The 103,324-nt window shown below is 72.3% G+C and carries 86 protein-coding genes (2 of these 86 cut by a window edge); 43 read left to right on the forward strand and 43 right to left on the reverse strand.

What is annotated here, in order from left to right; all coding sequences use genetic code 11:
• Window positions 1-8 carry the 3' portion of a permease prefix domain 1-containing protein gene (locus AB0B72_RS12640; protein ID WP_367738747.1) on the forward strand. 709 nt of this gene lie to the left of the window's left edge, so 8 of the gene's 717 nt are visible here — the last part of the coding sequence; its start codon lies beyond the left edge, outside the window; its stop codon occupies window positions 6-8.
• On the opposite strand, the gene AB0B72_RS12645 is transcribed toward AB0B72_RS12640, so the two are convergent.
• Window positions 1-291, reverse strand: partial view of a PadR family transcriptional regulator gene (locus AB0B72_RS12645; protein ID WP_367738748.1) — the 5' portion only. The gene continues 33 nt to the left of window position 1, outside the view; 291 of the gene's 324 nt are visible here — the first part of the coding sequence; it begins with the start codon at window positions 289-291; the stop codon falls past the left edge of the window. The genes AB0B72_RS12640 and AB0B72_RS12645 overlap by 41 nt on opposite strands.
• 79 nt (window positions 292-370) lie before the next feature.
• Between AB0B72_RS12645 and AB0B72_RS12650 the strand changes: the two genes are divergently transcribed.
• The 4 genes from AB0B72_RS12650 to cydC are packed head-to-tail and all read left to right on the forward strand — an operon-like array spanning window position 371 to window position 6,050.
• The gene (locus tag AB0B72_RS12650) at window positions 371-1,558 is read left to right on the forward strand and encodes a cytochrome ubiquinol oxidase subunit I (protein WP_367738749.1); all 1,188 of its coding nucleotides are present in this window, start codon (window positions 371-373) and stop codon (window positions 1,556-1,558) included.
• A 10-nt stretch (window positions 1,559-1,568) separates the two neighbouring features.
• Window positions 1,569-2,327, forward strand: a complete 759-nt coding sequence (locus AB0B72_RS12655; protein WP_367738750.1) for a cytochrome d ubiquinol oxidase subunit II — start codon at window positions 1,569-1,571, stop codon at window positions 2,325-2,327.
• Window positions 2,328-2,337: 10 nt separating this feature from the next.
• On the forward strand, window positions 2,338-4,191 hold the full coding sequence (gene cydD / locus AB0B72_RS12660) for a thiol reductant ABC exporter subunit CydD (RefSeq protein ID WP_367738751.1): 1,854 nt from the start codon (window positions 2,338-2,340) through the stop codon (window positions 4,189-4,191).
• Window positions 4,188-6,050: a thiol reductant ABC exporter subunit CydC gene (gene cydC, locus AB0B72_RS12665; RefSeq protein ID WP_367738752.1), complete on the forward strand. Its 1,863-nt coding sequence runs from the start codon at window positions 4,188-4,190 to the stop codon at window positions 6,048-6,050. The genes cydD and cydC overlap by 4 nt, the downstream gene beginning before the upstream one ends.
• 240 nt (window positions 6,051-6,290) lie before the next feature.
• Here cydC and AB0B72_RS12670 read toward each other — a convergent pair whose 3' ends face one another.
• From AB0B72_RS12670 to lon, 4 genes are all read right to left on the reverse strand, one after another.
• A complete protein-coding gene (locus AB0B72_RS12670) occupies window positions 6,291-7,628 on the reverse strand; it encodes a S1C family serine protease (RefSeq protein ID WP_367738753.1) in 1,338 nt (445 codons plus the stop codon).
• 132 nt (window positions 7,629-7,760) lie between these two features.
• Window positions 7,761-9,296, reverse strand: a complete 1,536-nt coding sequence (locus AB0B72_RS12675) for an AMP-binding protein (protein WP_367738754.1) — start codon at window positions 9,294-9,296, stop codon at window positions 7,761-7,763.
• A gap of 56 nt (window positions 9,297-9,352) precedes the next feature.
• Entirely contained in the window at window positions 9,353-10,492 is a 1,140-nt protein-coding gene (locus tag AB0B72_RS12680) for a Fic family protein (protein ID WP_367738756.1), read from the reverse strand.
• Between the two features lie 112 nt (window positions 10,493-10,604).
• Entirely contained in the window at window positions 10,605-12,962 is a 2,358-nt protein-coding gene (lon, locus tag AB0B72_RS12685; protein ID WP_367738758.1) for an endopeptidase La, read from the reverse strand.
• A 291-nt stretch (window positions 12,963-13,253) separates the two neighbouring features.
• Here lon and AB0B72_RS12690 point away from each other — a divergent pair, with 291 nt between their 5' ends.
• Window positions 13,254-14,720 (forward strand): MFS transporter, encoded by a 1,467-nt coding sequence (locus AB0B72_RS12690; RefSeq protein WP_367738759.1) that lies wholly within the window; start codon window positions 13,254-13,256, stop codon window positions 14,718-14,720.
• A 127-nt stretch (window positions 14,721-14,847) separates the two neighbouring features.
• Entirely contained in the window at window positions 14,848-16,251 is a 1,404-nt protein-coding gene (locus AB0B72_RS12695) for an FG-GAP repeat protein (protein ID WP_367738760.1), read from the forward strand.
• Here AB0B72_RS12695 and AB0B72_RS12700 read toward each other — a convergent pair.
• The 3 genes from AB0B72_RS12700 to AB0B72_RS12710 all read right to left on the reverse strand — a co-directional run bounded on the left by AB0B72_RS12700 (window position 16,236) and on the right by AB0B72_RS12710 (window position 19,446).
• Entirely contained in the window at window positions 16,236-17,789 is a 1,554-nt protein-coding gene (locus AB0B72_RS12700; protein ID WP_367738761.1) for an alkaline phosphatase, read from the reverse strand. The two genes, AB0B72_RS12695 and AB0B72_RS12700, sit on opposite strands and share 16 nt — an antisense overlap.
• 216 nt (window positions 17,790-18,005) lie before the next feature.
• Window positions 18,006-18,584: an HAD family hydrolase gene (locus AB0B72_RS12705; RefSeq protein WP_367738762.1), complete on the reverse strand. Its 579-nt coding sequence runs from the start codon at window positions 18,582-18,584 to the stop codon at window positions 18,006-18,008.
• Window positions 18,585-18,612: 28 nt separating this feature from the next.
• Window positions 18,613-19,446 carry a hypothetical protein gene (locus AB0B72_RS12710; RefSeq protein ID WP_367738763.1) on the reverse strand — a complete coding sequence of 278 codons (834 nt, stop codon included), beginning with the start codon at window positions 19,444-19,446 and terminating at the stop codon, window positions 18,613-18,615.
• A 125-nt stretch (window positions 19,447-19,571) separates the two neighbouring features.
• Between AB0B72_RS12710 and arfB the strand changes: the two genes are divergently transcribed.
• Window positions 19,572-20,042 carry an alternative ribosome rescue aminoacyl-tRNA hydrolase ArfB gene (gene arfB / locus AB0B72_RS12715; protein WP_367738764.1) on the forward strand — a complete coding sequence of 157 codons (471 nt, stop codon included), beginning with the start codon at window positions 19,572-19,574 and terminating at the stop codon, window positions 20,040-20,042.
• Window positions 20,043-20,072: 30 nt separating this feature from the next.
• Here arfB and AB0B72_RS12720 read toward each other — a convergent pair whose 3' ends face one another.
• Entirely contained in the window at window positions 20,073-20,705 is a 633-nt protein-coding gene (locus AB0B72_RS12720) for a hypothetical protein (protein WP_367738765.1), read from the reverse strand.
• A gap of 45 nt (window positions 20,706-20,750) precedes the next feature.
• Entirely contained in the window at window positions 20,751-21,533 is a 783-nt protein-coding gene (locus tag AB0B72_RS12725) for an HAD-IIA family hydrolase (RefSeq protein WP_367738766.1), read from the reverse strand.
• A 96-nt stretch (window positions 21,534-21,629) separates the two neighbouring features.
• On the opposite strand from AB0B72_RS12725, the gene AB0B72_RS12730 reads away from it, so the two are divergent.
• The gene (locus tag AB0B72_RS12730; RefSeq protein WP_367738767.1) at window positions 21,630-22,676 is read left to right on the forward strand and encodes an LLM class flavin-dependent oxidoreductase; all 1,047 of its coding nucleotides are present in this window, start codon (window positions 21,630-21,632) and stop codon (window positions 22,674-22,676) included.
• A gap of 139 nt (window positions 22,677-22,815) precedes the next feature.
• Here AB0B72_RS12730 and AB0B72_RS12735 read toward each other — a convergent pair whose 3' ends face one another.
• On the reverse strand, window positions 22,816-23,298 hold the full coding sequence (locus tag AB0B72_RS12735; RefSeq protein ID WP_367738768.1) for a MarR family winged helix-turn-helix transcriptional regulator: 483 nt from the start codon (window positions 23,296-23,298) through the stop codon (window positions 22,816-22,818).
• A gap of 59 nt (window positions 23,299-23,357) precedes the next feature.
• Here AB0B72_RS12735 and AB0B72_RS12740 point away from each other — a divergent pair, with 59 nt between their 5' ends.
• Entirely contained in the window at window positions 23,358-23,735 is a 378-nt protein-coding gene (locus AB0B72_RS12740; protein WP_367738769.1) for a cupin domain-containing protein, read from the forward strand.
• Window positions 23,736-23,774: 39 nt separating this feature from the next.
• Here AB0B72_RS12740 and AB0B72_RS12745 read toward each other — a convergent pair whose 3' ends face one another.
• Window positions 23,775-24,671: a TIGR03619 family F420-dependent LLM class oxidoreductase gene (locus AB0B72_RS12745; protein ID WP_367738770.1), complete on the reverse strand. Its 897-nt coding sequence runs from the start codon at window positions 24,669-24,671 to the stop codon at window positions 23,775-23,777.
• A 48-nt stretch (window positions 24,672-24,719) separates the two neighbouring features.
• Between AB0B72_RS12745 and AB0B72_RS12750 the strand changes: the two genes are divergently transcribed.
• Window positions 24,720-25,568 carry a phosphotransferase family protein gene (locus tag AB0B72_RS12750; RefSeq protein ID WP_367738771.1) on the forward strand — a complete coding sequence of 283 codons (849 nt, stop codon included), beginning with the start codon at window positions 24,720-24,722 and terminating at the stop codon, window positions 25,566-25,568.
• 17 nt (window positions 25,569-25,585) lie between these two features.
• Window positions 25,586-25,849: a zf-TFIIB domain-containing protein gene (locus AB0B72_RS12755; RefSeq protein WP_367738772.1), complete on the forward strand. Its 264-nt coding sequence runs from the start codon at window positions 25,586-25,588 to the stop codon at window positions 25,847-25,849.
• Window positions 25,850-25,959: 110 nt separating this feature from the next.
• On the opposite strand, the gene AB0B72_RS12760 is transcribed toward AB0B72_RS12755, so the two are convergent.
• From AB0B72_RS12760 to AB0B72_RS12805, 10 genes are all read right to left on the reverse strand, one after another.
• A complete protein-coding gene (locus AB0B72_RS12760; RefSeq protein WP_367738773.1) occupies window positions 25,960-26,961 on the reverse strand; it encodes a hypothetical protein in 1,002 nt (333 codons plus the stop codon).
• 140 nt (window positions 26,962-27,101) lie between these two features.
• Complete coding sequence (locus AB0B72_RS12765) at window positions 27,102-28,043, reverse strand: bifunctional NUDIX hydrolase/histidine phosphatase family protein (RefSeq protein WP_367738775.1); 942 nt, start codon at window positions 28,041-28,043, stop codon at window positions 27,102-27,104.
• Window positions 28,040-30,373 carry an Hsp70 family protein gene (locus tag AB0B72_RS12770; RefSeq protein ID WP_367738776.1) on the reverse strand — a complete coding sequence of 778 codons (2,334 nt, stop codon included), beginning with the start codon at window positions 30,371-30,373 and terminating at the stop codon, window positions 28,040-28,042. The genes AB0B72_RS12765 and AB0B72_RS12770 overlap by 4 nt, the downstream gene beginning before the upstream one ends.
• A gap of 93 nt (window positions 30,374-30,466) precedes the next feature.
• Window positions 30,467-32,989 (reverse strand): Hsp70 family protein, encoded by a 2,523-nt coding sequence (locus AB0B72_RS12775; RefSeq protein WP_367738777.1) that lies wholly within the window; start codon window positions 32,987-32,989, stop codon window positions 30,467-30,469.
• On the reverse strand, window positions 32,986-34,527 hold the full coding sequence (locus tag AB0B72_RS12780) for a dynamin family protein (RefSeq protein WP_367738778.1): 1,542 nt from the start codon (window positions 34,525-34,527) through the stop codon (window positions 32,986-32,988). Before AB0B72_RS12780 ends, AB0B72_RS12775 begins: the two co-directional genes overlap by 4 nt.
• Before the next feature lie 15 nt (window positions 34,528-34,542).
• On the reverse strand, window positions 34,543-36,531 hold the full coding sequence (locus AB0B72_RS12785) for a dynamin family protein (protein ID WP_367738779.1): 1,989 nt from the start codon (window positions 36,529-36,531) through the stop codon (window positions 34,543-34,545).
• 27 nt (window positions 36,532-36,558) lie between these two features.
• A complete protein-coding gene (locus AB0B72_RS12790) occupies window positions 36,559-36,834 on the reverse strand; it encodes a hypothetical protein (RefSeq protein ID WP_367738780.1) in 276 nt (91 codons plus the stop codon).
• Between the two features lie 20 nt (window positions 36,835-36,854).
• Window positions 36,855-38,909, reverse strand: coding sequence for an Hsp70 family protein (locus AB0B72_RS12795; protein WP_367738781.1), 2,055 nt, complete (start codon window positions 38,907-38,909; stop codon window positions 36,855-36,857).
• Window positions 38,910-39,015: 106 nt separating this feature from the next.
• The gene (locus AB0B72_RS12800) at window positions 39,016-39,714 is read right to left on the reverse strand and encodes a Crp/Fnr family transcriptional regulator (protein ID WP_367738783.1); all 699 of its coding nucleotides are present in this window, start codon (window positions 39,712-39,714) and stop codon (window positions 39,016-39,018) included.
• Window positions 39,711-40,652, reverse strand: a complete 942-nt coding sequence (locus tag AB0B72_RS12805; RefSeq protein WP_367738784.1) for a hypothetical protein — start codon at window positions 40,650-40,652, stop codon at window positions 39,711-39,713. Before AB0B72_RS12805 ends, AB0B72_RS12800 begins: the two co-directional genes overlap by 4 nt.
• A 241-nt stretch (window positions 40,653-40,893) precedes the next feature.
• Between AB0B72_RS12805 and efeU the strand changes: the two genes are divergently transcribed.
• The 3 genes from efeU to efeB all read left to right on the forward strand — a co-directional run bounded on the left by efeU (window position 40,894) and on the right by efeB (window position 44,226).
• Entirely contained in the window at window positions 40,894-41,739 is an 846-nt protein-coding gene (gene efeU, locus AB0B72_RS12810) for an iron uptake transporter permease EfeU (RefSeq protein WP_367738785.1), read from the forward strand.
• 14 nt (window positions 41,740-41,753) lie between these two features.
• A complete protein-coding gene (efeO, locus tag AB0B72_RS12815; protein WP_367738786.1) occupies window positions 41,754-42,902 on the forward strand; it encodes an iron uptake system protein EfeO in 1,149 nt (382 codons plus the stop codon).
• A 76-nt stretch (window positions 42,903-42,978) separates the two neighbouring features.
• The gene (efeB, locus tag AB0B72_RS12820) at window positions 42,979-44,226 is read left to right on the forward strand and encodes an iron uptake transporter deferrochelatase/peroxidase subunit (protein ID WP_367738787.1); all 1,248 of its coding nucleotides are present in this window, start codon (window positions 42,979-42,981) and stop codon (window positions 44,224-44,226) included.
• Here efeB and AB0B72_RS12825 read toward each other — a convergent pair.
• Window positions 44,219-44,899: a TetR/AcrR family transcriptional regulator C-terminal domain-containing protein gene (locus tag AB0B72_RS12825; RefSeq protein ID WP_367738788.1), complete on the reverse strand. Its 681-nt coding sequence runs from the start codon at window positions 44,897-44,899 to the stop codon at window positions 44,219-44,221. The two genes, efeB and AB0B72_RS12825, sit on opposite strands and share 8 nt — an antisense overlap.
• A gap of 69 nt (window positions 44,900-44,968) precedes the next feature.
• On the opposite strand from AB0B72_RS12825, the gene AB0B72_RS12830 reads away from it, so the two are divergent.
• The 9 genes from AB0B72_RS12830 (at window position 44,969) to AB0B72_RS12870 (ending at window position 54,856) form a co-directional block, all read left to right on the forward strand.
• Window positions 44,969-46,078, forward strand: a complete 1,110-nt coding sequence (locus AB0B72_RS12830) for a serine hydrolase domain-containing protein (protein WP_367738789.1) — start codon at window positions 44,969-44,971, stop codon at window positions 46,076-46,078.
• A gap of 207 nt (window positions 46,079-46,285) precedes the next feature.
• Complete coding sequence (locus tag AB0B72_RS12835) at window positions 46,286-47,413, forward strand: hypothetical protein (RefSeq protein ID WP_367738790.1); 1,128 nt, start codon at window positions 46,286-46,288, stop codon at window positions 47,411-47,413.
• Window positions 47,414-47,474: 61 nt separating this feature from the next.
• Window positions 47,475-48,641, forward strand: coding sequence for a toxic anion resistance protein (locus AB0B72_RS12840; protein ID WP_367738791.1), 1,167 nt, complete (start codon window positions 47,475-47,477; stop codon window positions 48,639-48,641).
• Window positions 48,638-50,230, forward strand: coding sequence for an extracellular solute-binding protein (locus AB0B72_RS12845; protein ID WP_367738792.1), 1,593 nt, complete (start codon window positions 48,638-48,640; stop codon window positions 50,228-50,230). The genes AB0B72_RS12840 and AB0B72_RS12845 overlap by 4 nt, the downstream gene beginning before the upstream one ends.
• Window positions 50,217-50,837 (forward strand): hypothetical protein, encoded by a 621-nt coding sequence (locus AB0B72_RS12850; protein ID WP_367738793.1) that lies wholly within the window; start codon window positions 50,217-50,219, stop codon window positions 50,835-50,837. The genes AB0B72_RS12845 and AB0B72_RS12850 overlap by 14 nt, the downstream gene beginning before the upstream one ends.
• A gap of 128 nt (window positions 50,838-50,965) precedes the next feature.
• The gene (locus AB0B72_RS12855) at window positions 50,966-51,655 is read left to right on the forward strand and encodes a DUF6461 domain-containing protein (protein WP_367738794.1); all 690 of its coding nucleotides are present in this window, start codon (window positions 50,966-50,968) and stop codon (window positions 51,653-51,655) included.
• A 267-nt stretch (window positions 51,656-51,922) separates the two neighbouring features.
• Window positions 51,923-53,260 (forward strand): TULIP family P47-like protein, encoded by a 1,338-nt coding sequence (locus AB0B72_RS12860; RefSeq protein WP_367738796.1) that lies wholly within the window; start codon window positions 51,923-51,925, stop codon window positions 53,258-53,260.
• Between the two features lie 40 nt (window positions 53,261-53,300).
• Window positions 53,301-53,438: a hypothetical protein gene (locus AB0B72_RS12865; RefSeq protein ID WP_367738797.1), complete on the forward strand. Its 138-nt coding sequence runs from the start codon at window positions 53,301-53,303 to the stop codon at window positions 53,436-53,438.
• Window positions 53,435-54,856: a TULIP family P47-like protein gene (locus tag AB0B72_RS12870; protein WP_367738798.1), complete on the forward strand. Its 1,422-nt coding sequence runs from the start codon at window positions 53,435-53,437 to the stop codon at window positions 54,854-54,856. The genes AB0B72_RS12865 and AB0B72_RS12870 overlap by 4 nt, the downstream gene beginning before the upstream one ends.
• 47 nt (window positions 54,857-54,903) lie before the next feature.
• Here AB0B72_RS12870 and AB0B72_RS12875 read toward each other — a convergent pair whose 3' ends face one another.
• The 5 genes from AB0B72_RS12875 to AB0B72_RS12895 all read right to left on the reverse strand — a co-directional run bounded on the left by AB0B72_RS12875 (window position 54,904) and on the right by AB0B72_RS12895 (window position 63,140).
• The gene (locus AB0B72_RS12875; protein ID WP_367738799.1) at window positions 54,904-56,904 is read right to left on the reverse strand and encodes a CehA/McbA family metallohydrolase; all 2,001 of its coding nucleotides are present in this window, start codon (window positions 56,902-56,904) and stop codon (window positions 54,904-54,906) included.
• 211 nt (window positions 56,905-57,115) lie between these two features.
• Window positions 57,116-58,066, reverse strand: coding sequence for a methylmalonyl Co-A mutase-associated GTPase MeaB (meaB, locus tag AB0B72_RS12880; RefSeq protein WP_367738800.1), 951 nt, complete (start codon window positions 58,064-58,066; stop codon window positions 57,116-57,118).
• A 94-nt stretch (window positions 58,067-58,160) separates the two neighbouring features.
• Window positions 58,161-60,359, reverse strand: a complete 2,199-nt coding sequence (scpA, locus tag AB0B72_RS12885; protein ID WP_367738801.1) for a methylmalonyl-CoA mutase — start codon at window positions 60,357-60,359, stop codon at window positions 58,161-58,163.
• Complete coding sequence (locus tag AB0B72_RS12890; RefSeq protein ID WP_367738802.1) at window positions 60,356-62,233, reverse strand: methylmalonyl-CoA mutase family protein; 1,878 nt, start codon at window positions 62,231-62,233, stop codon at window positions 60,356-60,358. The genes scpA and AB0B72_RS12890 overlap by 4 nt, the downstream gene beginning before the upstream one ends.
• Window positions 62,234-62,363: 130 nt before the next feature.
• On the reverse strand, window positions 62,364-63,140 hold the full coding sequence (locus AB0B72_RS12895; protein WP_367738804.1) for an N-acetylmuramoyl-L-alanine amidase: 777 nt from the start codon (window positions 63,138-63,140) through the stop codon (window positions 62,364-62,366).
• Window positions 63,141-63,297: 157 nt separating this feature from the next.
• Between AB0B72_RS12895 and AB0B72_RS12900 the strand changes: the two genes are divergently transcribed.
• Window positions 63,298-64,437 (forward strand): DUF5925 domain-containing protein, encoded by a 1,140-nt coding sequence (locus AB0B72_RS12900; RefSeq protein ID WP_367738805.1) that lies wholly within the window; start codon window positions 63,298-63,300, stop codon window positions 64,435-64,437.
• A 21-nt stretch (window positions 64,438-64,458) separates the two neighbouring features.
• On the opposite strand, the gene AB0B72_RS12905 is transcribed toward AB0B72_RS12900, so the two are convergent.
• Entirely contained in the window at window positions 64,459-65,163 is a 705-nt protein-coding gene (locus tag AB0B72_RS12905; protein ID WP_367738806.1) for an alpha/beta fold hydrolase, read from the reverse strand.
• Window positions 65,164-65,232: 69 nt separating this feature from the next.
• Between AB0B72_RS12905 and AB0B72_RS12910 the strand changes: the two genes are divergently transcribed.
• From AB0B72_RS12910 to fxsT, 11 genes are all read left to right on the forward strand, one after another.
• Window positions 65,233-65,838 (forward strand): TetR/AcrR family transcriptional regulator, encoded by a 606-nt coding sequence (locus AB0B72_RS12910; protein WP_367738808.1) that lies wholly within the window; start codon window positions 65,233-65,235, stop codon window positions 65,836-65,838.
• 68 nt (window positions 65,839-65,906) lie between these two features.
• Window positions 65,907-67,037 carry a C39 family peptidase gene (locus tag AB0B72_RS12915; RefSeq protein ID WP_367738809.1) on the forward strand — a complete coding sequence of 377 codons (1,131 nt, stop codon included), beginning with the start codon at window positions 65,907-65,909 and terminating at the stop codon, window positions 67,035-67,037.
• Window positions 67,034-68,983, forward strand: coding sequence for a prolyl oligopeptidase family serine peptidase (locus tag AB0B72_RS12920; protein ID WP_367738810.1), 1,950 nt, complete (start codon window positions 67,034-67,036; stop codon window positions 68,981-68,983). Before AB0B72_RS12915 ends, AB0B72_RS12920 begins: the two co-directional genes overlap by 4 nt.
• Window positions 68,980-70,242, forward strand: a complete 1,263-nt coding sequence (locus tag AB0B72_RS12925; protein ID WP_367738811.1) for a M20/M25/M40 family metallo-hydrolase — start codon at window positions 68,980-68,982, stop codon at window positions 70,240-70,242. The genes AB0B72_RS12920 and AB0B72_RS12925 overlap by 4 nt, the downstream gene beginning before the upstream one ends.
• Window positions 70,243-70,319: 77 nt before the next feature.
• A complete protein-coding gene (locus AB0B72_RS12930; protein WP_367738812.1) occupies window positions 70,320-70,814 on the forward strand; it encodes a hypothetical protein in 495 nt (164 codons plus the stop codon).
• Window positions 70,815-70,845: 31 nt separating this feature from the next.
• Entirely contained in the window at window positions 70,846-71,727 is an 882-nt protein-coding gene (locus AB0B72_RS12935) for a DUF4231 domain-containing protein (RefSeq protein WP_367738813.1), read from the forward strand.
• 241 nt (window positions 71,728-71,968) lie between these two features.
• Window positions 71,969-72,151, forward strand: a complete 183-nt coding sequence (gene fxsA / locus AB0B72_RS12940) for an FxSxx-COOH cyclophane-containing RiPP peptide (protein ID WP_367738814.1) — start codon at window positions 71,969-71,971, stop codon at window positions 72,149-72,151.
• The gene (locus tag AB0B72_RS12945) at window positions 72,151-74,448 is read left to right on the forward strand and encodes an FxsB family cyclophane-forming radical SAM/SPASM peptide maturase (protein ID WP_367738815.1); all 2,298 of its coding nucleotides are present in this window, start codon (window positions 72,151-72,153) and stop codon (window positions 74,446-74,448) included. Before fxsA ends, AB0B72_RS12945 begins: the two co-directional genes overlap by 1 nt.
• A 3-nt stretch (window positions 74,449-74,451) precedes the next feature.
• Window positions 74,452-75,291, forward strand: a complete 840-nt coding sequence (locus AB0B72_RS12950; protein ID WP_367738816.1) for an aminoglycoside N(3)-acetyltransferase — start codon at window positions 74,452-74,454, stop codon at window positions 75,289-75,291.
• A 27-nt stretch (window positions 75,292-75,318) separates the two neighbouring features.
• A complete protein-coding gene (locus tag AB0B72_RS12955; RefSeq protein WP_367738817.1) occupies window positions 75,319-76,557 on the forward strand; it encodes a TIR-like protein FxsC in 1,239 nt (412 codons plus the stop codon).
• The gene (gene fxsT, locus AB0B72_RS12960; RefSeq protein ID WP_367738818.1) at window positions 76,554-80,459 is read left to right on the forward strand and encodes an FxSxx-COOH system tetratricopeptide repeat protein; all 3,906 of its coding nucleotides are present in this window, start codon (window positions 76,554-76,556) and stop codon (window positions 80,457-80,459) included. The genes AB0B72_RS12955 and fxsT overlap by 4 nt, the downstream gene beginning before the upstream one ends.
• On the opposite strand, the gene AB0B72_RS12965 is transcribed toward fxsT, so the two are convergent.
• Window positions 80,460-81,251, reverse strand: coding sequence for an alpha/beta fold hydrolase (locus AB0B72_RS12965; RefSeq protein WP_367738819.1), 792 nt, complete (start codon window positions 81,249-81,251; stop codon window positions 80,460-80,462).
• Between the two features lie 222 nt (window positions 81,252-81,473).
• On the opposite strand from AB0B72_RS12965, the gene AB0B72_RS12970 reads away from it, so the two are divergent.
• On the forward strand, window positions 81,474-82,211 hold the full coding sequence (locus tag AB0B72_RS12970) for a DUF998 domain-containing protein (protein WP_367738820.1): 738 nt from the start codon (window positions 81,474-81,476) through the stop codon (window positions 82,209-82,211).
• On the opposite strand, the gene AB0B72_RS12975 is transcribed toward AB0B72_RS12970, so the two are convergent.
• From AB0B72_RS12975 to AB0B72_RS12985, 3 genes are read right to left on the reverse strand one after another with little or no spacing between them, the layout of a single operon-like run.
• Window positions 82,208-83,047: an ABC transporter permease gene (locus tag AB0B72_RS12975; RefSeq protein ID WP_367738821.1), complete on the reverse strand. Its 840-nt coding sequence runs from the start codon at window positions 83,045-83,047 to the stop codon at window positions 82,208-82,210. The genes AB0B72_RS12970 and AB0B72_RS12975 overlap by 4 nt on opposite strands.
• Window positions 83,034-83,963, reverse strand: a complete 930-nt coding sequence (locus tag AB0B72_RS12980) for an ABC transporter permease (protein ID WP_367738822.1) — start codon at window positions 83,961-83,963, stop codon at window positions 83,034-83,036. The genes AB0B72_RS12975 and AB0B72_RS12980 overlap by 14 nt, the downstream gene beginning before the upstream one ends.
• Entirely contained in the window at window positions 83,960-85,546 is a 1,587-nt protein-coding gene (locus AB0B72_RS12985; RefSeq protein WP_367738823.1) for an ABC transporter substrate-binding protein, read from the reverse strand. Before AB0B72_RS12985 ends, AB0B72_RS12980 begins: the two co-directional genes overlap by 4 nt.
• A gap of 120 nt (window positions 85,547-85,666) precedes the next feature.
• On the opposite strand from AB0B72_RS12985, the gene AB0B72_RS12990 reads away from it, so the two are divergent.
• A complete protein-coding gene (locus tag AB0B72_RS12990; RefSeq protein WP_367738824.1) occupies window positions 85,667-86,638 on the forward strand; it encodes a response regulator transcription factor in 972 nt (323 codons plus the stop codon).
• 3 nt (window positions 86,639-86,641) lie between these two features.
• Here AB0B72_RS12990 and AB0B72_RS12995 read toward each other — a convergent pair whose 3' ends face one another.
• A complete protein-coding gene (locus AB0B72_RS12995) occupies window positions 86,642-87,043 on the reverse strand; it encodes a VOC family protein (RefSeq protein ID WP_367738825.1) in 402 nt (133 codons plus the stop codon).
• 67 nt (window positions 87,044-87,110) lie between these two features.
• On the opposite strand from AB0B72_RS12995, the gene AB0B72_RS13000 reads away from it, so the two are divergent.
• From AB0B72_RS13000 to AB0B72_RS13010, 3 genes are all read left to right on the forward strand, one after another.
• Window positions 87,111-87,740 carry a TetR/AcrR family transcriptional regulator gene (locus AB0B72_RS13000; protein WP_367738826.1) on the forward strand — a complete coding sequence of 210 codons (630 nt, stop codon included), beginning with the start codon at window positions 87,111-87,113 and terminating at the stop codon, window positions 87,738-87,740.
• A 114-nt stretch (window positions 87,741-87,854) separates the two neighbouring features.
• Window positions 87,855-88,670 (forward strand): DUF4253 domain-containing protein, encoded by an 816-nt coding sequence (locus AB0B72_RS13005; protein ID WP_367738827.1) that lies wholly within the window; start codon window positions 87,855-87,857, stop codon window positions 88,668-88,670.
• 84 nt (window positions 88,671-88,754) lie between these two features.
• Window positions 88,755-89,564 carry an SAM-dependent methyltransferase gene (locus AB0B72_RS13010; protein WP_367738828.1) on the forward strand — a complete coding sequence of 270 codons (810 nt, stop codon included), beginning with the start codon at window positions 88,755-88,757 and terminating at the stop codon, window positions 89,562-89,564.
• Between the two features lie 15 nt (window positions 89,565-89,579).
• Here AB0B72_RS13010 and AB0B72_RS13015 read toward each other — a convergent pair whose 3' ends face one another.
• The 5 genes from AB0B72_RS13015 to AB0B72_RS13035 all read right to left on the reverse strand — a co-directional run bounded on the left by AB0B72_RS13015 (window position 89,580) and on the right by AB0B72_RS13035 (window position 95,461).
• The gene (locus AB0B72_RS13015; RefSeq protein WP_367738829.1) at window positions 89,580-90,596 is read right to left on the reverse strand and encodes a lactonase family protein; all 1,017 of its coding nucleotides are present in this window, start codon (window positions 90,594-90,596) and stop codon (window positions 89,580-89,582) included.
• Between the two features lie 159 nt (window positions 90,597-90,755).
• On the reverse strand, window positions 90,756-92,126 hold the full coding sequence (locus tag AB0B72_RS13020) for a cellulose binding domain-containing protein (RefSeq protein ID WP_367738830.1): 1,371 nt from the start codon (window positions 92,124-92,126) through the stop codon (window positions 90,756-90,758).
• Window positions 92,127-92,468: 342 nt separating this feature from the next.
• Window positions 92,469-94,142: a hypothetical protein gene (locus tag AB0B72_RS13025; RefSeq protein ID WP_367738831.1), complete on the reverse strand. Its 1,674-nt coding sequence runs from the start codon at window positions 94,140-94,142 to the stop codon at window positions 92,469-92,471.
• 262 nt (window positions 94,143-94,404) lie between these two features.
• Window positions 94,405-94,629, reverse strand: coding sequence for a hypothetical protein (locus AB0B72_RS13030; RefSeq protein ID WP_367738832.1), 225 nt, complete (start codon window positions 94,627-94,629; stop codon window positions 94,405-94,407).
• 187 nt (window positions 94,630-94,816) lie between these two features.
• Complete coding sequence (locus AB0B72_RS13035) at window positions 94,817-95,461, reverse strand: hypothetical protein (RefSeq protein WP_367738833.1); 645 nt, start codon at window positions 95,459-95,461, stop codon at window positions 94,817-94,819.
• Window positions 95,462-95,478: 17 nt separating this feature from the next.
• Here AB0B72_RS13035 and AB0B72_RS13040 point away from each other — a divergent pair, with 17 nt between their 5' ends.
• On the forward strand, window positions 95,479-95,664 hold the full coding sequence (locus tag AB0B72_RS13040; RefSeq protein WP_367738834.1) for a hypothetical protein: 186 nt from the start codon (window positions 95,479-95,481) through the stop codon (window positions 95,662-95,664).
• Here AB0B72_RS13040 and AB0B72_RS13045 read toward each other — a convergent pair.
• The 4 genes from AB0B72_RS13045 to AB0B72_RS13060 form a co-directional block, all read right to left on the reverse strand.
• Window positions 95,661-99,425, reverse strand: coding sequence for a CHAT domain-containing protein (locus tag AB0B72_RS13045; protein ID WP_367738835.1), 3,765 nt, complete (start codon window positions 99,423-99,425; stop codon window positions 95,661-95,663). The two genes, AB0B72_RS13040 and AB0B72_RS13045, sit on opposite strands and share 4 nt — an antisense overlap.
• On the reverse strand, window positions 99,412-100,359 hold the full coding sequence (locus tag AB0B72_RS13050; RefSeq protein ID WP_367738836.1) for a hypothetical protein: 948 nt from the start codon (window positions 100,357-100,359) through the stop codon (window positions 99,412-99,414). Before AB0B72_RS13050 ends, AB0B72_RS13045 begins: the two co-directional genes overlap by 14 nt.
• The gene (locus AB0B72_RS13055) at window positions 100,356-100,751 is read right to left on the reverse strand and encodes a hypothetical protein (RefSeq protein ID WP_367738837.1); all 396 of its coding nucleotides are present in this window, start codon (window positions 100,749-100,751) and stop codon (window positions 100,356-100,358) included. The genes AB0B72_RS13050 and AB0B72_RS13055 overlap by 4 nt, the downstream gene beginning before the upstream one ends.
• A 190-nt stretch (window positions 100,752-100,941) precedes the next feature.
• Window positions 100,942-101,691 carry a sulfite exporter TauE/SafE family protein gene (locus tag AB0B72_RS13060; RefSeq protein WP_367738838.1) on the reverse strand — a complete coding sequence of 250 codons (750 nt, stop codon included), beginning with the start codon at window positions 101,689-101,691 and terminating at the stop codon, window positions 100,942-100,944.
• Between the two features lie 318 nt (window positions 101,692-102,009).
• Here AB0B72_RS13060 and AB0B72_RS13065 point away from each other — a divergent pair, with 318 nt between their 5' ends.
• Window positions 102,010-103,194: an RCC1 domain-containing protein gene (locus AB0B72_RS13065; RefSeq protein WP_367738839.1), complete on the forward strand. Its 1,185-nt coding sequence runs from the start codon at window positions 102,010-102,012 to the stop codon at window positions 103,192-103,194.
• The last annotated feature ends 130 nt before the right edge of the window (window positions 103,195-103,324 follow it).

Below are 103,324 nucleotides of genomic sequence, written 5' to 3' on the forward strand. Positions count from 1 at the left end.
GCTCGTGAAGGACCGCCAGGCCGAGCGTTCACCGGCGAGCGCCTCGCGGCCGTCGCCGGTGAGCCGGTAGGTCCGGCGTTTGCGGCCCGTGACGGTGGCCCACTCACTCGTCAGCAGGCCGGCCCGCTCCAGCCGCCGCAGGGCGGGATAGACCGTCCCGGTCCCCACGTCGAGGGCCCCGTCGCTGCGCTCACGGAGCGCCTCGATGATCGCGTAACCGTGGAGGGGCTCCCGCTCCAGTACGGACAGGAGCAGGGCGTCCATGTGGCCCCGCAGCGCGTCGGCGTTCACGGTCGCAGCCTATCCCGTTTCCACATGTCGACAGTCTACATGTAGGCTGCCGATATGTAGATAGACATAAGGAGGCTGGATGGACGTCGTCAACCTGGCCCGGACCCAGTTCGCCGTGACGGGAAGCCTGCACTTCCTCTTCGTCGTGCTGACCCTCGGGCTCGCCCCCCTGGTGGCGATCATGAACACTCGCCACGTCCTCAGCGGCGACCCCCTCAAAGAGCGGATGACCCGCTTCTGGGGGCAGATCTACGTGATCAACTACGCGCTGGGGATCTTCACCGGTCTGGTCATGGAGTTCCAGTTCGGGCTCAGCTGGAGCGGCCTCTCGCACTATGCGGGAGACGTGTTCGGAGCGCCGCTCGCGATGGAGACGCTGCTGGCCTTCTTCCTCGAGTCGACCTTCCTCGGCCTGTGGATCTTCGGCTGGCATCGGCTGCCCCCCAAGCTCCACCTGGCCTGCATCTGGCTGGTCACGCTGACGGCGTACGCCTCGGCGCTGTTCATCCTGGTGGCCAACTCGTGGCTGCAGAACCCGGCCGGCGCCGAGGAGGTGGGCGGCAGGCTGGTGCTGCGGGACTTCGGCGCGCTGCTCACCAACCCGACCCTGGTCTTCGCGCTCCCCCACGTGCTGAGCGCCGGGCTGTGGACCGGCGGCTTCGTCGTGATCGGCGCCAGCGCGTACCACCTGTTCCGGCGGACCGCCGAGCGGGAGTTCTTCACCCGGTCGCTCCGCATGGGCGTCGTCACCGCGTTCGTCGGCTCGCTGTTCACCGTCGGTTTCGGATACGCCCAGTTCGGGCCGGTCGGGGAGCTCCAGCCGGGCAAGTTCGGCGGCGCGGTCCCCGGCACGGCGCTGGCGACGATGATGGGGATCGGGCAGCTCACCCAGTTCGTCGTGATGTTCGTGCTGCTGCCGCTGCTGGCCCGCGACTGGCTGGCCCGGTGGCGGTGGCTGCACCCCATCTTGATGATCATGACGCCGCTGCCGTTCGTCGCCGCGATCGCCGGATGGCTCGTGCGCGAGGTCGGCCGCCAGCCGTGGCTGGTGTACGGCAAGCTCACGGTCGCCGACGCCCTCACCCCTGGATTGTCGAAGACGGCGATCACCGCGTCGTTCGCCGGCTTCGTGGGCGTGCTCGGCCTGCTGGCCGTCGTCGACTACGCCCTGATCGCCCGTGCCGTACGGCGGGGCCCGGGGCAGGTCGCCCTCGGCGCGCCGGAACGGCCGGCCGACCCCGCCCCCGCCCCCGTTCACGCGTTCTGAGGACCCGCACATGGAGATCTTGTGGTTGGGCGCGTTCGCCGTCCTGCTGGCCGGCTACTTCGCCCTGGAGGGCTTCGACATCGGGCTCGGTGTGCTGCTGCCCGTGCTGGGCCGCTCGCAGGCGGGGCGGGACCGGCTGGTCGCCGCCATGGCGCCGTTCGTGCTGGCCAACGAGGTATGGCTGGTGGCACTGGCGGGCGTGCTCTTCGGGGTGTTCCCGACCCTGGAGGGCGAGGTGCTGAGCGGGCTCTACCCGCTGGTCGTGGCCCTGCTGCTGTCGTGGGTCCTGCGTGACGCCGGGCTGTGGTTCCGCCGCAGGGCCGGCGGGCGCGCCTGGCGCGTCCTGTGGGACGGGGCGCTCTGGCTCGGATCCGCCGGCCTGGCGCTGACGTGGGGCATGGCCCTGGCCGGCGTCGCGCTCGGCCTGCCCGCGGCGCTCGGCCCGGCCGGCGTGGCGGCGGGCGTCGCGGTCCTGCTGCTGCTGGCGCTGCACGGGTGGACCTTCGCGGCCTGGCGGCTGCCCGGGGACGAGGTGGTCCGCGGCGCCGTCCGGGACGGCCGCGCCCTGCTGCTGACGGCCTGCGCCGCGGCCGTCCCCGCCCTGGCGGTGACGGCGTTCGCGGCGTCGTCGATGCTGGACAGGACGGCCCCGGATCAGACACTGACGGTGCTGAGTGTCATGGTGGTGCCGTTCGCCCCGATCCTCGTGGGCGCGCAACTATGGGTGTGGCGCATCTTCCGGAAGGGTGCGCTGCCGTCCTTCTTCTGATTGGGTCACGGTGCACAAGGATCTCGTGCGGCTGGCGAGGGCCGAGCGCGGCGTCCGCCTCCACCTCGCCGCCTGCCTGGCCGCGGCGGTGGCCGCCGGTCTGCTCGTGCTCGTGCAGGCCGAGCTGCTCGCCGGGGTGCTTTCCGGCAGGTTCGCCGTCGCCGCCCTGCTCCCCCTCGCGCTCGTGGTCACCTTGCGCGGGCTGCTCGGCTGGGTGCAGGGCATCTCGGCCGGCCGTACGGCCACGGCGCTGAAGACGGTGCTCCGGCGCAGGCTGCTGCGGCGGTTCGAGGAGATCGGCCCGGACGGCTACCGGTCCGGGGAGCTGGTCACCCTCGCCGGGCGCGGACTTGACGCGCTCGACCCCTACCTGACGGGCTACCTGCCCGCCGTGGCCGTCGCGGGCGTCGTGCCGGTCGCGGTGGTCGTCCGGCTGTTCGCCGCCGACCTGCCGACAGCCGTGATCGTCCTGCTCACGCTGCCGCTGATCCCGGTCTTCGGCGCGCTCGTCGGCTGGACGACCAGGGCCGTGACCGAGCGTCAGTGGCGGGCCCTGGCCCGGCTCGGCGGGCACTTCCTCGACGTCGTGCGCGGCCTGCCGACGCTGCGGGCGTTCGGCCGGGCCCGCTACCAGGCGTCGGTGATCCGGGACGTCGCCGAGGCGCACCGGGCGGCCACCATGCGCACGCTCCGGGTGGCGTTCCTGTCATCGCTCGTGCTGGAGCTCGTCGCGTCGCTGTCTCTCGCCCTGGTGGCCGTGCCCGTCGGCCTGCGGCTGCTGTCGGGGTCGCTCGACCTCCACACCGCCCTGCTCGTGCTGCTGCTGGCCCCCGAGGCGTACCTCCCGCTGCGCGCGATGGGCACGAAGTTCCACGCCGCTATGGAGGGTGTCGCCGCCGCCGACGAGGCGTTCGCCGTGATCACCCCTTCCGGGACGGCCGATGAGGAGCCGGGGCATGAGACGGCGGTGAGAGAGGCCCGGCGCACGGCCGTGGAGACGACGGCGAGGGAAGGCCTGCCCACGGCCGCCGATGAGCCGGCGCGGGCCGCCGCTCGGACGGCCCCGCGTGGCGTCCCCTCGCACGGGGCGCCGGAGATCCGGCTGGAGGACGTCACGGTCCGCTACCCGGGCCGGGAGGACGCGGCGCTCCAAGGCGTGTCGCTCGTCGTGTCGCCCGGAGAGCGGGTGGCGATCGTGGGCCCGAGCGGCGCGGGGAAGAGCACGCTGCTGCATCTGCTGCTCGGATTCGTCACCCCGGCGCGGGGCCGGGTGCTCGCCGGCGGCGCCGACCTGGCTGAGCTGGACCTCGACGAGTGGCGCCGCCGCCTGGCCTTCGTGCCCCAGCGGCCGCACCTGTTCGCCGCCTCCGTGGCCGACAACATCGCGCTGGGCTCGGCGGCGGGGCCGGACGAGATCCGGGCCGCGGCGGCGGAGGCCCAGGCGGCCGAGTTCATCGAGGCCCTGCCGGACGGGTACGAGACACGGCTCGGAGAGCGCGGCGCGAACCTGTCGGCGGGGCAGCGTCAACGGGTGGCGCTGGCCCGCGCGTTCTGCCGCCCGGCGGCGCAGGTGCTGCTGCTCGACGAGCCGACCGCCCGGCTCGACGGAAGGAGCGAGGCGGCGGTGGTCGAGGCCACCCGGAGGCTGGCCGAGGGCAGGACCGCCATCATCGTCGCCCACCGCCCCGCCATGATCGACCTCGCCGACCGTGTCATCCGCCTCGACTCCGGCGCGCTCGCGAGTGGTGTGACCATCGGTGCGGGAATTCACGACACCGGCAGTCACAGCACGGGCAGTCACAGCACGGGCAGTCACACCACGGGGAGCCGCCCGGAGCCGCGTGCGGAAGGAGGAGCGGCGTGAGCGACCACGAGAAGCCCACGGCCGGGGCGGAAGCGCCGAGAGCCTCCGCGTCCGCAGAACGTTCCGAAGTGCCGCACGAGCAGGAGCAGCGGGTGCCGGCGGATTCACAACAGTCACTCCAGTCACCTGAGTCACCGCGGTCGCAGCCGTCGCAGGGGTGGGTGTCGCCGGTGCCGTCGCTTTCCGGCATGGGCCGCCGTCTTCTGCTCGCCGCGCTCGCCGGATCGGCGGCCGACCTCGCGGGGGTGGCGCTGATCGCGTCAGCCGCCTGGCTGATCACCAGGGCCGCCGAGCAGCCGCCCCTCGCGGCGCTGTCCGTCGCCATCGTGGCGGTGCGGGCGTTCGCCACCACCCGCGGCGTCTTCCGGTACGGCGAGCGCCTGGCGGGGCACGACGTCGCGCTGCGCGCCCAGGCCGGCACCCGGGAGCGGCTCTACCAGGCCCTCATCCCCGCCGGCCCGCTCCGCCAGGAAGGCGCCGACCTGCTCAGCCGCATGGTCGACGACACCGACGCCGTACAGGACCTGCTGGTGCGCTGCCTGCTGCCCGCGGCCGCGGCGCTGGTCACCGGCATCGCCGCCGTGGTCGTCGCCGCGTTCCTCCTGCCCGCCGCCGCGCTCGTACTGGGCGCCGGCCTGCTGATCGCCGGTGTGCTGCTCCCGGCCGCCACGGCGGCCGCCGCCCGGCGCTGGTCGGCGCGGATCGCCCCCGCGCGGGCCGAGCTGGCCGCCCGGGTGGCCGACCTGGTTCACGGCGCCGCCGACCTCGCGGCGTACGGCGCGCGCGACCGCGCCCTGTCCACGGCCATGGACGCCGACGGGCGGCTCGCCAGGCTGGAGCGGGGACAGTCGCGGATCGACGCCACGGCCCTGGGGGCCGGCATGCTCGCGCAGGGGCTGACCGTGGTCGCCGTGGTCCTCACGGCTCAGACCGCCGGCCTCGGCAGGGTCGCGACGGCCGTGCTGGCACTGACCGCCCTCGTCTCCTTCGAGCCGGTGCTCCCGCTCGCCGCGGCCGGGGAACGGCTCGCCTCAGTGCTGGGGTCGCTGCGCAGGCTGCGCGAGATCGGGGCGACGCCCCCGGCGGTGGCCGAGCCGGAGCGGCCCGCTCCCCCGCCGGAGCCGCCGTTGACCGTCGAGGTCGAGGACCTGGTGGTCCGCCACGGCGGCCGGGAGCCCGCCCTCGACGGGGTGAGCCTGACGCTGACGCCGGGAAAGCGGGTGGCGGTGGTCGGCCCGAGCGGCGCCGGGAAGAGCACGCTGCTGGCGGCCCTCATGCGGACGGCCGACATCGAGTCGGGAACCATCCGGATCAACGGCGTCGACGTCCGCCGCCACCGCGCCGACGACGTCCGCGCCGGCATCACCGGGCTGACCCAGGACCCGTACGTCTTCCAGGCGACGGTCCGCGACAACCTCCGGCTCGCCGGCCCGGACGCGACGGCCGGGGACCTGGCCGAGGCCGTACGGCGGGCCCGGCTGGACACCTGGGCGGAGCGGACGGGATGGGACACCGTGCTCGGCGAGGACGGCCGGACGGTGTCGGGCGGCCAGCTCCAGCGGCTCGCGCTGGCCCGGGCGCTGCTGTTCGACCCGCCGGTGCTGCTGCTGGACGAGCCCGCGGAGGCCCTGGACGAGGAGACGGCCGACGCCCTCATGGCCGACCTCCTGGGCGCCACCCGGGGCCGTACGACACTGCTGGTCACCCACCGGCTGCGTGGCCTGGAACAGGTGGACGAGATCGTCGTGCTGGAGAACGGCCGGGTCGCTCAGCGCGGCTCCCACGCGGAGCTGGTCGCCGTGCCCGGCTACTACCGGGACCTGTGGGAGTCGGAGGCGCTGACCCGCCCCCACCTCTGATCGTCCCCGCGCAGAGGGCGACGGCGGGTGGCGGAAACGAGGAGTCGCCGGCGGGCCACCCCCCCGGGCCCGGCCGCGGCGCCGGTGCGCGGGGCGCGCGTGGGCGGGAGGGGCGCCACGGGGGCGCCCCCCCCCCCCCCCCCGGGGCGGCGCCCGGGGCGGGGGGGGGGGGGGGGGGGGCCCCCGCCCGCCCCCCCCGCGCCCCCCCCCCCGGGGCCCGCCGGCGACGACTGTGCGCGGTCAGCTCGTGGCCGACTGCTCCGCCAGAGTGGCGGTGATGGTGGACTCCTTGCCGTTCCGGGTGAAGGTGACGTTCACCTTGTCGCCGGGCCGGGAGCTGCGGATGCTGCCGACGAGCGACTCGGCGCTGTCGACCACGGTGTCGTTGATCTTGGTGATCAGGTCGCCGTCCTTGAGACCGGCCTTGTCGGCCGGGCTGCCCGCGGTGACCGAGCTGACCACGGCGCCGGACTGGTCGCCCACGGCGTCGGCGACGCTGACGCCGAAGAACGCGTGGGTGGCCTTGCCGCTCCTGATGAGCTGGTCGGCGACGAGCTTGGCGGTGTTGATGGGGATCGCGAAGCCCACGCCGATGTTGCCGGAGCTGGAGCCGGAGGTGGCGATCGCCGTGTTGACGCCGACGACCTGCCCGGCCGCGTTGACCAGGGCGCCGCCCGAGTTGCCGGGGTTGATCGCAGCGTCGGTCTGGACCATCCCGCCGATGGTGGTGCCGGCCTGCTGCTGCTGGGGCTGCTCCTCCTGCCCCCAGGGGAACTGCGGCGGCTGCTGCTGCTCCTCCGGGCCCTCGGTGAGCGTGCGGTCGAGCGCGCTGACGATGCCCGAGGTGACCGAGCCCTCCAGGCCCAGGGGGCTGCCGATGGCGAGCACCGAGTCGCCCACCTGGAGCTTGTCGCTGTCGCCCAGCGAGGCCGGGGTCAGCCCCGAGACGCCCTGCGCCTGGATGACCGCGAGGTCGGTGGTGGGGTCGGTGCCCTTCACGATCGCCTTGGCCGTCTTGCCGTCACTGAACTTCACCGTGACGCCGACCTCGCCGCCCTGGCCGCCCGCCGTCACGACGTGGTTGTTGGTCAGGATCAGGCCGTCGGCGGACAGGATCACGCCCGACCCCTCGCCACCGCCCGACGCCGTGGTCACCTTGATCGACACGACGGACGGCATGATGGCCTTCGCCACCGCGGCGATGGTGTTGGTGGAGGTACTCGAGGCGGGCCTCACGACAGGGCTGGAGATGACGGTCTGCCCGCCGTTCACCGAGTTGGTGATGACGGCCCCCGCCGCGCCTCCACCGAGGGCGACGGCCACGAGGGCGAGACCCGCTCCGGCCTTCTGCCTGCCCGTCAGCGTTCCCCTCTGCCGCGGCGGGATGGGCGGGCCCGGCAGCACCCCCGTGTCGAACGGCCCGGTGCCGCCGTAACCGGCGCCGCCGTAACCGCCGGCCCCCTGGTAGCCCCCGCCGTACTGTCCGTGCTGCGGCGGCGTCCTACCGAACTGGCTCCAGCCGTGACCGGGGAGTACTTCGGTGTTCTCGGTGCCGGGAACGTGATCTCTCATGCTCATCGCCATCCCCCTTAATGGATCTGCCGGTAGGCCCGGCTCTCCGCCGGTACGTCTCTACAATGGCAAATCGGCGATAAGGTCACGCTAAGCGATCAGGCAATCGGCCCGTCCGGGCCGTACGCGGCCCTTATCTCACGACGTCGGGGGCCAGTACTCGTCCCGGAGAAGGCGCTTGTACAACTTTCCGGTGGGGTGCCGGGGAAGCTCGTCGCGGAAGTCGACCGACCGCGGGCACTTGTAGTGGGCCAGCCGCCCCCGGCAGAACTCGATCAGCTCGGCCTCCAGCGCCGGGCCCGCCTCCTCCGGGGAGACCGGCTGCACGACCGCTTTCACCTGCTCGCCCATCTCCGGATCGGGAACGCCGAACACCGCGACGTCTGCGACCTTGGGATGCATGGCCAGCGCGTTCTCGGCCTCCTGCGGGTAGATGTTCACCCCGCCGGAGATGATCATGTACGAGCGGCGGTCCGTGAGGTAGAGGAAGCCCTCGTCGTCGACGTAGCCGATGTCCCCGAGGGTCGTCCATCCCCGGCCCTGCGGGTCCTGCGCGGAACGGGTTGTCTCCGGGTCGCCGTGGTAGACGAACCTCGGCCCGCCGGAGAAGTAGACGGTGCCGTGCCTGCCCGGCGGCAGTTCGTTCCCCTCGTCGTCGCAGACATGGACGACCCCCAGCAGGGGCCGCCCGACCGTGCCCCGGTGCTTGAGCCAGTCCTGCGGGCCGGCGTGGAGGAAGCCGTTGCCCTCGGTGCCCGCGTAGTACTCGTGGACCACCGGGCCCCACCACTCGATCATCTGCTCCTTGACCTCGATCGGGCAGGGGGCGGCGGCGTGGATGGCGCACTCCAGGGACGACAGGTCGTGGCGCCGGCGCACCTCCGCGGGCAGCTTCAGCATCTTGATGAACATCGTGGGGACCCACTGCGCGTGCGTGACGCCGTACCGCTCGATGAGCGCCAGCGCCTCCTCGGGATCGAACCGCTCCATGACGACGACCGTGGCTCCGAGGCGCTGGAAGGTCATGCAGTACCTCAGGGGCGCCGCGTGATAGAGCGGTGCGGGCGACAGGTACACGCTGCCGGCCGACGGCGCGAACAGGAACCGCACGAGCTTGAACAGCGGGCCCGCGAAGTCGAGGGGCGCCTTGCTCAGCGTGGGCTTGACGCCCTTGGGACGCCCGGTCGTACCGGACGAGTAGAGCATGTCCACGCCCTGGCATTCGTCGTCCACCGGCGTGGCCGGATGCGCCGCCGTGGCCTTCTCGTACGACTCGAAGCCGGGCGCGACACCGTCGATCATGAGCCGCAGCTCGACGTGGGGTGTCCTCCCGATGACGGAGGCGGCGACGCCGGCGAGCTTCGCGGACGAGATGAAGACCCGCGCCTCGCAGTTGTCCACGATGTGGACCAGTTCCTCGGGCTGGAGGCGGGAGCTGATCGCGGTGTAGTACAGGCCGGACCGGTGCGCGGCCCAGGCGACCGTCAGGAACAGCGGATGGTTCTCCAGCATGAAGGCGATGTGATCGCCCGGGCGCAGCCCGGCGGCGCGGAAGAGGTGCGCCAGCCGGTTGGACTCCTCGTCGAGCTGCCGGTAGGTGACCACGTGGCCGGACCCGGCCATGATCACCGCCGGCTTGTCCGGTGTGGCCGCCGCGATCGCTCCAGGATGCATGACCGAACGTTACTCGGTCGGGCCCTCGGCCAGGTAGGCGCCGACGGCCGCGGGTCTCAGCCCGCCTGCGCCCGGTAGGGGTCGCGCAGCGGCTCCGCCCGCGCGGCGAAGTCTTCCTTGATCTCCGCCATCTTCGGGCCTGGCGCGTAGAAGCGGCCCTTGGTCTCGCCGTACGGCTTGAGCCACCCGCCTGCCGCGAGCTCCCGCAGGTCGCGGGCGGCCTGCCCCTGGCTCAGCGCCTCGTCGGCCTGGTACATGCCGCGCCGCAGCCGCCGGGAGACGAACACCTGATAGAGCGCGGAGACCGTGCGCGGATGCAGGCCCTCCACGCCGGTCCGCTCCTCCAGCAGCGTCCAGACCTCCCCCGCCTCCGCGAGGCGTCGCTGTACGCGCTGGGCCTGCAGATGATGGCAGCGCAGCACGAACCGCACCCAGGAGAGTGTGTCCCCGTGCGGGCTCCACCGGCGCCGCCCGACGTCGCCGAGCACGTTGTAGTACTCGTACGTGATCTCCCCGGTGCCGAGCCACTCCTCGATGGAGGAGAACTCCGGGGTGGTGATCTGGTCACGGCCGAGCACGAGGGTCTGGAGAGCCCGGGACATGCGGCCGTTCCCGTCGCGCCAGGGGTGGATTTTGACGAGGTTGAGGTGGGCCATCGCACCGCGCACGTAGCTGGGCGCGTCCAGGTCGCCCGCGTTTAGCCAGTCGACGAGCTCCTCCAGCAGCCCGGGGACGGCCTCATGGTCCGGGCCCTCGTAGACGACCTCCCCTGTGACGGAGTTGCGGACGTAGATCCCGCCCGGGCGGACGGTGCCGGGCGTCTTGGGCAGGTGGTGGCCGATCATCATGAAGTTGAGGCCGTGGAGCAGACCGGCGTCGTACCGGAACGACCACGCCTTGGCCAGCGTGTTGATGTAGGTGAGGGCCCGCTGGTATCCGGAGATCTCCCTGGCCACCCCGGCCGGGGTGTCGAGGGGCTCCTCCCCCGACATGATCGACTCGATGTCCTCGACGCTGGCCCGGTAGCCCTCGATCGAGTTGGACCCCTGGATCGCCCGCGCCTGGAGCTGCCGCCGCAGCTGGCCGTCCCACCGGTGGACCTCGGCCAGCCGGTACTTCAGGTCGCGTCGCATGTCCTCGATCTCCGCGAGGACCTTCTCGTCGATCCCGTCCAGCGCGGGCGTGCCGTACAGCATGGACCCATGACAGCATGGGCGAATCATTCAGTCAAACGACTGAATGATTCGCCCATTTATGTCCGCGACGGCCCGCGTCCGGGGAAGGACGCGAGCCGTCGACGGGCGGCCGTCAGGCGACCTGCCTGGCGACCTTCGCCGGGGTGAGCGCGAGCTCAAGCACCTCGCGGACGTCGCCCACCGTGTGCACCTCGAGGTCGGCGAGCACCTCCGCGGGGACGTCGTCCAGGTCGGGCTCGTTGCGCGCCGGGATGAGCACGGTCGTGATCCCGGCCCGGTGCGCGGCGAGCAGCTTCTGCTTGACCCCGCCGATCGGCAGGACCCGGCCGGTGAGGGAGACCTCGCCGGTCATGGCCACCTCGGTGCGGACGGGGCGGCCGGACAGCAGGGAGGCGAGGGCGGTCGTCATGGTGACTCCCGCCGACGGCCCGTCCTTCGGCACCGCGCCCGCGGGGACGTGGATGTGCACCGACCGGTCCTTCAGCGACGCGACCGGCAGCTCCAGCTCGGCGCCGCGGGAGCGCAGGTAGGACAGCGCGATCTGTGCCGATTCCTTCATCACGTCGCCGAGCTGCCCGGTGAGGGTCACCCCGGTCGTGCCGGTCTCCGGGTCGGCCAGCGACGCCTCGACGTAGAGGACGTCGCCGCCCGCGCCGGTGACGGCGAGGCCGGTGGCCACGCCGGCCGCCGCCGTACGCTGCCGGGCCTCGGGCAGGGACGACTCGGGCACGTGCCGCGGCCGTCCGAGGTAGCCGACCAGGTCGCCGGCCGTGACCGCGACCGGCAGCGCCGCCTCTTCCAGCGCGACCTTGGCCGTCACCTTGCGCAGGATCCGCGCGATCGACCGCTCCAGTGAGCGGACGCCCGCCTCGCGGGTGTACTCGCCGGCCAGCCGGCGCAGCGCGTCGTCCCCGATCGTGACCTCGTCCGCCGTGAGGCCGGCCTTCTCCAGCTGGCGGGGAAGCAGGTGGTCGCGGGCGATGGCGACCTTCTCGTCCTCGGTGTAGCCGTCGAGGGAGACGATCTCCATGCGGTCCAGCAGCGGCCCGGGCACCTGCTCCAGCACGTTGGCCGTGGCGAGGAACAGCACGTCGCTCAGGTCGAGCTCCACCTCCAGGTAGTGGTCGCGGAACGTGTGGTTCTGCGCCGGGTCGAGCACCTCGAGCAGCGCCGCCGTCGGGTCGCCCCGGTAGTCGGCGCCCACCTTGTCGATCTCGTCGAGGAGCACGACCGGGTTCATCGAGCCCGCCTCACGGATGGCGCGGACGATCCTGCCGGGCAGCGCGCCCACGTAGGTGCGCCGGTGCCCGCGGATCTCCGCCTCGTCACGGACGCCGCCGAGGGCGACCCGGACGAACTTCCTGCCCATGGCCCGGGCGACCGACTCTCCGAGCGAGGTCTTGCCCACTCCGGGCGGGCCGGCGAGCGCGAGCACGGCGCCGCTGCGGCGTCCGCCGATGACGCCGAGACCCTGGTCGGCCCGGCGCTTGCGGACCGCGAGGTACTCGACGATGCGGTCCTTCACGTCGTCGAGACCGGTGTGGTCGGCGTCGAGGACGGCGCGGGCGCCGGCGATGTCGTACTCGTCGGTCGTCCGGACGTTCCACGGCACCTCGAGGACCGTGTCGAGCCAGGTGCGGATCCAGCCGCTCTCCGGGGACTGGTCGGAGGTCCGCTCCAGCTTGCCGACCTCGGCGAGCGCGGCCTCCCTGACCTTCTCCGGCAGGTCGGCGGCCTCGATCCGGGACCGGTAGTCCTCCTCCTCGTCGGAGGGGTCGCCGTTGAGCTCCGCGAGCTCCTTGCGCACGGCGGCGAGCTGCTGGCGGAGCAGGAACTCGCGCTGCTGCTTCTCCATGCCCTCCTGGACGTCCTTGCGGATGGTCTCCGCGACGTCCAGCTCGGCGAGGTGGTCGCGGGCCCAGCTCACGAGCTTGTCCAGCCGCTCGGCGGGGTCGGCGGTCTCCAGCAGCAGGAGCTTCTGCGGCGTCGACAGCCAGGGGGCGTAGCCGGCGCTGTCCGCGAGGACCTCCGGGTCCTTGATCTGGTTGACCGCGTCGACGACCTGCCACGCGCCCCGCTTCTGCAGGATCGTGGTGGTCAGCGTCTTGTAGTCCTTGGCGAGCTCCTCGGCCCTGGGGCCGGCCGTGACCCGCTCGAACGCCTCGGCCTCCACCCAGAGGGCCGCGCCGGGACCGGTCGTGCCCGTGCCGACGCGCATCCGCCGCACGCCGCGGACCACCGCGGCCGGCTCACCCCCCGGCAGCCGCCCAACTTGCTCGACGACGGCGGACACGCCGACGGCGCCGTAACGCCCGTCGACCCGGGGCACCAGCAGCACGGTGCTCTCACCGCTGGCCCGTGCCGCGTCTATGGCCGCCCGGACCTCGGAGTCCGACAGATCGAGCGGAACGACCATGCCAGGCAGGACGACCTCGTCGTCCAACGGGAGGACGGGAAGGATCTGTGACATGCGCACTCCAAAGGTTGAGTTATGCCGACTCAACTAACGCGAGTGGCGTGGTGTTCCCAGTTCTGCGCCAGTTCGCTGTGAGCGATCGTAATTATGTAATCGCCCAGCTCGCCGGAGGGACGCGACGAGCCGCCGAGGGCCTCCGGCGTCCGGGGACGGACGGCGCGGCCCGTGGCCTCGCCCCCCGCAGTGCCCGGCAGGGCCGTCCTTACGCCATCACAACGCACCTGGCGAAGAGTGAAGCGCCCCCCGGCTGTGACGGGCACACGGCGACGCAGCATGATGGCCGCTATGGTTTCCGGACACGTCCGGCTCGGCTCACCCACCGGGCGCTGGGTCCTGCTCACCACTGTGCTGGGGTCCGGCATGGCGTCGCTCGACGCCACAGTCGTCAACGTGGCGCTGCCCGCCCTCGGGCGCGACCTCGGCGCGGGCATGTCCGGCCTGCAGTGGACGGTCAACGCGTACACGCTCACGCTGGCGGGGCTCATCCTGCTCGGCGGCTCGCTGGGCGACCGCCTCGGCAGGCGCACGGTGTTCGTGGCCGGTGTCGTCTGGTTCGCCGTGGCCTCCGCCCTGTGCGGGCTGGCGCCGTCCACGCCCGTGCTCATCGCGGCCCGCGCGCTCCAGGGCGTCGGCGGCGCGCTCCTCGTGCCCGGGTCCCTCGCGATCATCCAGGCGAGCTTCGCCCCCGACGACCGGCCGCGCGCGGTGGGCACGTGGTCCGGGCTCGGCGGCGTCGCCGCGGCGGTCGGTCCGCTGCTGGGCGGGTGGCTGGTCCAGGCCGCGGGGTGGCGGTGGGTCTTCCTGCTCAACCTTCCGCTCGCGGTGCTGGTCGTCGTCGTGGCCGCCCGGCACGTCCCGGAGACCCGCGACACCGCCGACCACGGACGGTTCGACGTGCTCGGCGCCGCTCTCGCCGCGCTCGCCCTCGCCGGGGTCACCTACGGCTTGATCCTGGCCGGAGAGGGCGTCCTCCCCCTCGTCGCCGGGGCCGCTCTCGGCGCGTGCTTCGTCGCGGTGGAGATCCGGCGCTCCCCCGACGCCCTCGTGCCCGTGGGGATCTTCCGCTCGCGGGCGTTCAGCGCCGTCAACGCCGTCACGCTGGTCATGTACGCGGCGATGGGGCTGGTGTTCTTCCTGCTCGTCGTGCAACTCCAGGTCTCGGCCGGGTTCTCCCCCATCGAGGCGGGAGGGGCGATGCTGCCGGTGACGTTCCTCATGCTGCTGCTGTCGGCACGCTCCGGCGAGCTGGCCAGGCGGACGGGCCCGCGGCTCCCCATGACGGCCGGCATCCTCGTCTGCGCGGCGGCGATGGTGCTGATGAGCAGGATCGGGCCCGGCGCCTCCTACCTGGTCGACGTGCTGCCCGCGGCGGCCCTGTTCGGCCTCGGGCTGTCCGCCGCGGTCGCCCCGCTCACCGCGACCGTCCTGGCCACCGCCGAGGAGCGGTACGCCGGTGTGGCCAGCGGGGTGAACAACGCGCTCGCGCGGACCGGCGGCCTGCTGGCCGTCGCCGCCGTCCCGCCCCTCGTCGGGCTGACCGGGGACGCCTACGACTCCCCCGTGGCGTTCACCCATGGCTTCCACCTGGCGATGCTCGTCAGCGCCGTGCTGATGGCCGTCGCCGCGGCGGTCACCTTCCTCACCATCAGGACGAACGTGCTGGCCGCGGCCCCCGAGCCCGCGCGCCGCAGCCACTGCACCCTGGAGGCGCCCCCGCTGGCGGGCGACCCCGCCTGCGGCACCCGGAGCTAGGCGTACGGCGTCATCCCCGGCCTGCTCGCGCGCCGCGCACCGCGCGCCGGATGAGTTCAGCGAGCCGACGTGAGGGGTTCAGCTCCCCGTGGGCGGAGTGTCCGGGTCCGGAGGGACGATCCGGCACATGAGCGTCTTGCGTACGTCCGCCCTGCTCGCGGCCGCCCTGGCGGCCTCCCCGCTCGTCGCGGTCCCCGCCGCCGCCGCCCGGAGCTGCCCGTCCTTCCTCGCCGTCGCCTCGCCGTACGCGGCGGTGAAAGGCGAGCAGCACGCGGGGACGGTCACCCTGTTCACCGGCGGCGGCTCCCACCTGCGGAAGGCGAAGGTGCTCTCCCAGGGCGCGGCGGGCGTCGGCGGCGCCCCCGAGCGGGACGACGCGTTCGGCTCGGCGCTCGCGCGCGGCGACTTCGACGGGGACGGCTGCGCCGACCTGGCCATCGGGGCCTCGGAGGAGTTCGCAGGGCCGCGGGTCCCCGGGGCCGACGGGAACGGCGTCGTGCACGTGCTGTACGGCTCGCCGTCCGGCCTGGGCCGCGGCGCGACGCTCGACGTGACCCGGGCCGGCCGCGAGCGCGGCACCGACCGGTTCGGGGCGGCGCTGGCCGCAGGCGACCTCGACGGGGACGGCGACGACGAGCTCGTCGTGGGCGCGCCCGGGCTCAAGGGCGGGGGCGGCGTCGCCGTCTTCGGCCTCGGCGGCCGCTCGGCTTCCGGTAAGGGGACGCTGATCACGCAGGCCACGAGCTGGGTCGGCCAGGAGCCGGGCGAGACCGACCAGTTCGGCGTGGCGCTGGCCACCGGCGACTTCGACGGCGACGGCAGGGACGAGCTCGCGGTGGGCGCGCCCGGCGACGGCGGCCTGCGGTACGGCTCGGGCGTCGTGACCATCCTGGACCCGCACCGGCGGCGGGCCGGGGTCTACACGCAGGAGAGCCCGAACGTGAAGGGCGACGGCGAGAAGTGGGACGCGTTCGGCGCCGCCCTCGCCAGCGGCGACTTCGACGCCGACGGCCGCGACGACCTGGCGGTCGGCGTGCCCGGCGAGGACCTGTCGCTCCTGCAGCGCGGCATGGACTACGGCGACGGGGTGGTCGACGTCCTCTACGGCACCGCCCGCGGGCTGACCGCCGTCGGCAGCGAGAGCTGGTCGCAGACGATCCTCAAGGGCACCCCGCGCTACTACGACCGGTTCGGCACGTCGCTGGCCACCGGCGACCTGAACGGCGACGGGGACGACGAGCTCGTGGTGGGCGTGCCCGGCGAGGACGCCGTCCAGGTCCTCGCGGGGACACGTGAAGGCGGGCTGACCCGCAACCACAACGCGCTGGTCACCGGCCCGCGGGACAGCGACTTCGGGATGTCGGTCATCGTGGACGGCGGCACGCTGCTGGTGGCCGCGCCCGGCCGGGACGAGCTGACGCTGGTGCCCACCCGGGCGCGTAAGGGCTCCTACCCCGGGGTGACGCCCGGCGCCGCCCGCGTCGTCGACAGGGGCGGCGCCGGGGGCCTGTTCGGCTACGCGTTGAGCTGAGCGTGCCCGGAGGGGATGGTGAACCGGGCCGAGGTCTTCGCCGGCGCGCCGCGCCTGCTGATGTAGTCCAGCGTGCGGAACTCGGCCCGCATCTCCTCCTCGGAGACCTTGCACACGATGAATCCGCGACGCTGGTCCATGTAGGAGATGTGCGGGTTCTCGCGCATGATTTGAGCGACCCTCGCCGCGTCGCGGTAGCCGTCCCCGTCACTGGAGATCGACGAGGTGACCAGCTCCACCGCGACCCTTGGCGAGTCGGGGTCGTCGAAGTCGGGCCGCAGGTCGGCGGCGTGGTGCATGTGCGCGTCGCCGGTCAGCACGACCGGGTTGGCCGCCCCCGACGCCCGCACGCCCTCCAGCAGGCGGGTCCGGTCGGCGGGGTAGCCGTCCCAGCTGTCCATGTTGAGCTCGGTGCCGGGGCCGGCCTTGTAGTCGCGCTGGGCCATCAGCACCTGCTGGCCGATCATGTTCCACCGGGCGCCGGAGGCGGCGAGCCCGTCGAGCAGCCAGCGGCGCTGCTGGGCGCCCAGGATCGTACGGCCGTCGGCGAGCCGCTCGTCGCACCCCGCCCGGTCGCCGTCCTCGCATGCCTGGTCGTCGCGGAACTGCCGGGTGTCCAGAAGGTGGAAGCCGGCCATGGTGCCCCAGGCGACCCGGCGGTTGATCCGCATCGCCGCGCCTCTCGGCAGGCTGGCCCGCCGCAGCGGCATGTTCTCGTAGTAGGCCTGGAAGGCCCGCGCCCGCCGCTCCCCGAAGTCGGGCGCCTCGGTGCTGGAGACGGGCCCGGCCCAGTTGTTCTCGATCTCGTGGTCGTCGAAGGCGACGAGCCAGGGCGCGGCCCGGTGGGCGGCCTGCAGGTCGCGGTCGGTCTTGTACTGCGCGTGCCTGATCCGGTAGTCGGCCAGCGTCTGGCACTTGTTGCCCGCGTGCTCGCGCACGGAGCCGCCGAGCGCGGTGTAGCCCTGGGGCTGGTACTCGTAGATGTAGTCGCCCAGGTGCACCACCAGGTCGGGCTCCTGCTCGGCGATCCGCCGGTAGGCGGTGTAGAAGCCGTGCTCCCAGTGGGCGCACGCCGCGACCGCGAAGGTGAACGGCGTCATCCCCTCGGGCGCCGTGCGGGTGCGGGCCACCGGGGACACCTGCCCGTCGGCCTTGAAGCGGTAGAAGTACTCCCGGCCCGGCTGGAGGCCGTCCACCTCGACGTGGACGCTGTGGGCTCCCGCCGGGCGGGCCGAGGCCGTGCCGGATCTCACGACCGCCGAGAACCGCTCGTCGGACGCGACCTGCCACTGGACGTCGACGGCGCGGGGCGGCATGCCGCCCAGGCCGTCGGGGGCGGTGGGATCGAGGGCCAGCCGCGTCCACAGGACGACCCCGCCGGAGGTGGGCTCGCCCGAGGCGACCCCGAGGGTGAACGGGTCCTGCCTGAGGGACCGCGAGCGGGCGGCCGAAGGCAGCGTCGAGCCGGTGAGGACCAGGCCTCCGGCGCCGGCCGCGAGAGCGGACAGGAACACTCTTCGTGAGGCATTCGTCTGCACGACACCAGTGCAACCGCCGCGGTCGACGGCCGTCCCTTACAGCCGTGACCCAGGCGGAAACCGGCGGTGAACAGTGCTTCTGACTACCCGTCCTTGCTGAACGGCGGCCGACGGGCGGTGCTCCGGCCCGTTAACTCAGCACCCGCTTGAACGGTCCGTCAGCATCGGCAGCAGCTTGAGCGGCCCGTCAGCATCGGTACCGGCTTGAGCGGCCCGTCAGCTCAGCACCAGCTTGAGATCGTCGCGCAGCGTCGCGGCGTCACGGAAGTGGATCCCGGCGATGCCGGCCTCCTCTGCGCCCCCGATGTTGTCCAGGCGGTCGTCGACGAAGACCACGTCGCCGGCGTCCACGCCGAGCGCCGCGAGCACCCGCCGGTAGATCTCCGGGTCGGGCTTCACCAGGCCCATCCGCCCGCTGTAGAACCGCGGCCCGATGGGCGCCATGAACGGCAGGCCGTCGATCTCGTCCGCGAGACAGGCGGGCATGTTGGACAGCAGGGCCATCGGCACCCCGGCCGCGCCGAGGTCGGCGACGACCGCCGTGGTCTCCTCGTCGGGCCGCGACCAGCTCGCCGCGTCCACGCCGACGATCCGGTCCAGCTCGGCGCCCTCGACCGGCCTGCCGTACACGCGGGACCAGTACGTCTCCGGGGCGAGCGTCGCGCGGTCGAAGTCGAGCCGCCACCGCCAGTACCGCTCCTCGAAGCCTGGGTCACCGCCGGCCATGACCGCCACGGCGGCCTGGTCCTGGGGCAGGGAGATGACATTGCCGTAGTCGAAAAGAACAAGAGTCATGATTGAACGAGCATAACCTGTGTTCTTTTCATCCGACATACGGCCTCAGGTAGTCATCGACGGACCCACAGGCGAGGTAGTTGCGCACGGTGTGGAAGTCGAGCCAGTCGATGTTGCAGGCGACGTCGCGCTCCACGCCGTCGAAGCAGGGGCGCAGTGCGGGCGGGATGGCCGCGATGTCGTCCTTGTCGGCGATGTTGATCCACCTCTTCACGCCGGGCGGGCGGGCGCCCCTCCCTCGCACGGGGAGAGGGGCCAGCCGTTCGAAGACCACGTTCCGCATGCCCAGAGGGCTGCCCAGGGTGACGAGCAGATCCGCTCCCAGGTCCGGATGCGCCCAGAGCGCCTCGTACGCGACGACGCTGCCGAGCGAGTGGGCGACCACGACCTGGGGGCGGCGCCGGCGGATGACCTCGGCCACCGCGTCGCGGGCCCGTACCCGGGGGTCTCCGCCGCCGAGATAGACGGCCACCTCGGGGCAGAAGTCCTCGGCGAAGCGGACGGCGTTCGAGCCCAGCCGGTCGAGCAGCCACCCGGCCAGCCGGTGGGCGATCGCGGTCAGAGACTCGCCGGCGGCGCCGGGCAGGCGGCCGTCGAGCTGGGCGGCCCAGTCGGCGAACACCAGCTTGGCCGGAGGATCCATCTCCTTGGGCGGCCTGGACGGGCCCTTGTGCAGGTGGTGGGCGTAGTAGGCGATCTCGGCGAAGTAGTCGCCGGTCCCCGCCCGGCCCCCGGCGATCCCCTTGTGGAGGTAGGCGTTCCACTTGACTCGCATCGCCTCGGCCGCCCCGGCGGCGGACCCGCCGGCCTCCTCGTAGTAGTGGTACTTGCCGATGCCGTGGACGCCGACGATCGTGGTCATGCCTCAGCCCTCGCTCCCGAAACCCCCGGCCAGCGTGCACGAGAGAATGGACCGTGACAACCACAAGCCCGATTTGCGGCGATAAATCGGGATGACTCAAGGTGAGTCGCGGCAGGAGAATGACGATGTACAGGCCGGGCCTCCATGGGCCGGCCGCGCCTCAGGGGGAAGCGATGCCTGGCCCGTTGCACGTCCGCGGCTCGTTCGTCATCCCGGAGGCGGAGCTGGGATGGCGTTTCTCCCGGTCGTCGGGGCCGGGCGGCCAGGGAGTGAACACCACCGACAGCCGGGTCGAGCTCAGCTTCGACGTCGCGGCCACGACCGCGCTCGGGCCCGCGTTGAAGGCCCGGGCGATGGAACGGCTCGCCTCCCGGCTGGTCGACGGCGTGATAACCATCGCCGCGTCCGAGCACCGTTCCCAGCTCCGCAACCGGGAGGCGGCCGAGGAGCGGCTGGCCGCTCTCCTCCGCGAGGCGGTCGCTCCCCCGCCGAAGAAGCGCCGCGCCACCAAGCCCTCCCGCGGCGCGGTCGAGCGGCGCCTGACCGCGAAGAAGCGCCGCTCCGAGGTCAAACGGTGGCGCCGCCCGGACGACTGAGACGCCTCGGCTGCCCGCCTCCCCGGCCGTCTACGTACGCCGGTCCTCCATCTCCCAGATGTGGTCGATGACGTGCCAGGCGATGCGGCGAGCCGCGTAGCGCGCGGGCCAGCCGCCCTCCACCGGGGGCGCGCCGTCCGAGGGACGGCCGAGGACCTCGGCTATCTCGTCCCGCATGGCCGCCAGCCCGGCCACGTCCTTGATCGGCTTGTGCCGTACGCCGATCTTCCTGGCGTAGGAGCGCTCGGCCTCGACGACGTGGTTCACCATCTTGTCGCGATCCCGGCCGCCGCCCCTGGGGCCCTTGCGCAGCTCCTCGGGCGAGGCGGCGGCCGTCTCGTCCAGCAACTCCCAGGACGCCCGGATCAGCGCGACGGTCCTGGCCGCCTCATCGGCCGGCACGGGCTCCAGATCCAGGACGGCCGGCGATTCCGGCGCGCCGAAGTCGGTGGTCATGCCGCCCTTGACGCGCTCCACGACGACGGGGTCGCCGGGGTCGAACTCCAGCCCCGCCCGCTCAGCGACCAGGCGGTAGCGCGGGATGTAGTCCATGAGCGCGTCGAGGGCGAGCTGTTCGGACTTGCCGATCCTGCACCAGCCGGGCCAGGCGGCCGAGCAGGCGAAGACCTTCTTCGGTCCGAGTTCGAGGTAGACAGGCGACATGGCACCCACCCTGCCACCGCTACCTGACAGCTTGTGACAGGTAGCTCAGGACACCAGCTCGACCAGGTCGGCCACCGAGTCGACGATCTGCGAGGGCCGGAACGGGTACCGGTCGATCTGCTCCTTCTGCGTCACACCGGTGAGGACCAGGATCGTGTGCAGGCCCGCCTCGATGCCGCACACGACGTCGGTGTCCATGCGGTCGCCGATCATGGCGGTGCTCTCGCTGTGCGCGTCGATCTGGTTGAGCGCGCTGCGCATCATCATCGGGTTGGGCTTGCCGATGAAGTACGGCTCCACGCCGGTCGCCTTGGTGATCATCGCGGCGACCGCGCCGCACGCGGGCAGCGAGCCCTCGGTCGACGGCCCGATCGGGTCGGGGTTGGTCGCGATGAATCTGGCGCCGTTGTCGATGAGCCGGATCGCCCGCGTTATGGCGGTGAAGCTGTAGGTGCGGGTCTCCCCCAGCACCACGTAGTCGGGGTCGAGGTCGGTCAGCACGTAACCGCACTCGTGCAGCGCGGTGGTCAGCCCCGCCTCGCCGATGACGTACGCCGAGCCGTCGGGGCGCTGGTCGGCGAGGAACTTCGCGGTGGCCAGCGCCGACGTCCAGATGGCCTCCGGCGGCACCTCCAGCCCCGCCGCGCGCAGCCGTACGGACAGGTCCCGCGGAGTGTAGATCGAGTTGTTGGTGAGCACGAGGAAGCGCTTGCCGGACTCGCGCAACCTCTTGATGAACTCGTGTGCCCCCGGCACCGGCTGCCCCTCGTGGACCAGCACGCCATCCATGTCGGACAGCCAGGACTCGATCGGCTTTCGCTCGCTCATGTTCCCAGCATGGCAGGCCGCGCCCGGTCACGGCACCTCGCGAAATACCGTGCGTTTAATGGAAATATACGGATGTCGCCTCCGGTTGGTCGGAACATGAGCATGGACACGATCCGCGGCGTGCCGCGCGGGACGGCCGAGGCGCCGCTGTCGATCCTTGAGCTGGCGACCGTCGGGGAGGGCGTGACGGCCGCTGAGGCCCTGCGGGACACCACCGAGCTGGCCAGGCGCGCCGAGGAGTGGGGTTACCACCGCGTATGGGTGGCCGAGCACCACGGCATGCCGGGGGTGGCCAGCTCGTCCCCGGCCGTGCTCATCGCCCACCTCGCCGCGGCCACCCGTTCCATCCGGGTCGGGTCGGGCGGCGTCATGCTGCCCAATCACGCGCCGCTCGTGGTCGCCGAGCAGTTCGGCACGCTGCACGCCCTGCACCCAGGGCGCATCGACCTGGGGCTCGGCCGCGCCCCGGGGACCGACATGGCCACCGCGAACGCGCTGCGCCGCTCCGCCGAGGTGGACCCGGACCGGTTTCCCGAGCAGGTCGCGGAGCTGACCGGCTTCCTCGACGGGTCGTTCCCCGCCGGCCATCCGTACGCGGCGATCCAGGCGACACCCCGGGGGGCGGACCGCCCGCCGGTCTGGCTGCTCGGCTCCAGCGGGTTCAGCGCCCGGCTCGCGGGCCTGCTCGGGCTGCCGTTCGCCTTCGCCCACCACTTCAGCGCCGCCAACACCGAGCCCGCGCTCGACCTCTACCGCTCGTCGTTCCGGCCGTCGGAGGTGCTCGAGCGGCCGTACGCGCTGATCGGCGTGGCGGCGGTCGCCGCCGACACCGACGAGGAGGCGCTGCGGCAGGCCATGCCGGGCGCCCTGTCGTGGCTGCGCATGCGGCTGGGCCGTCCCGGTCCTGTTCCGACGCCCGAGACCGCCGAGACGTACCCGTACACGCCGGTCGAGACCGACTTCGTGCGCGACCGGCTGTCCACGGTGGTGTACGGCGAGCCGGAGCGCGTGCGTGAGGGGCTGGAGGAGCTGCGCAAGCGCACCGGCGCCGACGAACTCATGATCACCACGATGGTGCACGGCGGCGCGGCGCGCCTGCGCTCCTACGAGCTCATCGCACGGGCGTACGGCATGCTCGCCTGAGCCGCCGGTCCGGCGCAGGGCCTGCCGCGAGGCCGGACACGGCTCGGGCAGGGGCGAGCGCGGCCGGGCGGTCTGCCGTGTCAGGCGTGGTCCGGGAAAGCCCGGCCGGAGAACCGGCTTGGGCTGATCGAAGGGCTCGTCACGGTGCGTTGAACCACTGCGGGGTGTCGAGGCGGAACATGTCGGGTGGCGTGACCTTGCGCAGGTCCTCCACGATGGCCCGCAGCCGGTCCTCGCCGATGGCCTGGGCCCATTGGCCGCGCAGCTCCTCGAAGATCCGCTCCGACCGTTCGAGCGCGTCGTAGGCGTGCGGGGTCAGCGTGTAGGTCTTACGGCGCGCATCTCCAGGATCGTGCCCGGGCCGCAGATAGCCGAGCCCCTCCAGCATGTCGATGGTCTTGCCCGCCGCTTGCTTGGAGACGCCCAGCGCCCGGCCCAGATCGGCGGCCGTGGCCCCGTACCGGCCGCCGGCCCGCATGACGGCCTGGAAGACGAACCCGTGCATGGGCCGCATCTGCGGATGGCCCTGCCGGGCGAGCTCCTCGTGCAGCTCGTCGATGAGCACCCGGAACCCCAGCAGCAGCCGCAGCGGCAGTTCGAAGCCCCGCAGATCACTTGACACGATGGACAACCTCATTAACTATATAGACAACGTCGTTGTCTATATTAGGGATGTGAACCGTGACGCTCGTCCGTCATGCGGAAAGCCGTCGATCTGAGACCCCGAACGCCGTCATGACCACCCTCGCCTCGCCGACCCTGGGCGGCGCGCGATCCTCCATCTGGCGCACCGAGGTCAAGCCCGGCGTGAAGGGCCCTGTCCACATCTTCGACGCGGAACAGATCTGGACCTTCCTCGAAGGGGAGGCGACCATCGAGCTCGACGGCGAAACCTCCACGGCGGGCCCCGGCGACACGGCCGTCCTGCCCGCCCACGCCACCCGCCAGGTCACCGCCGGCCCCCAGGGCTACACGGCCATCGTCACGGCTCCCGCCGGCGCTCACGCCTGGACCCCCGACGACGCCGGCAACAAGATCGCACCCCCCTGGATCGCCTGACCGGCAGCCGCCGAGGCGCACGTCAGGACGCACGCGGGGTCAGCCGCGTGGAGCCAGCTCCTCCAGCGCGTGCTCCGCGCGCCGCATCGACTCCTGCGGGTCGGCGGCGGGGTCGCCGATCTCGGGGTCGAAGTTGAGGTCGTGGAAGACCTCGGTGACGCCCTTCGCCGCGAGCGCCTCCACGTCCTCGCGGATCTTCTCGGACGGCCCGGAAAGCAATCCCTCACTCTCGGGTCGGAGGCGGGTGACCCCGCGCACGATGAACCTGAGTGCGCCGGGGTCGCGTCCCGCCTCCCGAGCCGCCTCCTTTACGATGTAGATCTGCTGGTCGATCGTCTCCAGGTCGGCCCTGCTGGAGCTGATCCAACCGTCCGACAGCCGGCCGGCCCGCTCCAGGGCGACCCGGGCGGTGCCGCCGAGCAGAACGGGTGGCGGGACGGGTGGCTTGGGATCCTGGTGGGAGCGGGGCACCTCGTAGAACTCCCCCTTGTGCTCGACCGTGTCCTCGGTCCACAGCCGCCGCAGCAGGCCGATGTACTCTTCGGCGCGCCTGCCGCGCCGCTCCATCGGCACCCCGGAGGCGGCGAACTCCTCGGCCAGCCAGCCGAGCCCCAGCCCCACGTCGAGCCGGCCGCCGGAGACGTCCTGCAGCGTGGCGAGCTGCTTTGCCAGCAGGGCCGGGGAGACGAAGGGCAGGTTGAGCACCGCGACCCCCAGCCGCACCCGCTCGGTGAGGCCCGCCAGGTACGACAGGGTGACGACGGGGTCCTGCACGCTGCGGTAGACCGGCCCCATCGCGTGCCCCACCGGGTAGAGCAGCCGCTGGAAGGTCCACACCTCGTGATAGCCCAGGTCGTCGGCGCGGCGGGCGACCCGCCTCATGTTCTCCGGCGTGGCCCACGAGCCCGACACCGGTACGGCGAAGCCAATCTTCATACCGGCACCCTAGGCTGTCGGTCGTGAACGATCAGCGCGTGTCCCCCAATGCTGGTTGACGATCTCGCCAGGCTCTCGCGCCGCGAGGGCCCGGTGACGGTGCTCAAGGACACCCGGGTGCTGGTGGTCCGGGTCGGCGACGTGGTTGTGAAGGCCCACCCTCCGGGCACCGACGAGCGGCTCCTGCGCAGGCGGCTGGAGGCGGCCCGCGACCTGCCCGGTCTCATGCTCCCCCCGCTCGGCGTGGAGCGCCTGGACGGCCGCCTCGTCACGATCTGGCCGGCGGGCGTGCCCCTCACCCCTCTCGACCTGGAGGTGGGAGACGCGCCCTGGGAGGAGGGCGGCCGTCTGCTGGCCCGCCTGCACGCCCGCCCCGTGCCCGCCGGCCTGCCGCCCGCCGGGGGACCCGCCCGTCTGGCACGCGCGATGGCCGAGCTCTCCGCGGCCGGCGCCCCCGCGGCCGCCCGCGAGGTGATTCGGGAGGCGTACGGGACGCTTCCCCCGGCCCGGGGCGGTCGCGCGCTGACTCACGGCGACTGGCACCTGGGGCAGCTCGTCCGCTACCGCGGGGAGTGGGTGCTCATCGACCCCGACGACCTCGGCGTGGGCGACCCGGTGTGGGATCTCGCCCGGCCGGCCGCGTGGTTCGCCGCCGGGCTGCTCGACCCGGACTCGTGGGACCGGCTCCTGTCGGCCTACATCGCCGAGGGCGGCATCGCCGTCCCGGACGGGGATCCGTGGCGGGAACTCGACATGCCCGCCCGGGCGTTGACGGTCCAATTGGCCGCGACGGCGGTGGCCGCGGCGACGCGGGCGGGAGATCCGCTCGACGACGTCACCGGGGCCCTGGTCTCCGCCTGCGGGCGGATCGTCGCGGCCGCCAAGGCGCAGACATGAGGTAGGGAGCGTTACCAATGGAGTGTCCCAAGTGCCGGGGCCGCATGCGGACCTTCGACCGCAACGGGATCCACATCGACCAGTGTGACAACTGCCGGGGGATCTTCCTCGACTACGGCGAGTTGGAGACCCTGACCCGGCTCGAGGCGCAGTGGGCGCAGCAGCAGTACGCCGCTCCGCCGCCCGCCCACGGCGGTCCGGCCTGGGGCGCCCCGCACGGAGGCCACTACGGGCACCACCACCACAACCGCGGCTGGGTGGGCATGCTCTTCTCCAGCTGACCTCCGTCCTGTTTCCCCCGAAGGCCGCGCTCCCTCCCAGGAGGCCGCGGCCTTCGCCGTACGGGAACGGGACGGCCCGCCACGGACGGCGCCGGCGAGAGTCGCGCGCCTCAGGCGGGGAAGTCGTCGGGGTCCACCGGGCTGGTCCGGGCGTTCCCGCCGGTGACCTTGTTCAAGGTGATCGTCCAGCTGGTCCAGCGCACCTGCGTGGCGCTGTAGATCGTGTGAAACCGCAGGGAGTCGTCGAACCGCGAGAAGCTGCAGTCACGAGTGAACGCGCGGGCCCCGCGGTCGTAGTCCACCCCCGTGGTGAAGTAGACGCGGTAGTTGCCGTCCCTGATGTTGGAGATCTTCGCGCTGGCCCTCTTCCGCACGTAGAAGCTGAGGGCCTTCTTCTTGCCCTTCGTGAGCGTGACGACGCCGTCGGCCGAGCCGCCGTTCTTCACGGTCACGCTGCCCCGGCCCCCGCGCACGGCGGAGACGAGCACCGTGCCGTTGCCCAGGCGCCGGCTGCGCTGCTTCGGCGGCTTGAGCTTCACCACGCCTCCCGGAAAGTCACCGCCGTCCGCGAGGTCGGCGCCCGCCTGCTTGAGGCCGGCGAACTCGTCCGACCTGCCGAGCCTGGCGAGGACGGCGGACGCGGTGCAGAGCGAACGGGTGCCGACGTCCTCGGCGAGCGTGTCCAGCCGGCTGTCGATCCCGCGCAGCGCGGCGACGTAGTCGGCGTGCTCCGGCCCGACCTCCGGCGGCGGCTGGACGCCGCCGAGCTGCCCGGCGGCGGCCTCGGCCGCGTCCTTCGCCCGATCGATCCGCTGCCGCAGCGAGCGGAGCGAGCGCGCCTTGGCGATCTCGCCCAGCCTCGTGCCGACCGCGGGGCCCGCGGAGGCCAGCGCGGTCCGGTACGCCTCGGGAGTGAGCCCCCCGGGCCCGCTGGAGGACGCGGCACCCGCCGCCGGCGAGGCGCCCGGGGAGTTCCCTCGGGACGGCTCCTCCTGCCCGGTGCAGGCCGACAGGGCGAGCGCCGCGACAAGGCCGGCCGCCCACGTGACGGTCTGCGCCGCCCTCGATCGTGCGGCGGCTCTCGATCGTGCGGCGAGGGGGGTCGCGCGCATGCTGGGGGAGATCATTTCACCACTTTTGACCGGTGGTCGGGAGCTGTCAACACGCCGTGTCGCAGCGGCGGTAGCCCTTCCCCGGCTCCGGGCCCTCGACGCTGATGCCCAGACGTCCGCGGAACGCCGGGCGCGGCGGCTCAGAGAATGTAACGTTCCAGGCCGACGATCCGCTCGGCGGCGTGGTGCAGCACCACGAGCGATCCCTTGAACAGGTGCAGCGCCGCTTCCCCGTCGTACCGCCCCTTGCACATCTCGGCGAGCACGCCTTCGAGGCTCTCGCGGTAGCCGCAGATCGCCGTCGGTTCCCGTACGGCCATGGCGCCGAGGACGACGCGGAGGGCCCCGGCGGGCTCATAGTGCTTCTTCGTGAACAGCTTGTCCTGCCGGACGGTCAGGCGGTTCGCCGACCGGTACGGCTCCAGCGTCTGCGTGCAGCGCTCGCTCGGCGCGCTGACCAGGTTGCCGGCCCGGTAAGCGGCGAGAACGCCGGCCAGGCTCTCCGCCTGCAGCATGCCGACGTGGTCGAGGGGACGCATCTTCTTCTTGCCCCGCCAGTCGTCGCCGGAGCCGGACATCTGGCCGTGCCGGACGAAGGCGATCGGGGTGGTGGCGACGGGCCCGGCGGCGAAGTCGGTCAGCACGGCGATGTCCCGCTCGAAGGTGAGCGCCGTCCGGGCCGCCTCCAACGGGAGCCACGACATGCGGTCGACCTCCTCGTTCTCGACGAAGTCGGCCGGCCCGGCGGCCTGGGCGGCCCAGTAGTCGACCCGCTTCGCCCAGCCCTTCTTCTCGTAGTGCACCGAGCGCAGCCAGCGCCCCAGGGTGACGCGGAGCCCGGTCTCCTCGTAGACCTCCCGTACGGCGGCGGCGACGGGGTGCTCGCCGTGGACGATCTTCCCTTTGGGCAGCGTCCAGTCGTTGTACTTCGGCCGGTGCACGAGAGCGATCTCCGGCGCCTCACTGTCGCCCCGCCAGACCACGGCGCCGGCCGCGCGGATGAAGTCGGGAGCGCAAAGGGGTTCCTCGGCCATCGCGGCCTCCATATCGTCTCTGTCGTCATCGTTCTTGTCGTCGCTCATCCGGTGATCTCCCAGATCACCGCGGTCTCGTCCTTGCTCGCGGTGGCGAGCAGAGTGCGGTCGCCGTGCGGGGCGAACGCCAGGGCCCTGACCGTGTCCCCGTGGTAGTCGATCGTGTGCAGGCGCTCCCCCGTCCCCACGTCCCAAAGGATCACCGTGTCGTCCTTGCCGCCGCTGGCGAGGATCGGCGTCCCGTCGGGGAGGGCGCCGAAGGCGACCGCCCGTACGGTGCCGGAGTGACCCCGCAGGACGCGGAGGAGGGAGCCCTTGGCCGGGTGCCACAGGTGCACCTCGTCCTCCGTCCCTCCGACGGCGAGAAGCGGTGCGCCCTCGAAGGACGTCGCGGCCAGCGCCCGCACCGCGCCGTCGTAGTCGTAGGTCTCGACCACCTCTTCGTCGTCGTAGTCCCATATCTCCACGTAGTCGCTCTCCCCGCCGATCGCGAGCGCCGGCGAGCCGTTCATCTCCAGGAAGGCCAGGGCGTGCACCTCGGCTTCGAAGTCGTACCGGGCGTCGGGGTCGGCGAGATCTACGTCAGGGCTGGAGATCGCGGTGCACCACACGGTGCCGTCCTCGCCGCCGATCGCGAGGCAGGGCCGTGAGCGGTAGGTGGTGAAGGCGAGTGCCCGGACGGCGGTGCCGAAGTGGTCCGAGGAGGTGATCACCTCCCGCCGCTTCGGGTCCCACATGACGACCTGGCCGTCCTCGTCTCCGGTGACCAGGACGGCCCGCCCGCCGATCGTCCCGGAGACGGCGGACCAGACGGCCGCGTCGTGCTCACAGACGTCGTGCAGGAGACGGGCGGTCTCGGCGTCCCACACCTTGACGTACTCGTCCTTGCTCGCCGTGGCGAGCACGAGCCGTCCTCGTACGGTCCCGAAGCAGGCGGCCGTCACCGTGTCGTCGTGGGACACGATCCCGTCGCACACCACCTGGAGGCGAGGCGGACAGGCCCCGGGCTGAGAGGTGCCGGGCTGGGGAGGCGGCGCGGGCTCCGGCGCCGACATCGTCAGGAGCCAGTCGGACGAGGTCACGACCGCCCCCGTCTCGTAGTGGAGCGCGGAGACCGTCCCCTCCGCCGCGGCGGGCACCCGCAGCTCGTGCAGGGCCCCATCGGGCAGCCGCAGCAGCGCCACCGGCCGGTCCTCACCACAGCGGTCGCCCACACCGGCGAGCCACCTCAGCAGGACCCCCGAGCCGCCCGGCACGGGCCACCTCAACGGCCGCTCCCCCTGACCGGGAGTGGTGGACGTGGAGAACCGCTGCGACGCCTGGCCGGCCCAGCGCGCCGCCCCGAGCGCGACCGCGACATCGGGATCGCGGACCCGGCGGACCGGCCGTCCCAGCGCCCTGCCGGCGAACTCGCCGATGACCGGCATCCGGATGCTGCCCCCGACGAGGAGGATTCCGGACACCCGGCCGGCCGGGACCTTGCACCTGTCGAGCAGGCCGCGGCAGCAGGAGACCGTACGGTCCAGGAGCGGGATGACGAGCTCGACGAGCCTGTCCCGGTCGAACCGGACGACGTTGCCGGTCGGGTCGAAGACGTCCTCGGCCGCTCTCGCCTCGCTGAGCTGGTGTTTGAGCTGCCGGGCCAGGTCACCGAGGCGCAGCCGGTTGCGCCGCCCCTCGGGGCCGCCGGACATCGCGGCCGCCAGGTCGCCCTCGCCCGGCGCCAGCAGCTCCGCGTAGACGAGGGAGTCGACGTCCCGCCCCCCGCAGTCGTCCAGCGCGGCGTGTCCCAGCACCTCGTGCATGCCCGAAGGCCCTACCCGGACGAGCGCGGCGTCGAAGGTGCCGCCGCCGAAGTCGTAGACGAGGACGAGATCCCCCGGGGGGAAGGCCCCTCCCGCGACCGGCGCCATGGCCGCGGCCACGGGCTCGGGGAGCAGCTCCACCACGGCGAACCCGGCCGCCTCCGCGGCGGAGATCATCAGGCTCCTCCGGGGGTCGGCCGTGGCGTAAGTGGCCGGGACGGTGACCACCGCGCGGTCGATCCGCGCGCCGTGCACGGCCTCCGCTTCCGACTTGAGCGCCCGCAGCATCGCGGTCACGAGCTCCTCGGGGAGGAACTCCCGCTCCCCCAGGACGATCGGCGCCCCACTGCCCAGGTCGCGCTTGAACTCGGCGCGGTGGAGCTCCGGCCGCAGCCGTTTACGCCGGTCTGCCGGAGTCCCCACGAGCAGGCCCTCGTCGGTCAGGCAGACGGCGGACGGCCAGGACCACGACCCGGAGGAGGGCTCCTTGACCAGCTCGACGGACTCTCCGGAGACCAGCGCCGCCGAGGACGAGCTGGTGCCGACGTCGACGGCGAGAATCGCTTGCTTCACATGCTCCTCCCGGATAGCCGGCTCGTCACCGGATGTCTACAGGTCGTAAGCGGCGGAAAAGCCATCACAGGATGGGATTCGGCCATCTCGGGTTCACGGGACGAGATTCCAGATCCTGAGCTTGTCGGCCGTCAGGACGGCCAGCCGGCGCCCGTCCTCGTCGAAGTAGTGGAAGGGGAAGTAGTCGCGGGTCCCCGGAGCGCAGCCGATGCGCGCGACGCGGGTTCCGCGCGCCAGGTCCCACACGTCCACGTCGCCCCCGTACGGAGAGGTGACGGCCACGCGCCAGTCGGCCCGGTACGTCACGCGGATCGTCAGGCCGTCGCCGGCGGAGAAGCGGCTCACCGGCTCACCGGCGTGCAGATCCCAGGTGAGGATCTCCCCTCCCCACGACAGGCCGCTCAGCAGCCGCCCGTCCTCGCTGAACCGGAGGTCGCCGAGGTTCTTCTCGCAGTAGTGCGGCAGCCGCGACCGCACGTGCCAGGTCTCGGTGTCACGCACGACGACCTCTCGCCGGGTGACCGTGGCGAGGAGGTCTCCGCCGCGGCTGAAGGACGGGCTCGCCTCGTCGTCGAAACGCCCGGCGTGGGCGAGGTCGGGTAACCCCCAGACGTCCACGGACGTGCCGTAGCTCCAGGCCGCGAGATGCCGGCCGTCCGGGCTGAACTCGTAGAACCTGTCGCCACCCAGTCCCCCCGGGGTCAGCGGCCGGCCGTCACCCGTGCTCCAGAGCAGCAGGCCGTCCTTCTTGGTGTTCCCCGCGAGGATCGCGCCGTCCGCGCTGAAGGCCGGCCGTGGCGATTCGTACTGGCCGAACGTCCACTGGTGGCCGCATATCTCCCGGTCGCGCTCGACGTCGGCCACCCGCATGCGCCCGTCCTCCGCCACCACGGCCATCAGCCGGTGGTCCTGGCTCCAGGTGACGTTGCTCCCGGCGCCGACGTCGCGGGTCAGCCGCAGGGCGCCGCTCGTCAGGTCCCACTCCTGGACGACGCCCCGGCCGACGCAGTGGCAGCCGATCACACCGGCATCGGGGTCGAACTGGTAGAGGTAGACGTGGCTGGGGTCGCGCTCGGCGGACAGCCGCAACGACGGCCGCGAGGGGTCCCAGGAGTCCAGGACGTGGATCGCCCCGGTCTCCAACGCGACCGCCAGGGCCCGGCCGTCCGGGCTCGCCTGGACGGCGGAGACCCCGTCGAGCTTGCCGAGCTGGCGCGGCGTGCCGCGGAGCCGTTCCACCGGCACCTGGGCGGGAGCCGCGGGACGTGCGGGGAGCGTGACCAGATCGGCCTGCGCCGTCACCGTGTCTCCGTAGCGCCCGTGCAGCGTCCCGGCCACGCCCACCTTGCCGGCCGCCAGCAGCCACACCGAGCCGTCCACCGATCTGAGCTCGGCCACCGGTGTCCCGGGACCGAGCCGGTCGCCTTCGGCCACGAGCCATCGCAGCAGGGTTCCTCCGCCGCCGGGGATCTCCCAGCGCAGGCCGGATCCGGCGGACGACAGGGGACGCAGAACGCGCCGGGGCGCGTCGGCGGCGAAGCGGGCGGCGCCCGTCACGACGGCCAGCTCGGGGTCGCGCGAGGCGCGGACGGGACGGCCGAACGCCGCGGCGAGCTCGTTCCTCACGATCGGCATCCGGCTGCTGCCGCCGGTAAGGAGCACCGCCGACACCTCGCCGGGCTGGACACCGCAGGTGTGCAGCAGGCCCCGGCAGCAGTCGATCGTGCGCCGGACCAGCGGCTCCACCAGCCGGGTGAAGCGAGGCAGACCGAGCGTGAGCTCCATGCCCAGCGGCGAGAAGACCTCCTCGGCCTCGGGGACGCTGCTCAGCTGGTGCTTCATGTTCCTCGCCAGATCCACCAGCTCCAGCCGGGCTCGCTGTGCCACGACCGGGTCGGCGCCGTCGAGCACCGCGCCCCCGAGCACCGCGCCCCCGAGCACCGCGCCCCCGAGCACCGCGCCGCCGCCGCGTAGCTCGGCGTAGACGGCGGCGTCCACGTCGCGGCCGCCGCAGTCGTCGAGCGCGGCGTGGCCGAGCACCTCGTAGCCCTCGCCGCGCAGGCGGACCAGCGCCGTGTCGAACGTGCCGCCGCCGAAGTCGTAGACCAGCACCAGGTCGTCGGTGAACTCCTCACCCGCGGGGGCGGACAGCGCGGCCGCGACGGGCTCGGCCAGCAGCTCGACCGTGACCAGCCCCACGGAGTGCGCGGCCTCGATCATGAGGGTCCTGCGGACGTCCTGGTGCGCGTAGGCGGCCGGGACGGTGATCACGGCACGCCGTACCGGACCGCCGTGCACGGCCTCCGCCTCGGCGCGCAACGCCGTCAGCACCGCGATCACGAGGTCGCGGGGCGCGAACGAGCGGTCGCCCAGCACGACGGGGGCGTCGTGCCCGAGCAGCCGCTTGATCTCCGACCGGTAGTGGGCGGGACGGATGCGTTTCTTGCGCTCGGCCAGCGTGCCGGCCCGGAGGGTCTCGCCGTCGAGGTACACCGACGACGGCCACGACCACGAGCCGCTGACGGGCTCCTTCAGCGGGACGGTCTGCCCCGCCGCGACGAGCACGGCGGAGGAGCTGGAGGTGCCGAAGTCGACGGCGAGGATGGGACCGGTCATGAGCGCCCTTCGAGTTCGTTGATCATCAGTTCGTAGCTCCGCCGGACGACCTGGCCCGCGCGGCGGGTGGCGCCGCCGTACGACGGGTCGAGGTCGACGGCGGCCCAGTGCCGCAGGCGCTCCCTCGTCCGGGAGTCCATCTCCGCCGGGGCCGCGGCGCCGGGGAGGCCGAGGCGGTCGGCGAGGCTCAGGCCGAACTCCCCGGTGACCCGCAGCAGCTCCGCGACCTCCGGCTCGGCGAAGGTCAGCAGACCGTCGTAATGGTTGCGAAGCACGGAGAACTCCGCGAAGGCGTGCTCCTTGAACTCCAGCTCCGTCACGGCCGCCACCGCCCGGTCGAGCGTCATCCGGTCGCGCGGGCCGAGCTCGCCGGCCAGCTGCGGGAGCCTCTTGACGTCCTCGATCGCGCGGCTCAGCTTGATCAGCTCCGCGCGGTTGCCGAAGTGGCCGACGAGCAGGCTCCGGAAGCCCGCCATGCCGCTGCGGTCAAGCAGCTCGGCCCGCAGGGCGGCGGCCTCGGTCAGGCCGTCCCTGATCAGTTCGCACGCCAGCGCGATGCCGTACCCGCCGAAGAGCGAGAACAGGGCCCGGCGCCGCTCCGCCGGCACGCCCAGCTCGGGGTAGTCCCTGGTGGTGAACAGCGGGCCGCGTCTGACCCGGCCAGCCAGCACGTCCGGCGCCGCCGCCGCGAGGGTCGCCAGGTCGGCGAAGTCCTCCTCGGTGAACACCGCGGCGGCGGCCCCGACGAGGCTGGCCAGCGGCCGCAGGTCGTACAGGTACCGCCGGGCGCCGGCGGCCTCCATGAGGCGCTCTGCCACGCGGGCGCCCTCGGCCATCGGATCGGGATGCAGCGGCCAGAACAGCTCCACCTTCGTGAGCGCGCCGATCGTGGTGATCGGCGACGCCACGCCGATCCCCGCGCCGGTGAAGTCGGCCAGCAGATCCTCCTCCGCGGCGGCCAGCCCGCGCGCGAAGACGAGCACGATCGCGTCCGCCTTGCTCGCGTGATCGAGCGAGGCGGCCCGCACGTCGTCGGGCGTCCGCCCGAGGAAGCGCGCGGTGTTGCCCGACTCGCCGCCGAAGGCCGTGTCGAGTCCGGGCGTGTCCACGAGGTCGAAGGCACGCAGGTACGGATTGGGGTCGACGACCTCCAGGTAGTCGATCGTGCGCAGGTAGGCCGCCAGCGCCTCGTCGCCGCGCGCGCGGACCGTCAGCCTCTCCAGGTCGGCGAGGTCGCGCCGCTCCGGCTGCCGCCCGTCCCTGAAATGGACGACCAGGCCGGGGGCGGGGCCGTGCCTCAGCCAGTTCACGTTGAACGTCAGCTCCTCGACGCCGGTCGGCGCCCGCCTGCCGCCGAGGAGCGCGTTGGCCAGGGTCGACTTGCCGGAGCTGACCCGGCCCACGAGGGCCACCCGCAACGCCGAACGGAACCGGTCGGCGTAGTCCCCCAGCGCGCGGCTCACCGGCGCGAGGGACGGCGACCCGGCGAGGGCCGCCCGCGCCGCGTCGAAGGCGGCGTCGGCACGGTCGCGAAGCACTGCGAACCTCCCCCCTCACCCGTCCGCCCCCGGCGGCCCGGCCGCACCGGGACCGGAACCGGGCATGTCCGGCGGCGGCCGGTGGCCGCCGAGTCCGGCGACCTCCGCGGCGAGGCCGGCGATCTGCCCGAGCGCCCGGTCGAGGGGGCGGCGCTCGGCCTCCAGGACGGCCAGGCGCTCGCGCGACTGCTTGACGGTGTCCTGCTCCATGCCCCTGAGCCGCCTCGTCGCCGCCGTGACGCTCTCCTTCTCCTGGGCGATCCGGCTGTCCAGCTCGGCGACGACCGCCCGGGTGAGCCGGCCGGTCAGCTCTTCGACGGCGCCGGCGAGGTACCGCTCCTGCGCCTGCCTGAGCGGCATCAGCTCGACCTTGAGGCTCTGCCGCCGCGCCTTGCGGTCCTGGATGCGGGTGACCCGTTCGGTCTCCCTGTAGGCCGCCTTCGCACCGAACAGGCGGCCGGCCATCTTGCCCAGCCAGCCGCCGCCGGCCACGCCGGCGACGGCCCCCGCCCCGGCTCCCAGAACCGTGCCGACGATGCCCCCGAGCACACTGCCGATCACACCGCCGATCCGCTCGCCTGTGCTGGAGCCGAGCACGACGTCGCGGACCTGCCGATAGTCGCTGACGGCCTGCTCGTCGTCCCCCAGCCGTCCCGTCACCTCGATGTCCGGGACGGGCGGCGGCGGCAGCCGGTACGCGGCGGGCGTGCCGAGGTCCAATCCGTTCGACCGCGAGATCTCGGCCACCACTTTGGCGCCGCGGCGCTCGGCGAGCAGGCCGACCGCCCCGGCGACGGCCGTCACGTCCGCCATGACCTGGGACACGAGCAGCTCGGGCTCGTCCAGGTAGTCGTCGTCGTAGAGGTACTTCGTGTCGAGCCGGTGCCAGACCTGGCCCAGCTCGTCCTGGCCGCGGCGGACCAGCTCCCTGCCGAGGCGGTGCAGGAGCTCACGGGCGTCCTGCCTCCAGGCGGCCGTGTTCGACATCAGCTCGTTCAGCCTCGCCTCCTTGGCGGCCAGGTCCCCCTTGAGCGCGCGCAACTCCTCTTCCGTGCTCTTCTTGAGCGCCTCGATCGCCGTCTCGACCGGCCGCAGCAGCGCCCGGGCCGCGGCCTCCTGGGTGGCGAGGGCGTCGCCGAGGACGAGCCGGGCCCTCCTCCGGGCCAGGGCGGCCCAGAGCACCTCCTCCAGCCGGCCGAAGTTGCTCAGCTCAAGATCTTCGGGGTCCTCGCTGCCGAGATAGTCGAGCTTGGCCTGGCTGGAGACCGGGACGACCTCCACCTGCCGGCCGGTCACCTGGGCCACCTTGGCCGTCGTGTTGGCCAGCATCGCCTGGTAGTCGCCCACCACGTCGATCTTGGTCAGGACGAAGACCTGGGCGTCGGCGTCATCGGTGATCTTCGCCAGCTCGGCCGCGCGGGCCAGGAACGCGAGCTCACTGTCGGTCAGCGGCTGGGTGACGTCCGCCACGAAGATCAGGGCGTCCGCCTGCGGCAGGAAACCGGCGGTGACGACCGTGTGCTCCTCGTAGACGCCCCCGACACCCGGTGTGTCCACGAGCGTCAGGCCCGACGACAGCTTGGGATTGGGCGTCTCGACGGCGACCAGCCGCGCCTTCTTGTCGTTTCGCGGGTTGCCGCTCTCGGTGGCGTACCACCTGATCTCGTCGCGCCCGATGGGGACGCCGGACAGCCCGCCCGCGCCGTCCTCCACGGAGACGGTGATCTTCTCCTGCGACCCGTACGTCACGGTCGTGACCAGGCTCGTCGCGTACGTCGTGTCGGTCGGGAACAGCTCGGGCTCGTCGAGGAGGGCGTTGAGCAGACGCGACTTGCCGCGCTTGAACTCGCCGCACACCACCACCGTCAGCCGTCCGTCACGCAGCCGGTGCTCGGCCGCGCCGAGGCGCCTGGCGGTCTCGTCCGCGTCCGTGCGGCGGGCGAGAGGGGTCAGCACGGCGAAGACACCGAGTATCTCGGTGCGCAGGACGTCGAAAGCTCGCATGGGGATTCCGCCTTCCGGCCCGGCCCTTCACTTGGGCTCGACCTCTTCGTTGGTGACCGTGTCGTAGTACTCGTCGTAGGAGGTCGAGTACGCGACCGGGTTGCCGTCCTCGCTCAGCCCTTCCTGGGGGAGCACCTGCCCGAACCTGATCTCCTCCCGCCCGCCCCATTCGCCCGGTCCGGGTGCGTCTTCGGCGGAGTCGTGGTCATCGGCGCCTTCCCAGGAGTCGTCCCCGGAGCCGTCCCAAGGGCCGCCCGCGTCGCCGAAGACCTCGCCCCAGTCGTCCAAGGGGTCGTCGTCCATCTCGTGCCTCCTCCCGCCGCTTACCGGCCGCCCGCCTTCATGAGCCCGTGGCCCAGGCCCGCCACGGCTCCGATGACGATCACGACGACACCCGCGACGCCGAGGACCTCTCGGGCGACGAACCCGAGCACGACCCCGGCGGCCAGCCCGAGCGCCACGGACCTGAGCACCGTGACCACGCGGCCGGAGAGCCGCACGCGCGCGGACACTCCCCCGCGCGCCCGGATCGCGCCGTAGGCCAGCCCGCCGGCTCCGCCCAGGGGCACCAGCACGGGCAGCAGGCCGTCCACGTCATCGGAGCCTCCGGCCACGAGGAGGAAGAGCCCGATGACGAGGCCGGCGGCCAGGCCGCCGAGCAGGCCGTTCACCACCGTGAGCCAGCGCCCGGACACCGAGACGCCGGGGCCGGGCGGCGTCACGGCCCGTGGAAGGCCCCTCGCCCCCGGCGACCCGGGGCTCAGCGTCGCCCGCGCCCGTGTCACCCGGTCGGCCACGGCGGCCGGCAGGTAGGGGCTGACCACGGATGCGGGCGACAGCACGAGCGTCGCCGCGGTCGCCACACGGCGGCTGTCGTCGTCGCGCATCGCCGCGAGCACGGCCCTGGCGGAGTCCTCGAAAGTGCGGTCCTCGCCCGCGACCAGGCCGGCCAGCCGCGCCACCGCGCCCTCGCGCACGGCGGGGACGGGATGGTTGACCGCCTGGGCCAGGTCCCCGGGGATCGCGGGCGGGACGGTCACCGTCCGGTGCGCGGCGCCGGGACCGTGGCCGGCGGTGGAGACGGTGAGGATCGGCTCGCCGCTCACGACGAGCCCCCCGGGGTTCACATGGCGGTGGACGAGCGTGCCCGGCGTGCCGGCGGCCAGATCCCAGAGGGCGCCGTCGCCGAGCCGCACCTGCCCGACGACGGCCCCCTCCTCGAACGGCGCGCCGGGGTCCACGAGCCAGCGCATCAGCGTCGCGGCTCCGCCGGGGACGTCCCACGAGACGATGACGGTGCCGGGGGCGGGAGAGACGGACTTGAGCACCCGGCCGCCGGCCGTCAGCGCCCACCGCGCCGCCCCCTGCGTCACGGCCAGCTCCGGGTCGGTGACGCGGCGGACGGGCCGGGCGAGCACGTGGCCCAGATAGAGGGGCACGACGGGCATGCGGGTGGTCCCACCGACCAGCACCACCGCGGACACGTCGTCGAACGACAGGCCACACCCCTCCAGCAGCCGCTGACAGCAGTCCACCGTCCTGGCGAGGAGCGGGGTCACCTCGCCGGAGAGCCAGGAGCGCTCGAGCTCCACGTGCTCACCGGCCCACGCGAACACGTCCTCGGCTCTGGCGGCGTCCGACAGCTGGTGCTTGAGCTGGCGGGAGAAGTCGGCCAGCTCGGCCCGGAGGCGAGGGGTCTCGTCGGAGCGGGAGCCGAGACGGCCGCGCACCTCGCCGTACACGAGGGCGTCGACGTCCCGGCCCCCGAGGTCGTCGAGCGCGGCGTGGCCCAGCACCTCGTGGCCGCCCTCCACCGTCCTGGTGACGGCCACGTCGAAGGTGCCGCCGCCGAAGTCGTAGATCAGCCCGATGTCGCCGGGGGCGAACGGCGCGCCCGTGATGGGCGCGAGGGCGGCGGCGACCGGTTCGGGGAGCAGCTCGGCGACGTCGAACCCGGCCGCCGAGCCCGCGTCCAGCATCGCCCCGCGCCGAGGGTCCTGCGCGCCGTAGCTCGCGGGCACGGTGAGGACCGCCCGCCGCACCGGGCCGCCGTGGAGCCGCTCGGCCTCGGCCCGCAGCGCGGACAGGACGGCGGCCACGAGCGCCTCGGGTGTGTACGACCGGTCGCCCAGCACGATGGGCGCGGGGTGGCCGAGGTCACGCTTGAACTCCGCCCGGTACAGCTCGGGGCGGACCCGCTTGCGCCGCTCCGCCAGCGCCCCGATGTGGAGCGTGCCATCGTCGGCGTAGACGGACGACGGCCACGACCACGAGCCGGACGCCGGCTCCTTCAGCGGGAGGATCGCGCCGCCGGCGACGAGGGCCGCGGAGGAGGACGACGTCCCGAAGTCCACGGCCAGGATGGGCTCGGCCGTCATGCCTGTCCCTTCGTCCTGCAGAGGTTCACGGATTCTCTTGATCGCCGGCTCGTCGGCCGTCACCCGGCCAGCATGCGGTCACCGGACCCGCCCGGATTCCCCGGGCTCAGGGATTGTCATCGTCGTCCCCCAGCGACGCGAGCGCCGGCAGGTCGCGCACCACTACGCGCCGGTATCCGGTCCCGATCACTCCCTGCCGGCGCCACCGCGACAAGATGGCCTCGGCGGTGGATTCGGCGACCCCGGCCAGGGCCCCGAGCTCGACCTGCGTGAGCGTCAGCTCGATCCGCAGCCCCTCCGGATGCTCCTGCCCGTAGTCGGCCGCGAGCTCGTGCAGGACGCGGGCGAGCTTCGCGCTCGCGCCGCGGGTGCGCTCGTCGATCCGCCGGCTCGTCGCCGACCGCATCTTCCTGACGACGCCGCGGGTGATCTCCAGGCCCGCCTCCGGGTGGGCCTGGAGGAACTCCAGGAACCGCTCCCGCCCGATCCGGACCGCCACGATCGAGCCGCAGGCGGTCACGGTCGCCGAGCGGGGGCGGCGGTCGAGGAGGGCGAACTCGCCGACCAGCTCGCCCCGCGGCCTGATCGCCAGCACCGTCTCCGCCGCGCCGTCCCTGTACGCGGTGACCTTGACGAAGCCGTCGAGGAGGAGGAACACCTCCTCACCCTTGTCGCCCTCCAGCATCAGGATCTCCCTGTTCGGCAGGGCCCGGGCCGTCCCGAGCGAGGCGAGAGCGAGCTGGTCGTCGCGCGTCAGCGCGTACATCAGGCTGGACGGCGGCCAGGCGTCCGGGATCCCGATCACAGCCAGTCCCCCTCGCCGGGGAACGCCGGGTGATCGCCTTCGGGCTCCCAGGGATCCGGATGGTCCCGATCGGTCAGCCCCTCCTCCAGCGGGCCTGGCCACGTCCCGTCGTCGTGCGCGGGGTCCGGCGCGAGCGCCTGCGGCTCCGCCCAGGGGGCCGCATCGGGAAGGTCTCCCGGGATGTGGTCGTCATGGTGCTGGTCGTCGCCGGCCACGAAGCCGTCGGCGGCCGCGGCCGCGAAGAGGGTCCCGCCCGCGGTCATGCCGAGCGCCGCCCAGGGCGCGGCCCGTACGAGGGGGGAGCTCAGGCGCTCCACTCCGTCGAACGCAGGGACCAGGCCCTTGTCGGCCGGAGCGCGCGGGACGAAGAGGTAGGCGGGCGCCGAGAAGCCCTTGTCGGGGACGTCCACCTCGACCCTGCGGAAACCGTGCGGATCGAGCCCGCCGTACCCGTGGGCGATCACGCCCTGGTAGATGTCCGCACTGACCAGGGCCGCCAGGTCGGCCGCGGGGCTGCCGGCGAGCGCGCGGCGCAGCAGGTGTGAGTCGAGCATCCGGCACGCGTGGATGACGGCGTCCCCCACGTATCCGGTGGCGGCCTTGTGCACCGGGCTCTGCGCCAGCGCGGCGCGCAGGCGTATGCGGCCCACGTCCTGCGGGCGGCGGTTGACCCGGTGCATCGCCGCCTGCGTCCCGAGGAGCAGCCGCGGCACGGCGAACGCCTCGTCGATCGCCGGGGGCAGCAGGATCAACTGGCCGTCGCCACGGTCCTGCTGGTCGCAGCGGCGGGGATCGACGCCCGCCGCCCTGCAGGCGTGCCACATGGACCACAGAAGCCGGTTCTGGATCTCGACCGCCTGCGGGTTCCCGCGCGTGCTGTAGCCCTCGACGTCCACCACCAGGCAGAGCCGGCGCACGGCAGGGGGCAGGCTCGCCACGCGGCCCTCACCTCCCGCCCTCAGGGGGCCGGCGCTCGCCGGCCGATTCCTGATAAACACTCGCAGGATCGGTCCAAAGCGTTACCGCCCCAGGTGAGACGGCTGCCATGAAGCGGGTGAGACCCCACCCGGCACGGGAAGTGACAAAGGCCTACCCCCGCTACATGTGTTCACCCACTTGTGGGTAAGGTAACCCTGTCCTAATTTAGGCAAGGCTTACCCGTCTTCCCCCGGAGGCCACGTGTTCGCGAGCTATCTCATCGGCCTGCGTGAGGGCCTGGAGGCGACTCTCGTCGTCTCCATCCTGGTGGCCTTCCTCGTCAAGAGCGACCGCCGCGACCGGCTGCCGCTCGTGTGGACGGGAGTCACCGCCGCCGTCGCGCTGTCCGTCGGGTTCGGCGCGCTCCTCACCTTCACCGCCGCCCAGCTCGGGTCGCAGCAGCACGAGCTGTTCGACGCGATCGCCTCCCTGGCCGCGACCGTGTTCGTCACCTTCATGATCTTCTGGATGCGGAAGGCGGCCCGCCGGATGTCGGGCGAGCTGCGCGACAAGCTCAGCGGCGCTCTGCAGCTCGGCGCCGGCGCCGTGGCCGGCGTGGCGTTCCTCGCCGTGGTGCGCGAGGGGCTGGAGACCGCCCTTCTGTGGTTCGCCGCCGCGCAGGGGGCCACCACCACGGCGAGCCCGCTGACCGGCATCTCCCTGGGACTGCTGACCTCGGTCGCGCTGGGCTGGGGCCTGTACCGGAGCGCGCTGAAGATCAACCTCACCACGTTCTTCACCTGGACGGGGCTCCTGCTGATCCTGGTCGCCGCCGGGATCTTCAAGTACGGCGTGCACGACCTCCAGGAGTCGGGCGTCCTTCCGGGGCTGAACGCCCACGCCTTCGACATCAGCGGCGTCCTCGATCCCGGCGCCTGGTACTCGGCGCTGGTGAACGGGATGTTCAACATCACCGCGACGCCCAGCGTGCTGGAGACCGTGGCGTGGATCGCCTACCTCGCGCCGGTCCTCATCCTGTTCCTCCGGCCGTCCGGCAAGGCCCCCGCCCGGCCCGCCGCCCCCACGTCCGCCCAGCCCGCCTCATGACCGGAGTGCCATCGATGCGCCGTACCCCCATCGTCGTCTCCGCCCTCGCCCTCGCCGGGATCACCGGGCTCGCCGCCTGCTCGCCGGACGACACGGCGGGCTCCGGAGGAACGGCCGCGGCCGCGGGCCGGCCAGGGAAGATCACCGTCGCCGCTTCCGACACCGCGTGCACGGTGGCCAAGAGCGAGCTGGCCGCCGGCACCTCGACGTTCACGATCACCAACAGCGGAAGCAAGGTGACCGAGTTCTACGTGTACGCCGCCGGTGACCGCGTCATGGGCGAGGTCGAGAACATCGTCCCCGGCCTGACCCGCGACGTCGTCATGGAGCTGCCGCCCGGCATGTACGAGACGGCCTGCAAGCCCGGCATGACCGGCAAGGGCATCCGCAACCCGCTCAAGGTCGCCGGCGAGCACCAGCCCCTGAGCGGGAACGCCCAGCTCGCCGAGGCCGTGGCCAGCTACAAGCGGTACATCAAGAGCCAGTCGGACACACTGCTCACCAAGACCGAGGAGTTCGCGGACGCGGTGAAGGCGGGCGATGTCGCCAAGGCCAAGGAGCTCTACCCGGTCGCCCGCACCTACTGGGAGCGCATCGAGCCGGTCGCGGAGATCTTCGGCGACCTCGACCCGGCGATCGACGCCCGTGAGAACGACGTCGCCGACGGCCAGGAGTGGACCGGCTACCACAAGATCGAAAAGGACCTGTGGGTCGCCAAGGACGTGAGCGGCGACAAGAAGATCGCCGACAAGCTCGTGACGGACGTCACCACGATCGTGAACAAGGCCAACTCGGCGACGCTGTCCCCCGTGCAGCTGGCCAACGGCGCGAAGGGCCTGCTCGACGAGGTCGCCACCGGGAAGATCACCGGTGAGGAGGACCGATACTCGCACACCGACCTGTGGGACTTCGACGCCAACCTGCAGGGCTCCAAGGCGGCCGTCCAGTCGCTGCGCCCTGTCCTCCAGGAGCGCGAGCCGGCGCTGGTGAAGACGCTGGACGAGAAGTTCGCCGCCGCGGAGGCGGAGCTGGGCAAGCACCGTAGCGGCGACGGGTGGAAGCTGCACACGGAGCTGTCCAAGGGCGACCTGCGGGCCCTGTCCGACGCGGTGAACGCCCTCGCCGAGCCCATCAGCAAGCTCGCCGCGGTGGTGGCGCGGTGACCTGGGGCGCCGCGGGGCCCGCCGGGCAGGCCGCGCCGTACGACACCATGCGATCCTCGCGGGCAGGGGAGGTCACGTGAGCGGCATCAGCAGGCGCAAGCTCTTCGGGCTGAGCGCCGCCGGAGTGGCGGCGGTCGGCGCGGGCGCGGTGACCACGCGCGCGCTGGTCGAGGAGTCCCCCGCGCACGCCGCCTCCGCCTCGGATCCGGAGCCCTTCTACGGCAGGAACCAGGCGGGCATCACGACCCCCGCGCAGGACCGGCTCCACTTCGTCGCCTTCGACGTCATCACGACGAAACGGGCCGAGCTGGTCGAGCTGCTGCAGGACTGGACGGCCGCGGCGGCGCGTATGACGCAGGGCAAGGACGCCGGCACGTTCGGCGCGGTGGGCGGTGCCCCCGACGCTCCCCCGGACGACACCGGGGAGGCCCAGGGGCTGCCCGCGTCGGGCCTGACGCTGACGATCGGGTTCGGCCCGTCGCTGTTCGACGACCGTTTCGGGCTGGCCTCACGCAAGCCGGCCGCGCTCGCCGCCCTGCCCGCGTTCCCGGGCGAGGCGCTGGAGCCGGACATCTCCGGCGGCGACATCTGCGTCCAGGCCTGCGCGCACGACCCGCAGGTGGCGGTGCACGCCATCCGCAACCTGGCCAGGATCGGCTTCGGCAAGGTGTCGGTGCGCTACTCCCAGCTCGGTTTCGGCCGTACGTCGTCCACCTCCCGGGCCCAGGCGACCCCGCGCAACCTGATGGGCTTCAAGGACGGCACCAACAACCTGAAGCTCGAGGACACCGCGATGCTCCGCGACCACCTGTGGGTCGCCTCCGGCGACGGGCCGGCCTGGATGGACGGCGGCAGCTACCTCGTCACCCGCAAGATCCGCATGCACGTAGAGACCTGGGACCGGGCGCCGCTGTCGGAGCAGGAGTCGATCTTCGGGCGGGACAAGGGCCGCGGCGCGCCGCTGACCGGCCACGCGGAGTTCGACCAGCCGGACTTCGCGCGGAAGGGCGCAGACGGCACGCCCGTCATCGCCGAGAACGCCCACGTACGGCTCGCGCACCCGTCCTCCCACGGGGGCGCGCGGCTGCTGCGGCGCGGCTACAACTTCGTCGACGGCTCCGACGGCCTGGGACGGCTCGACGCGGGCCTGTTCTTCATGGCCTACCAGCGGGACCCGCGCAAGCAGTTCGTCCCCATCCAGATGGAGCTGGCCAAGAACGACGCGCTCAACGAGTACATCAAGCACGTCTCCAGCGGCCTTTTCGCCTGCCCTCCCGGCGTCGTGGACGGCGGCGACTACTGGGGGCGCACACTGTTCACCTGAGATCGCCGGCCGCCTCCGTTCCCCATCCGCCGGACGTCCCGCCGGGTGTCCCGCCGTGTGCCGCCGCGCCGCGCAGCCCGGCGACGAACACCTGCAGACCGTATTCGAACTCGCGGTCGTGATCACGCTTTCCGGCCCGCAGGGAGGCGGCCCGGGCCAGGCGCGGGAACCGGCGCGGATCGACGTGCACGCCTTCGCCCGGGGGCTCCGTCAGCCGCTCCGCCTCCTGCTGGGCGATGACCGAGCCCAAGATCTGGTGGCCGAGAGCGGAGATCGCGGCCATGGCCTCCTCGACCGGGAAGCCCGCCTCCTCCATCATCTGCAGCAGAAGCTCCAGCCCCGGCCACTGGCCGACCGGCTCGTGCATGTGCTCCTTGAGACGCCCGCCGTCGCGGTGGGACAGCAGCGCCCGGCGGATCGCGCGCGAGCGCGCGACGAGCCAGCCGGCCCAGTCGTCGCCCGGCGCCGGACGGTCCAGCGCGCCCATCTCCGCGTCGAACATCGAGTCCGCCATGGCCCGCAGCAGGTCCTCCTTGCCGGAGAAGTGCCGGTAGAGCGCCGGAGCCCGGACGCCCAGCTCCTCGGCGAGCCGGCGCAGCGACAGCCCGTCGAGACCCACCTGGTCGAGCAGGGCCAGAGCCTCCCGCACCACGACCGCACGGTCCAGTTTCATACGTCCATGGTAGCGCCGGTCGTTAACGGTGTTAACATTTTCGATAACGCTGTTAACCGAGGGAGCGACATGACGGACCCGCAGGCGGCCGCGCGGAAGCTCATCGACGGGATCGTCTCCGCTGGGCGGGAGACGGGCATGCAGGTGGCCGCCTATCTGCACGGCGAGCCGGTGGTGAGCGCCTGCGCCGGGCTCGCCGACCCGGCGTCCGGACGGCCGGTGGAGGAACGCACCCTGTTCAACAGCTGGTCCGCCGGCAAGGGCCCGGTCTCGACGGTGGTGCACGTGCTCGCGGAGCGCGGTCTTCTCTCGTACGACACCCGGGTGGCCGACCTCTGGCCGGACTTCGGCGTGCACGGAAAGGGTGGCGTCACCATCGCCCATGTGCTCGCGCACACGGCCGGTGTGCCGCAGGCTCCCGAGGGTCTCACCGTCGCCGGGCTCGCGGACTGGGACGGCGTGTGCGCGCGGATCGCCGCGCTGACGCCGCTGTGGGAGGCGGGCACGGCCACCGGCTATCACGCGCTGACCTTCGGATACGTCCTCGGAGAGGTCGTACGCCGGGCAACGGGGCGCCCGATCGCCCAGGTGCTGCGCGAGGACGTGGCCGGCCCGCTGGGCGTCGCCGAGGAGCTGTTCTTCGGCGTGCCGGCCTCCCAGCTGGGCCGGGTGGCGCGGCTGGACGACGGGAACTGGGACGCCGCGGTGGCCCGGCGGCCCCCGGACTCGCCGTTCTTCACGGCGGCTCCGCCCGCCCTCCAGGCCGGCCCCGAGCTGGGCAACCGGCCGGACTACCTGACGACCGACGTTCCCAGCGCCGGCACGATGACGGCGCGCGCTCTCGCCCGCATGTTCGCCGCGCTCATCGGCGAGGTGGACGGCGTGCGCCTGATCTCCCCCGAGCGGGCCGGCCTGGTCTCCACCGTGGTCACGGCCGCCCCCGACCTCGTCCTCGGCGCGCCCGTGCCCAAGGGCCTCGGCTACTTCATGGGCCTTCCCGAGATGGGCGGGCACGCCCGCGCCTTCGGCTGCAAGGGCAGCGGCGGAGCCGTCGCCTTCGCCGACCCAGAACACGGTTTCGCGTTCGCGCTAACCCACAACCGGATGACCGCGCCTCCCCTCGACGTCGCCGCCGAGGTCGCCGATCTGGTCCGCCAGGCGCTCGGCATCCGCGCCTGACGCGGACCTGGACCCCATCTTCCCGGACCGAAAAGGCCATAAAGGGAAATGCGTCCGATATCGTCGGCACGAAAATGAAGCGCACATGAACGACCACTGAATTCCAGCGACGTTTCCTTCGCGCTCGCTCCCCGTTATGCCGAAATCTCCCATAATTCGGGGTGCGGGGCCCATCCGGGCTACGGGAGCTCCCGAAGGAAACGTGGAATGAAGCGATGGGTCGGCGTCGGGCTGGCGCTGGTCCTCGGCGTGGCCGTGGCGATCGCCCTGGTGGCGGGCCGGGACGGCGGGGACGGCAAGGGGCCTGGGGCGGGGACGCCCGGCGCGCTGACGACGGTGCACGGGGTGATCGGCTCGGAGAAGAAGCCGTTCTTCGACGACCCGCAGGTCCAGGCGGCCTTCGCCCGGCACGGGCTGCGGGTCGAGGTGGACACGGCGGGGTCCCGGCAGATCGCCACCTCCGTGGATCTCGCGAAGTACGACTTCGCCTTCCCGTCCAGCGTCCCGGCGGCCGACAAGATCATGCAGACGCGCAAGGGCGGACGTACCTCCTCCCCGTTCTACTCCCCCATGGCCGTCGCGACGTTCGAGCCGATCGCCGGGGTGCTTGCGAAGGCCGGCGTGGTACGTGACTCCGGAGCGGGATACCAGGTCCTCGACGTCGCGAAGTTCCTTGACCTGGTGGCCAAGGGCACCCGCTGGGACGCGCTGCCGGGGAACACGGCCTATCGTGCGCGCAAGCGGGTGCTGCTGACGACCACCGACGTGCGCACCTCCAACTCGGCCGCCATGTACCTGGCCGCGACGAGTTACGTCGCCAACGGCGACGACGTGGTCAGCTCCTCATCCCAGGCCGCCAAGGTTGCCCGCATCGTCGCCCCGCTCTTCCTCGACCAGGGCTACTCGGAGTCGTCCAGTGAGGCGCCGTTCGAGGACTACCTCGCGATCGGCGCCGGCAAGACGCCGATGGTCGTGATCTACGAGGCTCAGTACGCCGCCCGGCTGTTCGCGGCCGACGGCTCGATCCGTCCGGACATGCGGCTGATCTACCCCTCGCCCACCGTGCTCAGCAAGCACACCCTCGTGGCCTTCACCAGTCCGGCCACCGAGGTCGGCCGCCTGCTCCAGGAGGACCCGCAGTTCGCCCGCCTGGAGGCCAGGTACGGCTTCCGCACCACCGACCCGAAGGTGTTCGCCGGGCTGGTGGCCTCCTCCAAGGCTCCGATCCCCGGCACCATCGCCGACGTCGTCGAGCCGCCCACCTACGACAACCTCGAACGGCTCATCGCCACGATCGAGCAGCGCTACCTGGCCGGCGCCAAGCCGTCCTCCTGAGCACGGCCCCCGGCATCCTCCGCCCGCACACCGGGCGGCCCCCCGTGAGGAGAACAGACAAGTGTCCGACGATCTGGTGCTGACTCCGCCCGCCCCCGTCGCGGCGGTGCCGGCCGAAAGGGCCGCGACCATGCTGCCGCTCCCCGACGAGCGCGGCGCCGAGCTGACCCGCCGGGCGGCCGGCTTCGCCGAGGAGCTGACCACCCTCGACCATCGGTCGCCGGAGTTCACCAGGAAGGTGCACGACATCTCCTCGATGGGCGACTCGGAGATCAGGGCGTCCTCACAGGTCTCCAACCGCATGCTGAAGCGCCCGGTCGCCGCCCTCGCCTCCGCGAAGGGCGAGGGCGCCGACGGCCAGGCCCAGGTGGCGAGCCAGCTCGTGGCGCTGCGCCGCACCATCGTGGACCTCGACCCGAAGCAGGCGTCGAGCGGGACGAAGCGGCTGCTCGGCCTGATCCCGTTCGGCGACCGGCTGCGCGACTACTTCGCCAAGTACCAGAGCGCGCAGAAGCACATCGACGACATCATCAGGGCGCTCAAGTCCGGGCAGGACGAGCTGCTCAAGGACAACGCCGCCATCGAGGGCGAGAAGGCGAACCTCTGGGAGTCGATGACGAAGCTCCAGGAGTACGCCGTGCTGGCCACCGCGCTCGACGCGGCGCTGGAGGAGCGGATCAACCAGATCGAGCTGACCGACGGCGAGAAGGCCACCGCGCTGCGCTCCGACGCCCTGTTCGGCGTCCGGCAGAAGCACCAGGACCTGCTGACCCAGCTCGCGGTGTCGGCCCAGGGCTACCTGGCGCTCGACCTGATCCGCAAGAACAACCTGGAGCTGATCAAGGGGGTGGACCGCGCCACCACCACGACGATCGCGGCGCTGCGCACGGCCGTGATCGTCGCGCAGGCGCTCGCCAACCAGAAGCTGGTGCTCGACCAGATCTCCGCGCTCAACCAGACCACGTCGGACCTGATCCTCGCGACCAGCGAGATGCTGCGCACCCAGGCCGGTCAGATCCAGACGCAGGCGGCCTCCACCTCGGTGAACATGGACGCCCTGCGCAAGGCGTTCGACAACATCTACTCCACGATGGACATGATCGACACCTTCAAGGCCAAGGCCGTCGAAAGCATGGCGGTCACGGTGGACAGCCTGACCGTGGAGCTGGACCACGCCCGGACCTACCTGGAGCGGGCGCGCCGCGACGACGAGGCCGTGACCTCGTGAGCGGCTCCGTCAGGCGCGCGCTCGCCGTCCTCGCCCTGCTGCTGCCGCTGGCCGCCTGCGGGAGCGGGGACGGGTCGGGCGGGAACCAAGGCGAGGACGGCGGCGGGGACGGGCCCGACGTGCTGCGCGTCCTCGCGGGCAGCGAGATCAAGGACCTGGAGCCGCTGCTGAAGGAGGCGGCCGGGGCTGCCGGAGTCAAGGTCAGCCTCACCTACACGGGCACGCTCGACGGGGCCGAGCAGGTGGCCTCCGGCGGAGCCGACGGCCGCTACGACGCGACCTGGTTCTCCTCCAACCGCTACCTGTCGCTGATCGACGGGGCGCCCGCGAAGCTGTCCACCCAGACCAAGGTGATGCTGTCGCCCGTCGTGCTGGGCCTCAAGCGGGCCAAGGCGCACGAGCTGGGCTGGGACACCCGCCAGGTGACGTGGGCGGACATCGCGGCCGCCGCCGGGGAGCGCAGGTTCACCTTCGGCATGACCAACCCGGCGTCGTCGAACTCCGGCTTCTCGGCGCTGGTCGGGGTGACCGCCGCGCTGTCCGACGCCGGCGAGGCGCTCGACACCGCCCAGATCAAAACGGTCACGCCCCAGCTCACGCGGTTCTTCTCCGCGCAGACGCTGACGGCGGGCTCGTCAGGCTGGCTCGCCGACGCCTACGTCAGGCGGCCGTCGGTGGACGGGCTGATCAACTACGAGTCCGTGCTGCTCGGCCTGGAGGGCAAGCTCGCCGAACCGATCACGATCGTCTATCCCAGTGACGGCGTGGTCACCGCCGACTACCCGCTCACACTGCTCGCCTCCTCACCCAAGAAGGAGCTGTACGGCAAGCTGGCCGCCTGGCTGCGCACGCCGGAGGTGCAGCGGAAGATCATGACGACGACCGCCAGGCGGCCGATCGTGCCGGAGGTCAGGCCCGACGGCAGGTTCGGCACGGCGCAGCTCCTGGAGCTGCCGTTCCCCAACCGGCGCAGCGCGGCCGACGAGCTGATCAGCGCGTATCTCAACCAGCTCCGCCACCCGTCGCGCACGCTCTTCGTGCTCGACACCTCCGGCTCGATGCGGGGCGACCGGATCAGGGCGCTCAAGCAGGCGCTCACCGCGCTCACCGGCGCCGACACCTCGGCCTCCGGGCAGTTCTCCCGGTTCCGCAACCGGGAGACCGTCACGCTGCTGCCGTTCAGCTCCGCGCCGGGCGCCCCCCAGACGTTCACGGTGCCGGACAAGGACGCCACCCCCGTGCTCGGCGAGATCCGCGCGTACGCCGAGCAGCTGAACGCGAACGGCGGCACGGCCATCTACGACAGCCTCCGCGAGGCGTACGAGACGGTCGCCGGGGAGCGGACCGAGGCCGGCTTCACGTCGGTCGTCCTGATGACCGACGGGGACAACACCGACGGCTCGTCCTACGACGACTTCGCCGCCTACTACCGCAACGCCCCGCGCAGGGTGCCGGCGTTCGTGGTGCTGTTCGGCGACAGCGACGTCGGCGAGATGAAGCAGGTCGCGACGCTGACCGGCGGCGCCGTCTTCGACGCCCGCTCCGGATCGCTCGCCTCGGCGTTCAAGGAGATCCGTGGCTACCAGTGACCGGATCGTCGGCTACCTGGGGTCGACGAGGAACATCGTCGGCTCGGTCCTCGCGCTCGCGGGCCTGGCGCTGCACTTCCTCGGCCTCGCCGGGTCGCTGTGGCCGCTGGTCGTGGCGGGGCTCTACGGGGTCGGCGCCCTGCTGACCCCGCCGGACAGGGTGCGGCTGACCGTCTCCCACGCCGAGGTGGAGACCCGGGCGCTGCGGGCCGACCTCGACGCGCTGACGGCCAAGGTGACCGGCGCCCGGTTCCCCGAGGACGTGGTGGCCAAGGTGGGGCAGATCGCCTCCGTCCTGCGCGACGTGCTCGCCCGGGCGGAGGTGCTGACATCCTCCCCCGACCAGCTCCACGTGGTCTCCCAGGCGATCCGCGACTACCTGCCCACCAGCCTGGAGGCGTACGCCAACCTGCCCAGGTCGTACGCGCTGACCCGCCGCGGGGAGCGGGAGCGCAGCGCGCACGAGGAGCTCATCGCCCAGCTCGGCCTGCTCGAGTCGGGCCTGTCCAAGGTGGCCGACGCGGTCTACCAGGGGGACGAGCAGGCGCTCAGGGACCAGGGCCGCTTCCTCCGCGACCGGTTCGGCGGATCCGCCCTCGATCTGTGACAGTGACATCGGGGCGGACGGGGAGCCCGCGCCGGTCACCGCTCATGGAGCGTTCGAGAATTCGTGCCCCCCGCTCCCACGCCCCTGCCACGGCTGAATGTCGGTACGGCCTGCCACCATGGCCCGCCATGACGAAACCCGATCCGTTGGCTCCGTTCCAGTGGCTCAACGTGTCCGAGAACCGGGGCGGCGGCCCCCTGGGTGTGATCTTCAGCGTGGCGTTCTTCCGCGGGCTCGACCTGGCGGAGGTGGTGCGCCGTTTCAGTCTCGGCGAGCACTCCGGCGAGGAGTCTGACTTCGGCGCGCTCGACGAGAAAGCCTACGACTTCGTCGAGGAGACCGAGGGCGGGGAGGGCGGCGGTCACGTCGGCGTCTTCCAGGCCGGTGAGTGGTGCGTGGCCATCGAGCCCTCCGGCTGGTGGGTCACCGACCACCAGGTGGTGACCAGGCTGTCGCGGGGCTGCGAGGTGCTGGCGGTCACCCGGCATGACTACGCCGCCGAGCACAGCTTCGAGTACGCGGTCGACGGCGCCATCGTCATGGGCTACCGGTTACGGCACCCATACGAGCGCTATGGCTCCGACCCCGACCGGCTCAACGGCTCAATGCGGAAACTGGGCATGGGGCTGGACAAGCCGCAGGACGACGCCGCGTGGGACGCCGCCTGGAACGACAACTACGACACCGCCGTGCCAAGGGGCTTCGCGCTGGCGGCCGAGGTCACCGGGGTGCCGTTCACGCTGGACATGCTCGACCGCCCGATGCTGGTGGGGCCGATCGCGCGCTGCCGGTTCGGCGGATCCGCCCTCGATCGGTGACCAGGGGCGTGCTCGAAGCCATGGCCACGCTCCCGCCCGCCCGCGGAGAGGCCGCCCGTGGAGAGGCCGCCCGCACCGGCCGCGGTGTCCGGCGCCGGGCTGCTGACGGGTGCCCGCGGCCCCGCTGACAAGCGTGTCAATACGACGTCGATCGGACGCCGATCCCCTCGGACGACGCTCCGGGTGAACGCGGGCGCCGGGGCCCGCCCCCGGAGACCGCTCAACGCCTCCACAGGAGAATGGGGGCCGCGCAGTGGATCTTTCCGGGTGGACAGGGTGGCCGCGTTGCCGGTCGACACCCTCAACGCGATGCTGGCCGAACGGCGCGAGGAACTGGTCACCGCCTTCTCCTTCTCCGGGGAGACGCTCGGCACGCCGTACAGCGGCTCGGGGACGCTGGACGCGTGGAGGATCCTGCCCGGCGAGCCGGGCGACCTGCTCCGGCTGGCCCTGCCGATCGCCTCCGGGAGCGTCACGGCGGGAGAGGGCGGGGCGATCGACCTGACCGGCCTCGACGCCGTGGTCATGGTCGCGCTGCGGCTTCTGCCAGGTGAGGAGGGGCTCCCGCCCGGCGGGAATCCGCTTCATCGGGAAGAGGACGAGCTTCCTGCCGGGGAGGAGGCATCCCGCGGGGAGAGGCCGGGCGACCTCGTCTTCGACCTGCGCGAGGCCGGGAGACTCGGCGACGACGCAGTCCCCGGGGTGGTCACCCCGGTGGCGCTGACGGGCCCGGGGCGGGTCCTGGCCGAGCTGAGTGACCTCGGCCGGCGAGCGGTGCTGGACGGCGTCGCCGGCCCCCTGGCCCGCCACGCCGCCGAGCTGTCGTTCGTCCTCGCCACGGTCGACCTGGGGGCGCGGCCGGCCCCCAGACGGTCCGCCTTCAACTACACGCGGACGACGGGGCGGACGGACTCCGGCTACCTCGCGGTCTTCGGCGTCATGGAGGACGTGGACGTGTCCCGGCTGCCGCTGACGCTCGACCCGGCGCTCGCGTCCGGAGGCGAGGCCGTTTTCGCCGTCTCGTCCCGGCTCTTCCTCACCGAGATGGTGCTCCCGGGGCTGCCGGACGCGCTCGGCGGCGAGACCTCGGCGGCGACCGTGGCCTACGATCCGGCGTCGAAGTCCCTCCGCGAGACACGCCCCTTCTCCATCGGCTCGCTCGTCGAGGGCGCCATCCGGTACACGCCCCGGGTGACGTCGCTGTCGATCGGCGTCGTGGGCGGCGACCTCGCCGTACGCGTCGAGGGCGACTGCGACCTCAAAGCCGGCATCTCCATGACGTTCTGGGCCACCGCCCGTTCCCGGATGGTGTTCCACCGGGACCGCGCGGCGATCTCGTTCGTGCCGGACGGCAAGGTCGACAGCGGCTACCAGGCGGACATCCCGGTGTGGTTCATCCTCGGCGGGCCACTCGCCGAGGGCATCACCCAGCTCGTCGTCTCCGTCATCAGTGAGGACCTCGCCGGCCGGCTCGGATCGGGGGCCGGGCCCGCGGGGCTCGGCCGGTGGGCGAGCCGTCCGGTGCGGTGGGGCGCGGCGCGCGCCATGACCGTCGAGCACGCGGCGCTCGACGGCTGCTTCCACATCAGCGGGCGCCCGGCCTGACGGCCTGCCCCGGCGACCATCGACCTCAGGGGACACTCCCATGACACTGCAACTGCCACTCGGCTTCGACAAGGACCAGCTCCTCCACCTGAAGCTGGAGGACGCCGGGCTGACCGACGCCCGCAACAAGCAGGGCTGGCGAAGATGGACGCCGGCCAGGCGAAGAGGTCGGCCGTGACGTTCACCACCAACGGGTGGGACACGGTGTACGCGATCCGCCTGTCCGACGTGAACAAGGCCATCGCCAAGAAGGGGGTCTCCCCCGGCAAGTGGGCCGCGACGATCGAGGCGTCCGACTTCAGCCCGGAGATCACCGGGTCGGGCGCCTTCGGCGGCTGGTCGCTGGCCACCGGGGCCGGCTCCGGCACGAACGTCCGCATGCATCTGCCGTTCACCGCGTCCGTCACCGCGAACGGCACGACGCACGAGGTGACGGACGGCGTGGCGTACGCGCTGGTGCACATGCTCTACCTGCCCGACTCGGGGGAGACCGGCCCGGGCGACAGGCAGTTGCGGCTGCAGGCGACGGGCGGCACCCCGGACAACCCCGTGGTGGAGGTCTCGTCGGTCACCTACACCTCCCCGGCGCGCTCCGACGGGCTGGACAGGGCCCTGATCTCGCTTCTCGACAAGTGGTGCAACGCCAACATCGCGACCTTCGACCACGTCTTCGCCACGGTCAACATCGGCAAGCATGAGGCGGAGGGCGGCGGCGACTTCGCGTGGCTCAACCCCACCTACACCGCGTACGCGTACGCCGACGCCAAGACCCCCGAAGAGGCGCTGCTGGGTGTGCTCTGCATGACGTCGGGCCGATCGATCGCGGGCAACGTGGACGGGCTGAGCGCCGGGGCGCTGCCCGAGGGCGCCAGGGCGGGGCTCAGCATCTCGGCTGAGCGCTTCATGGAGCGGATGGTGAAGCCGGCGACCGTCTCCCACTTCCCCAAGGTGGATCCGGGCATCTTCCGCGTGGTCAACAACGACACCCAGCTCGAGGCGACCGACGTCATCCCGCTGGACGCGATCCGCGTGGCCGCCAGCAACTTCTACCCGCAGATGACGACCTTCCAGGTCACCCTGTCGGAGAGCGAGCTCACCACCTACTCCTACGTGCAGACGAACATCTCACCGGGCATCGACGCCTACGCCGAGGTCACCCACTACGCCACGCTGGCCCTGGGGACGAAGAGCGACGGCACGCAGTCGCTCACGTTCGTCGAGACGCGGCCGGTCCGGCAGAACGGGTGGTCCACCGTCGCCTCCTGGGTGACCGGCGTCGAGATCGCGGCCGACCTGATCCTCGCCGTCGTCAGCGCGGTGACGGCCAATGTGGCGACGGCCGGCAAGCGGCTGGTCGTCCGGGTGCTCATCGCGATCGTCGCGGCCGGGCTCATCGGCGTCATCGCCGGCGTGTTGGAGAAGGTCCCCGAATGGATCGCCGGGGCCGTCCCCGACGAAATGCCGTCGATCGACCCGCTCGTGCAGGGTGCGACCTCCTCGGTGACGTGGCCGAACGCGGGCAAGGAGTTCACGCTGACCCACGTCGTGCTCAACGGGGCCCTGCAACTCGGCGGAACCCCCGGCTTCTCCTCCTGACCGCCCCGCGGCCTGAGGCCGGAACGGAACACGGGTCCCGCCTGTGATCACAGGCGGGACTCGTAGACGGCGCGGGCCTTCTCCACCAGGTCGAGGTGGTCGCGCAGCTGCGCGCGGGTGCGCAGCCGGGCACGCGCGCGGATCAGCTCGTCGAGCAGGTCCAGCCACCGCAGGCACCACCGGACGTCCTCCTCCCGGGCCACTCTCCGGCCGTCGACGTCCAGGTAGACCGGGCTGGTGTGGGCGAGAGCCGGCCGGCACGGCGAACGGGGATGTGGCGGGCCCGACGCCGCCGCCACCACGTACGTGGCCTCCTCGACGGTGAGCGTGACCGACAGCTCGCCGCCGGGACCGGCCGCCAGCGTCCCCTCCGCCGTGCGGATCTCCAGCCGCTCCACCTCCGGGCCGGCCGACCGGGCGGTGATCGTGACCGGTTCGCCCCGGCGCAGGTCGAGCGTCTCCCCCGGCTCCCGGCCGGCCACGTCCAGCTCCAGCCACGGCCCGGTCGTGGCGAACGTGCGGCCCCGCCGTACGGCACGGGCGAACGACTCGGCGGTGAGCGGCCCGTCGACGCGGGCGTAGACCCGCTCCCAGCCGGGCGGGCTGGAGACGGTGTCCTGGCGGGTGAACGACAGCATCGTGTCGGTCCCCGCGAGGGCCGCCAGGCGGTTGCCCGCGCCGAGCAGCCGCCGGTAGACCTCCACGCTGCCGGGCGTGCCGGACATGTCGCTGAAGTGGAGCAGTTCCACGCCGTCCACGAGCCCGAGCGCGGCGTCCACCACCAGGGCGCGGGCCGTGCAGTTGCGCCTGCCCTCGCCGACGACGTCCTCGGGTTCCGAGACCGGGCCGTGGAAGGGGTGCGCGTACCCCAGGACCGCGTCCGGCTCCCGAAGGCCGCCGCAGACGGCTCCGCTGGGCGGCCAGTCGGGAGCGCCGGCGAACCCCGTGTGGTAGACGGACGGCGGCGCCGCCGGCCCGAAGACGTGCAGATGGCCGAGCAGGTCGTTGCGGTATTCCACGCCCATCCGGGCGAGGTGCCGCCCGTCCGACCACGGCAGGTCGCGCCCCGCCCAGTGCAGCAGGGCCTCCCGGTCGTAGACCCGCTCCCCCGCGACGTTGCCCGCGACGAGGTTGAGCACATGGAGGTCCTCGCCGAGCTGCGCGGCCGCCGCCTCGGCGGGAGCCGCCACCAGGTCGCCCGCCCAGTTCATGTGCACGTGCATGTCCGCGCCGTACCAGCCGCGCGCGGGGGCGTCGTAGAGCCGTTCGGGCGTGAGCCGGACCAGCGTCTCCTCCCCGGCGCGGGGGACGACGGCCGCCTCCGCCGTGCCGTACTCCATGCCGCGCGCCACCCGGACCGTGAGCGGCTCGGCGGGAACGGCGAGCAGGACGTCGTCGCCGTGGAAGAACGGCACGTCGTCGTTGCCGCGCCGCGGGGGCGCGCCGTCCGGATACCACCCCTGACCGCCCTCGGACACGACGCTCCAGCGGCACGGGAACCCGGCGCGCAGGCGCAGCGAGGCGGCCACGGCCGGCCGGGTCAGCCCCGTCAGGTCGACCTGCTCCCCGCCGGCCGTCACCGCCGAGCCGGTCGTCGCCTCGACGAGGCGCGCGCCACCAGGCCCGATCTCGTACGGCACGCCGTCCACCGTGACGACGGCCACGGTCTCCAGCGCCGAGTCGACCAGCAGCACGATCGGCAGCACGCCGGACGACGCGCCAGACGGGCCGCTGGACGGGCCGCTGGACGGGGGCTGCGGCGGCAGCACGGCGAGGGCCGGGCCGTGCTCCAGCCGGTGGCCCCCGCTCACCAGCCGGAGCACGGTCAGGCCGCGGGGGACCTCGCCCCCGAGCGCGTCGCGGAACGCGGCGTCCAGGTCGGAGCCCATGACCATCCGCTCCGCCTCCTCCGGGAACCGGAGGAACCGCATCATGTCGACGTAGCCCAGGGACGGCTCCCCCCAGGTGAGGCCGTGACCGGCCAAAAGCGCCCGGTACTCGCGCAGCGCGCGCTCCACCGGTGGCGGCATCATCGGATCGTGACTCATCGCGCCCTCCCCCTTATCAAGACGGGCCCCTTTTTCGAGACGGACCCCGCGTCAAGGCGGGCACATCGTCACACGATTCGGCCCAGGAGAAACACGCAATAGTGCATTGTCCGCTACACGGGTAGCGATATCCCCCACCGAGGATGAAAGCGTTCTCCCGGGGGGACTCCACCACCGGTGGACCCGGCCATGGTGAACGGGCGCCGGCCCGTCAGGCCTCCGGGAACCCGGGGAGGAAGGCCGCCAGGATCCGGTCGGCGGCGAGCGACGGGGTGAGGGTGCCGTCGAGCACCTCCCGCTCGACGGCGGGGGCGATGGGCGCCGCCTTCTCGTGCAGCCGGGCCAGCAGCCGGTCACGGACCAGCGACCACGTCCATTCCACCTGCTGGCCGCGCCGCTTGGCCGCCACGTCCGTGGCCTCCTGGTGCCGCACGACCTGGCCCCACAGCTCCTCCAGGCCGGCGCCGGTCAGGCCGCTGCAGGTCAGCACCGGCGTGGAGGCGTGGAGCAGGCGCAACGCCCCCGCCAGCTCCCTGGCCGCCCGTCGCGCCGCCGTCTCGTGCTCCCCGTCGGCCTTGTTGACCGCGATCACGTCGGCCAGCTCCAGCACGCCTTTCTTGATGCCCTGGAGCTGGTCGCCCGTACGGGCCAGCGTGAGCAGCAGGAACGTGTCGACCATGTCGGCGACGGTGGTCTCCGACTGGCCCACGCCGACGGTCTCGACGAGCACGACGTCGTATCCGGCGGCCTCCACCACGACCATGGCCTCGCGGGTCGCCTTCGCCACCCCGCCGAGGGTCCCGGCGGTCGGGGACGGCCGGATGAACGCGCGGGTGTCGGCCGACAGCCGCGCCATGCGGGTCTTGTCGCCCAGGATGCTGCCGCCGGAGCGCCGCGACGAGGGATCCACCGCCAGCACGGCCACCCGGTGCTCCCGGCCGGTCAGGTGGGTGCCGAGCGCCTCGATGAACGTCGACTTGCCCACGCCCGGCACGCCGGAGACCCCGACCCTGCGGGCCTTGCCCGCGTGCGGGGTCAGCTCGACGAGCAGCCGCTGGGCCGCCTCGCGGTGGTCGGGCCTGGTCGACTCCACCAGGGTGATCGCCCGGGCGATCCACCGGCGGTCGCCCGCCAGGACGCCGTCCACGTAGTCGCGCGTCACAGGCGCCCGCCGTACGGCGCGTGCTGGCGGCACGGCGCCAGAAGCAGGTGCGGCCCAACGAGCAGGCGCGGCCCAGTAAGCGGGTGCGACCGGGTCATGACGCGGCTGAGGAGCCGTGGCCGAGGCGCGCCGACAGGTCCCCGAGCAGGTCGAGCGCGGCGTCGGCGATGACGGTCCCGGGGAGGAAGATGGCGGCGGCGCCCGCAGCTCGCAGCTCGGCGACGTCCCCCGGAGGGATGACCCCGCCGACGACGATCATGACGTCGTCGGCGCCGAGCTCGGCCAGAGCCTCGCGCAGCGCCGGCACCAGCGTCAGGTGCCCCGCCGCGAGGGAGGAGACGCCGACCACGTGCACGTCGGCCTCCACCGCCTGGCGGGCCACCTCCTGCGGCGTGGCGAACAGCGGGCCCACGTCGACGTCGAACCCCAGATCGGCGAAGGCGCTCGCGATCACCTTCTGCCCGCGGTCGTGCCCGTCCTGGCCCATCTTCGCCACCAGGATCCGCGGCCGGCGGCCTTCTGCCTTCTCGAACAGCGCGCAGGCCTCCCGCACCCGCTCGACCACATCCGCCCCCTCGCCGTCGCCGACCTCGGCCCGGTAGACCCCGGAGATCGTGTGGACCTGCGCGGCGTGCCGGCCGAAGACCTTCTCCAGCGCCTGGGAGATCTCCCCGACCGTCGCCTTGGCCCGGGCGGCGTCCACCGCCAGCTCAAGCAGGTTCGCGCCGGCTCCGGGACCGGCCGCCGCGCCCTCGGTCAGGGCTCGCAGCGCCCGCTCCACCTCGGCGTCCGAGCGCTCCTCGCGCAGCCGGCGCAGCTTGTCGATCTGCTGGGCGCGCACCGCGGTGTTGTCCACCTTGAGCACCTCGATCGGCTCGTCGGCCGCCGGGCGGTAGAGGTTGACCCCGATCACCGGCTGGCGGCCGGAGTCGATCCGCGCCTGGGTCCGCGCGGCCGCCTCCTCGATCCGCATCTTCGGCAGGCCCTGGTCGATCGCCCTGGCCATCCCCCCGGCCCGCTCGACCTCCTCGATGTGCCCCCACGCCGTACGGGCGAGGTCATGGGTGAGCCGCTCCACGTAGAACGAGCCACCCCACGGGTCGATCACCCGGCAGGTCCCCGACTCCTGCTGGAGCAGCAGCTGGGTGTTGCGGGCGATCCGGGCCGAGAAGTCACTGGGCAGCGCCAGCGCCTCGTCCAGCGCGTTGGTGTGCAGCGACTGGGTGTGCCCCTGCGTGGCCGCCATGGCCTCGACGCATGTGCGCGCCACGTTGTTGTACACGTCCTGCGCCGTCAGCGACCACCCCGACGTCTGGCTGTGGGTGCGCAGCGACAGCGACTTCGGCTGCCGCGCGCCGAAGCCCTTCACCAGGCGGGCCCACAGCAGCCGCGCCGCGCGGAGCTTGGCCACCTCCATGAAGAAGTTCATCCCGATGCACCAGAAGAACGACAGCCGCGGCGCGAACGCGTCGACGTCCAGCCCCGCCGCCCGTCCCGCCCGCAGGTACTCCACCCCGTCGGCCAGCGTGTACGCCAGCTCAAGATCGCACGTCGCCCCCGCCTCCTGCATGTGGTAGCCGGAGATGGAGATCGAGTTGAACTTCGGCATCCGCGTCGAGGTGTAGGCGAAGATGTCGGAGATGATCCGCATCGACGGGCCCGGCGGGTAGATGTAGGTGTTGCGGACCATGAACTCCTTGAGGATGTCGTTCTGGATGGTCCCGGCCAGCCGGTCCGGGCTCACGCCCTGCTCCTCGGCGGCGACGATGTACAGCGCCAGGATCGGCAGCACCGCGCCGTTCATGGTCATCGACACGCTCATCCGGTCCAGCGGGATCCCGTCGAACAGCTGCCGCATGTCGTAGATCGAGTCGATCGCCACCCCGGCCATGCCGACGTCCCCCGCGACCCGGGGATGGTCGGAGTCGTACCCCCGGTGGGTCGCCAGGTCGAACGCGACCGACAGGCCCTTCTGCCCGGCCGCCAGGTTGCGCCGGTAGAACGCGTTGGACTCCTCCGCCGTGGAGAACCCGGCGTACTGCCGGATCGTCCACGGCTGGGTCACGTACATCGTGGGGTACGGCCCCCGCACGAACGGCGCGATCCCCGGGTAGGTCTCCAGGGGCTCCACACCGTCGAGGTCGGCGGCGGTGTACAGCGGCCGCACGTCGATGCCCTCGGGTGTCCGCCACACCTCGCCGCCGGACGCCGCGCCGGAGTCCAGGCCGGAGTCCGCGCCGGGGTCCGGTACGGCTCCCGGCTCCAGGGCGATATCCGAGAAGTCCGGAATCATCGGCTCACTCCCAGGTCGTCGAAGGTCGTGCGGAGAACGTCGAGCGCGTCGCATCCGGCGTAAAGACTCCCGTCCACCCCGGCGTGGCGTCCCTTCCCGGCGAGCCATACCCGCTCGGCCCCGGCCTCGCGCAGCGCGGCGGCCACGGCCTCCGCGTGCTCGCCGTACATGGCGTCGCTGGAGCACAGGCAGGCGACCGGGGTGCCGGAGTCGCGGAAGGCCCCGGCGATCGCGGCCGGGTCGGTGCCCGGCCCGCTCGTCACCGCCGCCACCCCTCCGGCGGCGAACAGGTTCGCCGCGAACGAGGCGCGCGCCGTGTGCACCGCGACCGGCCCGATCGTGGCCAGGAACACCCGCGGCCGCACCGGCTGGGCGTCGGCGAGATCACGCAACGCCTCGAACTCCTCGGAGTACCGCACCACCGGCAGACCGTCCCCGCCCGCCGACGGGCGGGCCAGCCCCGGCCCCGGCGTACGCCGCACCGGTCTCTCCTCCAGATGGGGGAACTCGCTCACCCCTGTGATCGGCCGCCGGCGCCGGGCGACGTCGGCGGCGCGGCGGGCCCGGGTGGCGGCCAGCCGCTCGGGGACGAGCCCCCGCAGGGCGGCGGCCATCCCCCCGGCCCGCTCGATCTCCTGGAACCACTCCCACGCCGTGGACGCCAGCTCCGCCGTCAGCCGCTCGGCGTACCAGGACCCTCCGGCCGGATCCGCCACGCGGGCGACGTTGGCCTCCTCCACCAGCAACGCCTGCGTGTTGCGGGCGATCCGCCGGGCGAACCCGTCCGGCAGGCCGAGGCACGCGTCGAACGGCTGCACCGTCACCGCGTCGGCCCCGCCCACTCCGGCGGCGAAGCAGGCCACGGTCGCGCGCAGCATGTTCACCCACGGATCGCGCGCCGTCATCATCGCCGACGACGTCACCGCGTGCTGGAACTGCGTTCCCGGCCCTCCCGGATCCGTGGGCGCGCCGCACACCTCGGCCACCCGGGCCCACAGCCGGCGCGCCGCCCGCAGCTTCGCGATCGTGAGGAACTGGTCGGCCGTGGCGGCGTACCGGAACTCGATCTGCCCCAGCGCCTGCTCCACCGTCAGGCCGGCGCCCGTGAGCTCGCGCAGGTACGCGACCCCGGTGGCGATCGAGCATCCCAGCTCCTGCGCGTCCGCCCCGCCCGCGTCGTGGTACGGCAGCGCGTCCACCGTCACCGCGCGCATCCCCGGATGGCCGGCGGCGCAGCGCGCGGCCAGCTCGGCCGCCGGCGCCAGGCCCTCGCCTGTCTCCGTGTGCCGGCCGGTCCTGGCCGCCAGACCCAGCGGATCGGCGCCGAGGTTGCCGCCCGGCAGGGCCGTCCCGCCGGCCAGCCGCAGGAACGCGTCAGCGGCCTCCGCGGTACGGGCGCCCGCCTCCAGCACGACCGGCGCGAGATCGAGATACACCCCGTCGAGCACCTTGGCCAGCACCGCGGGCAGCGGCTCCGGCCCCAGCCAGGTCAGGTCCAGCCAGACGGAGGCGGCCCCGTTCTCCAGGTCGGCCAGCACCGCCTCCCGCAGCGCCGCGGGGTCGGGGCCCGCGTGGCGCTGCCGCACCTGCCAGCCACCCACCGGCCAGCCCCCCGCCGGCCGGACCAGGCGGGGAGCGGGCACGGGCAGGTCCGAGGAGTCGTAGATCGGAGCCACCGTGACGCCGTCGTAGGTCACGGAGGAGAGCCGGCGCTCCACCTCCGCCGCCGGGCCTTCCCAGCCCGACTTGCGCAGCACTCCGAGCGCCAGCTCCCGCCACTGCTCCCGGGTCGCCGCGGGGAAGCCGGCGGCGGGGCCGCCGGGGACAGTGGGGCCCGTGAGGCCGGTGAGTTCGTCAGGCGGCACCGTGGTCATGTTCCGGATGCTAAGCCGAAACGCCGGGTCCGCGGACCCCGGGGTGCCCCCTATCCTGTGCCGCCGTCCACTGGATCCTGTGCCGCCGTCCACGGGTCCCGGGGGAGAACCCCGGCGCGCGGTGGCGGGGTCAGGGCTTGGCGGCGAAGGCCGCGTCCCACGTCTTCCGCCCCACGACGCCGTCCGCGTCGAGGTGCTTGTCCTTCTGGAACCGTACGCAGACGGCCTTGGACGCCGGGCCGTACTCGCCGTCCACGTCGATGTCGTAGCCGAGCTTCTTCACCTGGGCCTGCCAGTCGTGCACGTCGTCACCCTTGGTGACGGGCGGGTATCTGAGCAGGCGGCCCGGCCACTCGTGGCCTGATGCGGGGGGCGGATTCGTGCCGCTCCCGGAGGCGCCGGGCCGGGGCGCGCCCTTGCGCACCCAGGAGTACAGGGGCTCGCCGGGGCAGTCGGTGGAGTAGCCGTCGCGGTGGCCCTTGATCTCCTTGCCCGCGCCGCCCTCCGCCCGCAGGTAGTCGATCGCGTCGAGGATCGCGTTCAGGATCCCGTCGGTGGGCTGCACCAGCCCGGAGTTGCCGACCAGGCCGAGCACCGCGTAGTGGCCCGAGTTGAGCCCCGCCCCGTTGGCCGCCGGGACGTGCCCGGGGCCGCGTCCCACGAAGACTTTACGATGCGGGCAGGCCACCATCGTGTAGCCGATGTCGATCCACCCGTTGCCGTCCATGTGGAAGTTCTGGATGGACTTCACCATGGCGACGCACTTGGCGTGGTCGCCGGTGATCGCCGGATCCACCCGCCCGCCGGTGTAGTGGACCTTCACGCCCCTGGTCGACGACAACGGCGAGTAGGAGCCTTTCGGGGCACGTGCGCCCCATGCTGCGCGGGTCACGATGTCGATAGCCACAGAGCTCTCCGGAAACGAACGGCAGGATGGTCGAGCCTAGTAGTAATACGTAGGCCGGTAAGCCCTTTTACCGATATTGTTCCTGTCAAACAATGTCAATGCAGTGATGACCGTTAAATCCATCGACAGGGGCTTCCTCAGCGGAGACCATGGATTCATGTCCGTTGTGAAGGAGGTCCACTTCTCCCCCGATCGTGAGCCCCGGCCGTCAGCGGAGGAACTGCCGATGCAGGTCTGGCTCGACGACACCGACACTCCGGCCGACGTGATCGACGCCATGGCGCTCTCGCCCTTCGCGACGGGCGCGCAGCCCTGGTCGCGCAGCACCAACCTCGGCCGCGTGCGGGCCGGCGCGCCGATGACCGCCGAGGGCGGCCGCCTGCTGCGCGTCGCCCAGCACACCGACGGCCACGAGGCCCGGCTGATCGCGGGCGAGGGCTGGACGCTGCGGGTGGTCAGGCACTCCAACCGGTCGGCCGTCCTCACCGCCACGGCGGTCAGCGAGGAGCTGGCCGGGGCCGTTCTGGCGGAGGCCACCCGGGGAGCGGAGGAGCCCGGCCCCGACCAGGACCACGTGCGGATGGGCTTCTGGTGGAGGTCGTCCCGCGGGCCGTACCGCTCCGCGAAGCCGATCACCACGTCGCCGTGGGACCAGATCAGGGACAACTACCCCCGTACGGCGGTGGGCCGGCTCGACGCCCTCATGACGATGACGGACCGCGACGTGACCGGCCGGCTGCTCCTTCTCCACGGGCCGCCCGGGACCGGCAAGACGACGCTGCTGCGTACGCTCGCCCGCGAGTGGGCGGGCTGGTGCCAGGTCGACTGCGTGCTGGACCCCGAGCTGCTGTTCAGCGACCCCGGCTACCTGATGGACGTGGCGGTCGGCTGGGACGGCCCGGACGACGAGACCGAGGGGCCCCGGTGGCGGCTGCTCGTCCTGGAGGACTGCGACGAGCTGATCCGCTCGGAGGCCAAGCAGTCGACCGGCCAGGGCTTGTCGCGGCTGCTCAACCTGACCGACGGCCTGCTCGGCCAGGGCAGGGACGTCCTGGTCGCCATCACGACCAACGAGGACCTCAACCGGCTGCACCCCGCGGTGGTCCGGCCGGGACGGTGCCTGGCCCAGGTCGAGATCGGCCGCCTCGACGCCGCCCAGGCGGCGCGGTGGCTCGGCGGGACCGGCGCGGCGGCGGTCGGAACCGGCGGCGCGACGCTGGCCGAGCTGTTCGCGCTGCGCGACGGCCGCCATGTGGAGCCGTCCGAGCCCTCCGCCTCGACGGGCCTCTACCTCTGACCCCTCCCCGGGGGGAGGCGGTCAGCTCACCCCTGGGAGATCGAGGACGAGGCCGGCGACCTCCTTGGGCCGGGAGAGGAACGGGTGGTGCCCGGCGTCGATCTCGACGACCCGGCCCGCCCGCCGGGCCTGGGCGCGCTGCAGGGCCGGCGGAGTGCCGTTGTCGCGGGCGCACACCAGGTAGGTCGAGGGGATCTGCCGCCAGGCCGCCGCGCCGGCCGGCTGCGCCGTGACGGCGGCGCTCTGCCGTACGAGACGGGCGTGGGCCTGCGCCACGGCGTCGGCGTCGCAGTCCTGCAGGAAGGTCGGCGTGGCGAGCTCGGGCCGGACACCGAAGGTGCCGTCAGCGCCGAAGTCCAGGTACGGCGCGGGTGTGCCGTCGCCGAAGGACGCCAGGCTCTCGCCCGCCTCGGGCAGGAAGCTCGCGACGAACAGCAGGTGGGCGACGTTCGGCAGCCCGGCGGCGGCCTCGCAGGCCACGATCCCGCCGTAGCTGTGCGCCACCACGACGGCCGGCTCGGCGGAGGACTCCAGGACCTCCCGGACGGACGCGACGTCGTCGGGCAGCGAAGGCCCGCCCTCCCCCGGCGTCCGCCCCGTCTCGCCGCAGCTCGGCAACGGCGGGGCCGCGCCGGCCACTCCCTCGCGGGCGAGCAGGCCGGCCACCCGGTGCCACCACCACGCGCCGTCGCGGACGCACGCCCCGTGCACGAACACCACTCGCACCACGATCTCCTGTTCGATCGGACGGCTACGATGATAAACGTAACGAGCGTTACGTGAAAGGAGGCCGGTGTGGGCAGACGCCCTCAGCGGGACATCCGGGACCGGCTGCTCGCGGCCTGCACCGACCACGTGCTCCTGCACGGCCTCCCGCCCGGCCTGTCGGCGTTCGCGGCCGGCGCGGGCACCTCCCCGCGCATGCTGATCTACCACTTCGGCACCCGCGAGCGGCTGCTGCGGGAGGTCCTGGCCGAGGCCCGGCGCCGCCAGCTCGGCCTCTTCCACGAGGTCCTCGAACCCCGCGGCGAGCCGTACACGCGGACGCTCGCCCGGGCCTGGGGCGTGCTGACCGGCCCGGAAGGGGCGCCGTTCCTGCGGCTGTTCGGCATGGTGCACAACACGCCTGAGGGCCGGTCCCTGTGGCCGGACTTCCGCCGGGCCGCCACCACCGACTGGCTGGAGGTGCTGGAACGCGGCCTGCGACCGGCCCGCGGCGACGCCGCCCCCGCGACGGCCACGGCCGTCCTGGCGGTGATGCGCGGCCTGCTCCTCGACCGTGACGCGACAGGCGACACGGCGAGGGCGGACGCGGCCTTCGCCGCCTTCCTGGGGTTCCTCGATCTCCCGGGCCCCGGCTTCGCGGGATCCGGCACCGAGGGAGCCGGGCCCGTGCCGTAGCGTCCCGATGTGCCGGATACGTAAACCATCCGATGTGCCGCGTCATACCGGAAACGACAATCGGCGAGGTGGTCACCCTGCTGTCGGCCGATGTGAGCCCTGTCGTCCTTCACCGGTGGTCCTTCACGGACCTCGAGACCGGGGTGGCCGAATACCTCGATCCGTTCGCGGACGGCCCTGATCCGTTCACGGATGGCGCGGGGCGTGCCTGGCCGTACGTGCGGTGGACCTCGCCGGAGCGCGAGATCGGCTTTCCGGCGACCGAGCTCGTGCCGTCGTGGACGGCCGCGGCGCCGCCGGGCGCCTGGCTGGAGGTCGAGCTCCAGGGCCGGACCGTGACGGGGACGCCGACCAAGTGGTACGTCATGGGCCGGTGGGCCGAGACCGGCGCCGACATCCACCGCACGTCCCTGCCCGGGCAGGGCGACGCGGACGGCGACGTGGCGGTGGACACGTTCGTCGCCGCCCGGCCGGTCACCGCCTACCGCGTCCGGGCCACCCTGTACGGCCGGGGAGGCGGCGTCCGCTCGCTCAGCGTGATGGCGTCGGCCGTGCGGACCGGCAGGAGAGCCGTGTGGATGGGCGGCGCGAGCGTGGAGCTCGACGTGCCGCGCCGGTCGCAGAAGACGCACGCCGGCCACTTCCCGCAGTGGGACGGAGGCGGGGAGTCATGGTGCAGCCCGGCGTCGTTTACGATGGTTCTGGGTTACTGGGGACGTGGGCCGGCCGAAGAGGACCTCCGCTGGGTGCCCGAGGACGACCCGTTCCCCGCCGTGGACCACGCGGCGCGTGACATGTACGACCACAGCTACCAGGGCACCGGCAACTGGCCCTTCGGGGTCGCCTACGCCGGGCGCTTCGGTCTCGAGGGCTTCGTCACGCGGCTGCGCTCGCTGAGCGAACTGGAGCGCCTCATCGCCGCGGGAATCCCGGTGATCACGTCGCAGTCGTTCAGGGAGCGGGAGCTGCCCGGCTCGGGGTACTCGACCGGCGGCCACCTCATGGTGGTCACCGGCTTCACCCCGGCGGGCGACGTGATCGCGAACGACCCGGCCGCGCCGACGGACGCCGGCGTGCGGAGGGTCTACCCGCGCGCCGCGTTCGAGAGCGTATGGCTGCGCGGAACGAGCAGCGGGGGGATCGCGCATGTGGTGCACCCCCCGGACATCCGTCTTCCAGACTCCGGGGGGAACTGGTGACAGACCGGGCCACGGTCCCGGCCGGCATCCCGGCCGCCATCCGGGCCGTGGACGTCGCGCGCATGGACGACCGGCCGTTCTGGGTCGAGCTGCCGGGCGGGAGCGGCCCCGGTGGCGACCCCGCCGGCGATCCCGGTGGCGACGAGGTGTGGTGGGACGAGCCGCGCCCGCACGAGGGCGGCCGGCGCTGCGTCGTCAGGCGGACCGCGGACGGGACGATCGAAGACGTCCTGCCGCCCGGGTGGAACGCCAGGAACCGGGTCATGGAGTACGGCGGCCGCGCCTGGCGGGCGCACCGCGGCAGGCTGGTGTTCACCAACTGGGCCGACGGGCGGATCTACCTGTGCTCCCCCGGCGGCGACCCGGTCCCGCTGACGCCCGAGGGGCCCGCCCGCCACGGCGACCTCGTCGTCCACGGGAACATTCCCGGGGACATTCACGGGGACATGCACGGGGACGAGGTGTTGTGCGTCCGCGAGACGGGCGCCGGCCGCGACGTCAAGCGGGAGATCGTCGCGGTGCCGCTGGACGGCTCGCCCGCGCGCACCCTCGTCAAGTCACACCATTTCCTGATGAACCCACGGATTTCGCCGGACGGGCGGCTGATCGCCTGGATCGGGTGGAACCACCCCGACATGCCGTGGGACGCCACCGAGCTCTGCGTGGGCCCGGTGGAGGGCGGGCCGCACCGCGTCCTGCTCACGGGTGCCTCCACCGTGCAGGCCGAGTGGCGCGACGCCGGGAGCCTGTACGCGGTGACCGACCCGACCGGCTGGTGGAACCTCCACCTCGTGCGGCTCGACGGCACGGCCCGCGACCTCACCCCCGCCGACCTGGAGTTCGGCGACGCCCCCTGGAAGATCGGGGCGACGTTCTTCGCCGTCGCGGCGGGACGGGTGGTGGTGACGTACGGCACGGCCGACGACCGCCGGCTCGGCGTGCTCGACGACCCGGTGGCCGGCGGCCCGGCGCCGATCCGGGACCTGGGCGGCGACTACACCTCGTGGGCGCCGGCCCTGTCCACCGACGGGCGGGTCGCCGTGGGCGTGGCCGCCTCGCCGCGCCGGCCGTACGAGGTGGTGCGGGTGGACCTGGACAGCGGGGAGCGGGAGGTGCTCTCCCGCCGCAGGCCGCTGCCCCCGGCCGAGCTGCTGCCCACGCCGGAGCCGGTGACCGTCGACGGTGTCCACGCCCACGTCTACGCGCCGTCAGGGGAGCACGCGGGCCCCGCGCCGTACGTGGTGTTCGTGCACGGCGGGCCGACCGGCTCGGTCGCGCCGGTCCTCGACCTGGAGATCGCCTACTTCACCAGCAGGAGCGTCGGCGTCGCCGAGGTGAACTACGGCGGCTCCACCGGGTACGGCAGGGCCTACCGCGAGCGGCTGCGGCACAACTGGGGCATTGTCGACGTCCGGGACTGCGAGACCGTGGCCAGGTGGCTGCTGCGTACCGGGAGGGCGGCGAAGGTGGCGATCCGGGGAGGCAGCGCGGGCGGCTGGACGTCGATGGCGGCCCTGGTCCACAGCGACGTGTTCTGCGGCGCCGTGTCGCACTACGGGATCAGCGACCCCGAGGGATGGGCGGCGGAGACCCACGACTTCGAGTCCCGCTATCTCGACGGGCTGATCGGCCCGCTGCCCGAGACCCGCCGCCGGTACCTCGACCGCTCCCCGGAGCTGCACGCCTCCCAGGCGTCCGGCCCGGCGCTGCTCATGCACGGCCTGGAGGACAAGGTCGTGGACCCCTCGCAGTCGGAGCGGTTCGCCGCCGCGCTGGCCCGGCACGGCGGCCGGTGGGCGTACCGCACCTTCCCCGGGGAACAGCACGGATGGCGGCGCGAGGAGACGATCGTGCGGGTCCTGGAGACCGAGCTCGCGTTCTACGGCCTGATCTTCGGGTTCCCCACACCCGAGGTCCCACCGCTCACCCTGGAGGGCACGGCATGACGGAGGTCGCCGAGATCTGCTCGGAGCTCCTGCGGATCGACACCACCAACGACGGCACCTGCGACGGGCCCGGCGAGCGCCGGGCGGCGGAGTACGTGGCGGGGCTGCTCGACGAGGCCGGGGTCGAGCCGGTCGTCTTCGAGTCGGCGCCGGGGCGCACCAGCGTGGTCGCCCGCGTTCCCGGGGACAGCCCGGACGCGCTGCTCGTGCACGGCCATCTCGACGTGGTCCCGGCCGACCCGGCCGAGTGGCGGATCCACCCCTTCTCCGGGGAGATCGAGGACGGCTGCGTCCACGGGCGGGGCGCCGTCGACATGAAGGGCACGCTCGCGATGACGCTCGCCTGGGTGCGCCAGGGCCGGCGGCCCCGGCGCGATCTGGTGCTCGCGTTCCTCGCCGACGAGGAGGCGACCGGGGAGTACGGCGCCGGCCACGCCGTCGAGCGGCACCGCGACCTGTTCGACGGCTGCACCGAGGCGATCAGCGAGTCCGGCGGGTTCAGCTGGCACGACGGCGACACGCGGATCTACCCGATCGCCGTCGGGGAGCGCGGCACGGCGTGGATGCGGCTGACCGCACGCGGCGTCGCCGGGCACGGCTCCAAGCCCGCCGTGGACAACCCCGTGGCCGAACTCGCCAGGGCGGTGGCCCGCATCGCCGACCATCGGTGGCCGGTACGGCTGACGCCCGAGGTGGCACGGCTGGTCGGCGAGCTGTCCCGGGCCCTCGGCACCCCGATCGACCTGGACCGGCTCGACGAGGAGATCGAGCGGCTCCCCCGGGCCGCCACCCTGTTCCGCGGCGTGCTGCGCAACTCGGCCAACCCCACGATGCTGAACGCCGGCTACAAGGTGAACGTCATCCCCGGCACGGCCGAGGCCCACGTGGACGGCCGGTTCCTGCCGGGGCTGCGCGACGAGTTCCTGGAGACGATCGACCGGCTGCTCGGCCCGAAGGTCACCCGGGAGTTCGTGAGCTTCCAGGAGGGCGTCTCCTCCCCCGCCGAGGGCCTGTTCGACGACCTGTCGGCTGCCCTGCTCACAGAGGACCCGGGCGGCCGGCCGGTGCCGTACGTCATGACCGGCGGCACCGACGCGAAGTGGTTCGCGAAGATCGGGATCAGGGGGTACGGCTTCGCGCCCCTGCTGCTGCCACCGGACCTCGACTACTTCGGCATGTTCCACGGGGTCGACGAGCGCGTCCCCGTCGAGGGCCTGGAGTTCGGCGTCCGCGTCCTCGACCGCCTCCTGTCACCGTGATCCGCGCGCCCCGCGACCGGCCTCCGCCAGCCATACCCCCGCGCCGAGGGGGTAGAACCGCTGGGGAGGTGGAGGTTGTGGACCGAGGACTCCGGGTGGCGGTGACGGGACATCGCGACCTGTCCCCCGCGACCGCCGACCTGGTCGGCTCCGCCATTCACGAGCAGCTCGCCCGGCATGCACCCGACATCGTCGGCGTGACCTGCCTGGCCCCCGGCGCCGACCAGATCTTCGCGGAGCGGGTGCTGGGGCTCGGCGGCGCCCTTGTGGCGATCGTCCCGGCCCGCCGGTACGGCCGTTGCCTTCCCGCCGGCCATCGACCGGCGTTCCACCGGCTGCTCCGCAGGGCCCGGAAGGTGGTACGCCTTCCGTACGAGCACCCCACCCCGGCCACGTACGAGGCGGCGAACGAGGCGCTGCTGGCCGGCGTCGATCTCCTGCTGGCGGTGTGGGACGGCGCGCCCGCGCGGGGGCGCGGCGGCACGGCGGACGTCGTGGAGGACGCGCGGCAACGGTCCATCGAGGTCCGGATCCTGTGGCCCGAAGGTGCGACCCGCACGGGCCGCCCTTGACACGGCCCACGCCCCCATTTCCCCTCGACTTGTGGAGACACTGACGGACGAGGAGTTCCCCGCCCTCTTCAGGGCGGCCGACCGCAGCGCGGTGGCGGGCCAGCGACGGCTGCTGACCACCACGGGGCTACGTCTCACCTGCCTCGTGCTGGCGGCGACGTTCGGCGCGTTCAGTCTCGACGTCGGCAGGGTGGACACGGCGGCCGTCGTCGCCGCCACGGCGCTGGCGTCCGCCCTGGTGATAGAGGTCTATCTGCTGACGGCCGTTCCCGACCGCCAATGGCTGGAGGCCCGGGCGGCCGCCGAGTCCGCCAAGTCCCTCACATGGCGCTACACCGTGGGCGGCGACCCGTTCGGGTGGCAGGGAGACGACGAGCACAGCGCGGACCTGCTCCTGCTCACGGAGCTCACGGCGCTCGCGAGAGATCTGCACAACTGCGCACCGATCCCCCTGTCGGACAACGACGCGCAGGTGACGGACGCCATGCGCAGGCTGCGCGCGCTACCGCTTGAGGAGCGCAGGCGAAACTACATCGCGGGCCGCATCGACGATCAGCGCTCCTGGTACCGGGCCAAGGCTTCGGCCAACGAGCGGCGCGCCTCCCAGTGGTCGGTGACGCTGGCGGTCCTCGAGGCGCTCGGCCTGGTCGCGGCCGTCCTGAACGGCGTCCAGGTGTTCAACCTGGACCTTCCAGGCATCGTCGGAGCCGTCGGCGCCGCGGGTATCGCCTGGATGCAGACGAGACAGCACCGCCAGTTGGCGAGCACCTACTCGATGGCGGCGCTCGACCTGGGGGATGTCGTGTCCCGGGCGAGCTGGCCCGCCACGGACGAGGAGTGGGCACGGTTCGTCGGCCAAGCCGAGGACGTCATCTCCCGGGAGCACGCCCTGTGGCGGACCGCACGAAGCTGACCGACGAAGCTGACCTGGTGAATGGGAGAACCGCCGGGTGAAAGCCTCGAGGGGAAATTGACCCGTTCCCACCTGCAACCATGGGTGACGTGTTTCAGAATGCTAAGAGCAGGCGTCGGCGGAAGGGGCCATCGCCAAGCTCGTGTTCCGCGTCCTGGGGCCCTAAGGTTCTCCCTGGGGACCACCTTTTCGAGGCATCGATGGTGGCCTCCTTTCAATTTCCACCACGAAACGGTCGAACATGAACATTGCGGATGGCGTCTCGGCGGAAGTGGCCTCCGAGATCAGTGACCTCCACGACGTCCGGCTCACGCAGATCGAGACGCTCCGCGGGGGGGAACTCGACGCCACGCTCCGCCGGGTCCTGCCCTTCTCGGCCCAGGGCGTCCGAGTGCCGGTCGCGCTCTTCAACTCGTCGATCTGATGGATCGGGGCGGACAGGGTGCGCCGATCCTGCCCTTCCGGCAATATGTGATCAAGGCGCACAGTCGCTGCGATCTCAGCTGCGACCACTGCTATGTGTATGAGCACGCGGATCAGAGCTGGGCCCGCCGTCCCCGGACACTCGCGCCGGAGACCGTGACGCGAATCGGTGAGCGCATCGCCGAGCACGTGCTGCGACATGGCCTCGACGAGATACACGTGGTGCTTCACGGTGGAGAGCCGCTGCTCGCGGGGCCCGCCGGCCTCGCGCGGATCGCCACGGAGCTACGCCGGCTGGTGGACCGGTCCTGCCTCATCGACCTGCGCGTCCACACCAACGGCATGTTGCTGGACGACCGGTTCTGCGATCTGTTCGCCGACCTGGGCATCAAGGTGGGGGTCTCCCTGGACGGGGACCGCGCCGCCAACGACCGGCATCGTCGTTACGCCGATGGGCGCAGCAGCCACGCACAGGCACTGCGCGCCATCGAGCGGCTGCGGCGGCGGCCGGAGCTGTACGCCGGGCTGCTGTGCACCGTCGACGTGGACAACGACCCCGCCGCGGTCTACGAGGCGCTGGTGGCACTGGACCCGCCCAGGATCGATTTCCTGCTTCCCCACGCGACGTGGGACGTGCCGCCCCCCCGTTCTTCCCCCACCGCGTACGGCGACTGGTTGATCACCGCGTTCGACCTCTGGAACGCCGGCGGACGACCGGTGGACGTCAGGTTGTTCGACTCCATCATCAGGACCACGCGAGGCCAGGCCAGCAGGACCGAAGCCATCGGTCTCCAGCCCAGCGACCTCGTGGTGATCGAGACAGACGGATCGTACGAGCTGGTGGATTCGCTGAAGGTGGCCTACGAGGGCGCTCCCGCGACCGGGCTGAACGTGATGAGCGACTCCCTGGACGACGTGGCCGCTCATCCCGGAGTGCGGGCCAGGCAAGGACGGGCCGAGAGCCTGTCCGCCCAGTGCCGCGCCTGCCCCGTGATGAGCAGCTGCGGCGGCGGGCTGTACACACACCGGTACCGGTCCGGCTCCTTCGACAACCCCAGTGTCTTCTGCGCGGACCTGTTCAAGCTGATCGTCCATGTCCGGGAGGTGACCATGACGCGGGCCCACACCCTGCCCTACGCCTCGCTGGACGCGCTCGCCGGCGGCACCGGCGGAGCCCGCGACGTCGCCCTCCTCGCCGGCTCCCAGAGCAGCCTGCGCAGGGCGCTGATCACCGCGGTGAACGAGCGGGCGGGCGACGAGGCGGCGTGGGAGGTGCTCACGCGTGTCGACGCGGAGCACGGCGACGTCCTCGACGCGGTGCTGGCCCACCCCTACATCCGCGCCTGGGCCGTCGCCTGCCTCACAGGCGAGGCGTCCTCCGCCTACTTGGGCAACATCGCCGCGGCGGCCGCCGTCAGATCAGGACTGGACGCACGGGTGGAGGTCGAGACGGCGGGCGGCGTCGCGTACCTTCCCACGGTCGGCACGCTGGAGGCTCCGCCGAGTGGGGGCCGGCAGACGCTGGTCGTCCTGGACGGCCGGCCGAAGATGGCGGGCTCCGCCGCGCTGGTTCCGGTGCGTCGCCTGACCTCCGGCGGCTTCTCGATACTCCTTGAGGACCGCGACCCCTACCGGGACTGCCACCAGTGGCAGCCGGCTCCCCCGCTCAGCGACGCCGAGGCGGACCGATGGCAGGCCGCCTTCGACGAGGCGTGGCGGTTGATCGAGAAGGAGTACGAGCCGTATGCCCCCGGGCTTCGCACGGGGTTGACGACGGTCGTCCCGCTCATCTCGACGGAGCCCGGCCGGGAGATCAGCTCAACGGCACGGCATGCGTTCGGCGCGGTGGCCGCCGCCCTTCCGGCCGAGCCCGCGATCCTGGCCCTTCTCCTCCTCCACGAGTTCCAGCATGTGAAGCTAGGGGCGCTGCTCGACATGCTCGACCTCTGCGACACCGATGATCGGCGTCTCTTCTACGCCCCCTGGCGCGACGACCCCCGCCCGCTGGAGGCCCTGCTGCAGGGGACCTACGCCCATCTCGCCGTCACCGACTACTGGCGCACGCGCCGCCACGCCGAGCCCCACCCCGCGCAGGCCCAGTTCGCCCGGTGGCGGGTGCAGACCGCCGAGGCGATCGAGACTCTTGCCCGCTCGCAGGCGCTGACGCCCGTAGGCGAACGTTTCGTCGCCCACATGCGCGACGCCATCACCCCCTGGCTCGGCGAGGAGGTGCCGGAGGCCGCCCTGCTCGCAGCCGCCCGGGCGACGAGCGACCATCACGCGGCGTTCGGACGCTGAACCATGCTGGCTTTCGACGCCCAACCGCTCGCCCGCGACCTGCGGGCACTCGGGGTGGCTCGCGGCCAGACACTCCTGGTACACGCCTCGCTGCGCGACGTCGGCCGGGTGCGGCGCGGACCCGTGACGGTCGTCCAAGCGCTGCGAAGTCTGCTCGGACGCACGGGCACTCTTGTCGTCCCCACGCACACCGCCGCCAACTCGGACACGTCCAGAGACCACCTCAGGGCGATCGAAGGAATGGCACCGGACGAGGTGGCCCGCTTCCGGGCGCGCATGCCCGCCTTCGATCCCGCGCGAACGCCGTCCAACGGCATGGGAAGGCTCGCCGAGTACGTGCGGACCTCGAAGGACGCGGTGCGCAGCGTCCACCCCCAGACGTCCTTCGCGGCGATCGGGCGGCGCGCCCGGCCCCTGATGGAACACCACTCCCCCCGCTGTCACCTGGGAGAGGAGTCGCCTCTCGCGCGCCTGTACGAAGTGGACGCGCACGTGTTGCTCCTCGGCGTGGGATATGAGCAGTGCTCTGTATTTCATCTGGGGGAATACCGGTGCTCCGCCAATCCACCGCGGCGGACGTACCGCTGCAAAAGGGATTTCGGACATGGACCGGAATGGTGGGAGTATAAGGACGTCGTCCTGGATGATCGCGACTTTTCCGCACTCGGCGCCGACTTCGAGAGCACCGGCGCGGTCCGGCGCGGCGTCATCGGGAAGGCTCCCAGCAGGCTGTTTCGTGTCACGGCCGCCGTCGATTTCGCCACGCAGTGGCTGACGATGCACCGCTATTCGCACGAATCCTCCCCTTCGGCTCCTCCCTTGACTTACGCTGCCTTCCCATAGTGAATGACTTTGGGAGAAAGGAGGCGGATGCCCCTATCGCCGCCCTCCGGGTTCGCGGGTCAGGTGCCCTATTTTTTCCTGAGCTACGCCCATATTCCCACCCATGATCCCAACAGCAGGAGCGATCCGAACCGGTGGGTCGTCAAGCTTTTCGACGACCTGTGCGATCACATCATCAACATGACGAACCTGTCCCAGGGGCAGGCCGGGTTCATGGACGTGGAGTTGCGCTCGGGCCACCACTGGCCGGATCGGCTGTCCGACGCCCTGGCCACATGCCGGGTGTTCGTCCCGCTCTATTCGCCCCGGTACTTCGACAGTGAGCAGTGCGGCAAGGAGTGGGCCGCGTTCCTCCAGCGCGTGAACAACCACACGGGGCCGGAAGGTCAGATTCCCGAGGCCATCGTGCCGGCTCTGTGGCACCCGCTGCCCCCCGACCTGCTTCCTCAGGTGGCGCAGTCCATCCAGTTCACGCACGACGGAATGGGCACCCGGTACCGGGAGGAGGGTTTCTATGGGCTGGTCAAGATGTCCGCCATGCGATCGCACTACCAGAAGGCGACGATCGCCCTGGCCAGGCGGATCGTCGAGGTCGCGCAGCGCACCCCCGTCCCTCCGACGCATCCCCCGCCCAGGTATGTCGATCTCCGCAGTGCGTTCCATGACTACGCGGGACACCGCCCTCTGCGGGTCACCGTGGTCGCTCCCGGCCTCGCCCAACTGCCCTCGTCCCGCATTCCGTACTACTACGGGCTCACGCCCCAGGAGTGGAACCCCTTTCGCGGGGAGAACAACACCCGCTCGCTCGCCTCCCACACCGAAGAGATCGCCATCGCGCACGGATTCCTGGCGGAGATCGGGTCGCTTGAGGAGCATTCCCGTCTCCTCACCTCCGCCGAAGATTCCGACGCGCCGGCCATCATGCTCATCGATCCCTGGGCCACCATCGAGGCCGAGTGTAGGAGGACACTCCGGGCGTTCGACCGCCGCCGGCGGCTGGGAACGAACCTGATCGTGCCCTGGAACCCGGATGACAGGCAGACGGTCGAGGCCCGTCCGCAGCTCCAGCGCTCCCTCGACTCGGCGCTGCACAACCATCTGACCGACCCCAGCCCGGATGTGACCACCGTCACCGCGTTCCGGGGGGCGCTGTCCGACGCGCTCGGAAGGATGGCGAACCACCTGTTCAAGACCGCCCCCGCCTACCCCCCGGAGGGCGTGCCGACCAGACGACCCAGGCTGATGCAGCCGGAGGATCCCAAATGACTGACGCCCCCCAGGAAGGTCGGATCATCACGTTCTACTCCTACAAGGGGGGAACGGGCCGCACCATGGCGCTCGCCAACACGGCATGGGTGCTCGCCAGCAACGGCCTGCGGGTCCTGACCGTCGACTGGGACCTGGAGTCCCCCGGTCTGCACAAGTTCTTCCATCCCTTCCTCGACGGCGGTGTGATCAGCACGACGCCCGGGGTGATCGACATCATCAGCGACTACATGTGGGCGGCCGTCCGGCCCCGTGAGCGCAGCGCGGACTGGCACCTGGAGTACGCCCGTGTCACGCCGCACGCCGTACCGCTGGCCTGGGAGTTCCCGGAGGAGGGGACGCTCGATTTCCTGTCGGCCGGTCAGCAGAACCGCGACTACTCCTCGCTCGTTTCCACCTTCGACTGGGACAACTTCTACGAGCGGCTCGGGGGCGGCAAGTTCCTCGACGCGCTGCGGGCGGACATGCGGCGCAACTACGACTACACGCTGATCGACAGCCGCACGGGCCGCAGCGACATCGCCGACATCTGCACGATTCAGATGCCCGACATCCTGGTCGACTGCTTCACGATGAGCGACCAGAGCATCGAGGGCGCGGCGAAGGTGGCGCGCTACATCGACGACCGTTACCGGGAGCGGAACATCAAGATCTTTCCCGTGCCGATGCGGATCGACGACGGGGAGAAGGAGAAGCTGGACGCGGGACGGCTGCTGGCACGCACCAGCTTCGACCGGTTTCCCAAGGGCCTGACGCCGGACCAGCTCAACTTCTACTGGGGCGCGGTGGAGATCCCGTACAAGCGGTTCTACGCCTTCGAGGAGACCCTGGCCACCTTCGGGGACAGCCCCGGCTCCCCCACGTCGCTGCTCGCCGCCTACGAGCGGCTGAGCGAAGCGGTCACAGAAGGCCAGGTGACCGGCTTCCCTCCGATGGAGGAGAGCGTCAGAAGCCGCTGGCTGGACGCGTTCACCCGCCGCCAGCCGACGCAGCCCGCCGACGTCGTGGTGAGCTACGCCCCCGAGGACCGGATGTGGGCCGACTGGATCGGCGCCGTGCTGGAGCGCGCGGGATTCAGGGTGACTCCGCTGGCCCTCGGCGCCCCCTCGCCGGCGACCGGAGGGGAGGAGCCCGGCCGGTCGATCGCGGTGCTGTCGGCGGCCTACGTCCGAGCGCCCCAAGCCGCCGAGGTGATGGAGTGGCTGTCACGCACCGCCCCGATGGCGGCCGGGCACGCGCTCACCACCGTCCGGGTGTCCGAGGTGCGGCTCGTTCCCCCTTTCGGCGACGTACCGCCGATCGACCTCGTACGGCTGAACGTGGAGCAGGCGACGGAGGCGCTCCTGCGGGCTGTGGGGAAGGACGTCATGGAGTATCCGGCGGCCCTGCCTCCGCTGGGGGCCCGCTTCCCGGGAAGCGTCCCGCCCGTGTGGAACGTCCAGGCGCGCAACGCGGCGTTCACCGGGCGGGGAGCCGCGCTGGAGGCGCTGCGGGACCAGGTGGTCGGCGGGAACCGGGCGGTGGTGCTGCCTCAGGCTCTCTACGGACTGGGCGGCGTCGGCAAGACGCAGATCGCCCTTGAGTACGCGCATCGCTTCATGGCCGACTACGACCTGGTGTGGTGGGTCTCGGCGGAGCAGCCCGAACTCATCAACCCGGCCCTGGCCGAACTCGCGGGACGGCTCGGGATCCGGGTGGGCGAGAACGTGGTGGAGGCGGCGGAGGCCGCCCGGGAGGCACTGCGGCGCGGCGAGCCGTACTCCCGCTGGCTGCTCGTCTTCGACAACGCGGGGGATCCGGAGGAGATCCGCCCCTACCTGCCAGGCGGGCCGGGGCATGTCATCGTGACCTCGCGTAACCAGTCGTGGTCCATGGTGGCGGCCCCGCTGGAGGTCGACGTCTTCAGCCGCGAGGAGAGCCTGGAGCACCTGCTGCGCCGTGTGCCCAAGCTTGACCCGCAGGACGCGCTGAGGGTCGCCGAGGCGCTCGGCTACCTGCCGCTGGCGGTGGAACAGGCGGCGGCCTGGCTCGGCGAGACCGGCATGTCGGCAGGCACCTACATCGAGCAGCTGGGCACCCAGACGGCGGAGATCCTGTCCACCAATCCACCGCCGGGATACCCGAGCCCGGTCGCCGCCACGTGGAACATCTCGCTGAGCCAGCTGAAGGAACGATCGCCGGCCGCCGTGCGCATGCTTCAGCTGTGCGCCTTCTTCGCCCCTGATCCGATCTCGATGTCGCTGCTCTACAGCGACGAGATGATGCGCTCCCTCCTTCCGCACGACAGCTCGCTGCGCGGGGAGAAACTGATGCTGGGCCGGCTGATCAGGGAAATCAGCAGATTCGCGCTGGCCAAGATCGATGCGGGGAGCAACACGATTCAGGTTCACCGGCTCGTCCAGGCGGTGATCCGGAGCCAGATGACCTTCGAGGAGATCGACACCACGTCGCACGAGGTGCATCACATCCTTGTGGGGGCACGCCCCAGGCAGGGAGAGGTCGACGACCCGGAGAACTGGCCCGCCTACGACCTCATCTGGCCGCACCTGCTCCCGTCGGACGCCGAGCAGTGCGTGGAGGAGGAGACGCGGCAGCTGCTCACCGAGCGGGTCCGCTACCTCTGGAAACGCGGCGAGTTCACCGGCGCGCTGCAGCTCGGCCAGCGCCTCGCCGATTACTGGGAGGACAAGTTCGGCCAGGACGAACGGCAGCGGTTGCACCTGCTGTTCAACATCGCCAACGTGATGCGGACGCAGGGCAGCTACCAGGGCTCGCGCGAGCTGGACGAGTGGGTCTGGAGGCGGCAGCGCGAGATCCTCGGCGAGAGCCATCCCCACACCCTCATGACGACCGGCGGCCTGGCCGCCGACCTGCGGGCCCTCGGCGAGTTCGATCGGGCGCTGCGGATGGACAACGAGACGTACAAGCGCTGGAGGGAGCTCTACGGTGAGGACAACCCCCGGACGCTCGCCGCGGCCAACAATCTCGCCGTCTCCTACCGCCTCGTCGGCGACTGCTACAGCGCCCTGGACCTGGATCAGGACACGCTGAGCCGCCGTCTCACCGTGCTGGGGCCGTCCCACCCGTACACGCTGTTCTCATCGGCCAACCTCGCGCGGGACATGAGGGAGGCGGGGCGTTTCCAGGACTCCGTGGAACTCCTGCGCACGACGATGGACCGATACCGGGAGAGCCTGGGGGAACACTTCCTCGACACCCTGCGGACCGCGAAGAGCCTGGCTGTGTCGCTGAGGAAGGCCGGTCAGCAGCACGACGCCTGGCTGACGGCGCAGCAGGCGCACGAAAGCTACCAGCGCCTGTATCCCTCGTCGCCGGACGCCACCGCCGCCGCGCTGGAGCTCGCCTGCTGCCTGTCAGCCCTGGAGGACAAGGCGAGCGCCCGGCAACTGGCGTCGGACGTCGAAGCCGAATACCGCGGCAGTCTCGGCGAGGACCACCCGTTCACGCTCGCCGCCGCCAACAACCTGATGACCTATCACCGGGGCACCGGAATGGTCGAGGAGGGCTACGCGCTGGGCACGCGGACGCTCGCGGGGCTGCGTGGCCGGCTCGGTGACACCCATCCCTTCACCCTGTCCTGCATCCTGAACGTCGCGAACTGCGCCGCGGACCTCGGCCGCGTGGAGGACGCGCACGCGCTGGAGACGGAGGCGCTGCGCGGCCTGCGCGAGACCCTCGGCCCCCGGCACCCGGACACGCTCGTCTGCCAGGCCAACCTGGCGGTCACCCTCCGGGCCCGGGGTGAGCAGGACAAGGCGGAACAGCTCAACGAGAACTCGGCGAACGCCCTGCGGATGGTGCTGGGAGACGGTCACCCCAACGTGGTGGCGGTGCAGTCGTGGCGGCGGCTCAACCGTGACCTCGAACCCCAGCCCATCTGATCAGGTCCGCATCAGCCATACGAGCACCTCGGGCAACACGTCGATCGCCCCGAAGTGCGCGGCACCGTGCTGAATCTTGGTGGTCGCGGCGGGGATTCGCGCTCCGAGCCACCGGCTGTGGCTGGCCGGCGAGAAGACGTCGTTCTCGCCGTGCCACACCAGGGTCGGGACATTGATGGCGGCGGGGTCGAATCCCCAGTCCCAGGAGAAGGCCAGGACGTCGTCGATCCAGCCGTCGGCGGAGTTCCGCAGCCCTTCGGCGAAGTTGTGCACCAGCATCCGGCGGATGCCGTGGTCGGCCACCACCCTGCGGTCCGATTCGGGCACCTGCTGGAACAGCCCCACGACCTTGCTCACCGGATCCGCGCGAATCTGCTCCGCGACCGAGGCGAGCCGCGCCGTCACCGCTCGCCTGCCGGCCAGCGCCATGCGGTACTCGACGACGTTCGTCTCCGTCATCCCGCCGAACCAGTCCAGCCCTTCCGCACCCCAAGGGGCGAGGCCGACGAGCGCCGCGACCCGGGTCAGCCGGTCCGGGAGCAGCGCCGCGCACGCCAGAGCGTGCGGTGCGCCTCCGGACCTGCCGGCCACGGCGAACGTGGCGATGTCCAGCGCGTCCGCGATGGCCGCGACGTCCGCGGCCACATCGGCCACCGTACGGCCCTTCATGCGATCCGACCGTCCGTAGCCGGGGCGGTCGAAGGTGATCAGCCGGATACCGAGCCGGTAGAGCACCGTGGCCCGGGGCGACGGCCCGAACCTGCTCCCGGGAGTGCCGTGCAGCAGGAACACCGGACGGCCTTCCGGTTTTCCCCGCTGTTCGACAGCGAGCCTTCTTCCATCCGATGCGAGCACGACCTGGGTCAACCTGGCTTCTCCCCGTCAATCACCCACAGACTCAGGTTCGCCCGGATCTTCCGTTCTGTCCATGGCGACTTTCGACAAGTGCGGGAAACGAGACCGCCGCCGTCAATTTTGGTTGACATGCATGCTATGTCAACGTAAGTTGACGGCATGAAATCCGTATCCATCGCCGCTCCGCCGCCCCCCGGCGGTCCGTCCCGCCCGGACCGGGCGACCGCCCTGACGAGAAGGCTGCTCACCCTCGGCGCGATCGCGGGCCCCCTTTTCGTCGTCGTGTTCCTCGCCGAGGGCGCCACCCGCGCCGGGTACGACCCGCTGCGCCACCCTGTCAGCTCGCTCGAACTGGGGGACGGCGGCTGGGTCCAGACCGCGAACTTCCTCGTCGCGGGTTTCCTGTCGCTGGCCTACGCCGCCGGGCTGCGGCGCGCGCTGAAGGCCACGCCGGGGCCGGCGCGGGGATCCGTCTGGGGCCCCCGGCTGGTGGGCGTCTGGGCCCTGGCGCTGGTCGCGGCCGGAGTGTTCACCACCGACCCGGTGAGCGGCTACCCGTCCGGGACACCCGACCGGCTCACGGAGTACGGCAGCGTGCACGCCGCCCTGCACGACCTGCTCTCGCTGGGCGGCTTCGTGGCGCTGGTCGCGGCCTGCCTCGTGTTCGCCCGCCGGTTCGCGGCGCGGGGCGAGCGCGGATGGGCCCTCTACTCGGCGCTGAGCGCGGCCGTCTTCACCGCCGCCATGGTCCTCGCCAACATCGCCTTCAGCCAGGCCGAGGGTCTGGTGGCCTTCGGCGGGCTGTTCCAGCGGATCTCCGTCACCGCCGGGTGGTGCTGGCTCACACTGCTGGCCGTCCGTACGGCGCGCCACCTCCGGCGTCCGGAAAGGGCCTAGCGGAGGCGGGGGTCGAGGGCGTCGCGCACGACGTCGCCGAGCATGAGGAAGCTCAGCACGGTCGCGGTCAGGAACAGCGCCGGGAAGGCCAGCAGATGAGGATGTTCGGCGAAGAACGACTGGGCGACGTTGAGCTGCAGGCCCCACGACACGTCGGGGTACTGCAGGCCCACGCCGAGGTAGTCGAGGGTGGCCTCACCGGCGATGACGTTGCCGACGTTCAGCATGGCCACGACGAACACCGGCGCGATCGCGTTGGGCAGCACGTGCCGGAGCATGATCCGCCGGTCGCTCGCGCCGAGCATGCGGGCGGCGGCGACGAAGTCCATGTCCTTCACGGCGATCACCTGGCCGCGCATCAGCCGGGTCATCGTCGTCCAGCCGAGCAGGACCAGGACGAGCGTCATGGCCCAGATCCCGTGGTCGGGGAAGGCCACCAGCACGACGGTCGCGCCCAGCACGAACGGAATGCCGAAGAAGACGTCGGTGACCCGGGAGATCAGGGCGTCGGCGAGGCCCCCGTAGTACCCGCCGACGAGCCCCAGCACGACGGCGATCAGCAGGGCGAACACGGTGACCGCCACGCCGATCAGGATCGACGGCCGCGTGCCGTGCACGATCTGCGACCAGTAGTCGCAGCCCTGCAGGTCGTAACCGAAGACGGCGCCGCCCCCCGGCCCCTTCTTCGACATGTGCAGGTCGCAGCGCTCGTTCGGTCCCAGCCCGGCGAAGACGGCGGGGAAGGCGGCCATCGCCGCCGCGACGAGCAGGACGGCCGCGGACAGCCAGAAGACGGCCCGCCCGCGCAGCTCTGCCCAGGCGTCACGCGCGAGCACGGCGGATCCTCGGGTCGAGCACGCCGTACAGGAGGTCCACGGCGAGGTTGGCGAGGATGAAGATCATGACGAGCAGGGTGGTGACTCCGACGACGACGGGGCCCTCCTGGAGCTGGATGGACTGGAACACCTGCTGGCCGATGCCGGGCAGGTTGAAGATGCCCTCGGTGACGACCGCCCCGGCCATGAGGTTGCCGAAGTCGATGCCGAGGAAGGTCACGACCGGGATCAGCGAGTTGCGCAGCGCGTGCACGCCGATGACGCGCCGTCTCGCCAGCCCCTTCGCGGTCGCCGTACGGACGTAGTCGGCGCGGAGGTTCTCCACCAGCGCCGTGCGGGTGAGGCGGGCGACGTAGGCGAGGCCGAACGAGCCGAGGACCATGCCGGGGAGCAGGTAGCTGCCCGGCCAGCCCTCGTCGGTGCCCGCCGTGGGGAACAGCCCGAGGTTCAGCCCGAGCAGGATCTGCGCCGTGTAGCCGAACACGAAGACGGGGACGGCGATGACGAACGTCGTCCCCGCCAGCACGGCGGTGTCGGCCACCCCGCCCCGCCGCAGGCCCGCGAGGACGCCGAGGCCGATGCCGACGGCGAGCTCGAAGACCCAGGCGGTCAGCGCGAGCTGCGCGGTGACCCCCCACCGGTCCTGGAGGAGCTCGCTGACCGGCTGCCCGGTGAACGTCTCGCCGAGGTCGCCGCGGAACACCCCCAGCATGTAGCGGCCGTACTGGACGAGCAGCGGGTCGTTCAGGTGGTAGTGCTCCCGCATGACGTCCAGCACCTGCGCGGGCACCGGCTTGTCGCCCGCCAGCGCCAGGATCGGGTCGCCCGGCAGCACGAACACCATCGCGTAGATCACGAAGGTGGTCGCGAAGAAGACCGGGACGGCCTGGGCCAGGCGCTGCAGGGCGTATCTCACCGCTGCTTGACCGTGATCTTGTCGAGGTTGTAGCTGTAGGGGGTGAGCTGGACGCCGCTGAGCCTGCTGGAGTAGCCGGACTGGTCCTGCCAGTTCCACAGCGGGATCATCGGCATCTCGGCCAGCGCGATGTCCTCGGCCTTCTGGTAGATCGGCAGGCTGGCCTCGAAGCTGGAGGCCGAGTTCGCCTGCTTGATCAGGTCGTCGAACTCCTCGTTCTTCCAGCCCATCCGGTTGTCCGGGCCCCACATGTACTCGAGGTAGTCCTGCGGGCTCGGGTAGTCCATGACCCAGTTGTTGCGGTACGGGCCGTCCTCCTTGTGCGCCCGCAGGGTCGACAGGTAGTCGGAGGCCGGGATCTTGCGGAACTTGACGTCGGAGATGCCGAGGTTCTGCTTGAGCTGGTTGGCCACCGCCGTCATCCACTGCTCGTAGCTGGGGTCGGCGTTGGAGAAGTACAGCGTCAGCGTCCCGCTGAGCCCCCCGGCCTGGTCGAACAGCTGCTTGGCCTTCACCGGGTCGTAGACGCAGGCCTCGCCGCAGGCGTCCGCCCGGTAGCCCGGCACCAGCGGCGCGAGCAGGGACGCCATCGGTTTGAACGCCCCGTTGTAGACGGCGTCCACGATGGCCTTGCGGTCGATGGCCATCGAGAACGCCCTGCGCAGGTCGGCGCTGGCGAACCGCTTGTCGAACACGGGGAAGCCGAGATAGTCCATCGTGCCGCCGGCGATCGCGACGAACCGGTCGCCGAGCAGCCGCTTCGCCTCCGGGGCGCTCGCCGGGGGGATGGTCAGCAGCATGTCGACCCGGTTGGCCCGCAGGTCGGTGTACGCCGTGTCGCGGCTGGCGTAGATCTTGAACGTGACGCCGTCCGCCTGGGCCTTCCGCTCGCCGGTGTACGCCGGGGAGCGCTTGACCTTGATCTGCCGGTTGTGCTGCCACGGCCCGTCGAGGACGAACGGGCCGTTCCCGATGGGCGCCTGGTCGTACGCCTTGAGGTCGGTGAACGCCGCCTTGGGCATCGGCGCGAACGCGATCCACGCCAGCGTCACGGGGAACTGGCTGAACGGCGCGTTGAGCGTGACCTGCAGCGTGCCCGGGTCCACGACCTTGAGCCCGCTCATCTCCTTGGCCGACGGGTCGCCCTTCTCCGGGTTGAGCGCGTCGTAGCCCTCGATGTTGGCGAAGTAGTAGTTGTTGGTCCAGCCGTTCGGCCCGTAGGCGGTGGCGTTCCAGGAGTCGGCGAAGCTCTGCGCGGTGACCGGCTCGCCGTTGCCGAACGTCCGCCCCTGCTTCAGCTTGATCGTCCAGACCTTCTGGTCGGTGCTGGTGACCGACTCGGCCGCGCGCATCGCGGGCTTGCCGTCGGCGCCGATGGAGACCGGCGTGTCGAACAGCGTGTCCAGCACGGTGAGCGAGTAGTTGCTGGAGGTGTTGCCCGGGGTGAGGTGGTCGGGCTCGGTGAGCGCGACGGAGAACTCGGCCCCCGCCTTGGCGCCGGGCGGCGACGATCCTCCGCACCCGCCGCTGAGCATGATCGCCGCCACAGCGAGGGCGGCGGCCCGTCTCCTGGTGACCCTCACTGATGCTCCGCCTCTCCGTCGTGTTGCGGGTGAGGGTAGGAAACCCGGCGGGCGTCTGCATCGGATGGTTTACGTATTCCTTACCGGACCTATACAAGAGAGGCTGACCATGGAGGATCCATGGACGAGATCAGCCTCAGCGCGCGCCGTCTTCACGCGGTCGCCGAAATCGGCTTCCAGGTGGCCCGCCAGGGGGCGCACGGGGCGATGACGGCGCTGCGCGAGGTCATCCCGGTGGAGGCGTACGAGTTCGTCGCGTTCGACCCGGCGACGGGCCGCCACCGGTCGCTGGTCTCCGCCGGGTACGCCCGCGTGGACGCCGACGCGGCCGAGGAGTACGCGGGGCTCGACGCCTACCGCCGGGCGATGTCGCTGCGGGCGCCCGTCGTCATGGGGTCACCCGGCACCGAGCGGTACTTCCGGCGCCATCTGGAGCCGTACGGCTGGCGCGCCGGGATCACCACTCCCCTCTTCCTGTCGGGAGGCAGGTACACGGGCCTGCTGCACGTCACCTCCCGGGAGGACCTGCCGCCCGAGGCCGGGCCGGTGATCAGCGCGGTCTCCCCCGCCCTTGCCCATCTGACGGATCTCACCCGGTGCGTGATCGACCCCGTCGGGCTGCCTCCCGGGTTCCACGCCGCGGCGTTCGAGCGCGGCGGCCGGCGCAGGGAGGTCGCGGGATGGCCGGCGTCCGAGGCGCTGGCGGGCGAGCCGGCCATGGCGGAGCTGGCCAGGCGGTTCATCGACTCGCGGGAGCTGTCCCGCCGCGGCCTGTGGCAGGACGGCGCCGGCCAGTGGCGGGAGGTCCGGATCCACCGTGCCGGGGTCGGCTTCCACGGCTCCATCCAGGGCGCGGTCATCGCCGAGCGCCCCTGCGCGCTGCCGTACGACCTGACCTCACGGGAGGTCGAGGTGCTCACCCACGTCGCGCAGGGCGACTCCAACCCCCAGATCGCCGCCGCGCTCGTCCTCAGCGTCCGCACGGTCACCACGCACCTGGAGCACATCTTCGCCAAGCTGGGCTGCGACAGCCGTACGCGCCTGACCACCAAGGTGATCGCCGAAGGGCTCTCCCGGCTGGACGTGCCGTAGGGGTCACGCGTCGCTTCCGGACTCGGGAGTGTAGAGCCGCACCTCGATGCCGTCGGGGTCCCGGAGGCCGACGAGCACGCGGCCGGCGTGACCGGTGATGATCCCGTCGTGCCGCTCCCCCAGGTCGTCCAGCCGCCGCCGCCACGCCTCCAGGTCGGCCACGGTGGGGACGCACAGCGCGATGGGGTCGAACCCGGACAGCGCGGCGGCCCGTTCGGGATCCCGCCGGACCGCCACGTGAACGGTGCCGCCGGCGTCGCACAGAGCCACTCCCATGAGCACCCCGTCCTCGACGAAGTCCATGTACGCCCGCATGCCGAGCACCCGCACGCACCAGTCGCGGCTGCGCTCGACGTCGGTGACCGGCAGCTTGACGTGGTGATAGCCGTTCAGCGTCGCGTCCACGACCCACCTCCAGGGGGCATCTCGCTAGAGCAGGCTCTAGTGAACTGTTTAGAGTAGGCTCTAGCGAATGGGCGACGTTGTCAAGGGCACCCGCCGGGCGGAGCAGGCCAGGGCGACCCGGCGCCGGATCATCGATCAGGCACGGGAGCTGTTCCTGCGGCAGGGGTACGCGGCGACCACCCTCGACCAGATCGCCACCCAGGCCGGTGTGGCCGTGCAGACCGTGTACTTCCACTTCGGCAACAAGGCCACCGTCCTGAAGGAGGTCGTCGACGTCCTGGCGGTGGGCGACGACGAGCCCGTGCCGATGATGGACCGGCCGTGGGTGCGGCGGATGCGCGAGGAGCCCGACGGCCGGCGCGCGCTGGCCATATGGCTGGCCAACAGCCGGGCCATCTTCGCCCGCGTCGCGCCGATCATGCGGATCGTCCGCGACGCCGCCGGAGCCGACCCGGAGATGGCCGCCCAGTGGGAGACCAACCAGGGCCAGCGCTTCACCGCGCACCGCGCGCTCACCCGGGAACTCGCCGGCAAGGGGGCCCTGCGGCCCGGCCTTCCGGCCGATGAGGCGGCCGACATCGTCTTCGCCCTCGTCAGCCACGAGGTCTATCTGCTGCTCACCGTGGAACGAGGCTGGACACCTGCCCGATGGGAACGCTGGGCGAACGAGACGCTCACCGCCACCATCCTGCGATGACGGCACCGCGTCCACCTGGGTGACGGCGTGGCGTCTCCCTGGTCGTCGAGGCGGTCGCGCGCAAGTGATCGCCCTCGCCGGACGCCGCGGCGCGGGGTCCGACATTATTGGCGCATGTCGGTTCACGAGCGTCGGCTGCTCCCGCCCGGGCTGGAGCTGCTGTTCGGCGACGGCGGCGACGGGCGGGCGCTCGGCGTCGAGCTGCCGTCCGGGGCCCTCGTGTGGCCCGACCCCGACTACGACAGGCTGCGCACGCACCACCGCCCCTCCTTCTGGCTGAGCGACGCCCCCGTGCCCGCCGGCCTGTGGAGCCGGCTGCGCCGCGAGCACCCGCGGTCCGGGCTGTGGCCGGTCCTGATGGAGGACGGGGTGCAGCCCTGGGCCGCCGGGCAGATCGCCCCCGACTCGGTGGACGAGATCGACCACTACACCGCCGCCGGGTTCATGGCCGAGGTCTGGGAGGACCTGGTCGAGGGCCGCGAGGAGGAGCTGGCGCCGTTCGGCGCGGCCTGCCCCGGGCCTGCCGCCCCCGGCGTGCCGGTGGCCGACCCGGACGCGGTCGCGGACTGGTACGCCGACGTGGTCGCCGAGCGGATCACCCCGCTCGGGCTGGCGGCCGTGCGGCGGGGGGCCGACGCGATGGTGGCCATCGGATGGCAGGGCGCCCTCCACCACAACGAGTGGACCGTGCCGCTGGCCGCCGTCGTGCGCAGCTGGGAGGACAGGTTCGGCGCACGCGTGGTCGGCATGGGGTTCAACACGCTCGACCTGAGCGTCGCCGCGCCGCCCGCGACGCCCGCGCACGCGCTGCACGTGGCCGCCGAGCACTGGACGTTCTGCCCGGACAGCATCCTGCAGGGGCCGGGGACGCTGGCCGACTACGCGGAGCAGATCCTCGGCCAGAACGCGTGGTCTTTCTGGTGGGATTGAGCGATCTCATCTGCACATGAACCATTGATTCCCCCCCGCAACCCCCATAATGGGCACAAGAGGGAACGAGGCGAGGGGGCCGGCTTGAGTGGCACGGCACGGCGGGTGCCCGATTTCGACACCAGCACGGCCAACATCGCCCGGATGAGCGACTACCTGCTCGGCGGGAAGGACAACTTCGCCGCCGACCGGGAGTTCGCCGAGCGGTTGCTCAGGATCGCCCCTGAAGTCAAGGGAATGGCCGTCGACACCCGCGACTTCGTGGAGCGGGTCGTCCGCTTCATCGCCGGTCAGGGGGTCACCCAGTTCGTCACCGTGTCGTCCGGGCTTCCGACGCAGCGCAACGTGCACGAGGTCGCCCAGGAACTGGTGCCCGGCGCGCGTGTCGTGTACGTCGACGACGACCCCGTCGTGCTCACCCACGCCCGGGCGATCCTCGCGAGAAGCGAGGGCACCGGCGTCGTCAAGGGGTCGCTCCTGCGCCCGGCCGAGATGGTCGCCGACCCCGAGATGCTGCGGCTCATCGACTTCACCCGGCCGGTGGGCCTGCTGATCCCCGCCCGGCTGCAGTACCTGCCCGACGTGGACGAGCCGTACAAGTGCGTGGCGTACCTGCGCGACAACGTGGCGCGGGGCAGCTACCTGGCGATCGGTCACGCCGTCTTCGACACGCGCCCGGAGCTGGCGGCCCCGATGGTCGAGCTGTTCCGGCAGATCGTGCACCGGTCCGACGACATCCCCCGGACCATCGACAAGGTGCTGCGGTTCTTCGAGGGCACCGAGCTCGTCGACCCCGGCCTGGTCTACATCCGCAGGTGGCGGCCCGACAACCCGCTGTCGGCGTCCAGGGCCGAGAGGGCGTGGATCGTGGGCGGGGTCGCCGTCATCGGCTGAGCGGGGCCCCGCCTCTCAGCGATCCTTCACCAGCACGCAGGACGGGCTGCCCACCTCCAGCGCGGGCCCCGCCTCTCCAGGCAGGCCCTCTTTGAGCGCGAGCGCCACGACGGTGCCGGAGCGCTGGCAGGCGACGTACATCCGGTCGCCGCCGACCGCGAAGTGCCTCGGCCAGACACCCCCGCAGGGCACCTCGGCCACCCGCGTGAGCCGCGGCCCGCCGACCTCGAACGCGGCCACCGTGTCCGGCCCGCGGTTGCCGACATAGAGCAGGCGGCCGTCGGAGGAGACGTCGATGTGGGACGGCAGGTTGGGGGCTCCGCTCTCGCTGGCGGGGACCGACGCGACCTCCCTCCAGCCGGCGTCGAAGACGCGCACCATGCCGTCGAGCTCCCCGGCGACGTACCAGTGGTCCTGATGGTGGACCAGGTGCCGGGGGCCGCTGCCGGCGGGCAGCCGTACCGGGCCGTCCGGGTGGGGCACCATGCCGGGCAGGAAGCGGCGCACCTCGTCGGTGCCCAGGTCGGTGACGTGGAGCACGCCGCCGGGGCCGAAGACCGCCTGATGGGCGTGCGGGCCCTCCTGGCGCTCAGGGTCGGGGCCGTGGCCCTCGTTCGGGAACAGCAGCGGATCGGAGGCGGGCAGGCCGTCCTCGCCCAGCCGGAAGCCCGCGATCACGCCGTCCCCGTAGTTGGCCACGGCCAGCCACGCCGCCTCGGGGTCGAGGGCCAGGTGGCAGGGGTAGGAGCCGCCGCTCGGATACTCCGCCAGCGGGCGCGGGCCGTCCGGCTCGTCGGCGAACACCGCCACGCCGCCGTTCCGCCGCCGTTCGAGCACCGCGTACAGCAGGGGCAGCGTGGGGTGGGCCGCCACGAACGACGGGCCGGGCGCGAAGACCTCGGCCACCGCCTCCATCCGTCCCCCGGCACCGGCCCGGACGACCGTGAGCCCGGGCCCGGATCCGTCCGTGTCCGGCGTGTAGCCGCCGATCACGAGGTCCGTGGGGGTCGTGCCGGGCAGGGGTCGGGACATCGTCGCTCCAAATCGCCGCCGACGGCGGGCCGCCGTCGATCGTGATCGTAGCGGCGCCGCCGTGCGGGCCGGTCGCACCCCCGCGCCGCGTGCCGTACGGCCTGGGTGGTTCGGGAACGGGCGGGTTCGGGAACGGGCGGGTTCAGGAGGGGACGGGGTTCAGGAGCACGTGATGGCGGCCGGGCCGGGGGTGGACGGGCCTGCGGCCTGGAAGCCGAAGGTCGCCGACGCCCCCGGCGCCAGGCTGCCCGCCCAGCTCGGCGCCTTGATCGTCCACGTGGTCCCGCTGGTGGTGATGACCGAGCTCCACCCGTTCACCAGGCTCACGCCGGACGGCATCGTCCAGGTGACCGTCCAGTTGTTCCACGTCGTGGCGCCGGTGTTCTTCACGGTGACGTTCGTCGTGAAGCCGCCCTGCCACGCGTTCGCCACCTGGTAGGTCGTCTGGCAGGCCACGCCGCCCGGACTCGGCGACGGGCTCGGGGAAGGCGACGGGCTCGGGGAGGGTGACGGGCTGGGCGAGGGACTCGGGCTGGGGCTGGGCGAGGGCGACGGGCTCGGGGAGGAGGTGGAACCGTCCGTCGTGTAGGTCACCCCGGTGTAGGCCGGACCGCACCCCGAGGCGCACGACGAGGGCAGCGAGAAGCTGTAGACGCGGCCGCCGTTCAGCAGGATGTCAGAGGCGTCCCGCACGCGGATCTGGAACTGCGTGCCGCCCGAGGTGGTCCCGCCGATGACGTACGACTGGCCCATGTCGCCGTTCATCGTGGCCTGCTGCCAGGTGCCGCCGGAGTAGTACTCGACGCCGTGCACGCCGTTGGGCAGGTGGGAGACGGCGATCGCCGGCCACCATGCCTTGGCTCCCTGCATGAAGCCGATCCGGATGTCACCGGTGTAGGCCGGCGGCGGGACGAACGACCACTTCACGTGGCGGTTGTTCCAATGGTTCGGGAGCATGTCGCCGACCGGGGAGCCGTTCTTCACGAACCGGTTGAGCGACCCCTTCGACAGGTCGAGGTGGTAGCGGTCGTCGCGGCACCACGCGTTGGTGTCCCCGCAGCTGTCGGCGACCTGCATGGTCAGCGTCGCGCCGCTGTAGGCGTCCTGGACCCAGGAGCCGTTCCGGCAGAACGCCTGGCCGGCGGCGCCGTCGTTCACGCCCGTGCAGTAGTCGGCGATCTCGACCTTCACCCACCGGCCGCAGTTGAGGCCGTTGTTCCACATTCCGGTCTTCGAGGCGTTCGCACCGGTCAGTGGCCGCGGGTAGAAGGCGTAGTCGCCGGGTGTGTCGTAGACGTTGAGCGCGACGAAGTCCTGCGAGTCGAGCTCCGACTGGGGCAGCCCGCATCCGCCGTACGGCGCGCCGAGGGCGTCGAAGTAGGTCGCGTTGCCCGTGACCGGCGCGGGCGGGTCGGCCACGGCCCGGGCAGGGAGCTGTGCCAGCACCAGCCACGCGCACAGCAGCACGGCGGAAACGGCGAACAGCCGGCCGCGGGTGCGGCGCCGGATGCTCGGGACGCGACCGGACATGGGGCTCCCCTGTTTTCGCGCTTGCTCGGAACCCCGTGATGGTCGCGGCTCGTCCGCGGACCGGTCAAGGCGGCCGAATCGCGCGGCGATGTGAGCTGCGCCGTTCCGCGCCGCGCCCTGCATGTTTCAGCGCGTGCCGGTCTCCGTCCCCGCCGCCGTCACCTGCCGAAGTCGTCGTACCACTCGAAGTCGCGGCCGGCCCCCGGAGCCGGTCCGCGCGTCACGTCCCTGGCCGCGGGGGACGTCCGCCCTGACCGCTTGGTCATGTCGTCCTCCCTGTCGATCTGATGGCCCCCACGGGTGTCGGGAGGCGCCTCGACGAGGTCGCGATCCAGGGCCGGCTCAGTGCCCGTCCGCCCGGGCTCGGAGTGGGGCTCCCGCTCTGCGGTACGCGGTGTCTGCTCCAGACCGGGCGCCTCGGAAGAGCCCGGCTCCGTGAGACCGTACGAGTAGAGGCGGGTCCTGACGCGCTCGCCGTCCTCCCCTGACCGGTTGGAGTCGCCGGGAGCCGCCTCGTGATCGGCGCGGGCAGGCGTGTACCTGTCGCCTGTGCCCGGCGTCGTGAGCGACCGCCTCCGCGCCTGGGCGGACGGCCTGCCTCTGCCCTCTTGCTCCCTCGTGTCCATGTGGTGGGGGCCCTCGCCGGGTCGCGGCGCCTGTGGCCCGGCCGCGGGCGGCCGGGGCACCGGGGAAGGCCGCTCGGCCGGGCCAGGCCGTTCCGCCGGATCTGGGCGCTGCGCCGGATCTGGGCGAGAGGCAGGACCGGGCCGCCGGGCCAGGCCGGGAAGCAGGACCAGGCCGCTCCGCTGGATCGGGGCGGGAAGCCGGGGAGGACCGTTCGGCCGGGCGGCCCGGCCCAGCCGTGCGGGCCCGGGAGTCCGGCGAGGCGGCGGGCGTACGGCCCTCTGAGGACGCGGGGGACCGACGGAAGAGGTCCTTTATCGCCGCGCGCACCGCGTCGACCAGTTTGTCGCGCGTATACGACTTGACGCAGGCGATGGCCAGCGCGGGATTCCCCGCGATCATCCCGACGACGAATCCGCACAGTTGCAGGGTGCGTTTGACCCTGCGGAGGAGACTGTCGCCGGGAAGGGCGACACCCACCGCGATCCACTCTGCCGCGTCCGCGGCGAAGCCCGGAGCGCCGAGAAGGCCGGCGCCCGCCTCGACGAGGTTCCCCGTTCTCTCGTGGAGACCGCTCTTCAGCGCGGCGATGACTTGAGCCCCCGCGTCGAAGCTCCCCGCGTCGATGACATGCCAGTCGGAGGTGGCCACGCTCCACACGCTGCCGACCGTGCCGCTTGCCAGTTGCGTGGCGATCGCGTCCACCACGGCCGGCTCCCCACCGCCCTGCTGCCGCACCAGATGGCTGTAGTCGTTCGCTGGGAGCCGGGCCTGTTCGCGGCGCATCTCCCACCGCGACGAGCCGGGGGGACCACCTTCCCGCCGCGTCCGTCTCACCCGCACGATCTCGACGATGGTGCGGCCGGCGTCGGCTTCCGCCCCGCCGCCAGGGGCGATCCGGACTCCCACATCGCCGAGGTCTCGCGGCGGACTCTTCCTGGTCTCCGTTCCCGGCTCAGGTGCGGGCTCGACGGGGCGGCCGTTCACCAGTGGGGCGAGACGGCCCTCGGTCGCGATCTGAATGGCACCGTTCGCGATCCGGAGCCCCCCGGCCACCGCCGACAGCACGACGGCCAAAGTGATCACGTGTGCCCATTCGAAGGGCGAACCCCACACCGCCATCATCGCAACGCCCGTCCCGGACACCACCGCCGAGGGGATGCGGGCTCGATGCCCGCCTCCGAACAGGGCCGACACGGCGTGCAGGAACAACCACGCCGCCATGTACTCCGGCAGGCTCATCCCGAACACGGCGTTCAGGGGCAGCAGAGCGCCCATGAAGAGCCCGAGCAGCGCCAGCCGGACGAGACGGCTCCGGGCCAGCAGAGGGACCACGGCGAGGAGCCAGGCCAGCCAGACCACGTGCAGGACGATCGTGCTCGGCTCCCGCATGGCACCCGCCTCACCGGCGCCCTCCGCAGAGGAGGCGCCGCTGACAGGCTACGGCGCGGCGGCGGAGCCCGGCCTGCCCCGGCTGCCACATACCGCTATCCGTACGCCCGGCATGGCGTCACGGCGCGCGAAGCCGCACGAAGAGTCACCATCGCCGCACGGCGTCACGGCGCGAAGCCGCGCAGAGTCACCACCGGCGAGCGAAGCCGCACGGCGAGCGGCTCTACCGGGTTCGAACCGCCCACGCGGCTTGGCGGCGGAGTCAGCGCGAGTCGCGCAGCCGGTCCAGATCGCTCTCCATCTTCGCCAGGACGCGCTGGTATCCCTCCCAGCCATAGAGCCGGACCAGCTCGGCCTTCATCCGGAGCGTCTCCTCACGGACCGCCTCCGGGCCCTGGCGCTGGAGTGCGTCGAGCGCGTGCCGCGCCCTCTGCTCTCGTTCACCGGTGCCGGGCAGACTTTCGCGTCGGATTTCAGGAGTCGGCATTGAGGCCCTTGCCCTCCGCGTCTGGACGAACGGTGCCTACACCTGACGCGCCGCCCGGGCGGCAGGTTGACGGTGACGTGTAATCGTCTTCACGGATTTATACGGAGCCTCCCGCCGCCTCCGCCGTCTCCCGCCGACTCCTGACGCCTTCCGCCGCTTACGCGAGGGTGCGCGGGGTTTGCCGGCGTTACGAGTCGCCGGCGGGGACGTCCACGGCGATCTCCCCGCCCAGGCGGGCGCCGCCGCGCAGGATCAGGTTGTCGCCGCTCCAGAAGCGGCCGGGGTCGTACCAGTTCGGCCTCTTGCGGGCGGGCAGCAGGCCCATCGCCTCGTAGGTGACGGCGACGACCTCCGCGCAGTAGGCGGTCTCCAGCGCGGCCTCCCGCGCCCCCCGCCTGATCGCAGGGACCCGCCCGCGCAGCCACCGGCCGGCGAGCCGGGCCGTCGAGGGGAACGGCGTGCCGTCCAGCCGGGCGACGGTGCGCAGGACGGCGTCCTCCATCTCCCGGCCGGCGGGCGGGTCGAGCTGGCGCAACCACGCGCGCTGGCCGTACCTGCCCGCCCATACGCGTACGGCGTCGCGCAGGTCGTGGAGCTGGACGCCGCGCTGGTGGGTGCCGGACCACATGTCGGGCAGCGACCGGCCGAGCTCGGCGTGCCACATCAGCGGCGGCAGGTCCTCGATGACGACGGCCATCCCGACATGGTTCACCGGGCTGTTCGTGGTGACCTGGATGGCGCGGTCCGGGACGGTCCGCCCGCGGAACACCCACACGTCGCCGGTCCGGGTCAGGTCGATGGCCTTGTCGAGGCTTATCCGCGTATCGGGCACGGCAGTAGCCTAGGCACATGCGCTGGTGGAAGGTACTGGGTCTGGCGGCCTTCGCGGGCGTCGCCGCGACCGGAGTGGTGATCGCCCGGGGCGAGCGGCGGCGGCGGGCCTACACCCCCGAGGAGATCAGGCAGCGACTCCGCACCAGGCACGCCGAGTCCGTCCGGGCCGGCGCCGGCGAGAGCCGTCAGCCGCCGCCCTAGGCTCCCACGAGGTGGAAGGCCGCCCAGTAATAGGGGCTCTGGAAGGGCCGGTCCGTGGGACGGCCGGAGCGGGACCGTCCGCGGGACTGACGGCGGGTCCCGGTGTCGAGGCCGGTGAGCTCGGCCACTGTGAGCTCGCGCAGCCAGAGCTGGGCCTCGCGCATCGCTTGCACGGGAGATCGGCCCTGGCCGATCATGAGTGCGTAGAAACGCCGCATGAACAGCGCCGTCGACTCGTCCTCCACGCTCCACAAGGTGGCGACCACGCCCGGCGCGCCCGCGCTCAGCAGTCCGGCGGCCAGGCCGATGTACTCGGCCGAGCGGCGGCCGATCGTCCCTGGCACCCCGGTCTGGCAGCCCGACAGGACGGCCAGGCGCGTGCCGCCGAGGTCCAGGCCGCGCAGGTGGGCGGCGGTCAGCAGGAAGCCGTCCGCCAGCGGGATATGCGAGAAGTCCGGCTGGATCCAGTTGACCCCCGCGTGGCAGGCGAAGTGCAGATAGGTGGCGTCCCGGGAGAGAGCGGCGACCGCCTCCCAGGTGACCGCCGGACCGCGTACGACCCGCGCCATGCCCGGGGAGAACTGCTCGACGATGCCATCGGCCTCCGCGGAGGCCCAGGGCAGGTCGCCGAGGGGGTCGCAGAAGACCGTGAGGCGTTGCTCCCCGGGGTCCATGCGGGCGGCCCGGCGGGTCGTTCCGCTCAGCGCTCCGGCGCACGGTGTGTAGGCGATCGGATGGACATCGAGCAGGGTGCGCCCACGGCCTTCGTCGTGACACCTCGCGGCGTGGACCGGCAGGTGCCGGCTCAGCTCCGAACCGGCCAGCCACAGCGTCGTCCCTTCGGGGACGCCGAGGTCGCGCAGCGCCTGTGTGAGCGGGCCGGCGACGGCCTCCCACAACCACGCGGTGATCGCGCCGATCTCCGCCGCCCATACGGCGAAGGGAACGTTCCCGAGCTCCCACTGGCTGCTCTTCTCAAGCCATCGCGACTCGGCGTCCCTGAGTTTCGCCAGGTTGACGCCCGGGAGCCGGACGACGTTCGCTCCGGCCGGCTCAGGTGTCCCGGCTGGGATGACGAACATGGCCGCTTCCTCGTCGCCGACGATCGGCATCACCAGCACGCCGCCCTGGGGAACGGCGGCGCAGACGGAGGCTCCGGTCGGCTCGGTGGCCGTGCGCGACGCCGCCCGCGTCGTGCCGGCCAGGCGCAGTGCCGCGGCCAGTTCGGCGCGCGCCACGGCGAGCCGGCGGGTGATCTGCGGGCCTTCGCCGTTCTCGGCGGCCTCCGGCGTCCGGAGTGCCGCCTCCAGCCCGCGCACCGCGTTCCGAGCGCGGGCCACACGTGATCGGACCGACTCGGGAAGCCCGGTGAGGTCCAGGTCAGGGTCCGCCGCGTCGGCGACGGTCCAGGACTTGCTGCGTTCGAGCAGGGCGAGCGCCCGCGACCAGGCGCCTTCCGCCAGCGCCCACAATGCCAGCATCTGATGGAAACCGCTCACAGAGTCGATCAGGTGGTGTTCGCCGTACCCAGACCCCGCGGAAGCCAGCAGCTCCTCCCCCAGCCGGGCGCCGGTCAGGCAGAGCCTCACGGCCTCGGCGCGCTCGCCACGGCGCCGGCGCAGCAGCGCCAGATGACGATAGACGTCCAGCAGGCCCGCGTCGGGCGGGCGCACGACCTCAAGGGCCTTGGTCAGATGCTTCGCGGCCCGCGCGTGGGCTCCGGCGTCGAATTCCAGCAGCCCGAGGGCACGGTGCACCCCGTATCGCTGTTCGGCGCTCGGGAACCCCCGGAGGATCCTGGCGCCGTGCCTGCGAATCCTGCCGGCGAGGTCGGGGATGGCGACCCCCCGGATGAGCGCGACGGCGCCGATGCTCACGAGGTTGCGCCGCACCAGCGCGACCGCGTCCGGCCTGCGCTGACGCTGGAACGCGGCGAGCGCGCGTTCCAGGTGATCGATGGCCTGCGGCAGGTGACCCGGTTCGTGGTCCACCATGGCGGGGGAGGCATGCGTGAAGCCGATCCTCTCCTGCATGTCGGCCCAGGACCGCTCGTCTCCGGCCTCCTGGTAGAAGCCGGCCAGCTCCGTGTAGTCCGCGAGCGCGTCCCGCGCGTTGATCAGAGGGTGGCCGCGCAGTGACCGGCGCAGCCCGTCCGCGCGCAGGCTGAGCGCGCGGGCCCACTCACGCGGGAAGTCCTCGCGGGTGAACACGCTCAGCGCCTTCTCCGCGTGGTCCGCCACGAGTGCGAGATCGGCTTGCTCCTCCCCCGACCGCCGCCATCGATGGGCCTCCGCCAGGGCCGCGTGTACGGCCGCCCAGGCGGCCGGGCGGCGCACCGGATCCACGCGGGTCAGAGCCTCGTTCAGGATCGCGATGGCGGTGACGACGTCGTCCTGCGGGCGTGCGTCGTCCCGCTCGAGATGGAGACGGGCCAGGTCGACGCTGACCGCCACCCAGACGTCCGGCTCGTCACTGGCGAGAGCCGTGCCGCGTGCGCGTTCCAGGTGGCCGATGGCCCGGATGTTGCCGTAGTCGCGGCCGGTGGCCTCCGCGATCAGTCCCAGCGTCCGGTGGATCTCGGCCAGTGTGCTGCGGGCCGTTCCCGCGCCCGCGTGCCGCAGGGCGGCCTCCGCATGCCGGCGAGCGCGGCGCAGGTCACCGGAGGCGGCGCGGCCCAGATAGGCCGCCGCGGCGGCGGCGTGCACATCAACCCTGACGCGGGCACCGGCTCGCGGGTCCGCGTGGCGCTCCCGGTCGAGGATGTCCACCGCGGTGTCCGCCTCCGCCACGGCTCGATCCAGGTTGTCCGTACGGCTCCCGCGGATTCGCTCGCTGAAGGCGGTGGCGAGCAGTGCCCGCATGGTGGCCTCCGTGAGGGTGTCACCGTTCTCCACGGCGTACCTCGCCACCTCGGCCGCGTGCCCGACGGCCTCCTCGATCGCGGCCGCGCGGTCGCGGGACTGGGACAGGAGCAGAGTCCTGGCCAGCCTGCCCTTCAGCCCGGCCCACACGAGCGTGCCCGGCTCGGCCTGGGCAAGCCCCTCCCGGCACAGCGCCACCGCGCGCTCCGGCGACACCGAGGACTCGGGTTGCAGGAGCTCGGCCAGCAGCAGGCGAAGCTCCGCCGGGACCTGATCGGCACGGTGGTCCGGCGCCGGCCCGAACATGTGGGTCAGCGCCGCCTCCACGCCTTGGGTCCGGGCCCGGGCGAGGAAGTCGACGTGCTCATCGGGGAGACCGCACATCCGCGCCCAGTATTCGGCGAGCGGGGTGAGCAACAGGGCCCGGTCACGCTCCAGGATCGCCTGTTTCCCCGCCCGGTCGGTCGCGTTGCGCAGCGCGGCGACGGCCCGGGTCGTCAAGTGCCGTACGCCGGGCCGGAAGAGGAGGAACCTCATCAGGTCCGCCTCCTGCGACAACGTCGCCATGCGGTCCAGCACCCCGGGAGTGAGCTCGGCCCGCTCGTCGGGGCGCATCCGCCTCGCGAAGGCCTCCGCCACGCCCGCCGACCGGCAGTCCGTGAGCAGCGCCCGATGCCACTCCAATCCGGACGCGACGTCCGGGCCGGTATCCCCTTCGTCCTCCTCGGCCTCGGCCAGCGCGTTCCGCAGGACGATGTCCGCGTACTCCCCCATGAGTTCGGCGGAGTGGCGCTCGACCATCAGCCGTTTCTCCTCAAGGTCCCACTCGTTGACCAGGTCCTCTACGATTTTCACCACCGCGGCCGGGACGAAGACCCCTCGCTCGTCAGGGGGTGTCATGAGCCGACGACTCCTGATGCCGGTAGACGGTCGGGACGGTGACCCCCTGCCGCCACTGCGCGGAGAGGTCGGCCGCCTGCCGCACCTCGGCCTCGAGGTCGGCGGGCAGCGGCAGGCGCAGGGCGGCGATGAGGTCCAGGCGGTGCAGGTCGAAGGCGACCTCCACCGACTCGCAGTACGCGAGGGCCGCCTCGATCACGGCCCGATGAGCCAGCAGCCCGACGCCCGCCGGGACGAGCGTCAGCCAGAACCACCAGCCGGAGCCGGCCAGCAGCGCCCCGGCGGCGACGGCGCTGAGCACGGACATCACCTCAAGGCGCACCGTGGCGTCCAGCGTGTTGCGGCGGTCGTCGACGATCTGCCGCATCCGGTCGCCGAGCACCGGGTACAGCCGGGGCCAGGCCACCACGGCGTCCCAGCCGGACGCCGCCCCCGCCCGGGCCTCGCCCGCCGCCAGCACGTTCCCCAGCGCCGTCGGCCGCACCCGGTCCTCGGCGGGATAGCGCAGGAGAAGCTCCGTACCCGCCTCGCCGAGCCGGTTGAGCCGCTCCGCCGGGACGTCGTCCACGTGCGCGGGGAGCTCGGCCGCCCGGGCGAGCGCGCGGCGCCGTCGACGGTGCCGGCGGCGGAGCGGGCCCGCGAGCCGGTCGAGGCGCGCGGGCCAGTACCCCTCCAGCAGCCGGACCAGCCGCAGCTGAAGCGGCTGAGCGACCAGCGCGGCAAGGGTGATGGCCAGGATCAGCAGCAGCACCTGTCCGGCGTCGAGATCCGCCGCGGTCTTCCAGGCCCGGCTGAAGCGGAGCTCTCCGGGGGCTCCGGACCACAGCAGCACCAGCAGGAACAGCGCGGCGGCGTAAGACGGGAGATAGCCGACGAGGAAGAAGCGCCCGCCGAAGACGTCACCCACCGGCTTGGCCGCTTCGCCGATCCTCATCGCGGACGGTCCAGCGGTCCGTGACCGTTCACGCAGGTCGGGGGGTCACGTGCGTCCACATGGATGCGGTAGGTGATCTGCGAGCACTCCTGGCAGACGTACCGCAACAACTCATAGGCGGAGGAACGGCCCGGGAGCGAAGCGCCGTCTCCGTCCCCCACGCCGCGGAGTCGCCCGGGAGGTTCGACGGCATCACGGCTTGCCGCCCCTACGGCGAACGTACCGGACACCACCGCGATCTGATGGATGCCGTCATTCGCCGCGAACAGCGCCTCCAGCACCTCGGCCGCATCCACGAGGGGAAAACCGGGGGGCAGCTCCAGCCTCGGCGCGTCAGCCGGCGGCGGTCCGGGCCCGAGCAGGACCGAGTAATCACCCGGCTGAAGCGTCACTGAACCTCCCGGCCCGACGCCGATGCGTTTCCAAGGCGGTCCCATCGTCGCCCAGCCGCCGACGGCGCCGCAACCAGGTCGCGCCTCCCTGAGACGCGGCACGGCGCGGCCGTCCGCCGTGATCGCCGGCCTCGTCCTTCCGCTGCTCGTCTGCCCGCCACTCGTCCGCCTGACCACCCTGGCCGGTACGTCAGCCTGTGCGGTAGGCGTCCACGCCGAGCTTCACCGTGACGGCGAGACCGCAGACGGCGGCGACGATCCGCAGGCTCTGGCCGGGAAGCCTGCGGGCGACCGCGGGCCCGATCCGGCCGCCGACGAGGAAGCCGGCGGCGAGCGGCCCCGCCGCCGCCCAGTCCACCGGCCCGAACAGGGCGAACCCCGCCGCCGCCACGGCGTTGGCCATCGCGGAGACCACGTTCTTGACCGCGTTCACCCGGGCGGGCGTCTGGTCGAGCGCCGAGCCGAGCACGGCGAACACCAAGATGCCGCCCGCCGCCCCGAAGTAGCCGATGTAGACGGAGACACACAGCAGCGCGGCGCGCAGCGCCCGTCCCCGCTCTCCCCCGAGCCTCGCGTGGCCCGGCCTCGGCGGCCGGAGGAGCAGCAGCGAGGCGAGCCCGATCAGCCACGGCGCCACCACCTCGAACGCCCGTGACGGCGTCAACAGCAGGAGTGCGGCGCCCGCCGCGCCGCCCAGCGCGGCGACCACCCCGAGCCGTGCGACGAGCCGGCCCTGACCGGCGAGCTCGGGCCGTGACCCGGCCGCCGCGCCGACCCCCGTGAACAGCAACGCGACGGTGTTGGTGACGTTCGCGGTGAGCGGCGGCAGGCCGAAGGCCAGCAGCGCCGGGTACGAGACGATCGACGCCAGGCTCACGACGGTGCTGACCACTCCCGCCAGCACCCCCACCCCCGCCAGCGCGAGCATCTCCACGATCACGGAAGCGACCCAACCACACCGCGCCCCGGCCGTACGCTCCGGGTCGCCGGAGCGACTCGCGGCCTATCTCCATAAATGCCCGCGCCTTTCCGTGTAGACATCTGATCCCTTTTTATCCACTTTCATCCATTAATACCGGTGCATCAGGAAAGGCGGGTTGCCACTATTTGCACCATGCAGGACCGACTATCCGAAGAGCGGTCGGTTCTCCGGTCTGACGTGGCCATTCTGGTAGCGTGCCGAGCGTCTTCCACTCATTCGCGAGCGGCGGGAAAGGCGTCGCAGCGGCATTTCACCATGTTTTTTCGGGGGGAAAGTATGGATACACTTCCGGGCAAGATGCGCGGCGTCGCGACCGTATTCGCGGGAGCCGCGCTGGCGGCCCAGGTCGTCGTCATGGCGGCGATGCCCGCGTCGGCGGCGCAGGCCAACCGCGTGAAGAGCTGGGGCTCCAACACGGCCGGCCAGCTCGGCGACGGCACGCTCACCAACCGGCAGACGCCCGTTACGGCCGCCGGCGCGACCGGCGCCGAGGTCATCCAGGTGTCGGGGGGAGCCGCGCACAGTCTGGGCCTGCTGTCCAACGGGACCATCGAGGCCTGGGGCAGCAACAGCGACGGCCAGCTGGGTGACGGCACCATCACGAGCCACCCCACTCCCGGGACCGTGACGGGCTTGCTGGGCGTCCGGGCCGTCTCGGCGGGCGGCAACTTCAGCCTCGCGCTGCTGTCGGACGGCACGGTCCGCTCGTGGGGCGACAACTCCGACGGCCAGCTCGGCAACGGCAGCCTCGTCGACAGCCCGCTTCCTGTCACGGTCTCGGGCCTGACGGGGGTCGTGGCCATCGCGGCGGGCGCCAACTTCGGCCTGGCACTGCTGTCCAACGGCACCGTGCGCGCCTGGGGCGACAACTCCCAGGGCCAGCTCGGCAACGGGACCCTCGTCGACAGCTCCGTCCCCGTGACGGTGACCGGCCTGGCCAACGTCCGGGCCATCGCGGCGGGCGGCGCTCTGAGCATCGTGGGCAGCGGCCACAGCCTGGCCGCGCTCAACGACGGCACCGGCCGGGCCTGGGGCGACAACTCCAACGGCCAGCTCGGCAACGGCACCCTGATCGACAGCTCGATCCCGGTCACGGTCACCGGCCTCACCGGGGCGACCGCCGTCGCCGCGGGCGGCCTGCACAGCCTCGCCCGGCTGAGCACCGGCGCGGTCCGCGCCTGGGGTGACAATGCCTTCGGCCAGCTCGGCAACGGCACTCTCATCGACAGCTCGGTCCCCGTCGGCGTTCTGCTCCTGACCGACGTCTCGCTCATCACGGCGGGCGCCAGCCACAGCGCTGCCTACCCGGCCACGGGACCGGTCGAGACCTGGGGCCTCAATGACCTCGGCCAGCTCGGCAACGGCACCACCACCAACTCCAGCGTGCCGATCGGCATCCGGACCGGCCGCGTCGGCGTCGTCTCGCTCAACGCCGGCGAGAACCACACCCTGATCGTCTGACCTACCGGTCACCGATCGAGTCGCGGGGGGGGGGGGGGCGCGCCGGGCGGCGGGGGGCGCCCGGGCGCGGGCGGGGGGGGGAGGCACGGCGGAGGACGGAGGAGGGGTGGGTGGGGGTGGGATAAGTGTG

Origin of the sequence: Microbispora sp. NPDC049125 (assembly GCF_040802045.1) — a bacterium.
Classification (GTDB): domain Bacteria; phylum Actinomycetota; class Actinomycetes; order Streptosporangiales; family Streptosporangiaceae; genus Microbispora.

Bases quoted from the DNA above. Each gene is read 5' to 3' on its own strand.
- AB0B72_RS13030 (WP_367738832.1), bottom strand. From the start codon at position 94,629: ATGCCGACTCCTGAAATCCGACGCGAAAGTCTGCCCGGCACCGGTGAA.
- lon (WP_367738758.1), bottom strand. From the start codon at position 12,962: ATGTCACAGATCCTTCCCGTCCTCCCGTTGGACGACGAGGTCGTCCTG.
- AB0B72_RS12970 (WP_367738820.1), top strand. From the start codon at position 81,474: ATGAAATCCGTATCCATCGCCGCTCCGCCGCCCCCCGGCGGTCCGTCC.
- AB0B72_RS12670 (WP_367738753.1), bottom strand. From the start codon at position 7,628: ATGAGCATGAGAGATCACGTTCCCGGCACCGAGAACACCGAAGTACTC.
- AB0B72_RS13065 (WP_367738839.1), top strand. From the start codon at position 102,010: ATGGATACACTTCCGGGCAAGATGCGCGGCGTCGCGACCGTATTCGCG.
- AB0B72_RS13000 (WP_367738826.1), top strand. From the start codon at position 87,111: ATGGGCGACGTTGTCAAGGGCACCCGCCGGGCGGAGCAGGCCAGGGCG.
- AB0B72_RS12650 (WP_367738749.1), top strand. From the start codon at position 371: ATGGACGTCGTCAACCTGGCCCGGACCCAGTTCGCCGTGACGGGAAGC.
- AB0B72_RS12695 (WP_367738760.1), top strand. From the start codon at position 14,848: ATGAGCGTCTTGCGTACGTCCGCCCTGCTCGCGGCCGCCCTGGCGGCC.
- AB0B72_RS12655 (WP_367738750.1), top strand. From the start codon at position 1,569: ATGGAGATCTTGTGGTTGGGCGCGTTCGCCGTCCTGCTGGCCGGCTAC.
- AB0B72_RS12705 (WP_367738762.1), bottom strand. From the start codon at position 18,584: ATGACTCTTGTTCTTTTCGACTACGGCAATGTCATCTCCCTGCCCCAG.
- AB0B72_RS12680 (WP_367738756.1), bottom strand. From the start codon at position 10,492: ATGCTGTACGGCACGCCCGCGCTGGACGGGATCGACGAGAAGGTCCTC.
- efeO (WP_367738786.1), top strand. From the start codon at position 41,754: ATGCGCCGTACCCCCATCGTCGTCTCCGCCCTCGCCCTCGCCGGGATC.
- AB0B72_RS13050 (WP_367738836.1), bottom strand. From the start codon at position 100,359: ATGAGGATCGGCGAAGCGGCCAAGCCGGTGGGTGACGTCTTCGGCGGG.
- AB0B72_RS12950 (WP_367738816.1), top strand. From the start codon at position 74,452: ATGCTGGCTTTCGACGCCCAACCGCTCGCCCGCGACCTGCGGGCACTC.
- AB0B72_RS12755 (WP_367738772.1), top strand. From the start codon at position 25,586: ATGGAGTGTCCCAAGTGCCGGGGCCGCATGCGGACCTTCGACCGCAAC.
- AB0B72_RS12900 (WP_367738805.1), top strand. From the start codon at position 63,298: ATGTCCGTTGTGAAGGAGGTCCACTTCTCCCCCGATCGTGAGCCCCGG.
- AB0B72_RS12790 (WP_367738780.1), bottom strand. From the start codon at position 36,834: ATGGACGACGACCCCTTGGACGACTGGGGCGAGGTCTTCGGCGACGCG.
- AB0B72_RS12945 (WP_367738815.1), top strand. From the start codon at position 72,151: ATGGATCGGGGCGGACAGGGTGCGCCGATCCTGCCCTTCCGGCAATAT.
- AB0B72_RS13020 (WP_367738830.1), bottom strand. From the start codon at position 92,126: ATGTCCGGTCGCGTCCCGAGCATCCGGCGCCGCACCCGCGGCCGGCTG.
- AB0B72_RS12775 (WP_367738777.1), bottom strand. From the start codon at position 32,989: ATGACCGGTCCCATCCTCGCCGTCGACTTCGGCACCTCCAGCTCCTCC.
- AB0B72_RS13015 (WP_367738829.1), bottom strand. From the start codon at position 90,596: ATGTCCCGACCCCTGCCCGGCACGACCCCCACGGACCTCGTGATCGGC.
- AB0B72_RS12955 (WP_367738817.1), top strand. From the start codon at position 75,319: ATGCCCCTATCGCCGCCCTCCGGGTTCGCGGGTCAGGTGCCCTATTTT.
- AB0B72_RS12730 (WP_367738767.1), top strand. From the start codon at position 21,630: ATGAGCATGGACACGATCCGCGGCGTGCCGCGCGGGACGGCCGAGGCG.
- AB0B72_RS12875 (WP_367738799.1), bottom strand. From the start codon at position 56,904: ATGAGTCACGATCCGATGATGCCGCCACCGGTGGAGCGCGCGCTGCGC.
- scpA (WP_367738801.1), bottom strand. From the start codon at position 60,359: ATGATTCCGGACTTCTCGGATATCGCCCTGGAGCCGGGAGCCGTACCG.
- AB0B72_RS13045 (WP_367738835.1), bottom strand. From the start codon at position 99,425: ATGACACCCCCTGACGAGCGAGGGGTCTTCGTCCCGGCCGCGGTGGTG.
- AB0B72_RS12830 (WP_367738789.1), top strand. From the start codon at position 44,969: ATGACGGACCCGCAGGCGGCCGCGCGGAAGCTCATCGACGGGATCGTC.
- AB0B72_RS12835 (WP_367738790.1), top strand. From the start codon at position 46,286: ATGAAGCGATGGGTCGGCGTCGGGCTGGCGCTGGTCCTCGGCGTGGCC.
- AB0B72_RS12745 (WP_367738770.1), bottom strand. From the start codon at position 24,671: ATGAAGATTGGCTTCGCCGTACCGGTGTCGGGCTCGTGGGCCACGCCG.
- fxsA (WP_367738814.1), top strand. From the start codon at position 71,969: ATGAACATTGCGGATGGCGTCTCGGCGGAAGTGGCCTCCGAGATCAGT.
- AB0B72_RS12750 (WP_367738771.1), top strand. From the start codon at position 24,720: ATGCTGGTTGACGATCTCGCCAGGCTCTCGCGCCGCGAGGGCCCGGTG.
- AB0B72_RS12675 (WP_367738754.1), bottom strand. From the start codon at position 9,296: ATGCATCCTGGAGCGATCGCGGCGGCCACACCGGACAAGCCGGCGGTG.
- AB0B72_RS12865 (WP_367738797.1), top strand. From the start codon at position 53,301: ATGACACTGCAACTGCCACTCGGCTTCGACAAGGACCAGCTCCTCCAC.
- AB0B72_RS12795 (WP_367738781.1), bottom strand. From the start codon at position 38,909: ATGACGGCCGAGCCCATCCTGGCCGTGGACTTCGGGACGTCGTCCTCC.
- AB0B72_RS12710 (WP_367738763.1), bottom strand. From the start codon at position 19,446: ATGACCACGATCGTCGGCGTCCACGGCATCGGCAAGTACCACTACTAC.
- AB0B72_RS12785 (WP_367738779.1), bottom strand. From the start codon at position 36,531: ATGCGAGCTTTCGACGTCCTGCGCACCGAGATACTCGGTGTCTTCGCC.
- AB0B72_RS12890 (WP_367738802.1), bottom strand. From the start codon at position 62,233: ATGACCACGGTGCCGCCTGACGAACTCACCGGCCTCACGGGCCCCACT.
- AB0B72_RS12760 (WP_367738773.1), bottom strand. From the start codon at position 26,961: ATGCGCGCGACCCCCCTCGCCGCACGATCGAGAGCCGCCGCACGATCG.
- AB0B72_RS12725 (WP_367738766.1), bottom strand. From the start codon at position 21,533: ATGAGCGAGCGAAAGCCGATCGAGTCCTGGCTGTCCGACATGGATGGC.
- AB0B72_RS13005 (WP_367738827.1), top strand. From the start codon at position 87,855: ATGTCGGTTCACGAGCGTCGGCTGCTCCCGCCCGGGCTGGAGCTGCTG.
- AB0B72_RS13025 (WP_367738831.1), bottom strand. From the start codon at position 94,142: ATGCGGGAGCCGAGCACGATCGTCCTGCACGTGGTCTGGCTGGCCTGG.
- AB0B72_RS12720 (WP_367738765.1), bottom strand. From the start codon at position 20,705: ATGTCGCCTGTCTACCTCGAACTCGGACCGAAGAAGGTCTTCGCCTGC.
- fxsT (WP_367738818.1), top strand. From the start codon at position 76,554: ATGACTGACGCCCCCCAGGAAGGTCGGATCATCACGTTCTACTCCTAC.
- AB0B72_RS12990 (WP_367738824.1), top strand. From the start codon at position 85,667: ATGGACGAGATCAGCCTCAGCGCGCGCCGTCTTCACGCGGTCGCCGAA.
- arfB (WP_367738764.1), top strand. From the start codon at position 19,572: ATGTACAGGCCGGGCCTCCATGGGCCGGCCGCGCCTCAGGGGGAAGCG.
- AB0B72_RS12925 (WP_367738811.1), top strand. From the start codon at position 68,980: ATGACGGAGGTCGCCGAGATCTGCTCGGAGCTCCTGCGGATCGACACC.
- AB0B72_RS12825 (WP_367738788.1), bottom strand. From the start codon at position 44,899: ATGAAACTGGACCGTGCGGTCGTGGTGCGGGAGGCTCTGGCCCTGCTC.
- AB0B72_RS12855 (WP_367738794.1), top strand. From the start codon at position 50,966: ATGACGAAACCCGATCCGTTGGCTCCGTTCCAGTGGCTCAACGTGTCC.
- AB0B72_RS12690 (WP_367738759.1), top strand. From the start codon at position 13,254: ATGGTTTCCGGACACGTCCGGCTCGGCTCACCCACCGGGCGCTGGGTC.
- AB0B72_RS13040 (WP_367738834.1), top strand. From the start codon at position 95,479: ATGCGCTGGTGGAAGGTACTGGGTCTGGCGGCCTTCGCGGGCGTCGCC.
- AB0B72_RS12765 (WP_367738775.1), bottom strand. From the start codon at position 28,043: ATGAGCGACGACAAGAACGATGACGACAGAGACGATATGGAGGCCGCG.